Origin of the sequence: Sulfitobacter sp. SH24 (assembly GCF_965641895.1) — a bacterium.
Lineage (GTDB): Bacteria > Pseudomonadota > Alphaproteobacteria > Rhodobacterales > Rhodobacteraceae > Sulfitobacter > Sulfitobacter dubius.
On record NZ_OZ282575.1, the window covers coordinates 1,543,143 to 1,656,372 of the forward strand.

At 57.9% G+C, this 113,230-nt stretch carries 109 protein-coding genes, 2 tRNA genes and 2 pseudogenes (2 of these 113 only partly in view); 61 read left to right on the top strand and 52 right to left on the bottom strand.

Annotated elements, in window-relative coordinates:
* The 3 genes in view from ACSQ16_RS10170 to ACSQ16_RS10180 are tightly spaced (each overlapping or abutting the next) and all read right to left on the bottom strand, a layout consistent with a single transcriptional unit that may run on beyond the window.
* A protein-coding gene (locus tag ACSQ16_RS10170) for a uracil-DNA glycosylase (RefSeq protein ID WP_243260706.1) crosses the window boundary here: on the bottom strand, positions 1–206 show its beginning. The gene continues 454 nt to the left of window position 1, outside the view; 206 of the gene's 660 nt are visible here — the first part of the coding sequence; its start codon is at positions 204–206; its stop codon lies off the left edge, out of view.
* On the bottom strand, positions 203–1,219 hold the full coding sequence (gene trpD, locus ACSQ16_RS10175; protein ID WP_243260705.1) for an anthranilate phosphoribosyltransferase: 1,017 nt from the start codon (positions 1,217–1,219) through the stop codon (positions 203–205). The genes ACSQ16_RS10170 and trpD overlap by 4 nt, the downstream gene beginning before the upstream one ends.
* Complete coding sequence (locus tag ACSQ16_RS10180; RefSeq protein ID WP_243260704.1) at positions 1,216–1,797, bottom strand: anthranilate synthase component II; 582 nt, start codon at positions 1,795–1,797, stop codon at positions 1,216–1,218. The genes trpD and ACSQ16_RS10180 overlap by 4 nt, the downstream gene beginning before the upstream one ends.
* Positions 1,798–1,962: 165 nt before the next feature.
* On the opposite strand from ACSQ16_RS10180, the gene ACSQ16_RS10185 reads away from it, so the two are divergent.
* Entirely contained in the window at positions 1,963–3,489 is a 1,527-nt protein-coding gene (locus ACSQ16_RS10185) for a divergent polysaccharide deacetylase family protein (protein ID WP_317406150.1), read from the top strand.
* A gap of 12 nt (positions 3,490–3,501) precedes the next feature.
* Here the strand turns inward: ACSQ16_RS10185 and ACSQ16_RS10190 are convergent, their stop codons facing one another.
* Genes ACSQ16_RS10190 through fabI form a run of 6 tightly spaced genes read right to left on the bottom strand, consistent with a single transcriptional unit; the run spans position 3,502 to position 10,570 of the window.
* Complete coding sequence (locus ACSQ16_RS10190; protein ID WP_093926056.1) at positions 3,502–4,542, bottom strand: succinylglutamate desuccinylase/aspartoacylase family protein; 1,041 nt, start codon at positions 4,540–4,542, stop codon at positions 3,502–3,504.
* Positions 4,543–4,544: 2 nt separating this feature from the next.
* Complete coding sequence (trpE, locus tag ACSQ16_RS10195) at positions 4,545–6,056, bottom strand: anthranilate synthase component I (RefSeq protein WP_243260701.1); 1,512 nt, start codon at positions 6,054–6,056, stop codon at positions 4,545–4,547.
* 12 nt (positions 6,057–6,068) lie between these two features.
* On the bottom strand, positions 6,069–7,913 hold the full coding sequence (locus tag ACSQ16_RS10200) for a peptidyl-prolyl cis-trans isomerase (protein ID WP_243260699.1): 1,845 nt from the start codon (positions 7,911–7,913) through the stop codon (positions 6,069–6,071).
* 30 nt (positions 7,914–7,943) lie between these two features.
* Positions 7,944–9,125 (bottom strand): aminotransferase, encoded by a 1,182-nt coding sequence (locus ACSQ16_RS10205; protein ID WP_243260698.1) that lies wholly within the window; start codon positions 9,123–9,125, stop codon positions 7,944–7,946.
* A 47-nt stretch (positions 9,126–9,172) separates the two neighbouring features.
* Positions 9,173–9,706, bottom strand: a complete 534-nt coding sequence (gpt, locus tag ACSQ16_RS10210) for a xanthine phosphoribosyltransferase (protein WP_243260696.1) — start codon at positions 9,704–9,706, stop codon at positions 9,173–9,175.
* A gap of 57 nt (positions 9,707–9,763) precedes the next feature.
* Complete coding sequence (gene fabI, locus ACSQ16_RS10215) at positions 9,764–10,570, bottom strand: enoyl-ACP reductase FabI (protein ID WP_093926061.1); 807 nt, start codon at positions 10,568–10,570, stop codon at positions 9,764–9,766.
* A gap of 237 nt (positions 10,571–10,807) precedes the next feature.
* On the opposite strand from fabI, the gene pdxH reads away from it, so the two are divergent.
* From pdxH to ACSQ16_RS10245, 6 genes are all read left to right on the top strand, one after another.
* Complete coding sequence (gene pdxH, locus ACSQ16_RS10220; protein ID WP_093926062.1) at positions 10,808–11,413, top strand: pyridoxamine 5'-phosphate oxidase; 606 nt, start codon at positions 10,808–10,810, stop codon at positions 11,411–11,413.
* A 19-nt stretch (positions 11,414–11,432) separates the two neighbouring features.
* The gene (locus ACSQ16_RS10225) at positions 11,433–11,978 is read left to right on the top strand and encodes a cold-shock protein (RefSeq protein ID WP_243260695.1); all 546 of its coding nucleotides are present in this window, start codon (positions 11,433–11,435) and stop codon (positions 11,976–11,978) included.
* Positions 11,954–12,451, top strand: a complete 498-nt coding sequence (locus ACSQ16_RS10230; protein WP_435988742.1) for a DUF192 domain-containing protein — start codon at positions 11,954–11,956, stop codon at positions 12,449–12,451. Before ACSQ16_RS10225 ends, ACSQ16_RS10230 begins: the two co-directional genes overlap by 25 nt.
* A gap of 77 nt (positions 12,452–12,528) precedes the next feature.
* Positions 12,529–12,605, top strand: a tRNA-Pro gene (locus ACSQ16_RS10235).
* Positions 12,606–13,302: 697 nt separating this feature from the next.
* Positions 13,303–16,959 carry a vitamin B12-dependent ribonucleotide reductase gene (locus ACSQ16_RS10240; RefSeq protein WP_243260694.1) on the top strand — a complete coding sequence of 1,219 codons (3,657 nt, stop codon included), beginning with the start codon at positions 13,303–13,305 and terminating at the stop codon, positions 16,957–16,959.
* A gap of 659 nt (positions 16,960–17,618) precedes the next feature.
* The gene (locus tag ACSQ16_RS10245) at positions 17,619–18,722 is read left to right on the top strand and encodes a hypothetical protein (RefSeq protein ID WP_435988743.1); all 1,104 of its coding nucleotides are present in this window, start codon (positions 17,619–17,621) and stop codon (positions 18,720–18,722) included.
* Between the two features lie 134 nt (positions 18,723–18,856).
* Here the strand turns inward: ACSQ16_RS10245 and ACSQ16_RS10250 are convergent, their stop codons facing one another.
* The 8 genes from ACSQ16_RS10250 to ACSQ16_RS10285 all read right to left on the bottom strand — a co-directional run bounded on the left by ACSQ16_RS10250 (position 18,857) and on the right by ACSQ16_RS10285 (position 30,541).
* Positions 18,857–19,153: a hypothetical protein gene (locus ACSQ16_RS10250; RefSeq protein WP_435988744.1), complete on the bottom strand. Its 297-nt coding sequence runs from the start codon at positions 19,151–19,153 to the stop codon at positions 18,857–18,859.
* Positions 19,134–21,167: a hypothetical protein gene (locus tag ACSQ16_RS10255; RefSeq protein WP_435988745.1), complete on the bottom strand. Its 2,034-nt coding sequence runs from the start codon at positions 21,165–21,167 to the stop codon at positions 19,134–19,136. Before ACSQ16_RS10255 ends, ACSQ16_RS10250 begins: the two co-directional genes overlap by 20 nt.
* 213 nt (positions 21,168–21,380) lie before the next feature.
* Positions 21,381–24,524, bottom strand: coding sequence for a type I restriction endonuclease subunit R (locus tag ACSQ16_RS10260; protein ID WP_435988746.1), 3,144 nt, complete (start codon positions 24,522–24,524; stop codon positions 21,381–21,383).
* Positions 24,524–25,663 carry a DUF4268 domain-containing protein gene (locus ACSQ16_RS10265; RefSeq protein ID WP_435988747.1) on the bottom strand — a complete coding sequence of 380 codons (1,140 nt, stop codon included), beginning with the start codon at positions 25,661–25,663 and terminating at the stop codon, positions 24,524–24,526. The genes ACSQ16_RS10260 and ACSQ16_RS10265 overlap by 1 nt, the downstream gene beginning before the upstream one ends.
* 3 nt (positions 25,664–25,666) lie before the next feature.
* Positions 25,667–26,467: a DUF6615 family protein gene (locus ACSQ16_RS10270; RefSeq protein ID WP_435988748.1), complete on the bottom strand. Its 801-nt coding sequence runs from the start codon at positions 26,465–26,467 to the stop codon at positions 25,667–25,669.
* The gene (locus ACSQ16_RS10275) at positions 26,464–27,801 is read right to left on the bottom strand and encodes a restriction endonuclease subunit S (protein WP_435988749.1); all 1,338 of its coding nucleotides are present in this window, start codon (positions 27,799–27,801) and stop codon (positions 26,464–26,466) included. Before ACSQ16_RS10275 ends, ACSQ16_RS10270 begins: the two co-directional genes overlap by 4 nt.
* On the bottom strand, positions 27,798–29,327 hold the full coding sequence (locus ACSQ16_RS10280) for an N-6 DNA methylase (protein WP_435988750.1): 1,530 nt from the start codon (positions 29,325–29,327) through the stop codon (positions 27,798–27,800). The genes ACSQ16_RS10275 and ACSQ16_RS10280 overlap by 4 nt, the downstream gene beginning before the upstream one ends.
* 371 nt (positions 29,328–29,698) lie before the next feature.
* Entirely contained in the window at positions 29,699–30,541 is an 843-nt protein-coding gene (locus ACSQ16_RS10285) for a LysR family transcriptional regulator (protein ID WP_435988751.1), read from the bottom strand.
* A 125-nt stretch (positions 30,542–30,666) separates the two neighbouring features.
* On the opposite strand from ACSQ16_RS10285, the gene ACSQ16_RS10290 reads away from it, so the two are divergent.
* The 7 genes from ACSQ16_RS10290 to ACSQ16_RS10320 all read left to right on the top strand — a co-directional run bounded on the left by ACSQ16_RS10290 (position 30,667) and on the right by ACSQ16_RS10320 (position 38,753).
* Positions 30,667–31,611, top strand: a complete 945-nt coding sequence (locus tag ACSQ16_RS10290; RefSeq protein WP_435988752.1) for a 2-hydroxyacid dehydrogenase — start codon at positions 30,667–30,669, stop codon at positions 31,609–31,611.
* A gap of 31 nt (positions 31,612–31,642) precedes the next feature.
* On the top strand, positions 31,643–32,857 hold the full coding sequence (locus tag ACSQ16_RS10295) for a pyridoxal phosphate-dependent aminotransferase (RefSeq protein WP_435988753.1): 1,215 nt from the start codon (positions 31,643–31,645) through the stop codon (positions 32,855–32,857).
* Between the two features lie 514 nt (positions 32,858–33,371).
* Positions 33,372–34,316, top strand: coding sequence for a transcriptional regulator GcvA (gcvA, locus tag ACSQ16_RS10300; protein ID WP_435988754.1), 945 nt, complete (start codon positions 33,372–33,374; stop codon positions 34,314–34,316).
* 371 nt (positions 34,317–34,687) lie between these two features.
* A complete protein-coding gene (locus ACSQ16_RS10305) occupies positions 34,688–35,527 on the top strand; it encodes an aspartate dehydrogenase (RefSeq protein WP_243260655.1) in 840 nt (279 codons plus the stop codon).
* Between the two features lie 72 nt (positions 35,528–35,599).
* Positions 35,600–36,562, top strand: a complete 963-nt coding sequence (locus tag ACSQ16_RS10310; RefSeq protein WP_435988755.1) for a Bug family tripartite tricarboxylate transporter substrate binding protein — start codon at positions 35,600–35,602, stop codon at positions 36,560–36,562.
* Positions 36,563–36,595: 33 nt separating this feature from the next.
* A complete protein-coding gene (locus ACSQ16_RS10315; RefSeq protein ID WP_435988756.1) occupies positions 36,596–37,066 on the top strand; it encodes a tripartite tricarboxylate transporter TctB family protein in 471 nt (156 codons plus the stop codon).
* 28 nt (positions 37,067–37,094) lie between these two features.
* Entirely contained in the window at positions 37,095–38,753 is a 1,659-nt protein-coding gene (locus ACSQ16_RS10320; protein ID WP_435988757.1) for a tripartite tricarboxylate transporter permease, read from the top strand.
* Positions 38,754–39,077: 324 nt separating this feature from the next.
* Here ACSQ16_RS10320 and ACSQ16_RS10325 read toward each other — a convergent pair whose 3' ends face one another.
* From ACSQ16_RS10325 to ACSQ16_RS10375, 11 genes and pseudogenes are all read right to left on the bottom strand, one after another.
* Entirely contained in the window at positions 39,078–39,383 is a 306-nt protein-coding gene (locus tag ACSQ16_RS10325; protein WP_435988758.1) for a hypothetical protein, read from the bottom strand.
* Between the two features lie 216 nt (positions 39,384–39,599).
* The gene (locus ACSQ16_RS10330; protein ID WP_435988759.1) at positions 39,600–39,743 is read right to left on the bottom strand and encodes a hypothetical protein; all 144 of its coding nucleotides are present in this window, start codon (positions 39,741–39,743) and stop codon (positions 39,600–39,602) included.
* Positions 39,744–40,388: 645 nt separating this feature from the next.
* Positions 40,389–40,732: pseudogene (locus tag ACSQ16_RS10335) on the bottom strand (MerR family DNA-binding protein); the annotation flags it as partial.
* A gap of 28 nt (positions 40,733–40,760) precedes the next feature.
* Positions 40,761–41,489, bottom strand: a complete 729-nt coding sequence (locus tag ACSQ16_RS10340; protein WP_435988760.1) for a GNAT family N-acetyltransferase — start codon at positions 41,487–41,489, stop codon at positions 40,761–40,763.
* Positions 41,486–42,634 (bottom strand): o-succinylbenzoate synthase, encoded by a 1,149-nt coding sequence (gene menC / locus ACSQ16_RS10345; protein WP_435988761.1) that lies wholly within the window; start codon positions 42,632–42,634, stop codon positions 41,486–41,488. The genes ACSQ16_RS10340 and menC overlap by 4 nt, the downstream gene beginning before the upstream one ends.
* Positions 42,635–42,664: 30 nt before the next feature.
* Positions 42,665–43,423: an ABC transporter ATP-binding protein gene (locus ACSQ16_RS10350; protein WP_435988762.1), complete on the bottom strand. Its 759-nt coding sequence runs from the start codon at positions 43,421–43,423 to the stop codon at positions 42,665–42,667.
* Positions 43,420–44,154: an ABC transporter permease gene (locus ACSQ16_RS10355; RefSeq protein ID WP_435988763.1), complete on the bottom strand. Its 735-nt coding sequence runs from the start codon at positions 44,152–44,154 to the stop codon at positions 43,420–43,422. The genes ACSQ16_RS10350 and ACSQ16_RS10355 overlap by 4 nt, the downstream gene beginning before the upstream one ends.
* 1 nt (position 44,155) lies before the next feature.
* Entirely contained in the window at positions 44,156–44,863 is a 708-nt protein-coding gene (locus ACSQ16_RS10360) for an ABC transporter permease (protein ID WP_435988764.1), read from the bottom strand.
* A gap of 30 nt (positions 44,864–44,893) precedes the next feature.
* A complete protein-coding gene (locus ACSQ16_RS10365) occupies positions 44,894–45,679 on the bottom strand; it encodes an ABC transporter substrate-binding protein (RefSeq protein WP_435988765.1) in 786 nt (261 codons plus the stop codon).
* Positions 45,669–46,370, bottom strand: coding sequence for a MurR/RpiR family transcriptional regulator (locus tag ACSQ16_RS10370; protein ID WP_435988803.1), 702 nt, complete (start codon positions 46,368–46,370; stop codon positions 45,669–45,671). Before ACSQ16_RS10370 ends, ACSQ16_RS10365 begins: the two co-directional genes overlap by 11 nt.
* Before the next feature lie 60 nt (positions 46,371–46,430).
* Positions 46,431–46,517, bottom strand: a pseudogene (locus ACSQ16_RS10375) (hypothetical protein); the annotation flags it as partial.
* Positions 46,518–47,175: 658 nt separating this feature from the next.
* Here ACSQ16_RS10375 and ACSQ16_RS10380 point away from each other — a divergent pair.
* The 7 genes from ACSQ16_RS10380 (at position 47,176) to ACSQ16_RS10410 (ending at position 55,471) form a co-directional block, all read left to right on the top strand.
* The gene (locus ACSQ16_RS10380; RefSeq protein WP_435988766.1) at positions 47,176–49,983 is read left to right on the top strand and encodes a xanthine dehydrogenase family protein molybdopterin-binding subunit; all 2,808 of its coding nucleotides are present in this window, start codon (positions 47,176–47,178) and stop codon (positions 49,981–49,983) included.
* Positions 49,980–50,540: a (2Fe-2S)-binding protein gene (locus ACSQ16_RS10385; RefSeq protein WP_435988767.1), complete on the top strand. Its 561-nt coding sequence runs from the start codon at positions 49,980–49,982 to the stop codon at positions 50,538–50,540. The genes ACSQ16_RS10380 and ACSQ16_RS10385 overlap by 4 nt, the downstream gene beginning before the upstream one ends.
* The gene (locus ACSQ16_RS10390) at positions 50,540–51,784 is read left to right on the top strand and encodes a c-type cytochrome (protein WP_435988768.1); all 1,245 of its coding nucleotides are present in this window, start codon (positions 50,540–50,542) and stop codon (positions 51,782–51,784) included. The genes ACSQ16_RS10385 and ACSQ16_RS10390 overlap by 1 nt, the downstream gene beginning before the upstream one ends.
* 66 nt (positions 51,785–51,850) lie before the next feature.
* On the top strand, positions 51,851–51,997 hold the full coding sequence (locus tag ACSQ16_RS10395) for a hypothetical protein (RefSeq protein WP_435988769.1): 147 nt from the start codon (positions 51,851–51,853) through the stop codon (positions 51,995–51,997).
* Positions 51,998–53,046: 1,049 nt separating this feature from the next.
* Positions 53,047–53,829, top strand: a complete 783-nt coding sequence (locus ACSQ16_RS10400) for a ZIP family metal transporter (protein WP_435988770.1) — start codon at positions 53,047–53,049, stop codon at positions 53,827–53,829.
* Positions 53,830–53,996: 167 nt separating this feature from the next.
* Positions 53,997–54,224 (top strand): hypothetical protein, encoded by a 228-nt coding sequence (locus ACSQ16_RS10405; RefSeq protein WP_435988771.1) that lies wholly within the window; start codon positions 53,997–53,999, stop codon positions 54,222–54,224.
* Positions 54,225–54,247: 23 nt separating this feature from the next.
* Entirely contained in the window at positions 54,248–55,471 is a 1,224-nt protein-coding gene (locus tag ACSQ16_RS10410; RefSeq protein WP_435988772.1) for an IS256 family transposase, read from the top strand.
* A gap of 119 nt (positions 55,472–55,590) precedes the next feature.
* Here the strand turns inward: ACSQ16_RS10410 and ACSQ16_RS10415 are convergent, their stop codons facing one another.
* Complete coding sequence (locus tag ACSQ16_RS10415; RefSeq protein ID WP_394439653.1) at positions 55,591–55,917, bottom strand: SH3 domain-containing protein; 327 nt, start codon at positions 55,915–55,917, stop codon at positions 55,591–55,593.
* 1,219 nt (positions 55,918–57,136) lie between these two features.
* On the opposite strand from ACSQ16_RS10415, the gene rpsU reads away from it, so the two are divergent.
* The 11 genes from rpsU (at position 57,137) to ACSQ16_RS10470 (ending at position 64,410) form a co-directional block, all read left to right on the top strand.
* The gene (gene rpsU, locus ACSQ16_RS10420) at positions 57,137–57,343 is read left to right on the top strand and encodes a 30S ribosomal protein S21 (RefSeq protein WP_067940202.1); all 207 of its coding nucleotides are present in this window, start codon (positions 57,137–57,139) and stop codon (positions 57,341–57,343) included.
* A 354-nt stretch (positions 57,344–57,697) separates the two neighbouring features.
* Positions 57,698–58,357, top strand: coding sequence for a TetR/AcrR family transcriptional regulator (locus tag ACSQ16_RS10425; protein ID WP_435988773.1), 660 nt, complete (start codon positions 57,698–57,700; stop codon positions 58,355–58,357).
* Positions 58,354–58,776 (top strand): SRPBCC family protein, encoded by a 423-nt coding sequence (locus ACSQ16_RS10430; protein ID WP_435988774.1) that lies wholly within the window; start codon positions 58,354–58,356, stop codon positions 58,774–58,776. The genes ACSQ16_RS10425 and ACSQ16_RS10430 overlap by 4 nt, the downstream gene beginning before the upstream one ends.
* A gap of 62 nt (positions 58,777–58,838) precedes the next feature.
* The gene (locus ACSQ16_RS10435) at positions 58,839–59,321 is read left to right on the top strand and encodes a VOC family protein (protein ID WP_435988775.1); all 483 of its coding nucleotides are present in this window, start codon (positions 58,839–58,841) and stop codon (positions 59,319–59,321) included.
* Complete coding sequence (locus ACSQ16_RS10440; protein ID WP_435988776.1) at positions 59,314–59,850, top strand: GFA family protein; 537 nt, start codon at positions 59,314–59,316, stop codon at positions 59,848–59,850. The genes ACSQ16_RS10435 and ACSQ16_RS10440 overlap by 8 nt, the downstream gene beginning before the upstream one ends.
* A 244-nt stretch (positions 59,851–60,094) precedes the next feature.
* On the top strand, positions 60,095–60,373 hold the full coding sequence (locus tag ACSQ16_RS10445) for a hypothetical protein (RefSeq protein WP_435988777.1): 279 nt from the start codon (positions 60,095–60,097) through the stop codon (positions 60,371–60,373).
* 71 nt (positions 60,374–60,444) lie between these two features.
* Positions 60,445–60,861 (top strand): hypothetical protein, encoded by a 417-nt coding sequence (locus tag ACSQ16_RS10450; RefSeq protein WP_435988778.1) that lies wholly within the window; start codon positions 60,445–60,447, stop codon positions 60,859–60,861.
* A 369-nt stretch (positions 60,862–61,230) separates the two neighbouring features.
* The gene (locus ACSQ16_RS10455; RefSeq protein ID WP_435988779.1) at positions 61,231–61,449 is read left to right on the top strand and encodes a hypothetical protein; all 219 of its coding nucleotides are present in this window, start codon (positions 61,231–61,233) and stop codon (positions 61,447–61,449) included.
* A 317-nt stretch (positions 61,450–61,766) separates the two neighbouring features.
* A complete protein-coding gene (locus tag ACSQ16_RS10460; protein WP_174861220.1) occupies positions 61,767–62,183 on the top strand; it encodes a CopG family transcriptional regulator in 417 nt (138 codons plus the stop codon).
* A 30-nt stretch (positions 62,184–62,213) separates the two neighbouring features.
* Positions 62,214–63,287 (top strand): extracellular catalytic domain type 1 short-chain-length polyhydroxyalkanoate depolymerase, encoded by a 1,074-nt coding sequence (locus tag ACSQ16_RS10465; RefSeq protein ID WP_174861219.1) that lies wholly within the window; start codon positions 62,214–62,216, stop codon positions 63,285–63,287.
* Position 63,288: 1 nt separating this feature from the next.
* Complete coding sequence (locus ACSQ16_RS10470) at positions 63,289–64,410, top strand: C45 family autoproteolytic acyltransferase/hydolase (RefSeq protein ID WP_435988780.1); 1,122 nt, start codon at positions 63,289–63,291, stop codon at positions 64,408–64,410.
* A gap of 239 nt (positions 64,411–64,649) precedes the next feature.
* Here the strand turns inward: ACSQ16_RS10470 and ACSQ16_RS10475 are convergent, their stop codons facing one another.
* From ACSQ16_RS10475 to ACSQ16_RS10495, 5 genes are all read right to left on the bottom strand, one after another.
* The gene (locus ACSQ16_RS10475) at positions 64,650–65,846 is read right to left on the bottom strand and encodes a GAF domain-containing sensor histidine kinase (protein ID WP_246253605.1); all 1,197 of its coding nucleotides are present in this window, start codon (positions 65,844–65,846) and stop codon (positions 64,650–64,652) included.
* A gap of 214 nt (positions 65,847–66,060) precedes the next feature.
* The gene (locus ACSQ16_RS10480) at positions 66,061–66,246 is read right to left on the bottom strand and encodes a hypothetical protein (RefSeq protein WP_139226256.1); all 186 of its coding nucleotides are present in this window, start codon (positions 66,244–66,246) and stop codon (positions 66,061–66,063) included.
* 439 nt (positions 66,247–66,685) lie between these two features.
* Positions 66,686–67,426, bottom strand: a complete 741-nt coding sequence (locus tag ACSQ16_RS10485) for an aldo/keto reductase (RefSeq protein ID WP_435988795.1) — start codon at positions 67,424–67,426, stop codon at positions 66,686–66,688.
* Between the two features lie 80 nt (positions 67,427–67,506).
* Entirely contained in the window at positions 67,507–68,478 is a 972-nt protein-coding gene (locus ACSQ16_RS10490) for a TIGR03571 family LLM class oxidoreductase (protein ID WP_174861218.1), read from the bottom strand.
* A gap of 63 nt (positions 68,479–68,541) precedes the next feature.
* Positions 68,542–69,723 (bottom strand): MFS transporter, encoded by a 1,182-nt coding sequence (locus ACSQ16_RS10495; protein WP_174861217.1) that lies wholly within the window; start codon positions 69,721–69,723, stop codon positions 68,542–68,544.
* A gap of 84 nt (positions 69,724–69,807) precedes the next feature.
* Between ACSQ16_RS10495 and ACSQ16_RS10500 the strand changes: the two genes are divergently transcribed.
* From ACSQ16_RS10500 to ACSQ16_RS10525, 6 genes are all read left to right on the top strand, one after another.
* Positions 69,808–70,704: a LysR family transcriptional regulator gene (locus tag ACSQ16_RS10500; protein WP_174861216.1), complete on the top strand. Its 897-nt coding sequence runs from the start codon at positions 69,808–69,810 to the stop codon at positions 70,702–70,704.
* Between the two features lie 1,302 nt (positions 70,705–72,006).
* The gene (locus tag ACSQ16_RS10505) at positions 72,007–72,684 is read left to right on the top strand and encodes a hypothetical protein (protein WP_435988781.1); all 678 of its coding nucleotides are present in this window, start codon (positions 72,007–72,009) and stop codon (positions 72,682–72,684) included.
* A complete protein-coding gene (locus tag ACSQ16_RS10510) occupies positions 72,681–74,831 on the top strand; it encodes a hypothetical protein (protein ID WP_435988782.1) in 2,151 nt (716 codons plus the stop codon). The genes ACSQ16_RS10505 and ACSQ16_RS10510 overlap by 4 nt, the downstream gene beginning before the upstream one ends.
* Entirely contained in the window at positions 74,828–75,829 is a 1,002-nt protein-coding gene (locus tag ACSQ16_RS10515) for a TniB family NTP-binding protein (protein WP_435988783.1), read from the top strand. The genes ACSQ16_RS10510 and ACSQ16_RS10515 overlap by 4 nt, the downstream gene beginning before the upstream one ends.
* Complete coding sequence (locus ACSQ16_RS10520) at positions 75,826–77,340, top strand: TniQ family protein (protein ID WP_435988784.1); 1,515 nt, start codon at positions 75,826–75,828, stop codon at positions 77,338–77,340. The genes ACSQ16_RS10515 and ACSQ16_RS10520 overlap by 4 nt, the downstream gene beginning before the upstream one ends.
* Positions 77,341–77,766: 426 nt before the next feature.
* Complete coding sequence (locus tag ACSQ16_RS10525; RefSeq protein ID WP_243260692.1) at positions 77,767–78,105, top strand: hypothetical protein; 339 nt, start codon at positions 77,767–77,769, stop codon at positions 78,103–78,105.
* Between the two features lie 6 nt (positions 78,106–78,111).
* Here ACSQ16_RS10525 and ACSQ16_RS10530 read toward each other — a convergent pair whose 3' ends face one another.
* From ACSQ16_RS10530 to ACSQ16_RS10540, 3 genes are all read right to left on the bottom strand, one after another.
* Positions 78,112–78,822: an endonuclease/exonuclease/phosphatase family protein gene (locus ACSQ16_RS10530; protein ID WP_243260690.1), complete on the bottom strand. Its 711-nt coding sequence runs from the start codon at positions 78,820–78,822 to the stop codon at positions 78,112–78,114.
* Positions 78,819–80,189, bottom strand: coding sequence for a phospholipase D-like domain-containing protein (locus tag ACSQ16_RS10535; protein WP_243260689.1), 1,371 nt, complete (start codon positions 80,187–80,189; stop codon positions 78,819–78,821). Before ACSQ16_RS10535 ends, ACSQ16_RS10530 begins: the two co-directional genes overlap by 4 nt.
* Positions 80,190–80,270: 81 nt before the next feature.
* A complete protein-coding gene (locus tag ACSQ16_RS10540) occupies positions 80,271–80,768 on the bottom strand; it encodes an RNA polymerase sigma factor (protein WP_243260688.1) in 498 nt (165 codons plus the stop codon).
* A 242-nt stretch (positions 80,769–81,010) separates the two neighbouring features.
* Here ACSQ16_RS10540 and ACSQ16_RS10545 point away from each other — a divergent pair, with 242 nt between their 5' ends.
* Together ACSQ16_RS10545 and ACSQ16_RS10550 are read left to right on the top strand one after the other, a co-directional pair.
* The gene (locus ACSQ16_RS10545) at positions 81,011–81,268 is read left to right on the top strand and encodes a hypothetical protein (protein WP_093926068.1); all 258 of its coding nucleotides are present in this window, start codon (positions 81,011–81,013) and stop codon (positions 81,266–81,268) included.
* Between the two features lie 399 nt (positions 81,269–81,667).
* Positions 81,668–82,267 (top strand): outer membrane protein, encoded by a 600-nt coding sequence (locus ACSQ16_RS10550; RefSeq protein WP_093926069.1) that lies wholly within the window; start codon positions 81,668–81,670, stop codon positions 82,265–82,267.
* A gap of 71 nt (positions 82,268–82,338) precedes the next feature.
* Here the strand turns inward: ACSQ16_RS10550 and ACSQ16_RS10555 are convergent, their stop codons facing one another.
* Positions 82,339–83,520, bottom strand: coding sequence for a pyridoxal phosphate-dependent aminotransferase (locus ACSQ16_RS10555; RefSeq protein ID WP_243260687.1), 1,182 nt, complete (start codon positions 83,518–83,520; stop codon positions 82,339–82,341).
* 274 nt (positions 83,521–83,794) lie between these two features.
* Here ACSQ16_RS10555 and cysS point away from each other — a divergent pair, with 274 nt between their 5' ends.
* From cysS to ACSQ16_RS10575, 4 genes are read left to right on the top strand one after another with little or no spacing between them, the layout of a single operon-like run.
* The gene (cysS, locus tag ACSQ16_RS10560) at positions 83,795–85,165 is read left to right on the top strand and encodes a cysteine--tRNA ligase (protein ID WP_243260685.1); all 1,371 of its coding nucleotides are present in this window, start codon (positions 83,795–83,797) and stop codon (positions 85,163–85,165) included.
* Entirely contained in the window at positions 85,162–86,778 is a 1,617-nt protein-coding gene (cimA, locus tag ACSQ16_RS10565) for a citramalate synthase (RefSeq protein ID WP_243260684.1), read from the top strand. Before cysS ends, cimA begins: the two co-directional genes overlap by 4 nt.
* Positions 86,775–87,494, top strand: coding sequence for a class I SAM-dependent methyltransferase (locus ACSQ16_RS10570; protein ID WP_243260683.1), 720 nt, complete (start codon positions 86,775–86,777; stop codon positions 87,492–87,494). The genes cimA and ACSQ16_RS10570 overlap by 4 nt, the downstream gene beginning before the upstream one ends.
* The gene (locus ACSQ16_RS10575) at positions 87,491–88,255 is read left to right on the top strand and encodes a squalene/phytoene synthase family protein (RefSeq protein ID WP_243260681.1); all 765 of its coding nucleotides are present in this window, start codon (positions 87,491–87,493) and stop codon (positions 88,253–88,255) included. The genes ACSQ16_RS10570 and ACSQ16_RS10575 overlap by 4 nt, the downstream gene beginning before the upstream one ends.
* Positions 88,256–88,259: 4 nt before the next feature.
* Here ACSQ16_RS10575 and ACSQ16_RS10580 read toward each other — a convergent pair whose 3' ends face one another.
* Complete coding sequence (locus ACSQ16_RS10580; protein WP_243260679.1) at positions 88,260–89,471, bottom strand: MFS transporter; 1,212 nt, start codon at positions 89,469–89,471, stop codon at positions 88,260–88,262.
* A gap of 123 nt (positions 89,472–89,594) precedes the next feature.
* On the opposite strand from ACSQ16_RS10580, the gene ACSQ16_RS10585 reads away from it, so the two are divergent.
* The 3 genes from ACSQ16_RS10585 to ACSQ16_RS10595 are packed head-to-tail and all read left to right on the top strand — an operon-like array spanning position 89,595 to position 91,632.
* Positions 89,595–90,341, top strand: a complete 747-nt coding sequence (locus tag ACSQ16_RS10585; protein ID WP_435988785.1) for a precorrin-6A/cobalt-precorrin-6A reductase — start codon at positions 89,595–89,597, stop codon at positions 90,339–90,341.
* Positions 90,338–90,970 carry a DNA-3-methyladenine glycosylase family protein gene (locus ACSQ16_RS10590; RefSeq protein WP_243263173.1) on the top strand — a complete coding sequence of 211 codons (633 nt, stop codon included), beginning with the start codon at positions 90,338–90,340 and terminating at the stop codon, positions 90,968–90,970. Before ACSQ16_RS10585 ends, ACSQ16_RS10590 begins: the two co-directional genes overlap by 4 nt.
* The gene (locus ACSQ16_RS10595) at positions 90,967–91,632 is read left to right on the top strand and encodes an alpha/beta hydrolase (RefSeq protein ID WP_243260677.1); all 666 of its coding nucleotides are present in this window, start codon (positions 90,967–90,969) and stop codon (positions 91,630–91,632) included. Before ACSQ16_RS10590 ends, ACSQ16_RS10595 begins: the two co-directional genes overlap by 4 nt.
* On the opposite strand, the gene ACSQ16_RS10600 is transcribed toward ACSQ16_RS10595, so the two are convergent.
* On the bottom strand, positions 91,629–92,072 hold the full coding sequence (locus ACSQ16_RS10600) for a VOC family protein (protein ID WP_243260675.1): 444 nt from the start codon (positions 92,070–92,072) through the stop codon (positions 91,629–91,631). The genes ACSQ16_RS10595 and ACSQ16_RS10600 overlap by 4 nt on opposite strands.
* Before the next feature lie 146 nt (positions 92,073–92,218).
* Between ACSQ16_RS10600 and ACSQ16_RS10605 the strand changes: the two genes are divergently transcribed.
* Complete coding sequence (locus ACSQ16_RS10605; RefSeq protein WP_093926080.1) at positions 92,219–92,803, top strand: HNH endonuclease; 585 nt, start codon at positions 92,219–92,221, stop codon at positions 92,801–92,803.
* A gap of 3 nt (positions 92,804–92,806) precedes the next feature.
* On the opposite strand, the gene xth is transcribed toward ACSQ16_RS10605, so the two are convergent.
* Positions 92,807–93,589, bottom strand: coding sequence for an exodeoxyribonuclease III (xth, locus tag ACSQ16_RS10610; protein WP_435988786.1), 783 nt, complete (start codon positions 93,587–93,589; stop codon positions 92,807–92,809).
* A gap of 347 nt (positions 93,590–93,936) precedes the next feature.
* Here xth and ACSQ16_RS10615 point away from each other — a divergent pair, with 347 nt between their 5' ends.
* Complete coding sequence (locus ACSQ16_RS10615) at positions 93,937–94,200, top strand: DUF6749 family protein (RefSeq protein WP_243260639.1); 264 nt, start codon at positions 93,937–93,939, stop codon at positions 94,198–94,200.
* A gap of 56 nt (positions 94,201–94,256) precedes the next feature.
* Positions 94,257–95,315 (top strand): DUF6902 family protein, encoded by a 1,059-nt coding sequence (locus tag ACSQ16_RS10620; protein ID WP_243260638.1) that lies wholly within the window; start codon positions 94,257–94,259, stop codon positions 95,313–95,315.
* Between the two features lie 15 nt (positions 95,316–95,330).
* Here the strand turns inward: ACSQ16_RS10620 and ACSQ16_RS10625 are convergent, their stop codons facing one another.
* Positions 95,331–95,654 carry a HesB/IscA family protein gene (locus ACSQ16_RS10625; RefSeq protein WP_067265985.1) on the bottom strand — a complete coding sequence of 108 codons (324 nt, stop codon included), beginning with the start codon at positions 95,652–95,654 and terminating at the stop codon, positions 95,331–95,333.
* Positions 95,655–95,750: 96 nt separating this feature from the next.
* Here ACSQ16_RS10625 and ACSQ16_RS10630 point away from each other — a divergent pair, with 96 nt between their 5' ends.
* The 8 genes from ACSQ16_RS10630 to ACSQ16_RS10665 all read left to right on the top strand — a co-directional run bounded on the left by ACSQ16_RS10630 (position 95,751) and on the right by ACSQ16_RS10665 (position 103,213).
* Entirely contained in the window at positions 95,751–96,908 is a 1,158-nt protein-coding gene (locus ACSQ16_RS10630) for a deoxyguanosinetriphosphate triphosphohydrolase (protein ID WP_243260636.1), read from the top strand.
* 48 nt (positions 96,909–96,956) lie between these two features.
* Entirely contained in the window at positions 96,957–97,577 is a 621-nt protein-coding gene (locus ACSQ16_RS10635; protein WP_243260635.1) for a hypothetical protein, read from the top strand.
* Positions 97,578–97,683: 106 nt separating this feature from the next.
* On the top strand, positions 97,684–99,429 hold the full coding sequence (gene argS, locus ACSQ16_RS10640) for an arginine--tRNA ligase (RefSeq protein WP_243260634.1): 1,746 nt from the start codon (positions 97,684–97,686) through the stop codon (positions 99,427–99,429).
* A 78-nt stretch (positions 99,430–99,507) separates the two neighbouring features.
* Positions 99,508–100,512: an SPOR domain-containing protein gene (locus ACSQ16_RS10645; RefSeq protein WP_243260633.1), complete on the top strand. Its 1,005-nt coding sequence runs from the start codon at positions 99,508–99,510 to the stop codon at positions 100,510–100,512.
* Positions 100,512–101,519 (top strand): beta-N-acetylhexosaminidase, encoded by a 1,008-nt coding sequence (gene nagZ, locus ACSQ16_RS10650; protein ID WP_243260631.1) that lies wholly within the window; start codon positions 100,512–100,514, stop codon positions 101,517–101,519. Before ACSQ16_RS10645 ends, nagZ begins: the two co-directional genes overlap by 1 nt.
* Positions 101,512–102,306, top strand: a complete 795-nt coding sequence (locus tag ACSQ16_RS10655) for a segregation and condensation protein A (protein ID WP_243260630.1) — start codon at positions 101,512–101,514, stop codon at positions 102,304–102,306. The genes nagZ and ACSQ16_RS10655 overlap by 8 nt, the downstream gene beginning before the upstream one ends.
* Positions 102,307–102,309: 3 nt before the next feature.
* Entirely contained in the window at positions 102,310–102,966 is a 657-nt protein-coding gene (gene scpB, locus ACSQ16_RS10660) for an SMC-Scp complex subunit ScpB (RefSeq protein ID WP_093926090.1), read from the top strand.
* Positions 102,967–103,033: 67 nt separating this feature from the next.
* Positions 103,034–103,213, top strand: a complete 180-nt coding sequence (locus ACSQ16_RS10665; RefSeq protein WP_243260629.1) for a hypothetical protein — start codon at positions 103,034–103,036, stop codon at positions 103,211–103,213.
* A gap of 12 nt (positions 103,214–103,225) precedes the next feature.
* Here ACSQ16_RS10665 and ACSQ16_RS10670 read toward each other — a convergent pair whose 3' ends face one another.
* The 8 genes from ACSQ16_RS10670 to ACSQ16_RS10705 form a co-directional block, all read right to left on the bottom strand.
* A complete protein-coding gene (locus ACSQ16_RS10670) occupies positions 103,226–104,302 on the bottom strand; it encodes a 2'-deoxycytidine 5'-triphosphate deaminase (protein WP_243263171.1) in 1,077 nt (358 codons plus the stop codon).
* A gap of 78 nt (positions 104,303–104,380) precedes the next feature.
* Positions 104,381–104,457 (bottom strand) — tRNA-Pro (locus ACSQ16_RS10675).
* A 67-nt stretch (positions 104,458–104,524) separates the two neighbouring features.
* Positions 104,525–105,505 carry a MerR family transcriptional regulator gene (locus ACSQ16_RS10680; protein WP_243260628.1) on the bottom strand — a complete coding sequence of 327 codons (981 nt, stop codon included), beginning with the start codon at positions 105,503–105,505 and terminating at the stop codon, positions 104,525–104,527.
* 3 nt (positions 105,506–105,508) lie between these two features.
* On the bottom strand, positions 105,509–105,811 hold the full coding sequence (gene ihfA / locus ACSQ16_RS10685; RefSeq protein WP_067265868.1) for an integration host factor subunit alpha: 303 nt from the start codon (positions 105,809–105,811) through the stop codon (positions 105,509–105,511).
* A gap of 109 nt (positions 105,812–105,920) precedes the next feature.
* Positions 105,921–106,892, bottom strand: a complete 972-nt coding sequence (locus tag ACSQ16_RS10690; protein WP_243260626.1) for a beta-ketoacyl-ACP synthase III — start codon at positions 106,890–106,892, stop codon at positions 105,921–105,923.
* A complete protein-coding gene (gene plsX / locus ACSQ16_RS10695; RefSeq protein ID WP_243260625.1) occupies positions 106,889–107,965 on the bottom strand; it encodes a phosphate acyltransferase PlsX in 1,077 nt (358 codons plus the stop codon). Before plsX ends, ACSQ16_RS10690 begins: the two co-directional genes overlap by 4 nt.
* 50 nt (positions 107,966–108,015) lie before the next feature.
* Positions 108,016–108,222 carry a 50S ribosomal protein L32 gene (gene rpmF / locus ACSQ16_RS10700; RefSeq protein WP_093741388.1) on the bottom strand — a complete coding sequence of 69 codons (207 nt, stop codon included), beginning with the start codon at positions 108,220–108,222 and terminating at the stop codon, positions 108,016–108,018.
* Positions 108,223–108,423: 201 nt separating this feature from the next.
* On the bottom strand, positions 108,424–108,975 hold the full coding sequence (locus ACSQ16_RS10705; protein ID WP_317406189.1) for a YceD family protein: 552 nt from the start codon (positions 108,973–108,975) through the stop codon (positions 108,424–108,426).
* A gap of 90 nt (positions 108,976–109,065) precedes the next feature.
* Between ACSQ16_RS10705 and ACSQ16_RS10710 the strand changes: the two genes are divergently transcribed.
* The 3 genes from ACSQ16_RS10710 to ACSQ16_RS10720 all read left to right on the top strand — a co-directional run bounded on the left by ACSQ16_RS10710 (position 109,066) and on the right by ACSQ16_RS10720 (position 112,206).
* A complete protein-coding gene (locus tag ACSQ16_RS10710) occupies positions 109,066–109,530 on the top strand; it encodes an outer membrane protein assembly factor BamE (protein ID WP_243260621.1) in 465 nt (154 codons plus the stop codon).
* A 70-nt stretch (positions 109,531–109,600) separates the two neighbouring features.
* Positions 109,601–110,323 (top strand): GNAT family N-acetyltransferase, encoded by a 723-nt coding sequence (locus tag ACSQ16_RS10715; RefSeq protein ID WP_317406190.1) that lies wholly within the window; start codon positions 109,601–109,603, stop codon positions 110,321–110,323.
* A gap of 71 nt (positions 110,324–110,394) precedes the next feature.
* Positions 110,395–112,206: an ABC-F family ATP-binding cassette domain-containing protein gene (locus tag ACSQ16_RS10720; protein ID WP_243260619.1), complete on the top strand. Its 1,812-nt coding sequence runs from the start codon at positions 110,395–110,397 to the stop codon at positions 112,204–112,206.
* Here the strand turns inward: ACSQ16_RS10720 and ACSQ16_RS10725 are convergent.
* The gene (locus ACSQ16_RS10725) at positions 112,203–112,814 is read right to left on the bottom strand and encodes a hypothetical protein (protein ID WP_243260617.1); all 612 of its coding nucleotides are present in this window, start codon (positions 112,812–112,814) and stop codon (positions 112,203–112,205) included. The two genes, ACSQ16_RS10720 and ACSQ16_RS10725, sit on opposite strands and share 4 nt — an antisense overlap.
* On the bottom strand, positions 112,814–113,230 hold the 3' portion of the coding sequence (locus ACSQ16_RS10730) for a 3-hydroxyacyl-CoA dehydrogenase (RefSeq protein ID WP_243260616.1). The gene runs 339 nt beyond the window's last position; only the last 417 of its 756 coding nucleotides appear in the window; its start codon lies beyond the right edge, outside the window; its stop codon occupies positions 112,814–112,816. The genes ACSQ16_RS10725 and ACSQ16_RS10730 overlap by 1 nt, the downstream gene beginning before the upstream one ends.

The window sequence follows — 113,230 nt, forward strand, 5'->3', positions numbered from 1 at the left end:
CCCGGCGTGGGATAGGGATCTTGACCTAGGATAACAACGTCGACTGCATCGGGTTGGATATGTTCAAGGGCGGCAAAAATCTGCGGTGCAGGAGGGAGAACCTCGCGCGGCTCAGCGGCCAATCTTTCCGCGATGCCGGGCCATTCTTCTGCGAAAAAGTGCAGTTCTGCCCAACACCCAAGCGCGCTGAGGTTCAGGGGCGTCATTTCGCCTGACTGATGCGCGCCACTTTTTCGATCCGGTCCCTCGCAGCACCGCTGTCGATGCTTTCCCGCGCCATTTCGACGCCAGATTTGAGATCGGGTGCCACATCGGCAACCACCAGCGCCGCCGCTGCGTTTAGCAAAACGGCGTCGCGGTAACCCGATGGAACACCATCGAGCAGGGCATTGAAATGTTTCGTGTTTTCGGCTGGCTCACCCCCAGATATTGCCTCGAAAGGATGGACGGGCAGACCCGCGTCTTCGGGGTGCAATTCGCGCAGGTTGACCACGCCATCTTCCAGTGCGGCGACCCAGCTAACGCCAGTGATGGTCAACTCATCGGTGCCGTCCGAGCCATGCACGAGCCAAGCTTTCTCGGACCCGAGCTGTTTCAGCGTCAGCGCCATTGGTTCGATCAGGTCCCGGGTATAGGCGCCGGTCAACTGGCGCTTTACCCCGGCGGGATTGGTGAGCGGGCCGAGGATGTTAAAGATCGTGCGGGTGCCAAGTTCGGACCGGGTCGGCATGACATGGGCGACCGCAGGGTGGTGCATCGGCGCCATCATGAAGCCGATACCGGCCTCAGCCAATTCACGTTCCACAACGGCGGGGCCAACCATGACGTTGATCCCAAGCTGCGACAGCGCGTCGGAAGCGCCAGATTTCGAACTGAGGTTACGGTTGCCGTGTTTGGCCACGATCGCCCCGGCGCCCGCCGCGACAAAGGCGGCAGCGGTGGAGATGTTGAGCGTGCCCTTGCCGTCGCCGCCGGTGCCAACGATGTCGATCGCCCCTTCGGGCGCGCGCACGGCGTTGCATTTGCTGCGCATAACCTGTGCGGCGGCGGCATATTCGGTGACCGTTTCGCCCCGGGTGCGGAGCGCCATGAGAAAGCCGCCGATCTGGCTTGGCGTGGCTTCGCCTTCAAAGAGGATCTCAAAGGCTTCGACAGCTTGTTCCGAGGTCAGCGGCCCATTGGCGGCGGCGTCCAACAGAGGTTTTAACGCAGCGCTCATGCCGTGACCTTCATCTCATTCAGGAAGTTTTGCAGCAGGGCGTGGCCATGCTCGGATCGGATCGATTCCGGATGGAATTGCACGCCGTGCAGGGGCAATTCGCGGTGTTGCAGCCCCATGATCGTGCCGTCTTCGAGCGAGGCGGTGATCTCAAGGCAATCAGGCAGGCTTGCGCGTTCTACCACCAGCGAGTGATAGCGCGTGGCCCCAAAGGGCGAGGGCAGCCCGGCAAAGACACCGCGCCCGTCGTGCTGCATCTGGCCCAGTTTGCCGTGCACGATTTCATCCGCGCGCACGACTTTGCCGCCAAAGGCTTGACCCAGCGTTTGATGGCCAAGGCAGACGCCCAAGAGCGGCACCCTTGCTTCGGCAGCGGCATGGGTCAACCCTAGGCAAATTCCCGCTTGGTCGGGGTCACAGGGGCCGGGAGACAGCAAGATACCGGCGGGGTTCATGGACATCGCTTCATCCACGCTAAGCGCATCATTGCGGTGCACCTGCACATCCGCGCCGAGGCTGCCCAGGTAATGAACCAGATTATAGGTAAAGCTGTCGTAGTTATCGATGAGCAGCAGCACAGGCAGGCATTTCTTTGTATTAGGACTGGAGAAACCACGCCGGGGCGCGGTATAGGTTTTCGCATACATGTTCAGGCTTGAACCCCATCGTCAAGAGTTTGGGGCAAGCCAATTGAGGGATCGCCGGGCTTTCTGGCCGTGGCGCAGACAGCAGGAGTAGCGCAGATGGCACGCGGAATTCTAAGCGGGCTGATTTGGGGCGGTGTGGCCAGCATCGGTGTCGCCGGTGCAGTGTCGTTGATGGCGCCTTTGCCGCTGCCGCCGGAGGTGGGCGATGCGCCCGGCGCGGGCGCTGCACCGGCGCGGGTCAATGTGACAGATGCGGGCGAACAGAGGGGCAGCAGAGATACCGCGCCGGTGATTAACGCGCCCGCGCCGCGTGCTGATCTACCAGAGCAGGACAGTCTTGCCGCGCTTGACCCTGACACACAGACTTCGGCCAGTCTGCCCGAAACGGGCAGCGCCGAAGGGTTAAGTACGCCCGCAGCGCCCGAAGGGCAAACCCCAACATCTCCCGGCGCGGAAGAGCCGGTCCTGCCCAACCCGCAGGCGATGGCGCCCGGCGTGCCGCAGCCTGTGGAAGAGCTTTCGATCAGCACCGAACCCGCGCAGCCGCCCGCGCCCGAGGTGACCGATATCGAAGGGGCTTTTGATGCGCCTGAAGGGATGGAGGCGCCGGACGCTGACGAAGCAGAGGCGATTACACTGCCCGCCGAAGAGGTGCCGGTGGAAGAGACTGCCCAAGCGGAGCCAGAGCAAACCCCGGAGGAATCCGAGGTCGCAGAGGTTGAGCCTGCGACAGAGCCACAGAGCATCGCCCCGACGGAGGAGCCTGAGACCGCCGAAGCGACACCATTACCGGATGAGGCTCCTACAGAGAGTAGACCCGCGATCGGCACTCCCGTCGGCACTTTGACCGACCGGGAGACCGGCGTTGTGATTAACCGCCCCGGTCCCGAGGCAACTGAAGAGGTTTCTGAAGCCGCGGAAACTGTCGAAGAAGATCCGCGTCCCATTGTCGCCAACAGCCTTGCCAGTGACCAGTCCGAGGGCAAACCCATGATGAGCGTGGTGCTGATCGACGATGGCACCTCGGTCACTGCAGGCAGTGCTGGTTTGGCCGCACTGCGCAGTTTCCCCTATCCGCTGAGCTTTGCCGTGGATAGTCGTTTGCCCGATGCCGCCGAACGGGTAGAAACCTATCGCGAGGCCGGGTTTGAGGTCTTGGCGCTGGTTGATCTGCCCGAGGGTGCGCAGCCGAGTGATGCGGAAACCGCCTTTGCCGCCACGCTCGACCGGATCGGTCCGGTGGTGGGTGTGCTGGAAGGGACCGAAAGCGGTTTTCAAGGCAGCCGCGCCTTGGTTGATCAGGTAACAGATATCCTCGCGCAGTCAGGTCACGGTCTGGTTACGCAGGACAAGGGGCTTAACACCATGCCCAAACTGGCGCGGAAAGCGGGCGTGCCTGCGGATCCGGTGTTTCGCGATTTCGACAGCAAGGATCAGACCGCGCGGGTGATCCGCCGGTTCCTCGATCAAGCGGCGTTCAGGGCCGGGCAGGAGGGGGCGGTGATCATGCTGGGCCGCCTGAGGCCCGATACCGTTTCGGCGCTGCTGCTTTGGGGCTTGCAGGACCGGGCCAGTGATGTGGCCTTGGTTCCGATCTCTACAGTATTGCTGCGTGAGGAGTGATCTCGCGCAGGTTTAGATGATCTCATCTTCGTCGAAGAGCGGATCTTCTTCCAACTGGCTGGCCAGATCATCCACCGTTGCCTCCGCCGCGCGGGGGCTGAGCTTGGCAAGGTGAAAGACCGCGTCGCCTTCGTTGACGATGGGCAAGATCGCCCGCCCGATGAGGATCCCCGGCGCATCGGCCAGAAGCTCGGCTTCTTCTTTGCCAAAGGGATCAGACACGATGGCAAGAAGATCGCCCTCGGCCACCGTCTCACCTTCGGCGCGGAAGGTGCGCAGCAGTCCCCCCGCAGGGGCGCGGAGCCAATGGGACGCGGTGCATATATAGGGCGCGCTGCGGGCGCGGGCGATGCCCTTTGCAGGCAGCATGTCTTGGCCGCGCATGACCCGCAGGATCCCCGCAAGCCCCGCACGCACAGCCATTTCGTCAAAGCGCAGCCCTTCGCCCGCCTCATAAAGCAGGATTGGTGTGCCTTGTTTTGCCGCGACCGCGCGCAAAGAACCGTCCCGCAGGGGTGAGGTCAGCACCACCGGCGCGCCGAAATCCATCGCCATCTTTTGGGTCACCTTGTCGGCGGGCGAAACGCGCACCTGCGGCAGGTTCGTGCGGTGAATCGCTGCCGAATGTAGATCAACACCAAAGTCGCAGCGCAGCACCACCTCTTGCAGGAAGATATGCGCCAGCCGCGCGCCAAGGCTGCCCGAAGGCGAGCCGGGGAAACAGCGGTTCAGGTCGCGGCGGTCGGGCAGGTAGCGTGAGCGGTTGAGAAAACCGAAAGAGTTCACCACCGGCACCACGATCAGCGTGCCACGCAGGGCAGAGAGTTGCGGCGCGCGCAGCAAGCGACGGGTGATCTCAACGCCGATGACCTCATCCCCATGCACGGCGGCAGAGACGAACATCGTCGGCCCCGGGCGTTTTCCGTGGTAGATCTCAAGCGACAGATGCACCGGCGTGTGATCCGGCAGAATCGAGACGGGCAGGTCGACCGCAAGGCTGCTGCCGGGGGCAACGGAATGCCCCGCAATCTGAAAGGGGGCACGGTTCGGCATGGTCAGTTGTTCCCTTTACCGCCAAAGCGCGCGGCATCGGCTGCAGCCCGGCGGATCGCGCCGGATTTATGGACGGTTTCCATGAACTCGGCCTCTGGATCGCTGTCGTAAACGACACCGCCGCCAGCTTGGATGTAGAGCGTCTCGTCCTTCACCACCGCCGTGCGCAGGGCAATGCACATGTCCATGTCGCCGCCCGCGCTGAAGTAGCCCACGCCGCCGCCATAGACGCCACGCTTCTCGGGTTCCAATTCGTCGATAATCTCCATCGCGCGGACCTTGGGCGCGCCCGAGACGGTGCCAGCGGGCATCCCGGCAAAGAATGCGTCGAGCGCATCTTTGCCCTCCTTCAACTCTCCGACCACGTTGGAGACGATGTGCATGACATGGCTGTAGCGTTCGACGATGAACTCTTCCGTCGGGCGCACGGTGCCGATCTTGGCGACCCGGCCCACATCGTTGCGGCCCAAATCGAGCAGCATCAGGTGTTCGGCCAGCTCTTTGGGATCGCTCAGCAGATCGGCCTCTAGCGCGCGGTCTTCCTCCGGCGTGGCGCCGCGTTTGCGGGTGCCAGCGATGGGGCGAATGGTGACTTCGTTGCCAAAGACCCGCACGAGGATTTCGGGGCTTGCGCCGACCACATGGAAGCCGCCGAAGTTGAAATAGAACATGAAGGGCGAGGGGTTGGTGCGCCGCAGGCTGCGGTACAGCGCGAAGGGCGGCTGTGTGAACCCTTGCGCCCAACGCTGGCTTGGCACCACCTGAAAGATATCGCCCGCCTTGATATAGTCGCGCGCCTTTTCGACGGCGGCTTTATATCCGTCGTGGGTGAAATTGCTCACCGACTCCGGCGCGTCTTCGGCCTCTCCCAAATCGCGGGAGGTCTGCGGCATGGCGCGTTCCAGATCGCGCACCGCATCCATCACCCGCTCGGCGGCTTGGGCATAGGCGGCGCGGGCGGTCTGCCCCTCGGACACCCACGCGGGGGAGACGATGGTGACTTCGCCCTTCACCCCATCCAGCACGGCCACGACCGAGGGGCGCATCATCACCGCATCAGGCAGGCCCAGAGGGTCAGGATTCACATGGGGCAGATGTTCGACCAGCCGGATCATGTCATAGCCGAGATAGCCAAAGAGACCGGCGGCGGCTTGGGGCAGATCATCGGGCAGGGTGATGCGCGATTCCGCGATGACATCGCGCAGACGGTCCAGCGGATCGCCGGGCATGTCCTCAAAGGCATCCGCATCGTAGCGTGCGGCGCGATTGAGGGCGGCGGTCTCCCCCCGGCAACGCCAGATCAGGTCGGGCTTCATGCCAATGATGGAATAGCGCCCGCGCACGTCACCGCCGGTGACGGATTCCAGCACAAAGGCGTTCTCTGCCGCGCCGGTGAGTTTCAGCATCAAGGACACAGGCGTGTCGAGGTCGGCAGCAAGGCGGGTGTAGACGATCTGGTTTTCGCCCGCTTCATAAGCGCGGGCGAAAGTGTCGAAATCCGGGGTCAGGGCCATCAAATTTGCCTATCAGGGAAAGTTCACATGCACGGCACTGACCGCGCGCTGGTCGATCTGAGGATCGGCATCGCGCATCACTGCATTGCTGTAGATATCGAAAAGACCTTGGGCCAGCGCCTGATCCAGCTGCTGTGACAGACGGTCCATCAAAGCTTGGGTCTGATCGTCTTCGCCCGCGGGGGTCACGGCATCAAGGCGCAGAACCACAACGCTGTCCCCTGCGGGCAGGACCGCGACGCCACCCTCGTCGAGGTCAAAGACCTGATCCATGAAGTTGTCGGGCGTGCCGTCGACATAGGAGCTGCGGGTCATGCCTTCGCCAAGCTGCGGCGTGAGACCGGCGGCCTCAAAACCGTCCGCTTCGGCCAATGTGCCGGTCAGGCTCTCGGCCTTGGCGGTCAGAGCTTCCACGATCTGGGCATTGCGCCACGCGGTCTCAACTGCATCGCGGGCCTGCTCAAAAGGTTCGGGGCGCTCTGGCTTGGTCTCATCGAGGCGCATGGCGAAAACGCCGCCGTCTTCCAACTGGTCGATCTGCGGGAAGGCATCGGCGCTCAAGCCTGCCGCCGCCTCACGGAAGGCGCCATAGGCGGCGATGCCTTCGCTGCTCTCTTGGGTCCAGTCGATGGTACCGAGGTTCATTTTGGTTTCCTCGGCCAGATCTTCGAGCGTGGCCCCCCCGGCGAGACGGTCGTCGATTTCCTGTGCGCGGGCTTCGACCGCGCGGGTCGCGCGGGAAATGGCGAGGGTCTCTTCCAGCACCTCACGGGCCTCTTCGAAAGGTACGTTCTGTGCAGGCAGAACCGCGTTCACGCGGAAGAGGGCCGGCCCCAGCGAAGTGGGCAGAGGGCCGACGATGTCCCCGCTCTGCGCCCCAAACACCGCGTCACCTGCGGCGTCGAGGTCGGATTTGGCCACATCGCCCATGTCCACATCTGCCAGTGCCAACCCGCGCTCTGCGACCAGCGCTTCAAAGGTGGTGCCGTCAACTTCGAGCGCTGCTGTGGCCTGCGTGGCGGCCTCTTCGTTGGCAAAGACCAGACGTTCAACCAAGCGACGCTCGGGCTGGTCGTATTCATCGCTGCGGGCATCATATTCGGCGCGCACCTCTTCTTCGGGCACTTCAACTTCGTCCAGCAGGTCTTCGGGGCGGAGCCATGCGTAGGTGATGCTTTTGCTGGCGGGCAGCATGAAGTCATCGGTGTTGGCGTCGTAATAGGCCTGAAGCTCTTCATCTGTCGGCTCAGCGGCGGGCGTGTCGAGGTCATCCGCGCTCAGCCGGGCCCAAGTGAAGCTGCGCTCTTCGGCAACGTAGTCAACCAGCGTGCGGGCATAGGTGTCAGGCATTGAGACGCCGCCCAAGATCGCGCGCTGCAGCAGACCACGGGCGGCCTCTTCGCGGATTGATTTCTCGAATTCTGCTTCGCTCATCCCGCTTTGCTGGAGGGCAAAACGATAGCCTTCGCGGTCAAAGTTGCCGTCGATGCCCTGAAAAGCCGAGATTGCGACGATCTCATCGCGCAGGGTGGCATCGCCGATGGAGATGCCCATTTCGTCGGCTTCATGATCCAGCGCGCGGTTGCGCACGATGCGCTGCAGCACCGCGCGGTCGAGGCCCATCTCTTGCGCGCGGGCGAAGGGCAGGCTCTCGCCCGTCTGCGCTTCAATGGCGCGGATTTCCTGCTGCAACTGGCGGGCGTATTGATCGACCGAAATGGACTTGTCACCCACGCTGCCAATGCTGCGCAGATTGCCACTGAGATTGATCGCGCCAAAGCCGCCAAGACCCAAGATCAGAAGGCCCATCAAGGCCCAAACGGCGGTTTTCGAAAAGCTGAAGCCTTTTTTGGCCATGACACGGTCCCTCGTTAATTTCGGACCTGTCTATGCGTTGCGTGGCAGGGCTGCAAGCCTGTCGAAAAGCGCCCCAAGACCGGCGGTGTCGAGGTTGGCAAAGGCGATGCGCAACTGGCTTTCGCCGCGCGCGTCGCCCTCGGGCTGGAACATCGTGCCGGGCAGGCAGAGCACGCCTGCGTCGCGTACGAGTTTCGGGGCAAGGTCGGCTGACGACATGTCGAAAGGGTGGCGCATATAGGCGAAATAGCCGCCGAGGCCGAGAAGTTCCCAACCCAGCGGTTCGAGCTTGGGCATCAGGTCGGCAATCGCGGCCCGGCGGGCGAGGATTTCTTCGCGTTCGCCCGCGAGCCACGCGCTCAGGTTCTGCATCCCCCAGAGCGCGCCGTGCTGACCGATCTGCGCAGGACAAATGGCGACGGTGTCGAGAAACTTTTCCACTTCCGCCAACCGCGCTTTGCTGGCGATCAGCGCGCCAACGCGGTGGCCGGTGAGGCGGTAGGCCTTGGAGAAGGAATAGAGGTGAATGAGCGTGTCGTGCCAATCGGGGTCGCTGAACAGCGCATGCGGCGCGCCGGGGCGGCTGTGAAAATCGCGGTAGGTTTCGTCGAGGATCAGCGCGATGCCGTGACGGCGGGCCAGATCAAAGAAGTCCTGCACAAGGGCGGCTGGATACTCAACGCCGCCGGGGTTGTTGGGGGTGACCAGCGCGATGGCGCGGGTGCGGGGTGTGATCGAGGCCTCGGCGCGGGCCGGGTCGGGCAGCATGTCCGTTTCGACGGGCAGGGGAACGGCGGTCACGCCGCTCATGTCGAGCCACATCTTGTGGTTAAAGTACCATGGCGTCGGGATAATCACCTCATCACCTTCACCGCAAAGCGTGGCGATGGCGGCGGCGAAGGCTTGGTTGCAGCCCGAAGTGATGCAGACCTGTTCGTCGCTCACCACGCCTGCATATTTCTCAGCCGTTTGCTGTGCCAATTCTGCACGCAGTTCCGGCAGGCCCAGTACGGGGCCGTAGAGATGCGCCTCATCATTGTTCAGCGTGACCTCGGCCATCGCCCGGCGCAGCCCCTCTGGGGGCGGATCGACAGGGGCGGCTTGGCTTACGTTGATCAGCGGACGGTCATCGGTGAATGTCACGCCATCCAGCCAGCGCCGCGCCTCCATCACCGGAGGGAAGAAAGTGGTGGCGGTGCGCGAAAGCGTCATGGGTGTATCCGGTCAGGTAAGGGGCAGGGAGGGTGGCCTAGGGCCCCTTAGTCCTTGCCGCGGTAGGGTTCGACGTATTGCAGGGCCATGTCCCATGGGAAGAAGATCCACGTGTCTTGGCTGACGCCGGTGATGAAAGTATCAACCTGCGGTTCGCCCTCGGGCTTGGCATAGACGGTGGCGAAATGGGCGTTGGGGTAAAGCTCGCGGACCAGTTCGATGGTCTTGCCGCTGTCGACCAAATCATCAACGATCAGGATGCCGGTGCCGTCACCCATCATCTCTGCATCCGGAGATTTCAGCACCTTCGCCTCACGCCGTTGGTCAGCGGCCCCGCCGCCCGAATGGTAAGACATGACTGAGATCGTATCGACCGTGCGGATGTCCAACTCACGCGCGACGATCATCGCCGGGGCCATGCCACCGCGCGTAATCGCCACCACGGCACGCCACGCGCCATTGTCGGGGCCAAGCCCATCCAGCCGCCATGCCAGTGCACGGCTGTCGCGGTGGATTTGATCCCAAGAAATGTGAAAGCCCTTTTCGTGGGGCAGGCGCGAGGCGTCCTTTTGGGTGCTCATGGTGTTCCTTTGCAGCGGCTGGCGCGGGAACCCGCGCGAGAAGAGATTTGGGGCGCGTTATTCCTTGGACATGTCCGGCGCGTCAACCGCCTTCATGCCGACAACGTGATAGCCCGCGTCGACATGCAGGTTTTCACCCGTAGTGCCACTGCCCAGATCCGACAGCAGGAAGAGGGCGGCCTTGCCCACGTCTTCGGTGGTGACATTGCGGCGCAGGGGGGAGTTGTACTCGTTCCATTTCATAATGTAGCGGAAGTCGCCGATGCCGGAGGCCGCCAGCGTCTTGATCGGCCCCGCCGAGATCGCGTTGACGCGGATGCCGTCCTTGCCCAGATCTTCGGCAAGGTATTTGACGCTCGCCTCAAGTGCGGCTTTGGCCACACCCATCACATTATAATGCGGCATCACCTTTTCGGCGCCGTAATAGGTCAACGTCAGGGCGCTGGCACCGGGCGACATCATCTTTTCCGCGCGCTGCATCACTGCAGTGAAGGAATAGACTGAGATATCCATCGACATGGTGAAGTTACCACGGCTGGTGTCGACATAGCGGCCCCGCAGTTCACCCTTGTCGGAAAAGCCGATGGCGTGAACGATGAAATCAAGCCCGTCCCAGCGTTCTTTCAGCCCGTCAAACAGCGCATCGATCGAGGCTTCGTCGCCCACATCACAGGGCAGAACAATGTCGCTGCCAAGCTGCTCTGCCAAAGGGCCAACGCGTTTCTTAAGCGCATCGCCTTGGTAGGAAAAAGCAAGTTCCGCCCCCGCATCTGCCAGCGCTTTGGCCACGCCCCATGCGATGGATTTGTCATTCGCAAGACCCATGATGAGCCCACGCTTGCCCCGCATCAATTCGTTTCCCATTCCGCCGCCTTGTCTATGTTCCGTTTTGGTTGCCTTGGTCTAGGCGATTGCGCCGTTGCCATCAAGACTACACAGGCGGGCAGTCGCCAAGGTTTTGCCATAAGATCGGCGGCTAACTGTCGGAAATCCAGTGCGGTTGTCCTTTGAGTTGCCCATCCTTAACAAATGACATAGCGAATGGAATTGAACCCGGCGCAGACCGGATGCAGGCTTAAATACTCTCAAAGGGGATGCCGAATGGAGACGCGGACAGGTATCTTTGCAGGGGATGACCCCTTTGCAATTGCGCAGCGCTGGTTGAGCGAAGCGGAAGCAAGTGAGCCGAATGATCCAAATGCCATCGCCCTCAGCACCGTCGATTCGCAAGGCTTGCCCAATGCTCGGATGGTCCTGCTGAAAGAGATCGAGCCGGAAGCTTTTGTCTTTTATACCAACTATGAAAGCCAAAAGGCCCATGAGCTTGATGCCGCAGGCAAAGCGGCATTCGTCATGCACTGGAAATCCCTGCGTCGTCAGGTCCGGGTGCGCGGATTGATTAGCCGCGAAGATGGGCCTCAAGCCGACGAATATTACGCCTCCAGATCTCTCAAAAGCCGTCTGGGCGCTTGGGCGTCGCGCCAATCACAGCCGTTGTCGGGGCGTGGTGCGCTGATGGCCGAGGTGGCGAAGGTAACGGCACAGCAGGGGGTGAACCCAAAACGTCCGCCGTTCTGGGGGGGATACCGTATCACACCGCTTGAGATTGAGTTCTGGGCGGATGGAGAGTTTCGTTTGCATGACCGCTTTCAGTGGCGCCGGGCCGACATAGCGTCGCCTTGGGCTGTCACCCGGCTCAATCCTTAAAGGGGCACCGCCGAGACCGATGAAAGACGTGTTTGGGAATGAAACAGAACCGGGAACTTACGACGCTCCGCATGAGGGTGTGGTAAAGTGGTTCGATCCGCTCAAAGGCTTTGGCTTTGTGGTCGCCGAAAGTGGCGGGCCCGACATCTTGTTGCATGTTAATGTGCTGCGCAGTTTTGGGCAAAGCTCGGTCGCGGATGGTGCGCGGGTCAAAATACGTGTTCAGCAAACAGATCGCGGTGCGCAGGCCGTCGAAGTGCTTACCATTGAGCCGCCCGATGAACTGCCCCCAGCGGTTGTCGACTTTGTGGGCTTTGATCCCGAGCAACTTGCCGCTGCTGAGTTTGAGCCTGCGCGGGTCAAATGGTTCGACAAGGCCAAGGGATTCGGATTTGCAAATGTCTTTGGCTGCGCCGAAGATGTGTTTCTGCACATGGATGTCCTGCGGCAATCGGGCCTTTGTGATTTGCAACCGGGCGAAGCTGTTGCCATGCGTGTGATTGTTGGCGATCGGGGCCAGTTGGCAGCGGAGGTAAGAGCATGGGAAGCAGTGATAGACGGTTGACCGTTATCAAGCGGTTAACGGGCGCGGCGGTTGCTGGCCTTCTGATGACGGGGGCGGCGGCGGCGAATGTCTGCCGCGATGATTCAGTGACGCTACGCGGAGATTGGGGCAAGGCGCGTTTCTCAATCGAAGTGGCCGATGATACTGCCGAACGGTCCCAAGGTTTGATGCACCGGCGGTCAATGCCGCTAAGCTCGGGCATGTTGTTTATCTATGAGACCCCGCAGCCGCTAAGCTTTTGGATGCGCAACACGCTGATCCCGTTGGATTTGCTCTTTATCGATTCGCAGGGCGTGGTCCAAAAAATCCACCACTCCGCCAAACCCTTGGACGAGACACCGATTCCGGGCGGGGATAATCTGCTTTCCGTTTTGGAAATTAACGGAGGTCTTTCCAAGCGTCTTGGCATCACCGAAGGCAGCGAAATCCGCCATCCAGCCTTTGCGCAGAACGAACCTGCGTGGCCTTGTTAAATTCTCTGCCAAATTCCTGAACTTTCGGTCATTCGGGGCTTTTCAATCCCCAGGGTTATAGCTAAAGAAGCGTCAGTCGGAGCGTGGCGCAGCCTGGTAGCGCACCTGTTTTGGGTACAGGGGGTCGGAGGTTCGAATCCTCTCGCTCCGACCACTTTATTCCAGTCGTAATATTGATATGGCCTAAGTATATGCTTGGGCCGTCAATGTTGCGTCTTTCCCATTTTGCACAAGATTTAGTATCGACCGCTGCGTTTGTGGTGGGTCTTTGCCGTTTGTGCTGTGAACCGTGGCGATTCTGTCGCGCTTGGGCCGAAGAGGGCGCGCGCGATGTCATCGCGGCTCATCTCATCGGCTCAGTTTGGACTTGCCGCTACGTTCCGGTCCACTGGCACCTGTTGCTGTGGATGAATTAAACCAATCTCTCAATCCGGCCCGTTAACCCTGCCACGGGAAAAGGTAATTTCACCTTCGCCCGCGGCACGCGGCCTGCGGGTATCTCTGGGGATATCCTGAGTTTGAATCGGTTTGGCTGCTGAAAGGTAAATCCGCTCTATTTGGTCAACCTGCTGCGTCAAAATAAATCGTAAAAAAATCGTTGACCCTGTAGTCATATCTACGTCAATTTGTGCGGGTTACCAAAAGCGCCACAAGATATAGTGGTTAACACCTTTAGGCGCTAAGGCAGCAGGACAGGGCAGAACAACCATTGTTAGTAAAATCGAGTTGCTTGCTATTAGGCGGGCACAGCGAAGCCGGACTGTTTCCTGCCGACGAAAGAAATGGGGTGAGGCGGTCTGCTGAGGGGCGATCGGCTTGGGATTTGAAATGCTGGATATGAGGCAGCGACAATGAAAATTGAACGTAATTTCACTAAAGCCGGGCAGGACGCCTATGCGGATTTGGACTTTGTCACCACGGTGTCGGAAATCCGTAACCCTGACGGTTCGGTGGTGTTCAAGCTTGATAATGTCGAAGTGCCCAAAGCCTGGAGCCAAGTCGCCAGCGATGTGATCGCGCAGAAGTATTTCCGCAAAGCAGGCGTGCCAAGTGCTACGCGCCGCGTCAAAGAGAAGGGCGTGCCGGAGTTCCTGTGGCGCTCGGTCCCGACAGATGACGCGACCATGGGCGGCGAGACGTCTTCGAAGCAGGTGTTCGACCGTTTGGCGGGTGCTTGGGCCTACTGGGGCTGGAAGGGTGGTTACTTCACCACCGAAGAAGACGCTCATGCCTACTACGACGAGATGCGCCATATGCTCGCCAGCCAGCGTGCGGCACCGAACTCGCCGCAGTGGTTCAACACCGGCCTGCATTGGGCATACGGCATCGATGGCCCGGCACAGGGGCACTACTATGTCGACTACAAGACCGGCAAGCTGACCCGGTCCAAGTCCTCCTACGAACACCCTCAGCCGCATGCCTGCTTTATCCAATCGGTCGCCGACGATCTGGTGGGCGATGGCGGCATCATGGACCTTTGGGTCCGCGAGGCGCGGCTGTTTAAATACGGTTCAGGCACAGGCACCAACTTTTCATCGCTCCGCGGAGAGGGCGAGAAGCTGTCGGGCGGCGGCAAGTCGTCGGGTTTGATGGGGTTCCTCAAGATCGGGGACCGCGCCGCTGGCGCCATCAAATCCGGCGGCACCACCCGCCGGGCCGCCAAGATGGTGATCGTCGACGCCGACCACCCCGACATTCAAGATTTCATCAATTGGAAGGTGCTCGAAGAGCAGAAGGTCGCGAGCATCGTGGCTGGCTCCAAGATGCACGAGCAAAAGCTGAACCTGCTGTTCAACGCGATCAAAGCATGGGACGGCGTGGCCGAAGATGCCTATGACCCGGCCAAGAACGACCAGTTGAAGCAAGCGATCCGCGAGGCCAAAAAGGTCGCGATCCCCGAGACTTACGTCAAGCGTGTGCTGGATTACGCCAAGCAGGGCCACACCAGCATCGAATTCCCGACCTATGACACCGATTGGGATTCGGAAGCCTATAATTCGGTCTCCGGCCAGAACTCGAACAACTCGATCCGGGTCACCAACGCCTTCCTCAAGGCAGTGGAAAAGGACGCCGATTGGGAATTGATCAGCCGCACCGAAAACCGTGTGGTGAAAACCATCCGGGCCCGCGACCTTTGGGATCAGGTCGGCCATGCCGCATGGGCCTGCGCCGATCCGGGGATCCAGTACCACGACACGGTGAACGACTGGCACACCTGCCCAGAGGATGGCGCGATCCGTGGCTCGAACCCCTGTTCGGAATACATGTTCCTCGACGATACGGCCTGCAACTTGGCCTCGATGAACCTGCTGACCTTCCTCAAGGATGGCGAGTTTCAGGTCGAGGACTACATGCACGCCAGCCGCCTTTGGACCGTGACACTGGAAATCAGTGTAATGATGGCACAGTTCCCCTCCAAGGAAATCGCGCAGCGGTCTTATGACTTCCGCACACTGGGGCTTGGCTATGCGAACATCGGCGGGCTGCTGATGAACATGGGCTATTCCTACGACAGCGACGAGGGCCGCGCGCTTGGCGGTGCCTTGACCGCGATTATGACCGGTGTGGCCTATGCAACGTCGGCCGAGATGGCAGGCGAATTGGGCACCTTCCCGGGCTATGCCAAGAATGCCGAGCATATGCTGCGCGTCATCCGCAACCACCGCAACGCGGCCCATGGCAAGGCGGACGGCTATGAGCGGCTTTCGGTCAAACCGGTGCCGCTGGATCATGCCAACTGCCCGCAGGCGGGGCTGGTCGACATTGCCAAATCCTGCTGGGACGAGGCGCTGAAACTGGGCGAAGCCCACGGTTACCGCAACGCGCAGACCTCTGTCATCGCGCCCACGGGCACCATCGGTCTGGTAATGGACTGCGACACCACGGGGATTGAGCCTGACTTTGCGCTGGTGAAGTTCAAAAAACTCGCGGGTGGTGGCTATTTCAAGATCATCAACCAGTCCGTGCCTGCCGCGCTGGAGAAACTCGGCTATGGGTCGGCGCAGATCGAAGAGATCGTCAGTTATGCGGTGGGCCACGGCACCATCGGCAACGCGCCTGCGATCAATCACACTACGCTGGCAGGTCACGGGTTCGGCGCCAATGAGTTGGCCAAGATTGACGCGGCGCTCAAGCAGGCCTTCGACATCCGCTTTGTGTTCAACCAGTGGACGCTGGGAGAGGCCTTCTGCACGCAGGTGCTGGGCATCCCAACCGAGAAACTGAATGATCCGACCTTTGACCTGCTGCGCTCGCTCGGCTTTAGCAAGGCGGACATCGAAGCGGCCAATGACCACGTTTGCGGCACCATGACGCTGGAAGGCGCGCCGCATCTGAAAGAAGAACATTACGGCATCTTCGACTGCGCCAACCCCTGCGGCAAGAAGGGCAAACGCTATCTCTCGGTCAACAGCCACATCTATATGATGGCCGCCGCGCAAAGCTTTATCTCGGGGGCGATCTCCAAGACGATCAACATGCCGAATGACGCGACCATCGAAGATTGCCAGAAAGCTTATGAGCTGAGCTGGTCCTTGGGCATCAAGGCGAATGCGCTCTACCGTGACGGCTCAAAGCTGAGCCAGCCACTGGCCGCGGCGCTGGTCGAAGACGATGAGGACGCCGCCGAGACACTGGAAAGCGGCACGCCACATGAGAAGGCCGCCGTGCTGGCCGAAAAGATCGTCGAGAAGGTGATCGTTAAGGAGATCATCAAATCCCACCGCGAAAAGATGCCGCAGCGCCGGAAGGGGTATACGCAAAAGGCGAATGTGGGTGGTCATAAGGTCTATCTGCGCACGGGCGAATACGAAGACGGCAAGCTGGGTGAAATCTTCATCGACATGCACAAGGAAGGTGCCGGTTTCCGGGCGATGATGAACAATTTCGCCATCGCGGTTTCCGTGGGCCTGCAATACGGCGTGCCGCTGGAAGAGTTCGTCGATGCCTTTACCTTCACCAAATTCGAGCCCGCGGGCATGGTGCAGGGCAATGACAGCATCAAACAGGCGACCTCAATCCTTGACTACGTGTTCCGCGAACTGGCGGTGTCCTACCTCGACCGGACCGATCTGGCGCATGTGAAGCCTGAAGGCGCGACCTTTGATGATCTGGGTCGGGGAGAGGAAGAGAACCTCGGTAACGTCAGCGAACTGAGCGAGAAGGCAGCGAATAAGTCGCTGGATGTACTGAAACAAATCAGTTCCTCAGGCTATCTGCGCAATCGTTTGCCCCAAGAGCTTGTGGTGCTTCAGGGCGGTCAGGCCGTGGATACCAGCGCAGCGCTTGAGACCCTTTTGCCTCAGGTCGGCGGCGGTGGCGACATGGCCGTTGCGGTGAAATCTTCCACCGCCGCAAGCTCTGGCGCGGTAAGCTTCGATGCGCGGGCAAAGGCCAAGATGCAGGGCTACGAAGGCGAAGCCTGTGGCGAGTGCGGCAATTATACATTGGTCCGCAACGGCACCTGCATGAAGTGCAACACCTGCGGCGGGACAAGCGGCTGTAGCTAAGCGGACACGCCCCGATGTCCCTCTGAGCATAGTTTGTCCCGTCTGGGGCAAAGGTTGTCTGGTTTTGGGGCAAAGGTTCTCCGGAGGGGGGCGGAGATAAACGGTTCTGCCCTCAGGCGGCGGGCTCTGAATGGACACTACGACACACAGGGCAGGCGGACTTGCCCTGTGCTCTGAACAGGACGCTGGCAGAAAATAAACTGAGTGATGAGCTACCTGATCTCCTATTCCAGACAATTTTATTGGCACCCTTGCGGCGCCCGTTTTCAGCAAGCCGTGACATCGCAGTCGCGGCGGAATAGAAATAGTAGCTAAGTTGAAGAGATTTGCTTTACTGTCGTAGCGATCTGGAACAGTAGCAGTCAAAACTGAAGCTGGTGTAAATGGATCCATAATAGTCACAAAAAGACAGTTCTTGATGTAAAAAGTGATGCATCGGATTCACTAGGCATTATTATTCAAAATTAATTCGAGTGCTAATTGGGCAATAGTCCAATTGCCTTCGCCCATCATTTTTCCAAGTAGGGCGGGAAGCGGTGGTTCGCTGCGCTTCGTCTGAGTGTCTGATTTTTATGGTTGCTTCATGGAAAATCGCACGGCAGTGAGTAAGTCACGAATTCTGTTTCGTCAAAAGTGATAAAAGTGGAAAGGCTAGTGGATTGATCCAGAGATTTCTTCGACCCGCATTTCTGCTGACTGGTTGTCTTCTCGCGCAGGCCGTCATTGCGAAGGATATGACCTTCGAGATGGTTTACATGAACCACACCAACATGATCGTAGCCGAAGGAGACATCGCGGGCGATACACCTGATGCTTTCCAAGCTTTCCTCAATACCGATTCATTCGACGGATTCCGCTTCGTAATGGCGCTCGATAGTGATGGCGGAAGCCTTATTGGTGGCCTGCGGCTCGGACAGATTATCCGCGAAGCCGGTCTCGATACCACGGTGCAGCGACACCCACTCGATCCGACAACGGGCAAACCCGGGTATGATACGGCTGGCGGTGGATGTTTTTCTGCCTGCGCGATCGCCTTTCTGGGCGGCGTGCGTCGGACGGTGCCGGAGGAAAGTCGGCTCGGCTTCCACCAGTTTTCTTCCGCTGGCGCTTCATTTGCCAGGGAGGACAGCGTCTACATGACCGAGAGCACGGCACAGCTAATCGGGGCCACGGTGCTTGGTTATATCATGACAATGGGGACGGAGCCCGACCTTTTCGCGCGATTGAGCGAGGCGCTGCCGCACGAGATGTGGGAGCCGGATCGGGATCAGCTAACCGCCCTCAAGATCGTGACGCCTGACCGCTTTCGGGATTTTGCCTTTGAGCCATTCGGGGCGGGTGTGATCGCTTGGTCGGCATTACCGGAAAATGTTTCTGGCCGTTCTGTCGTGGGGCAGCTCACCGCCTACTGCAAGGGGCGGGTGCCCTACGTCCTGCTCTCGTCGGTAAATCTGGAGCATGGCGTCGATGCGCGGACACGCAAGATGATCGCTGAGGCGCAGTCTGGCTGGCGGATCGACAATGAGACTACTGGCCAGTCGGCCTCATATGGTCGCGATGCGGTCTCTATACGAATAAATGACGGCCTTCCACTTGCGGAGCTGCAACTTGATGCGCGAGGCGTAGAGCTGCTGAAGGGTGGGCCTTCGCTGATCGCGGTGGATTTTCCAGCAGTGATAGGCGCGATGTTTTATCTTCGCACCGCCCCGACCGAAGCTGACCGTGCCGCACTCGACGCGGCGTTCCGGCTCTGCATCCGGTAGAAGTCAGGCATCGCCATTCGAAATCTCAGGTTTTTTGTCGCGCGTTGTCCCACGAAAATGGGCGGCTTCCGGTCATTCGCTGCAGTTACAGAAATCTTAATCTCCCCATCGGAAAGCGGACATCTCGCTACGCCCTACGCTGAGGAATATTTGTTCAGTTCACTCAGATATTTGCGTTCGCTGTCGTCCTTGAACGTCGATTTGCTATCTGCGAGAGCATCCAGTTTCTCGTAGATGTTCGAATAAACAATCTTATGAACTTCGTTCTGCAAATCGTGTTCAGTTGGAGAGTCCATTTCCACCTCCTTCTCCAAGAAAAGGTTGAGTAAATTTAGGAGGTCGTTTTTGTCAATCTTGTCGATCGCCGACCATGTTCCTTCCGCTTCTGTGCGGAAATAACCACATCCCTTATCAATTTTTAAGATTTTCATATGTCTTACCCCTATGTTCATAAGCCTCAACACCTGCTTCTAAGTTGCCCAGCAGAACGTCTCTAGTTGGCAAAGCCAAGCCATCCGTTGAGGTCAACTGCTTACTTGTCGGATACCCTGAATATATTCGCCAACTCACATTTCTTCCGGATATTTCTTTTCTCGTGCAAATCAGATAGTCAGGCCGAATTGACACGCCCACAGTATTGTTGTGAGTAACTATGACTACCGGCATCTTTTGCGACATCGCCTTGATAAGCTCATTTACGTCAGCTTTTAGAAAGTGGTTGTCGAACGATGATTCAGGCTCGTCAATTAGAAGAATTTCCGCTCCCTCTGCCTCTTGAATTTTCTCGAGTAGAAAGAATTCAGAGCGCTCCCCACCAGAAGCCTCAAAGCCATGCCGGTTCAAAATCTTGTATTCTACCTTCACTAGGAATTCGCTATAAGCGGCTGCTTTGATAGGATCACCGATTTTTCGAAGCTCATCTAGAAATTCATAAGGCGTATCATACTTGGCAAACGCCGCTCTGAAACCTTTGTTTGACCGAGAAACGTCCTTGAGTTCCCCTGCACCAGAAAACGGTCTAACTTTCGCAACAATCTCAAAACCTCGCTTAGCTTCACGTAGCGGGGTTTTCGGTTGGCGAGCAAGCTTTACGATCTGCTCGAACCTCGCCACCTTTTTCTGATTAAGAACTACGTTTAGAAGATCCACATCTGGCACATTCGGAGCAGACGACTTAGTTTGAAGCTTGGTTTTGATGTCTTGAACTAGTGCATTGACCCACGATCTTTTGGCGTTGATTGCATGTTGCTGACAATAAGTCGTCATAAGTTCAATGTAGAGAGCGCGAATGTCGGAAACGTCGATATGTTTGTCTATAATTTCGCGATACTCTTTGTTACTCAAAAGGTGATCGGTGGACTCAATTAGCTCGATGAGGCCGTTGAGTTTCTTGTTGGTGAAAGGGTATTCTCTGTAAATCTTGGCCTTAGAGAAACTATCATGCATGGTGGTTTCTTGAGCGTATTTCAGCAAGCTCGTTACGTAAGTTTCAACCGACTGCAAGTCAGATTTGAGATCAACTTCTAGGATATCCTCCACAACCCTTTGGAGGTCCGATAAATAATTTTTCGTGAAGATACTGGAGCCTTGGCTTAATAAATCCTTGAAATTCCGTTCGTCCTCGGCTTCGTCTCTAGCAACCAAATCAAACTGGCGGATGTATTTTACATTGTCCTCCCCGAACCAGTCGCAAATTCTCTGAAGAGTGTGGGATTTCCCTGATGACCTGTCCCCAAGAATGACGTTGAGGCCGGTAGATAAGTATTGGCCATCGGAAAAAATCTGAAACAGTCGATTTCCCTCATCTTCAGTGAGGGCTACCTTCCTTTTGTCTCGGAAAACTTCTCGGAGAGTTCCAAAGCTAACACCGTCACAATCGATGTAGGTCTGGCGTGTCGGAAGGGGATCAAGATTAGCGTCTACTCGACAGTCGCTAAAAAAAAGTGGCACAAGCTTTTCCGCGTCGTCTACGCATGAAACGAACCGCTTTGGGTTACTAACTTCGCCTGATGTTATGTGACCTCCAAATTTTTCAAGCACCTCTGGGCTAATTTTGGGGTTCTTCTCATAATGCGGAATCAAAATATATTGGCTTAGGTCGCCCAAAACTCTAATGAAGTCCTCAAACGACAATGACTTGCCGGAAGAGGTCCACATGGACTGTATCTCAGCGCATTTAGCGTCAAATTCTACAAGATCGTTTCCATCGGCAATCACTAGTAAGTGACATTTTTCGACGTCAACCTCGATGCCGGGTAAAACAACGATCTCTGATGTAGCCCTGATGTGTTCGAACTGCTTCTTATCAAACAAGTTATGGTTTGTAATAGCGATACAGTTAAGGCCTGCTTCTTTAATATATTGCTGGAGCTTTTCTTCACTAAAGAAAAAGTCTCGATCTTGGCTGCTGCTCACGGTGTGAATGTGAAGATCTATTTTTTGCATGAACAAGCCGTCCTTGAATACGGAGCTAACGTTAACTGTGAAGTGGATAAAGAAAAGCGGAATTCCAAGTAAAGTAAAGGTATTCCTGCCAGATCCCCTGACCGGCGTTTAGCCCTTTCAAGGTGCTACAACATGCATGAATGACCGCCTTGACAGGCTGCACCGCAGCATCACATAAGTGCGACGAACGGCAGGAGTGGGCCGCAAGCCCCCTTAGCTAATCTCCCTTGCCATTGCCTCGGCCTGTTGAACAACGTGCTTGATCGCTTCGGCCTGCAGATCCGGCGGGAACCCATGCTTCTTCAGGATACGCTTTACGGCGATCCGCATTTTCGTTCGGACATTGTCTTTGCGCCACCAATCCACAGAGGCGCTGGCGCGGACGGTGTTTACAAGTTCGGCTGCAATCACACGCAAGTCTTCGTTACCCATCAAAGCCATCGCGCTTTCGCTGCGGGCTAGGGCGTCATAAAAGGCGGCTTCCTCCTGGGACAGGCCGTCTTCTGGCTCATCACGTAGATCACGTGCCAACTTGAGTAGCTCCTGGATAACTTGCAGCGCATCGATACTCCGGTTGTGGTAGCGGGAAATGGCCTCTGTTAATTGTTGGGAAAACGCGTCTTTCTTCGCAAGGTTTGTCCGCGTCCGAGAGGATATCTCGCCATTCAACAGCCTGCGCAAAGCTTCGACCGCAAGGTTCTTTTGGTCCATTCCTTGAATGCCAAGCAAAAAGGCCTCATCCAGGACACCGATATCGGGGCGATCGACGCCGCATTCTTTGAGAATATCGATGACTTCGGTTGAGCCGACAGCCTGATTGATCAGCTGTGAAATCGCAAATTCTGTATTTTCGACAGCGCGCCCGGATGAAGATGATGCATCGAGCTTCCGGATAGCGGCTTGCACGGCGGCAAAGAAGCTGACTTCTTCTTTGGCATCCTCCGCCTCTGGGCTACCTGATGCGATCCGGAATGCGGTGATCAACCGCGTCGCTGCTTTCATGTAGCGTTTCTTGCTGAGCTTCCGATCACCGCCATCAACCTGTTTATCGTCTTTGTCGTAAACAGGCAGCGTCAAAGCATGTTCGATCGCTTTGGGAAGGATGTGGATACGATCTTTGGGCGTTCCTCGCAAAGCGTCCAGATAGGCGATGCCATAGAACATGTCGCGCATGACATCTAGGGCAGTCATTAAAGCATCAACCGCCTCACGCTTATCAACGCCGGTGCGTTGTTGATCTGAAGCCGAATAATGCGCCAGTGCTTTTTTCAGATCCGCGGCGAGGCCAATGTAGTCGACCACTAGCCCTGAAGGCTTGTCTCCGAAAACGCGGTTCACCCGTGCGATGGCTTGCATCAACCCGTGCCCCTTCATGGGCTTGTCCACGTAAAGGGTATGCATACAAGGCGCGTCAAAGCCAGTCAGCCACATATCACGCACGATCACTAGCTTCAGCTCATCCGCTGAATTGCGATAGCGATTGCGCAGTGCCTCTTGTCTGGACTTCGAGCGGATGTGGGGCTGGAATGCCGCCGGATCCTGTGCTGACCCGGTCATAATTACTTTGACCGCACCTTCTGTATCCTCATCCGAATGCCAGTCCGGCCGCGCCTGGACAATACGCTCATAGACCTCGGCACAGATCCGACGCGACATGCAAACAATCATGCCTTTGCCGCCGTCCATGGCGTCAAGACGCGCATCAAAGTGTTTTAAGATGTCAGCGACCACGGTATTTAATCGGTTATCAGCCCCGACCAATGCCTCAACACGGCTGTAGCGACTTTTCAGGGCAGCGACGGACTGTTCGTCCAGCCCATCTCCATCGACCTGAGCATCATCAACAATGCCGTCAAAATCAGTATCGATCTGATCCATGATCTCCTGATCGGTCGTGATCTTTGCAACACGGCCTTCGTAATAGATCGGCACGGTCGCGCCGTCCTCCACGGCACGGGTCACGTCATATATGTCGATGTAATCGCCGAACACTCCCTGCGTATCCGCACCGACCAGTGACACAGGTGTGCCGGTGAAACCAACATGCACGGCGTTTGGCAATGCTACGCGCAAGTGGTGGGCAAAGCCATAGCGCGTCTCGCCGGTCTCGGCGTCAATCTTGGCCTCAAACCCATATTGCGAGCGGTGCGCCTCATCAGCAAAAACGATGACATTATCCCTATCGGTAAGCAGGCCGAAATCATCCTGACCCTTGGCTGGGCGGAATTTCTGGATGGTGGCGAAGATCACGCCTCCCACCTTGCGCTCCAATAGGCGTTTAAGATCGTCGATGCCGTCGGCCTGTTCCGGCTTTTCGCCGAATAGTGCCGCACAACGCGAGAAGGTCGCAAATAGCTGGTTGTCCAGATCATTACGGTCAGTGATGATCACCAGCGTTGGGTTTTCTAACGCCGGATCGCGCATCAACCGTCCGCCAAGAAACGCCATCAGCAGCGACTTACCAGAGCCCTGCGTGTGCCACATGACACCGCCACGGCCGTCACGACCACGCGCCGAGAACACGGCGTCTACGCCTTTGCGCACGGCGTGGAACTGGTGGTAGCCTGCGATCTTTTTGATCGGGCCCTTTCCCTCATCCTCAAAAACGGTGAACCAGCGGATCATTTGCAACAGATTGGCTGGAGCCAGCAGTCCCTGTGTCAGCACTTGCAAGGCCAGCGCCGATGTATCCTCGATCACCGTGTTGCCATCAATGGTGCGCCACCGCATAAAACGGTCGAAGTCGGCTGAAAGCGGGCCATAGCGCGCCGTCACCCCCTCGGAAATAACGGAAAACGCATTAGTGCGGAACAGGTCAGCGATCTGCGCCTTATAGGTGTCGATTTGGTTGAAGGCACCTTTGAGGCTGCCGTTTTCGGTGCCTTTTAGCTCAATCACCACAACAGGGAGGCCGTTGAGGAATAGCACGATATCGGGGCGGCGCAGGGTTTTGCCTGCAACCTCGAACTGACTTACGGCGAGCCAATCGTTTTGTGTGTTGCCCCAATCGATCAAGCGGGCCAGATCGCTGCGCTCTTCGCCTTTCTCAAACCATGTGACCTTCACACCGCCGACCAATGCCTCGTGGATACGGCGGTTTTCGGAAATCAAATCGCCGGCAAAAACGGTGTCGCGTATGGCGTTGACGGCGGTTTGAACAGCGCTATCGGGCAGATGTTCGTTGAGACGGCGGATGGCATCCTCAAGGCACGGCAGGAGCAGCGTGTCACGATAACTTTGCCGTAAGGCAGGCGTGGCGTCGGGATCGGTCGCGGCGCCCGCGAGATGGGTAAAGCCGAGGGCTTGGAGTTCCCCCAATGCCCAGAGTTCAAGGTCCGCTTCGGATGCATAGGCCATCAGAGGTTCTCCTCATTCGGGCTACGGTTTTGAGGGTTGAACCGTGCGAGGGGTTCTCGAAACGCGGCTTCAAATTTCCGGATATGGGTCGATAACCATGAGATCATCTGCGGCCAGTTCGCACGATCATATCCGTCGAAAGGCTTTGCAAAGATGATCTTGCTGGCCTTCTTGTCATCCATGCGCCGCCAATCAAGTTGGGCACCACAGGCAGCCTCGATCGCGTCTTTTTCAGAATGTAGCCGATCGTAAAGCCACTTGTTCTCTTCGACATCCGCACGGCGCATCTCGAGCTCAACACGTGCTTCGTCCCGCGAGAATATCAGGTTGAAGGGGCAGGACCGCACGCCGGAGCCAGCACTCAGCCAGTGATCTTTGCTGGGACTGATGTTCTGGTAAAGGGCAACATTGTCAGCCCGCAATTGCTCCAACGCTTCCTCCCAGAAGGCCAGCCGCAGCTTGTGCCGGTGCTTCTGCGTGTCATGAGTAGCCTTTTCTTCGCCGTCCTTATTGGACATGCTGATCATGAAGTCGGCGGCTTCTGGCGTTGGAATGATCTGCTGGATGTCGATGATCAACTCTTCGCCAAGCATAAATGGCGTGACCTTAAAACACTGGGTCTGGATGCCACGACTTAGCAGCCACAGCACTGTCGCGGTCACTTCGCGCCGGAAGTTGGCGGCGATAAAGACGATCCGTTGGTCTGTGCCGGGGTTAAGGACGATCTCGCCCAGGTCCTCAACGCCCATAAATTCGCACAACCGCGTCACGGCATTGCCTCCACCACAGAACCGGTCGAGGTATTGCTGATAGATGTCGACGATCTGCGTCTTCGTCAGGCTGGAGACATAGGCCGTGTATTTCAACGCCTGCCACGTCACGTCGCGCCCGGAATCGTCCAGCTTGTTTTCGATAACAACAAGGTTGCCGTCCTTATCGAGGGCCAACAGGTCCAACCGCTCGCGGGTTTCGTCGAAACCGTCGAACTCCTTCTGGATGATAAGCAGTTCCTCACCCAGAGCATCTGGCTGATTGGCCAGCCATTCCTGCAGGTGGTCACGCTCCCGCAAGTGAAGGTCTGCGAACCGTTTTTGCACAAGGGGGGATAGGCGGTTTTGGGTCAAATCAACGCGGAACATAAATCAGCCTCGGAAATCAGTAAAATCAAAGTGGGCTACACCCTGCAAACGATGCTCGACCAGATATGCGTTCAAGGCGACTTCACCCTCACGCATGATGCCGAGCCATTCTGGTCTCGGCGTCTCGGCTATGAATTCCTGTTCGCCAGCCATTTCGGCCATTGCGCGTTGGCTGACGCAACTACGATCCCAACCGAAGAACCTATGCCACGGCAGCATCCCAGGTATGTGCGTCGACAATTTGTTCCCAGCGGCATTTTTGACAAATCGGGCTGTTGCTACAGCGCAGCCCCAATCGCCAGGCCTTACCGTAAATATATGGTGCGGAGATCCAAAAAGGGCGCGATCTGAAACCCACGAGTGGTTGTAGAAAACATAAATTGGGTTGTATCCCGATTTGGTAGCATCGCGGATCAGGTCGTCGGTTTGCAGTCGGTCGTCATGAAGCCCCTCATATTTCCCAACTGAGAGAGCCCCTCGAACTGGCGTCAAACCAGACGACAGAACCTTTGCCTGAACACGAAATCCGACCTGACAATGCTTCGTTTCTATAAACCATTCCCAGTCGGCGCCGTTTCCGACCTTTCCGGTTTTGGTGCTTCCTCCTTCTTCAATCCGGTTGAACATCTTGACGTTTAGGCCCAGATGTTCGCATTCTTGTGCCAACCGGAGCAGCAACATCTCAGTGATGGTTTCCTCTTGAAGTTTCAGGCCATGATGCCGAGCATCATTTTGCTCTTCCCAAACCCACGACGCAACGCGGCGTAAGTAGCGTTCAAGTTGGCTCGCCGAACGAATAATCACGCGACGTCCTCTATCTGTGCGCGGGCCGCGCCCACGCGCAGTTCGCCCGACATCAGACGGGGCAGGAGCGCGTCACGCAGGGCGGCGAGGGTTTTGATTTCTTTGTTGAACTGGTGAATGCGGTCAATCTGGGGCACTGATGCAATTCCGAACTCGGATATGACTTCTGGATTTGGGATCGCGATGGGCATTTCTGAAATGCGCATTGCATCGGCACGCTGCCTTCCGGACGACCCTGTCATGGTTGCTATTGCTTCGTCTCTAAATGCGGGATCTCGAGCGACACAGTATGGAAGGGACACTGGCACATCGGGCCTTGCGCGCATCACTATAAATTCTGTCGAACCCCAAGCGATCTCCTGATCCCCCAACTCAGGCACCATCGCGGTCTTACCATTTTCCAGACAAGGTGTGATGCGAGCAAGAAGTGTATCCATTGCACGAAATTTTGTGCCTGCGGAAAATTCTCGCTGTATCGGAGCGTTAGTATTCAGGCCGGACGTGGGAAGCGCCCTCATGTCAAAAAATGGGGCTATCGTGCCTTTTGTGATCCGTTCACGAGGGTTGAATTCAATCAAGTCGGCCAATGTGCCGAAGCTCCAGCCGAGGGGCAGCCCGTTATCACCGAAACTGTCGGGGAAGAGGGCGGCGGTCTCTGGGGGCATGTGGGCGGGGGCGCGGCCTTGGGCGCGTGCGTGGACGGGGTCGAAATCGACAAACCAAGACCGATACAGCGCCCGCGCCATCTCCTCCAATGTCGCACTCGCCTTGCGGTTCACCTCGATCTTGTCATCCAACGCCCCCAGGATCGCTGCGATCTCGCGTTGTTCGGGGAGGGGTGGAAGCAGAACAGGCACAGCACCGGCCAGTCCAGTGTTCAGGTGCGGCATAGTCGCGCCAACAGCATTCGTTTCCAGCCACTCGCAGACATCACGGTGGGATAGATAGTATGCCAAAAATTCAGGGACGACTTTTTCGGCATTTGCCCTGATACGCAGACAGCCAGTGCCGCAAAGCCAGCCTTCTTCGCGTTCTCCGACCAATGCGCGCTTGGAAATATCACCACGGCGCGGATAAACAATGTCATCCCGCCGTAATTGGAACCGATGCAGTCGTTGATGGTCTGCATCCGAGATGCGCGCTATCGCGGCAGTTTCTATTCGCCCATTCCGTATATCCTGCGGCATGACACATGGGATCCCGACTTCGACATAATCTGACGCGTGAAGTTGGGCACCAAACGGACCTGTTTGGATGCTACCGCCATTGCCGGAGCAGAGTTCTGCCATAGTGACCACGGGCCAATCAGCAACAGCTACAATGACCTCATTCATTCCAAAGCCCCCAGCCGCGCCTCGATCTCGGCCTCCAACCGCCGGCCTTCGGAAAAATGCCCGCGCAATTCGCCCATCAGGCGGGTGAACTTCTCCTCAAAAACCTCTCCGTCATCCTCAACCGCGCCCGCGCCGACATAGCGGCCCGGGGTCAGGACAAACCCGTGTTTCGCGATGTCGTCCACCGTGACAGAGGCGCAAAAACCTGCTTCGTCGGTGTAGGCATCCTCGCCCAGCTCACCGCGCCAACCGTGGTAGGTATCGGCGATCTTGGCGATTTCTTCTGAAGAGAACTCTTTTTGCTTGCGCGATCCGGGCACCAGCGCGCCCATCTTGCGCGCATCAATGAACAGCACCTCTTCGCGGCGATCGCGCAAGGTGCGCCCCGCCGCATGGCCGTTGGATTTATCCTTGGCCAAGATCCACAGGCAGGCTGGAATTTGCGTGCCGAAGAACAACTGCGTCGGCAGGGCGACCATGGCATCGACCGCGTCATTCTCGATCATCGCGCGGCGAATGTCGCCTTCGCCCGATTGCATCGACGACATGGAGCCATTGGCCAGCACCACACCCGCGATCCCGTTGGCCGACAGGTGGTGGTAGATATGCGAGAGCCATGCAAAGTTGGCATTGCCCACAGGCGGCGCGCCGAACTGCCAACGGTTATCCTCGCGCAGGCGCTCACCCTCCCAATCCGAGACGTTGAAGGGCGGGTTGGCAAGGATGAACTCGAACCGCTCATCCGGGAAAGCATCGCGCACCAGCGTTCCCTCGTGGTTCCACGCAATGTTGCCAAAGATGCGGCGCATGGCAAGGTTGATGCGGGCAAGCTTATAGGTCGTCGGGTTGGATTCCTGACCGTAGACGGCGATGTCATCGACGCGGCCCTGATGGGCATGGATGAACTTTTCCGACTGAACAAAGAACCCGCCGGTGCCGCAGCAGGGGTCATAGACGCGACCCGATGTGGGCTCCAGCATTTCAACCAGTGTCGAGACAATGGATTTCGGGGTGTAGAATTCACCGCCGCGCTTGCCCTCGTTGGAGGCGAATTCACCGATGAAATATTCATAGACGCGCCCGATGAGGTCGAAGTCGGATGCGCTGCCCGATAGGGTAAGATCGTTGGTGAACAGCTCGATCAGCCCCGCAACGATATCACGGGAAAGTTCGGCGCGCCCGTAAACCTTGGGCAACGCGTCCTTGAGCGTCTCATTGACCTTCTCGATCTCACGCATGGCGTTATCGACCTGAACGCCGATGTCAGCCGCTTTGGCATTGGCCGCAAGATGGTCCCAACGGGCGGTATCCGGCACCCAGAACACATTCTCGGCGGCGTATTCCTCGGGATCGTCTGCATCGGCCAGATCGTCGGCGAGGAATTCCTTGTGCTTGGCATCAAAGGCTGCGGATACATAGCGCAGGAACAGCAGGCCAAGGGCGACGTATTTGTATTCGCCGGGATCCATTTTGCCGCGCATTTTGTCGGCAGCCGCAAAAAGGGTCTTTTCAATTTCTTTTGTCATACCGGCCTCGCGGTTAATTACCTGATAAAGCCGAATAAACGCGGTCACTTATCTTATGGTTGTATCTTAAGCAGGCAAATTGCGACTGACAACGGAAGAGGTGCGTTATTCTGTGGATTGTCAGTGGAGTTGAAAGGGAAACCTGACCCTAAACATGGGCGGGTTTGTAGACTGAATTTTCGCCCAGTGCTCGTGAGGAAGCGCTTGGAGGCCAAGACGTCATACAAACAGTGATTAGCAGATGCAAAGAGTAGCTCAGATTAAGCCAGACCCTGTCCAACCAAGAGGGAGTAGCTAAGTAGATCATCAGGAAGGCCGCTATCACGCACCATGTCGGATAAAACGTCTTACGCGTATCCGAAATGGTCCCTCTAACGTTGCGCCCCCAACAGCTGCAGGGTTTGTGCGTTCAGCCGCCGATGTGCAAGCACCAGCTCGCGACTCTGCCCGATCTGCGCCAGGTTGATGCGTTTGACCGAGGCCAACTCAGTCAATCCTCCCCAGGCCGGAATGATACTATAGCCGATTCCATGCCCAACTGCGATGGCGATGGCCTCCACCGCGTCCAACTCGCAGAGCACTCGCTCGTGCGGAATATGCTCCTTGATCCAGGCCGTCGCTAACCGTCCACCCCAACTACCTGGATCGTAGATCAACGCCTTATCTTGGGCGATTATCTTCTCGGGCGAGCGGGTATCTGCGGCCTGAGTGATCATTACGATAGGCTGCGTCTCCACCCCCACGCAGGTAATCGATTTCGGCGTCTTGAACGGCGGCCGGACAAGAAAAGCCGCGTCTAACTCCTCATCCAAAAGACTTGCATAAAGTTCTTTTGAGGTTCCTGGCGTCACGTTGAGCGTCGCCGCAGGCGCTTGGGACGCAAAATGTGACAGAACTTGCGGAACACGGTCGCTGAGCGCAGTGGAGATCGCCCCCAATCGGATCGGCCCACTAACTCCATTTTGGTCGAAATCTGCTGCAATATGGGCTACATCATGGGCGATTTTCTTCAATCTCGGCAGGATCGAAAGACAATTTTGCGTTGGCGCGACCTGCTGGCCTGACCGCACAATCAGAGGCTTGCCCAACGCCGCTTCGAGACTACGAATGCGTTGCGCAACGGCAGCGGGTGTCAGGTTTTCGCGCCGCGCTGCGGAAGCAAAAGAGCCAGCATCCACGACCGAAAGCAGTGTGAGAAGAAAACGGGTATCCATAATAATCGTTTATTCCGAAGCAACGAAAACATATTATATGTTTTCTCCGGGGTTTGCTAGCCTACTGGCAGAAAATGGGATGCAATAGCCGCGTCCGCCGCTAAGTCGGATTGAGAAGGCCCTGTATGAAACCGATTGTCCCCTTCGTTCACAACCTAACCGGACCCCTCGTGGCGGAGTGGACGCAGGCCTTGCAGCGCGCCGCACCGACGCTCGACATCCGCGCCTTTGGCGCTCTCAGCGAGGCAGAACGAGAGACGGTCAAAGTCGCGATTGTCGCCAATCCCGATCCCGCGAACCTTTTAGAGTTCCCTAATTTGGCTTGGGTGCAAAGTCTCTGGGCTGGGGTGGATCGCTTGATTCATGAAATGCCCGGAGAAAATGTCCGGATCGCTCGTTTGGTTGATCCGCAACTAGCCGATACCATGGCCGAAGCGGTCCTTGCTTGGAGCCTCTTCTTGCATCGCGGCATGCCGCGCTACGCAGCCCAACAGGCGGAGAAACAATGGCGACAGCATCGTCTACCTACCCCCTCTGAGCGCTGTATCGGTGTGCTCGGTCTAGGTCACTTGGGGCAGAAATCTCTACGACGCCTCCAACAGAATGATTTCAATGTCATCGGCTGGAGCCGTTCACCCAAAAGTATATCCGAGGTCACAACCTTTCACGGAACCGAAGGTCTAAAAAAGTTAACGGCGTTGGTGGATATTCTTGTGGTGCTCCTCCCGTTGACACCGCAAACCCGCGGTCTGCTGGATGAAGATCTTTTTTCCAGCTTAAAAAAAGGTGCAGCTCTCATTAATTTTGCGCGCGGCGACATTATAGATGGAAGCGCGCTTTTGGGTGCGCTCGATACGGGGAAGGTGGATCACGCTGTGCTCGACGTTTTTCCTGTAGAGCCATTGCCAGGCGATGATCTGTTCTGGACCCATCCGAAAGTCACGGTCCTACCGCATATCTCTGCGCCAACGAACATGACTACCGCTTCCAGTATTGTAGCGGAGAATCTAGGCACCTTTTTTTCCACCGGCCAGATGCCGGAGACAGTTTCGCGCAAGGCTGGCTATTAATCTGCTGTGCCCCCATTCAACGGAGTCCACTATGAACGCACTCGAAAAAAAATTTGCCGCGTTAGCTGCCGATGCCGCACCAGGTCAGGAGGTCCGACAGGATCTATCTGGAGTCCAAGCCGAAATGATGGGTGGGTTATTGAGCGGCACGCCGGTGGATTTCTCGCATGGAGATGTCGACGCCCATCCGCCAACACCAGGCTCCGCCGAAGTTTGGCAGAACGGCTTTAAGGCCGGCGGACAGCAGGCCTATACCGAATACCGCGGTGCGAAGGAAATTCGGGAAAAAGTTGCCTTGCGGCTAACTAACTTCACAGGCCGCGAGGTCAACGCCAAAAGCGAATTGATCATCACCCCAGGCACGCAGGGGGCTCTGTTTTTGGCCCTGGGATCTTGCGTGACTAGTGGCACCAAGGTTGCCGTCCTCGAGCCTGATTATTTTGCGAACCGCAAGCTCGTGGTTTTCTTCGGCGGTGAAGTCGTGCCCGTCGCGCTAAAGTTTTCGGGGCAGGGGGATGAGAATGGCCCTAATCTAGCGCAACTCGAGGCTGCTTTCCAATCCGGCACGGAGGTGTTGGTCTTCTCTACCCCAAACAATCCCACTGGCGTAGTTTATTCCGCCGCCGATATCGCCGAGATTGCGCGTCTTTCTTCCGAATACGGCGTCACAGTCATTGTCGACCAACTCTACTCGCGGCTACTCTATAGCAATGAGACATATACCCATCTACGCTCTGACCCGTCTGCGCCGAAAAATCTAATCACCATCATGGGGCCCTCAAAAACTGAATCTCTCAGCGGGTTCCGCCTCGGGGTTGCTTTTGGGACTGCGTCCCTAATCGAGCGGATGGAACGTCTGCAGGCCATCGTCTCCCTGCGCGCCGCGGGATATAATCAGGCTGCATTAGAAACGTGGTTCAATGAACCCGAAGGCTGGATGGATACTCGTATCGCTGCGCACCAGGCGATCCGTGATGATTTGGTTGATCTGTTTCGCGGAGCAAAAATCGAGGTCACTGTGCCGCAAGCCGGGAGCTATGTTTTCCCGAAGCTACCGCCACTCTCAGTTTCATCTGAAGAATTCGTTAAACTGCTACGCATTCAAGCAGCCGTTACCGTCACACCGGGTTCAGAGTTCGCCCCTGGGACAGGCGACAGCATCCGATTAAATTTTTCCCAGGATCATGAAGCCGCGGTCGCGGCTACAAAACGCATTATTCAGATGATCGAAAGATATAAAGCATGAACGCGAACCCCCGCCCGGACCAGTGCCGCAGGGTCGCTATCTTCCAGGAATTCGTTACGGCCATACCAACTATGCCTATTGTTTTTACTCCTCGCCGCAATGGGGTCTTACTGCACACGGGTAAGGTGCGCCATGATCGCCCGATCGATGCATAGCGCGGGCCGGTCGAACTCTGCGTGCTGAAAGCGATCTGTGCGGTGCAGGCCTGTCTACGCTAAAACGAGCGCTCGGCGCTGATCCTACAACTCAATGTTTTCGTAATCGCCTATCCCGATTTCCGTGCCCACAGCGGCCCTGCCGATTTTGCCTCCGAAGCACTTCGCGCGGCTTCTGGCAAGGCAGGTCTCGAGAGCTACGCTGCACCCGGCGTAGCAACGCTTCCATCGAATGCGCCAGTCGAGATTGGTCTCAACGCTGTCGCCGGTGGAGAAATAGCGCAGTAACTATGCTTTAAGCTGGCGGCAAAGACGGATAGTCTGTGCTAGTAAAAGTTATCCGTCATGGGGCCTAAGCGATGCAACGGCGTTTCCCTTCACTAAATGCCCTACGCACTTTTGAAGCGGCGGCGCGTCATCTGAGCTTTTCAATGGCGGCTGAGGAATTGAACGTCACTCAGGCGGCGGTATCGCGGCAAATCAAGTTGCTTGAGGATGATTTTGGCACAGCGCTGTTCAACCGTCTGACCCGAGCGGTGGAACTCACCGATGCTGGACGACGGCTGTTTCCTCAGGTCAGTGACGCGTTTTACCAGCTCGAATTGGCCTCGAGTCAGGTATGGGGGAACAAAGGGAGCGGCGTGCTCACTGTTTCGGTTCTACCTACTTTTTCTGTGAAATGGTTGATGCCTCGTCTTTTGGATTTCTCTGAGCTTCATCCAGATATCGAAGTGCATTTAGTCAATACAATAGCGCCTGTGAATTTCGAACGCGCAGAGGTGGATCTAGCAATCCGCGTCGGCTCCACGGAATCGCAAGATAGCAACCTTTCGCAGGTTGAGATTGACCTCCTGATGGTGCGTGGTGGTGAGGCTTTAATCTACCAAGAGCTTTTGCCGGATGAGATGATCGCTGTGGCTTCCCCAGACTATCTTGCGCGACACGGGCCGATCACGAACGTCTACGACCTACAACATGTGGATTTGATCCATATGGCGACCCGGCAGAATGCTTGGGCGGACTATTTGTTTGCGCTCGGATTAAAAGCGCCGCCCACGCAGGACGGCCCATCATACGGGCATTTTTTCTTATCACTGCAGGCCGCTATAGAGGGACGAGGTGTCGCTCTTGTGCCTGAGATATTAGGTAAAGCGGACCTGCGTTCGGGTCTTTTGGTTCAAGCGCTGCCGCAGAAGGTCCAGAGTGCGGGAGCCTATTACCTGATCGGACGCAAAAGCGGTTGGAAGCAAAAGAAAATTAGGATTTTTCGCGAATGGATACTTGATAAAGCTCACCGCATTTGAGCGACGGTTAATGAGGCTTTAGGTAAAGAAAGGTTCTTGCCTGCTCCGCACAACCCCAAATTGCTTAACATCAACAGACTGCCGGTGTTCAATGAGGAACTTCCTGCGGTTCTCGCATAGTTTTTGATGGCAGCGCGTATAGGTGATTTGAGCAGCATACGTATAACATTTTGTTATCTCAGCGAGCGTTAATGTCGTTTGTGGATGTCGTCGCATTAGCCCTACCATTTTTAGCAAGTTGAATGCGCCACGATGGCGCATTTTAAATTTGATCTAATTCAGCTGGAGCTCTGCTGCAGAGCTGGGATGTGAAGTGATTTCTGGTCCAGTTCACCTCCAAGACAGCGAAAAGTATCCTATGAGGAGTGGACATGCTTGAGCATGAAGGTAAGGCATCGTCAAAGTCGTCGGTCACCCGCGTTGCAATCGCCAGCCTTGGGGCGGTCGGACTGAAGTTAGCTCAGGTTCTCGACGCTGGGTTTGATGGGTATCGGTTGACCGCCGTTTCGGCTCGCAATCGCGACGCTGCGGCTACGCGAGTCGCTGGCTTTAAGAACCCGCCACAAGTATTGCCTATCGAAGACCTAGAAGCCTGTGCGGATCTGGTGATCGAGTGCGCCCCTGCCGAATTCTTCGCAGATATTGCTGAGCCATTTCTGCGGGCAGGCAAAACCGTAGTCGCGCTCTCGGCTGGTGCGGTGATCCGCAATGAAAATTTGCTGCAAATCGCGGCCGACCATGGCGGCCGCATTATGGTGCCCTCAGGTGCGTTGCTGGGGCTCGATGCGGTCGCGGCTGCGGCGCAAGGTAATATCGAGTCGGTGCGCATGATTACACGCAAGCCGGTGCGTGGTCTCCTTGGGGCGCCGCACCTCGTAACCCACGGGATCGATATCACTGGTATTACAGCGCCAATGAAAATCTTCGACGGAACGGCCCGTGAAGCCGCTGTTGGTTTCCCCGCCAATCTGAATGTAGCTGTGGCTCTCTCCTTGGCCGGTATTGGACCCGACCACACCCAGCTTGAAATTTGGGCTGACCCTGCGCTTCAGCGCAATATGCACCAGATTAAAGTCGTCTCGGATAGCGCACATTTCAGCATGGAAATTGAGAATATTCCATCGGAAAACCCAAAAACGGGACGGATCACCGCGCAATCTGTGCTCGCTTTATTGTGTAAACTGAACAGTCCATTGCAAGTGGGAACATAGGCTGATTGGTGAGCGGCTATTCAAATATTAGAACGACAAAACTAAAAATGACAAAACCAGGGAGAACTAAAAATGTATTCACTCAGAACTTCGGCACTCGCTCTCGCTTGCTGCACCCTACCTGCCGCAGGGTATGCTGCAGTGGACTTGGAGTGCTCAACGGCTCGTGTGCTGGTCGGATTTCCGCCCGGCGGCGGCACCGATTTCCAAGCCCGCGTAGTTGTCGATGCGATCAATGAAATCTCCGAGGACATCCATCTGCAGGTGGTGAATCTTAGCGGTCAGAGCGGCAACCGAGCCGCACGTGAAGTGATCGACGCTGAGCCTGATGGTTGCACCCTTTTCTTTCACCACGCAGCACTGCTCAGCAGCTATTTAACCGGCCGCGCTGAAACTTCGTGGGACGCTTTCGCGCCTGTGTCGATGGTCAGCTTCGAACCTGCAATTTACGCTGCGAGTCGCAACGACAATTTTAGCTCGCTCTCGGAAATGGTGGAGTATGCCTCGGCCAATCCCGGGGAGATTACCGCCGCGGTTAGTGTCGGTTCGGACTCGCACTTCTTCGCGCTGCAATTGCAGGATCTGTTGGGTGTCGAGCTGAACCTCGTCGGCTATAATGGCGAGGCCGAACGCGTCACCGCCATGCTCTCGAATGTTATCCAATTTGCGCAAGTCACCGAACAGACTGCATCGCAATATCTGGGCAACGAGCTTGTGCCGTTGACCTACGCTTATGACGAGCGCTCGGAAAGTCTGCCGAATGTGCCAACCGCGCGGGAAGCGGGATATGACTTCGTGGCTGGAACCACACGTGGGTTCTTGATGCCTGAAGGGACGCCTTCCGAAGTCGTCGAACACTACGCGCAACTCATCGAACAGTCGATGCAAAGCGAAAGCGTGCGGGAGGCTTTCGATCGGAGCGGGACCATTGTCGACTACCGCGGACCTGCCGAGTATACCGCCTGGTGGCAAGAGACGGCGAAGGCTTGGGAAGAATTAGCGATCAAGCTAGGCATTTTTCAGCCTCGTGACTGACCTAGGCATAAACCAATAGAGAGGGAGGCCGTTTTGAAGCGAGAGGTGTTCTTAGGCGCGGCAACAGTTATTCTGTGTGCGGTGCTATACTATCAAACGACTCTAATCGCTGATTACGGCTTCGCTCAGGTTGGAGCCGATGTCTGGCCTAAGATAATCTTAGGCGCCATAGCGGCTCTTGCCCTAATTCAAATGGCGTTGGGAATATACCGGTCGGGATTAAGTCCGGATTCCCGTCCAGCCACGCGCCAGGCGAACTGGCGCAAATCTGCAGTTGTGCCATTCACCGTATTTGGCGCGACCATCGGTTTCGCGTTGCTAGTTCCCTATGCCGGTTTCACGGCCTCTGGGTTGCTGATGGTCTTCGTGCTGCTTAGCGCAATCGGACCTAAATCGCCGCGGGCAATCGTTATGCATGCCGCGATTGCAGCAATCTCAGTCCTGACAGTTGCGTTCTTCTTTTCCTATGTCATGGGCGTTTTGCTGCCCAGTTGGGCTCTGTGACCCGCCCAAACCAATGAGGATGCCCTAGATGGAAATATTGTTTTCTGCCTTTTTGGAGATCATGCAGCCGGTGACCTTTGCCTTGATGGCCTTGGGCGTCTTTGGCGGTTTGGTAGTCGGTGCGATCCCCGGTTTCTCTGCCACCATGGCAATCGTGATTATTCTCCCACTGACCTTCACCCTCAGCGCAATGCAAGGACTTGCAGTGATGATAGGCGTGGCAATTGGAGGCATGTCCGGCGGGCTGGTCTCCGCAATGCTGATTGGCATCCCCGGCACGCCGGGGTCTGTTGCCACCACGTTTGACGGTCTGCCGTTGGCGCGTAAGGGCGAGCAGGGCAAAGCGCTTGGATTGGGAATTTGGTCGTCTTGTATTGGCGGCGTGCTCAGTGGTTTGGCACTAATTGTTTTGGCTCCTTACTTGGGCCGGATTGGCCTTGAGATCGGACCTTGGGGCTATTTTGCGATGGTGGTTTTCGCGCTGACGATCACGGCCAGCCTATCCGAGGGAATGCTGCTTAAGGGGTTGATTGCGGCTGCCGCGGGACTTCTGGTCGCCAGCGTTGGCGAGGAGGAGATGAACGGCGTTACCCGTTTAACCTTCGGCAATAATTCCATCGACGCGGGGTTCGATTTTCTACCGATTATGATCGGTGTATTTGCTTTCAGCCAGTTACTCAGCGACATGCCTGACGCGGTCACTGCGCGCCATACGCTAGCGGGGAACTTGCCAAAAGAGACACAGCGGATTCAGCACTTGTGGGCGCTTCGTGAGCTTTTAGCTCGTTGGGTAACAGTTGTTCGGTCCACAGCCATCGGGCTGATTGTTGGCGTGATCCCAGCAACTGGTGCTTCAATTAGCAATATTGTGGCTTATGATCAGGCGAAGCGAAACTCCAAAGAGGCAGACCAGTTCGGCAGCGGGGCCTACGATGGGATCATCGCGCCCGAAGCGGCCAATAACGCAACTCAGGGTGGTGCATTGCTAATGCTTATGGCACTCGGAATTCCTGGGGACGCGGTAGCGGCGGTGTTGTTGGCGGCGTTGGTAATCCACAATGTGATCCCGGGGCCAAGCTTTATCACCGATGAGCCTTCTTTAGCTTATGGCATCTTTGTTGCTTTCATTCTGGCGCACCTTTTGATGGTCGTGTTCCAAATGCTGTCGTTGAAATTATTCCTGCGGGTTGTGCGACTGCCAATTTACGTCATGGCAGCTTCGGTGCTCTTCTATTGCGCGCTTGGTGCCTATACTGTCAATAACAGCATGTATGATGTCTGGGTGATGATCGCTTTTGGGGGCCTCGGTTTCTTGATGACACGTTTCGGCTATCCAATTGCGCCCTTCGTTTTAGGCGTCGTGCTAGGCGGGATTGCTGAGGTCAATCTGATCCGCGCGCTGTCAGTATCTTCAGATTATATGCAGTTTTTTACACGCCCTTGGTCGCTTTTGTTCATTGGCCTTACATTGATGTCAATGCTGTTAGCGATTATTGCACGGCATCGAGTTTCTCCGCGCGCATTTGTGTTCTTGCAACTGCCAATCCTTTTAATGATCTGCGCGGCTCTTGCTCAGATGCCCGGCGTCGTGCGCCCGATATTGGCGGCGGTTATCTTAGCGCTTTCTCTATGGAAAACTTATCAAGCCCTCTTTGAAAAAGATCAAGCTACGGCAAAAATTCATTAAATAGTGTCGAGCAAACCGTCGCGATTATGTTTTCGGCCATTGCTAAAATGAAGGGGATCCCAAAGTCCTCTTACTGCAACATCGAATTCTGCGGTTAAACCCGAACTAATGTGGCCATCCGAACCAAGTCAGACCCCTATTTTCGAATGTAAGCGGCACTCTCGGCGGCGATCTTGGCCACTAGGTTCTTTACCATCATTGAATATACGGATTCGCGCTGATGCACTGGCGTAAATTTAGGAACCTTCGGCGGCTCCGGAGGGCCGATAAAGGCCCTCTGTTCATCGCGCAGATCATCAAGAGTTGGACCCATAGAGTTATGCATTATAAACCTTTTCTCTCTTGTCGGGTAGGCACAATACGGAGGACATCCTTGCCCTGTTTCAGGTCTACAGGAAAGCCCAGCTGCTCGAGCCTAGCATTCGCTTTCTCGCGGATCTGGCCGGAGATTATCGGATCAACCACCCCAGCAACCTCAATGAACGCAAAGCCCGTTTCCCCGTAATGAGCTTGCCCAACAAAATGTAAATTGATTTCCGGGTGGGCTGCCTTCAGTTCGCTCTCTACCTGGCCCAATGCGTCAGGGAGAGCGCGGCGACTATGGATACGGCTATCTTGCATCTTGTTCATGAACCTGTGTCAGTGTGAAACGTTAGGAACCGACGACCACTATTGAGGCAACGGACGCGATCTTCGACGATCACATCTATCGCTCATTACAAAACAGACCCTGATTACGGATACCAGCTTTTCGGCATAGAGCATATCCATCGCTCTTTCTAAAACCTGCTGACCCCATGCCTTCAGTGCGATACTTATGCAGGTCAGCATATTGCCCTGTTGCCACTAAACGAACAGGAGATCATGCTCCGTTACAACCGTAAAGGTATTGCTCTGACCGCCGGAGCCTAGATTGCCACTGCACCACGCATCGAGATAGCGGCGCACAGTCATGAGGCCATCCAGCCCGTCATCCAATACGCAACGCATGGGCGATCTGCTTACGAAAATAGGGCCCTCATGAGGGCCTTCAAACCAAAGCTTCGCTTGAGCTACATCCTCAAACAATGTGCTCAGAGAACTGTAAATGCCAAGCATAGCTGAAATCCTTAGGAGTGTATCAAGAGACAGCATCAGTGGCTGATGATTGTATGCTTTTCTGATCCACCTGTAGTAAGTGGAGCGGGCAGGGTGCCCCAAGATAGCAATGCGCTCATTTCCGTTTAGGCCTAAACGATCCGCAATCTTAACAAAGACGCGCAAGCCGGGGGCGCTCGTCCGTGCCCTGTCGCTCTCAGAAATGGTATGAACCCTGAAAGAACCAGCGGAAGCCGAAGTCAGTGGGAACTCAACAACTTGCATTTCGAACCTCATGATCCGTCTAGAAACCTATAACCGTGTGCTATGTAAGTCTAGGGTGTCGAACCTGACACGCTTCTCGAATGGTCATACTCAATCATAGATCGTGTGGGCGGAAACCAGATATTATCTGCAAATTGCACAGCGGTCAGCTTTGCCGAAAGCATGCTCAGCAGCCCCGACACCAGCTACAGCGGCGACGTGCCGCCACTCTCAGACCTGGAAACACCTTAAGATAATTGCCAATGCCGCAAGCGGATAGAGGGGCGACTGTCATCAGGCGGTGGCCCCGTGGTCGGCAAGAAATTCCTTATGTTCGCGCAGCACCTCAAGAATGCGTCAATCAGCCACCCGATCTACACTACAGGCCCGATCATGCGCTGCAATTCAAGGCGGAGGACTTCCAGCCGCACAAGCCGCGCTTCGACGTCGCGAAGTTGCCTTTGGGCGATGGCGTCGTCCTGCGCACAGGACCGGTTAGGCGTGTCTGAAAGGTCCAATAATACCCGGATCGCCTCCAGCGAAAAGCCAAGCTGGCGGGAATGGCGGATGAAGGAAAGACGGTCCAACTCGGCATCGCCATAGCGCCGCTGGCCGCCTTCGGTCCGATCGGGCTCAGGCTACGTCACATAACTGACCATGGAGAAATCAATTGCAAGTAAGGATGTATGCGCTGATGGTCGGGTTGAATTTAGTAATCAGGTAACCTTTGTCAAAAGCAGTTGTCATCTCATCACGCACTCTTTGTCTTTCAGAAATTGCCAGATCAAGATCATTCAAAAGAAGATCGTCGACGTTCTGTGGGATTTTAAGGTGAAGTGAATCCGTCGGGTCCTCATTCTCGCCGCCAATTTCTTTGGCGAGCCGTTTTACTCGTGTCTCCTCTAATGACCACTCCGCCACGATACGGTCCGAGGTCACGCCAGCGTTGATGCCCTCCATCTTGCCGTAGTAGTCGGGCAGGTAGACTTTGGCCGTAGCACCAAGTCGCGCGATGTTGAGATTGGCATTGATGCGGCGCAGAGGGTCGAAGGTCCAACGGACGGAAGTAATCCCGTGCGCCAGACACCAATCGCGTTGATACCATTTCAGCCGTGCGCCCAGCCCCATCCCCCGGCTGTCGGGGTGGACGGCGAGGCGGTGTGAATGCTGAACCTGCGGATCCTTGGTGGGAAACCCAAAGAGAAACCCGAGCATCCGCCCTTCGACAAAGGCACCGGCGACCAATCCGCCTTCGTGCTGGATCGCAAGCATGAGGTCGGAATTGTCCGCTGGATCATCCGCGCCCCAAACGGTGCGCTGGAAATCCTCAGCGTGTTTGAGTTCCGCCACGCCGTTGAGTTCACGCAGCTCAACCTCGGTATTCACGGCAGTCATGGGCGGATCATCTCATAATGGCTGGTGACGGTTTTCATGTAGTCCCGATCAAGAGTGACCCCGATCCCCGCGCCATTGTTGGGCACCGGCATTTCACCATTGGCGGCCTCAAGTGGCTCGTTTACGATATCGCGTTTGAAATAGCGGCTGGCGCTGGATGTATCCCCCGGTTTGGTGAAATTCGCGAGTGTGGCGAGGTGGATGTTATGTGCCCGGCCAATCCCAGCTTCCAGCATCCCGCCACACCAGACCGGCGCGCCGAAGGCGGCGCTGACGTCATGGATCGCACGGGCAGCGGCAAAACCGCCGACGCGGCCAACCTTGATATTGATGACCCGCGCCGCCCGCATCTCTAGCGCCTTGCGCGTATCTCCAGCGTTGCGGATGCTCTCATCAAGGCAGACCGCTGTTTTCAGCGTCGCTTGCACCTGTGCGTGGTCGTGGATGTCGTCGAAGGCGAGCGGCTGTTCGATATAGTCGAGGTCGAATTCGTCGAACCGCCGCAGCAAGGCGAGGTCTTCCAGCCCGTAATCGGTATTGGCGTCGACCGTCAGCTTGATGTCGGGGTAGCGCGCACGCACGGCGTCGAGCACTGCCACGTCATGGCCCTTTGCGATCTTCAATTTGGTGCGTTTATAGCCCGCTGCCTGCGCCTCGGCGACCCGTTCGAGTGTGACCTCAACGCTGCCGATGCCAATGCTCACGCCCACATCCACCGCATCGCGCACCCCGCCGAGTGCCGCCTTGAGCGGAAGGCCGAGGCTCTTTGACCAGAGATCCCAAAACGCCATTTCCACCACCGCTTTGGCCATCCGGTTGCCGCGCCAAGGGGCAAGGATCGGCTCCAACTCATAGGGCGAGGTGAAGCGTTTTCCGACGATCCGTGGCAGCAAGACATCGCGTAGGAAAGCCATTGCGGCGGGGATCGTTTCTTCGAGGTAATCAGGAGTTTCGTCCATCACCGCTTCGGCGATGCCCTCGATCCCCGCGCCTTTAAGCACCAGCAACGGGAAGGTCTTGTCGGTCAATGTCTGGTTGGAGATCACGAAAGGGGTGATCAGCGGCAGGCTGACGATATGCAGCTCGGCCGCTTCGATCAGTATGCCGCCGCCGGCAAATGCGGGATTTGTATTGTGCTGTGACATGGAAACTCGCTGGATCAAATGGGCAGGGCGTTACTTCACATTCGCGATGAAACGCTGAAAGACTTCGGTTTGCGGATTGGTGAACATCTGCTCAGGGGTGCCGCGTTCGGCGATGCGGCCCTCGTGCAAGAACACCACGTCGGAGGAGACATCGCGGGCGAATGCCATCTCATGGGTGACGACGATCATCGTGCGCCCCTCGGCGGCGAGCGACTGCATGACCTTTAGCACCTCGCCCACCAATTCGGGGTCAAGCGCGCTGGTCGGCTCATCGAACAAGATCGCATCCGGCTCCATCGCCAGCGCCCGCGCAATGGCCACGCGCTGCTGCTGGCCACCGGACAGCTGGGAAGGATACATGTCCATCCGGTCCTGTAGTCCGACCCGCTCCAAGAGTGCCTGGGCAGCGGTGCGGGCGATCGCTTTGGGCGTGCCCTTCACTTGCACCGGGCCTTCCATCACGTTGTCCAAGGCGGTGCGGTGGCTCCACAGGTTGAACTGTTGAAACACCATGCCCAAGCGGCTGCGCACCGTTTCGATATGACGGGCGTTCAGGGGCTTGCCATCGCGCACCTGAATTTCTTCCCCATGCACGGTGACCGTGCCAGAAGTCGGGGTCTCGAGGAAATTCAGACAGCGCAGAAAGGTGCTTTTGCCAGAGCCGGATGAGCCGAGGATCGAGATCACATCGCCCTCCCGCGCTTCGAGTGAGATGCCCTTGAGCACCTCCACAGCGCCGAAGGATTTGCAGATATCTTCGGCTTTCAGGATAATGTCGGCCTCGCTCATGGCTTTGGTCCTTCCGGAGGGGAGAGAATAGAGCGGCCCGTGTTGCGCGGACCGATGTGACGGCTCAGACGTGTCTCGCCCTGTCTCCAGAGCAGCACAAAGATCGCGGTGATGCAGAGGTAAATCAGCGCGGCCCAGAGATAGATCGAGAAGTCGAATGTGCGCGAGAAGATCTGCCGCGTGCGGCCCATGATGTCGAAGACGGTGACAACGCTGGCCAGTGCGCTGGCCTTCATGAGCAGGATGATCTCATTGCCAAGCGCCGGCCATGCAATGCGGTATGCATGGGGGAAAGTCACCCGGCGCAGGATTTGCAGGCGGGTCATGCCGATAGCCTTGGCGGCCTCAATTTCTCCGCGTGCGACGCCCATAATGCCGCCGCGCAGGATCTCTGTCTGATAGGCTGTCGAGTTCAGTGCAAAGGCCAAGAGCGCGCAATTGAAAGGATCACGGAAAAACCCCCAGAGGCCCCAGTCCTGCAAGAATGGGCGGAACTGGCCGGAGCCGTAGTAGATCAAAAACAATTGCCCCAAGATTGGCGTGCCGCGCATGAAGGAGATATAGAGCCGCAGGGGAGCCTGCGCGATAGGGCTCGTATTGGCGCGGATCAGGGCAAGGCCGGGGGAGAAGAGGGCCGCAATGAAGGCGCCCAGAAAGGTCAGCTTGAGGGTCATCAAGGTGCCATCAAGCAGGCGCGGCCAATAGTCGACCACGATGTCAAACGGGTTCATCTCAGACCCTCCGAATGCCGCGGTTGGCGCGGCGTTCCATATGGGCCAAGACCACTTCCGACAGAACGCAGAGCGCCCAGTAGATCAGGCAAGCCAATAGATAGAAGGTGAAGGGCTGTTTGGTCACGCCGACGGCGACTTTGGTCATGCGCATCAGGTCGTCCAGCGCGATGATTGACACCAGTGCCGTGTCTTTCAGCATGTTGATCCACAGATTCCCAAGGCCGGGCAGGGCAAATCGCCAGACCTGCGGCAGGCGGATACGAAAGAAGATTTTGCGCGGCGACATGCCGATCGCTCGGCCCGCTTCCATCTGACCCTCGTCGAGCGATTGGAAAGCTCCACGTAGCACTTCGCCCGCAAAGGCGCCAAAAACCATAGCAAGTGCGGTTACCCCGGCGGCAAAGGGGCTGAATTCGATATTTGTGCCGCCCGGATTCCACCAGACAGCCAGTTTGTTCAGCAAAAGCCCGACACCGTTGTAAACCACAAAGAGTGTCAGGATCTCGGGCAGGCCGCGCATGATCGTGGTGTAGCCAAAGCCAATAGCCCGCAGCCCCGCATGGCGGGACATGGAGGCAAAGGCCGCGACAAAACCAATCAGCAGGCCCACGGGCAGCGTCACGATGGCAAGCTGCATCGTGATCGCCAAACCCGCGAGGATTTCATCCCCCCAGCCGGCATCGCCGTAAGAGAGCAACTCAAACATAAAAGGCTTCCAACTGGGGGGACGCTGTCATCATTTCATCGTGTAAACGTCGATGTCGAAATACTTGTCGTTGATGGCTTTATAAGTCCCATCAGCGCGCATTTCGGCCAGAGCGGCGTTGAGCTTTTCACGCAGCTCGTCGTCTTCCTGACGCAGCGCGATGCCGACGCCCTCACCGACAAAGGCCGGGTCGGTGATCGGCTCGCCGGCCAACTCGCAGCAAGCGCCGTCTTCGGTCTTGGTCGTCCAGTCCAGCATCGGCAGCATGTCACCCACCTGCATGTCGATCCGGCCACTGGCCATATCGAGGTTGACCTCATCCTGCGTTGGATAAAGCCGAACATCCGCATCGGGGTAAGTCGCTTCGATATAGTCTGCCTGTGTGGTGCCGGACTGCGCGCCAATGACCTTATCGGCAAGCGCTTCATTGGTGAATTCGGTGATGTCAGAGCCCTTTGGCACGACATTCGTCATCGCGGCGAGGTAGTAAGGATCGGTGAAATCCACCTGCTTCTTGCGCTCTTCGGTGATGAACATCGACGCGATGATGAAGTCGTATTTGTTCGCCAGCAGCCCTGGGATGATCCCATCCCAATCTTGCGCCACGACCTCACATTCTTCGCCGATCCGCTTGCAAAGCTCCTGACCGATCTCAACGTCGAAACCGGCGATCTTGCCGTCCGCTTCGATGTAGTTGAACGGAGGGTAGGCGCCTTCTGTGCCTAAGCGCAATGTCTCGGCAAAAGCGCCGGTAGAAAGGCTGGCGGCGACGGCCAGCGTCGAAAGCGCCGTGGCCAGTTTGAGTTTAGGTGTCATCGTGTTCACTCCTGTTGGGTTTTTCGGTGTCGTTTTTTCGTTTGGCCCCCTGATGTGCAGGGCGGTCGACATGGCCGGTAAAGCGTCCATAGAGATCGGCAATCCGGTTGAGCCTACCCTCCACTTCGGACCCAAGCTGTAGAAATACGCTGTGGATCAGCAGGTTGGACAGGCTTGCCATTTGGGCTGTCGAATCCCAGAATTGGTTGAACTGCGTGGGCACCGCGAACACCTGATCCGCCGCGTCATGGCCCCAGTCGCAAAAAACATCCGTGATCAGTGTCACCGTCACCCCCGCCGCGCGGGCCTCTTCGGCGAGGCTCTTGGCCAAAACCGAATAGCGCCGCGCTTCAACGATCACGAGATGGGCTGGACGGTCGGTTAAAAGAACCTCTGCGAAGTTCCCGCTCGCAAGGTCCAGCAGCGTGACGCCGTCGCGCACATATTGCATTTGGTTGGCGAAATACTGGGCAAGGCCACGTTCCGTCTGAAAACCGGCAACGAAAACATGTGCAGTCTGCGCCAAACGCTCTGCTTCCTGCTGCCATTCGGCACTGCTGGCCATTTCATAGATGCCGACAAGCGCTGCGATTTCGAGCTGCAACCCTTGATTGAGTTGCGCGCTGTCGACACCGCCGTCATTGCGCATCTCTTGCAAACGGTCGGACATCAGCCATGGGTCATCACCCATATCGTGCTTCAAATGGTCCTTTAGACCCCGAAAGCTATTGTAACCAAGCGACCGGCAGAATCGCCCGACCGTTGCTTCGCTGACCTTTACCGAGCGTGCGATGCTCGCGGCGGTCTCGAAGGGCAGGCCTGTCCAAGAATCCAACATGTAGCGCGCCAAAATGCGGTCTGCTTTGGAACCGTTTTCCAAAGCATCTTCTAGTTGTGCTCTGATCGAGTGTTGCAAAGGGTAGCTCCACAATAACGCTAAGAGCGAAATTGAAATATAAGTTTCATACTGTCAATCATGAAAGATTTGCATCATTTTTCGGCGCGTGTGGGGGGCCATTTTCTAGGGGGGACTGCTGGTTTTGCCGATTGGGTATAAGGAGAGGTCGTCCCAAAAACTGTCTCCGGTTGCCAGACAGAACGAAGGGCATTTGCCTTGCTGCGTGGGGCGCAGTCTTAACGTGTCGCGGTCCATCCCAAAGCCCGTGACAGACGTTCTGCCGATAAGGTTGCAAGGCGGATCATGTGCTCAACTTCTGAATGATGGATGCGAAACGCGTAGAAACTACGTATATTGGGCCAAAGTCGGGCAGTGCTCAGAAAATCTGGAATACAGCGGGTGCCTTCGCCAGACGTTCGCATCCACTCGCAGTTCTCGAGGTGTTTCAGCTTTAGCGATACAGAGTGCTTCCACCCGCTCGATACCATGTAGCTAAACTTACTCGTTCACTTGCTAAACAAAGCCCTTCAGCACATGGCCCTATAATATGCGGAACTATCCCGTCTCTCATGCGTATCTATCCGAGGGAGGGCGAATTATGCCGAATTTTTCCCGCCGAGGATTTTTCAAAGCAAGCGGTAGTGCCGCCGTTGTAAGTGTAATTCCTTTGCATCAAGCCCTTGCGGGGCTTCAGACTGAGCGTCAGCATCAGCCGCCCGGGTGGCGCGAAAATGGTCGGGTCCGATTTCGACAGGACGGCATCCCGAAGGTGACTGGCGACAAAGTCTTTGCGATCGACATACGAGCGGTAGATATGCCTGACTGGCCTGATGAACAGGCTCACGCGTTTCTTATAAGATTGCCGCGAACTGACAAAATATTTGAAGGCATTACAGTTGAGGCGCTTGAGCCTGAATTGCAGCCCGATAAGCTGGTTACTGCTGAGACCCTTAACGCTGACCAAATAAAAATGGTTGAGGAGGATTTCTATGGCGCCTTCTTTGCAGAGCGAGGGCAAGCACCGACTTATCTCGGACAGCCTGCTGCACTCTTAGTTTATCACGATTACACCCGCTTTCGAGCTGCCAAGGCTAGGCTGAAGTTCAATGAAGATGCACTTATATGGGGCAAGGCTGTTGAGGCGTCAGAGCGCACGCCATTCGGGGCGACCCGATATGTGCGGATTGGCGGTGAAACGCGAGATGCCGAGGATGAGTTCTCGCCTCTGAAGAACGGCACGCTCTTCGCGACCTTCGAAGATAACAAGGCGAGTTGGCCCGCTGAAGGACAAGGAGATTGGGGCGGTAAGGCTATGGACCTATCCGCGGAGCTTAGAGCCGAGCTTGATAGCCCTCCCGCAGAATGGGAAGTCTATCGGCGACATTACAGTTCACAGTATGTCGATCCTGCCGCACTTGAGCCCGACAACGGCAATGCGTGGTATGACATTGAGAGTGGTCGTCTGCATGTGGTGACAGGCACACAATCTCCCTGGACAAATGTAGATCATATCGAAAAAATGGTTCTTTCGAGCCGCTTTGAGTTGTCCGAATTGCGCTTTCACCCTGGCTATACTGTTGGATACGGGCAGAAGGAGCACCACGTCTTTCCCTACTACGTAGCATTAGCCGCCCTTTACGGCGATGGCCGCCCAGTGCGGCTGGCAATGGACAGATGGGAGCACTTTCAAGGCGCACTGAAACGCCACCCGTTCGAGACCGATATCACTCTCGCGGTTGATCGCAAAACAGGCGAGTTTCGCAGTTTGGCGTCAGATCAACGGGCTGATGGCGGCGGCGTGAAGAATTTTAGCCCCTCTGTAGGACAAGTTTCAGCTACCGCGCTGCAATCCATTTATTACCTCCCGAAAAGCGACCTCGCGGTTCAGGTTGACGCATCCCGTGCGCCTACGGCGGGGTCGATGCGCGGGTATGGCACCTTGCAAAGCATGGTCGCTATGGAGCTTTTGGTTGACGCGGTGGCTGAAGATTTGAAGCGCGATCCTATTGAACTCCGGCGCACCAACGTCTTCAGGGCTGGCGACAAGAATACCCAAGGGGCAATTCCTGGTGGTCATTTGCGTGCAGTTGAAATGCTCGACGCGGCGGCGGATGACCCAATATGGACTGAACGTGCCGCACGTAAGGCAGAATACGAAAAAGCTCATCCTGGTTATCGCTACGGCGTGGGTTTTTCTTGTGTTCAGAAAGACTACGGCACCGGTGCCGAGGCTGCTTTGGTGCAACTGGAGCTGACGCCGGAAGGTGATCTACACATGCGTCATGTGGCTTCCGAGATTGGCTGTGGTGCCACTACTTCGCAGATGCTTGTGACAGAACGTCTTCTTGGAAAGCCCGCTGACAGCGTAGATTTTGCAGTAGTGGATTGGCCTAGCTTGCCGCTTGAAGCCGATAATACACCTTACACAATGACGCAGGAGAAGCAGGACGAGTTGGCTGCAGACCCACATTGGGTGCCACGCATCACCTCACCACGCAGCGCGTCGAATTCTGCCTATTACTTTACCCACGCAACAACAGAGGCTGCACGGTTGTTATTTGAGTTGGGGTTATGGAAAGCTGCCGTCAGTTTTTGGGGGGAAGGAATTGGCGGGGGCCAAGCGGGGCCTTTGCACGTGCGTCGTGAAGAGGCTGAGTGGCGCGATGGCTATCTTGTGGCAGGGGGGCTAACTCCGCTTTTGTTGACTGATCTGTCCCGCCGCGCTCATGAGCGGGGATATATAACGGGTGTTACCGTGCATACTTTCAACCGCTGGGCCTGGGCGACGGCGGAGTTTGAGGTCGAGGGCGCCCGCTTCGAAGCGCCGATCGATGCACTTTCGGTTCGATGGGGCGAAGGCGCCAGCTCTGACAAAAAGTCGCAAATGACCGATGCCGGCTATGCGTTCCAGCCTAGGTTAAGTGTCCGATATCCGCCTGTGCAGCGCAACAATGCCGCTGTCACGTATTACGCACCCTGCGCCACTCTGGTGGAGTTAGCAGTGAATACAGGCTCTGGAGAGGTGGAAGTTTTGAACCATCGATCCTGGTTGGAGTGCGGTCGCCAGATCGTTCCTGAATTGGTCTCTGGTCAATTGCAGGGGGGGATCGCCATGGGAATTGGTCACGCGCTTTACGAAGAGATGCCTCTCTACGAGGATGGACCGGGCAATGGCACATGGAACTTCAACCGCTACCGTTTGCCCCGTGCAGAAGACGTAGCTGTCTGGGCGCAGAGCGCGACAGTGCTGGAGCCATTGTCGGCCACAGATCCACCAAAGGGTATCGCAGAAGTCGTGATGATCCCCGTGGTTGCAGCAATTGGCAATGCTGTGCATCACGCGATCGGACATCGGTTTGATCGGACGCCTATCACGTCAGAAAGGATCAAGGAGGTGCTTCGATGAGCCGGACCACGACCGTGTCGATGATAATAAACGGCGTGCAAACCGATCCTGTTGAGGTGCCCGAAGACCTCATGCTACTGGAGTTTTTGCACGAATACCTTAATCTCACGGGGACCCGATACGGGTGTGGACAAGGCGTCTGTAGGGCATGTTCAGTTATTTATGACGGCGGCGAGACCGGGGCAGAAGTGCTGCCGGCCTGTATCACAGGCGTCGCTTGGGCCAATGGCAGAAGGTTTCGCACAGTTGAAGGTCATGCGAAACGCGGACCTGAGGGCGAGATCGCGACGATCACTCCAGTTCAGCAGGCTTTTTTAGACCATTTTTCGTTCCAGTGTTCCTACTGCACCCCCGGTTTTGTTGCTGCTGCGCAGGCGTTGGTTGAACGATTGGAAGCAGAACCGGTTGCAATCAACAGGGTCGAAGACGTCGTGCTAGAAGCGCTGAATGAGAATATTTGCCGTTGCACTGGCTACGTCAGGTATCTGGAAGCGACACGCGACGTGATCCTCGCTACGCCGGGCCTCACGCGCACCCCTGAGGCGGGGGAAAGCTGATGGTAGGGTTGCTGCGTTTGCTCCTAGGCCTTGCTCTTGTCGGTATGATCGCTGCTCTAGTGATCTATTTCGGTTTCAGCGGAGCCGGCCCGGTCCCGCCTCCTAATCGCGATCTCACCGAGCTTGATGTGACAGAAAAGCAGGAGTTGGCTGCGCTCGGGGAATATGTCGCAAAGGCTGGTGATTGTGCAGCTTGCCACGAAAGCGAAGATGGACTGGCGCTAGCTGGTGGAACGCCGATGGAAACGCCTATGGGCACCATTTATGGGACCAATATCACCCCCCACGAAACTTTTGGAATCGCAAGCTACACGCCGGATGATCTATATCGCGTAATGGTCTACGGCGTCGCACCCGGCGGTCGAAGACTTTACCCCGCAATGCCATACACCTCTTACCACGCGATTTCTCGTGCGGACGTGGATGCCCTATATTTCTATTTAATGGCGCAAAAACCGGTGGCTAAGCCGAACCGCGACAATGATCTGATGTTTCCCTTCAACTTGCGGCCACTTATGGCCTTTTGGAATGTTATTTTTCGCCCCGATCCGCCAGAGCAGCCCGGGCTCGGGCTTGCAGGTGGAGATGCCCTCTCAGTTGAGGCTAGAGGAGACTATCTCGTGAATACTCTTGGGCATTGCGGTGAATGCCATACGCCTCGAAATATCGCCTACGCTAAGACTGACGCCCACCTGGCTGGCAACGTGATCGAGGACGCACTGGCCCCCGACATCACCCCTGAGGGGTTGTCCGAGCGTGGCTGGACGCGCAACGATTTAGCGCAGTTCCTCTCGACCGGGTTATCTCCGCAGGGTGTCATGACGTTTCGAATGTTCCCAGTGCTAAGCCACTCAACTAAATACTTGCCTGAGCGTGATATTACGGCTGTGGCGGACTATCTCACCGCGGGTATGTCTAAGGCTAAGCCACCGGAGAACAACCTGCAGGCAATCGAACAATATCCCCTAGGACACCAGCTCTACGTAGGTCTATGCGCAGGTTGTCACGGCTCCGAAGGGCAGGGCCAGCCTGCAGGTTCCGTGCCGATGATAGGGAACACCACACTGATGCTCGATCAGTCGATTAACCTGCACCGGGTTGTCAATGAGGGTATTCCTGCGCGCCAACTGTCCGGTTATTTGCGAATGCAGGAAATGCCGGCCTTCGAGCACCGTCTCTCCTCAGATGAACTAGAGGCTCTTAGCGATTATTTGCGCACAAGATGGGGCGGTTTCACAGAGTGACTGAAACGAAGCTTGGAATGCAGGTCACTGCTTCATAAACCTAGTCACCGTTAAAAGGAGAATGAAATGCCAAACGAGCCAGAAGACGCCAAAGAAAAACGCCCGCCACATCGTAAGCGCCATAACGCGCAGGATGACCATGAAGGGTCGGCCCATCGGCCTGAGGAATTTGATTCAAAGAACCCGAAGAAGGTAGTCGAAAAGGAAGAGTGAACGGCAAAGCAGCTCGAAAATTTCGCCCTGCTTGTTTGGGCGCCGGCAATGTATGGGCGATGCCTGCTGGCGCAGAAGCAACTTCAGGGTGCCTCGGCCGGAGTGGCGGCTATATCTGGACCGCCTACAAAAAAACCGCCTGTCACGAGAGAAGCAACCAGATGTTCTAGTGCCCACGCTGGGAGGCAGGCTCCTAGGTGAGATAAGGATCCGGCGCGCGTTCGGAGCTCGGCTAGGAGTTTTCGTAGTCCAGTCTTCTACCTGCGCATTGCTGCGATTGGACCTAACCCCAGCATTCGTCATTGTCAGATCTAAGCCAACGTTGGATACAGCGCAACATCTGCCAATATTCAACCATTTGTTCCATCGGCAATATCGACCGTTTAGTGGACGTGATGATTTCTGCGGCGTAGCTCTTCTGTTCTGGTGAAGCTTGCGCTCGGCAAAGGACAAGCCTGCTTAAGTTGAGGAAACTCTGCAGTTGTAATGTTAACATGCTAAATAGAACGGGAAAGGCAGGGTGCGTTTGCGCACTTAAGAAGGCCCCCGGAAGCTCATGCTCAAACATAGGTTGCGCGCTGCATACGCTGAACTAAGCGGCAAAAAAGTTGAGATGGATACTGGCCAATGCGGGAGTATCACGATCGAGCAGGCTACCCCAGCACGTCCTATGCGTCAGCGATCAGGTGATGCGGGAGCTGACGATTCAGTTCATTTATCGGAATAGGATAGTATCGCCAGTGGTTTAGTCTGTTATTGGCTGGGCTTTGCATGATGTCTTGACACGGTGTGCATGAAAAGACGCTGTTTTGCCCAATTTTATGCCAGCTTTATAACAGTCGCGCCTTCGTGCGCGGTGTTCTGTTAGTGAGCTAATCGGGGTTGGAACCCCCCGTTGTGCCTACATTAGGCTGGAGAAGACACGTCGCATTCGAACGCTAGATGGCTTAATCGAGCACGGGGGGCACGAACGCGCGACAAGTCCAATCGGCCTCAACACTAGTTTATGGCGGGCTGCGCTAGCCGAGCCAGACGAAAGGATACCTGAGTTGGAAACGATGTCGCCTCTCATGCTTGGATTCTTTGGCAGTCTCGCTGCTGGAGCCATGACCGCCGTGGGGGCCATTCCGGTGCTGTTTGGAAGCACACCCTCACGCGCTATGCGCGACCTGTCGCTCGGTTTTGCCGCGGGGGTGATGCTCGCCGCTTCTTTCTTTTCGCTGATCATTCCGGCGCTGGATGCGGCGGAGGCGCAGTTTGAAAACGGCGCTGCACCTGCTGCAATTGTTTGTCTGGCGATCCTATTGGGCATGGGTGGCGTGGCGTTGATGAACACGCTCCTGCCGCATGAACACTTCAGAACAGGGCGTGAGGGGCCAGCAGCGGCGTCCCTCCGCCGGGTTTGGCTTTTCGTCATTGCGATCACGATTCACAATTTTCCCGAGGGATTGGCAGTGGGCGTCGGATTTGGCGCACATGGTTTGGAGGGAGGTCTGCCACTGGCGCTTGGCATCGGCCTACAAAACGCGCCCGAAGGACTGGCCGTCGCAGTCGCGCTTTTGGGTGAAGGCTATGCGAAGGGCCGCGCATGGGGAATTGCCGCACTTACGGGACTGGTCGAGCCGGTCGGCGGGTTGCTTGGCGCGGGCGTTGTTGCACTGTCAGAGCCGTTGCTGCCTTGGGGGCTGGCATTTGCCGCCGGTGCCATGCTGTTCGTCATCAGCCACGAGATTATTCCGGAGACCCATCGTAATGGACATCAGAACAAAGCGACATTGGGCTTAGCGGTCGGGCTGGTCATCATGTTATATTTGGATGTTTGGCTGGGATAAGGAAAACTTCAAAACGCACTTGGAGCTACGGTAGCTGTAGGTCTTATGTGCTTGTTTGCCGGAAAAGCAGAATGGGGGCGGAGATGGCAGACAGCAGTAGGGCACAGCAAGAGTAGAGCGTCACAGGCACGGATTGCGCTGCCTGCGCCGCCGAGGTGCGCGGCGCAGTGGAGCGCTTGCCGGGGCGCGCGGATATTGAGGTGGCACTGATGTCCGAACTGCGGCTCACGCTGGATGAGGGCGAAACGTCGCATAAGCGCATTGGGAAAGCCGTGCGCGGTATCAGTCTTTGCATTTCCCCGAAGGGGGCGAAGGCAGAGAGGCCGAAGGATGGTATCACCATGCCGCAGGATGCGGTGAGGGACTGTCCTGAATTTTGTGCTCTGGCGTGGTAACTGCTCTATAAGGAGACCCACGTATGAGCATCGACAAAAAGCTATTAGACGAACTGATGGAAGGCCGGTCCTCTGGCGACCTATTCGGCAAGGAGGGCATTCTTGCCGAGTTGACCAAAGAATTGGCAGAACGCGCTTTAACAGCTGAGATGGAGGAACATCTTGGGGCAGAGCGCGAAGAAGGTGTCGCGGAGGGCCAGAACCATCCGCCCAATCGTCGTAATGGCAGCAGCCAGAAGACTGTGACCACCGACAGTGGGAAGGTCATCCTGGACATTCCGCGCGACCGCAACGGCACCTTTGATCCGCTGTTGATAGCCAAGTATCAGCGTCGTTTTCCCGAGTTCGACCGCAAGATCGTCAGCATGTATGCACGCGGAATGACGACCCGTGAGATTCAAGGGCACATTGAGGAGATTTACGGCTTTGAGGCATCACCCAGCTTGATATCGGTGATCACTGAGGCTGTGATGGACGAGGTCACCGCCTGGCAGAGCCGACCACTGGAACCCTGCTATCCCGTGGTGTTTATGGACGCGATCCGCGTCAACATCCGCAGTGATGGAGCGGTCTCGAACAAGGCGGTCTTCGTAGCCTTGGCGATCCGTCCAGACGGCACCCGGGACGTTCTGGGGCTGTGGTTCCAGGCCAACGAGGGTGCCAAATTTTGGGCAAAGGTTCTGAATGATCTACGTCACAGGGGCGTTCAGGACATTCTGATTGCCGTGGTCGACGGTCTCAAAGGCTTCCCTCAGGCCATTGGGGCAGCTTTCCCGGAAGCCCAGGTTCAGACGTGCATCGTTCATTTGCTGCGCCACTCTATGAGCTTCGCCAGCTACAAGGACCGCAAGGCCGTGGCGACAGCCCTGAAGGCAGTCTACACCGCCTTGGACGTCGAAGCAGCGGAGGCTGCGCTGGCCGAGTTCGAGGAGAGCGATCTGGCCAAGCGCTATCCGGCCATTGCACCGAGCTGGCGCCGAGCCTGGAACGAGGTGATCCCGTTTCTCGACTACCCGCCCGAAGTGCGCCGATTGATTTACACAACGAATGCCATAGAAGCCTTGAACTCAAAAATCCGGCGTGCCGTGCGAACCCGAGGCCACTTCCCGAGCGATGAGGCGGCAGCAAAGTTGATCTACTTGGCGCTCAATGCTACTTCCGTCGAGTGGAAGCGATCTGTGCGTGAATGGCACCGCGTTAAAAGCCAACTCGCCATCATGTTCGAAGAACGCTTTCCCATGGTGTAACTAAAGGCGTCAGGGCACAAAATTACGCACACTCCCTGCGGTGATCGGTGGGACAATGACCGCACCTCAGCTCATCTCCCGATCTGTCAGCGGAAGTTCCCACGACCTCGGACAGCAGGTTACCCGACCCATCTTCCCAACCAGTTGCCATGGACCCAGCCTTTGCGGCGGGGATTGCCATAATACACGCCCCACCAATTGCCGTTTCGAACACATGGGCGAACACCGTCGCCGTTATGCAGTTCGTCGATCTTACGGTAATTTGTCCCTGGACCTGTGCGAACAGCCAGAAAGCCATCTCCGTTCGGATCAAGACCTTCCACTCTGGCGCCGAGGCATCCCGCGGCCTGTTCATCTTCCTCAATTAGGAAGTCCATATCCAATTGTTCCGCTGAAAGTGGAGTGTAAGACAGAAAAATTATTATGGCGGCAGCATACTTCATCATCTTAATATCCTCCTATGGAGATTGGGAGTATACTACAGTTCCAATCCGTTCCCTACAGCAACGCTGGCAGCGGGGGGCTTGGTGGGGGGGGAGGTCGCCCGCCCATTCCAAATGGGGGGCAGAGAGGGCGATAAGGGAGCAATAGTAATGAGAAAGGTCATATGGCTGGCTGTAGGTATCGTTGGATTGGGCGGCGCAATGGCCTCCTGCTCCAATAGCGAACGCCTCCTTTGCCTTAACCCGACCGGTTATTGCGGGGGCAGCAGCACGCCAGACCCCGATCGCATCGGGGGACCTGCTTGGTTCCTCTGGCAATCCACCGCCGAAGAAAGATTGGCCTATTACCGTAAGGAATGCGCGACCAGCAGTCTGCCAATGCCCTCCAATGATGTGATGACATGCGCCCTTGAGCAGATTGAATCCCAAGCCCATTCAAATTGTGTTCAGTATTACCTCCCACCGACCAGACCTAAGGATGCAGCTGAGGAAGCACGGCGAGACAGGCAATTTGAAAGCTGTAAGCGGGATGTTTTGGGACAGCATGGGTTATAGAAAGCGATTGCGAACCTCCACGATGGCGATCCGTCCGATGGGTTTCCAAAAATGGCGCTTTGCTTGCACGATTTGGGATAGGCTACCACAAAAGCCGACTGGTTTAGCTCTTTCTTCGGCATTTTTAACTAACGATTAGATAGACGGGCATCTTAACCGAATATAAGGCTGAGGACGAGCTGAGGGGTATTCCGGCTTCACTCTCGTCTTATACGCCAATGTAGCCCTGCAATCTGCTGTTTTTGGTATGCAGATGGCACTTGGCAGCTCAAGGGAGGCAAGATGATTGAAAGTGGTCCGGTGGCAAGTTTCCTCGAACGTCATCGGTTGTTCCGAAAGGACCTGATTGATGATTTGGAGAAGCGATACTCGGTGTAAAGGCGCTTATGTATTTGAGGGAGGGGAGGGCGTGTCGATAAGGGTTGCGAGCGGGCCCTCCCTAAATGTCCACCTTCTTGTCTGGCTCTTTCCGCTGAGGGCGTTAGGTGGTCCTGTTTGAGAAGTAGGCGTCTTGCCCATTCGTGGTTGAGCTAGCAGTCATTTGGCTGCTTGAGTTCGCAATCCCGGTTGTAGCCCATTCTATGGCTGCTGGGTGAGAAAAAAGCTGGTAAAAAAGTTGGTTTGGTAGTCCAGTATGAATCTGTCTGGCTACTATAACGAGAATTTCATGCAAGTTAGTGTTCGCGATAACAACGTCGATCAGGCCCTTCGTGTTCTGAAGAAGAAGCTTCAGGGTGAAGGTGTATTCCGGGAAATGAAACTTAAGCAACATTTTGAAAAGCCTTCCGAAAAGAAGGTGCGTCGTCAGGCTGAAGCAATACGACGTGCTCGTAAAGTTGCACGCAAAAAGCTGGAGCGTGACGGCACGCTTTAAGCTGATCTATCTCTCGAGATAGGCAGTCCGTCGGCTTTCAGCCGGCGGACGTATCGTCTTAGTTTCCATGTGATAAGCTTTGACTGAGACTTTTCGCACTTCCCTAGCAAAACGGCTGCATTTTACGTCATGCGGTTATAAAATCGCGTTTTTGTTAAGGTTTTGGGGTATTCGCAAACCGTGTTGGTCCGCTCTGCGGGACCTTACTGCCCTTCGCCGCGATAGTTGAACAGTCTGCTTTGGCCAACGCCTAATATCATGTTTCAAGTGCGCAGGCCGCGACTTTTGACGTCGCCGCAGCGCGCCGTTCTTGAAATTGTTTCTAACATACCAACCGTATGGTATGCGTATAATATGCCAAGACCTACCAAAAAATCTCCCGAGCGCGGCGATGCGCGCACACGTTTTCTGGAAGCCGCGCGCAACGTGATCCGCCGCAAGGGGTTCGCCGCAACCTCGGTCGAAGATCTCTGCCAGTCGGCCGGTGTCACGAAGGGCGCTTTCTTCCATCACTTCAAGTCGAAGGACGCGCTTGGCGTGGCGGCAGCAAATTTCTGGGCCGCGACAACCAGCGCACTTTTTGCCAGCGCCCCTTACCATCAGCCAGACGATCCACTTGACCGGGTTCTGGCCTATCTCGATTTCCGCAAAGGGATCATCGGCGGCGAGACGTTTGAATACACCTGCCTCGTCGGCACCATGACACAGGAGGTGCATGATAGCGCGCCCGCGATCCGGGATGCCTGCGCCGCCAGCATCTTCGGCCATGCCGCCACGCTGGAGGCCGACATCAAAGCTGCGCGCAAGCAGCGTAACATCGCCGCTGACTGGACTGTCGAGAGCCTTGCTCGCCACACTCAGGCGGTCCTTCAGGGTGGGTTCATCCTCGCTAAGGCCACCGGAGACCCTGACCTCGCCCGTGAAAGCGTTGATCACCTCATTCGCTATGTGCGCGGCCTGTTCGAGGTGGAACCAGATACATCTGAAGCCAGCTACAAAGAGAGATCAACATGACCAACCAGCAAATCACCGTGGAAACGACAGTTGCCGCCTCCGTTGAAGAGGTGTGGAGCGCCTACACCACCCCGGACGACATAATGCAGTGGAATTTCGCAAACGATGATTGGTGCTGCCCGCGTGCCGAAGTGGATCTGCGCCCCGATGGCAAGCAGGTCGCCCGTATGGAGGCGAAGGACGGAAGCATGGGTTTCGACTTCGAGGGCACTTACGAAGAGATCGAGCCGCACAAGTCACTCGTGCTGGTTCTTGACGACGGCCGTAAGTCCCGCACGACATTTACCGGAAGCGGCGGAAAGACCCATGTCGTGACCACCTTCGACGCCGAGGCGCAGAACCCGATCGAGATGCAGCGCGACGGGTGGCAGGCGATCTTGAACAATTTCAATACCTACGTCGAAAGCAAGCGCGGCTGAATAATGATGGGCCCGGCCTGAAAGCTGAGCCGCCAACCACGAAAACAATGGAGGAATTTTGGATGGAACATGCCTCGAAAGTGCGGACCTGCTTTTGGTTTGAGAAAGGCGGACATGATGCCGCGCAGGAATACGTGATGTTGATGCCAGGCAGCAGGATTGAGGCCGTGCGCGAAAACGGCCAACCGGACGACCCGATGATTGTCGAGTTCTCGCTGGCAGGTGCGCCCATGATGATCTTGACCGCCGGGCCGTATCACAAGCCGACGCCCGCCGCATCGATCTCTGTCCTGACGGAGGATCAGGATGAGACGGACCGGCTCTGGGCCGCGCTGACCCCGAAAGGCGGTGAGGCAGGACGGTGTGGCTGGATTGTGGACCGCTTCGGCATGTCTTGGCAGATCGTGCCGAAGCGAATGCCGGACCTGCTGGCCCGCGAAGACCCGGGCGTGGTGAGCCGCGTGAGCGAGGCGCTGATGCAGATGGAGAAGATCGACATTGCCGCCTTTGAAGCGGCTGCCGCGAAAGTGCCAAGGCATGTGTGAGGCAACACAGATCGGTTGTGCCTGTGGCCAGACCCGCCTTGAAGTTGAGGGGATACCTATTGCAAGCGTCGAATGCTGCTGCAACTCCTGCCGCGAGGCGGCAGGGAGGATGCAGTGTCTTGAGGGCGCACCCCGGACGTTGACCGATCACGGCACGACGCCCTTCGTCATGTATCGCAAGGATCGCGTGCGTTTTCTTGCGGGGGCCGCCAACTTGGCCGGGTTCCGCCTGTCGCCCGAGGCCCCCAGCACGCGGGTGATCGCCACTTGTTGCAACACGCCTGTCTATCTGGAGTTCAAAGGCGGACACTGGCTGAGTCTCTACAGTGGACTCTGGCCGCCTGGCACAAAGCCTGAGCCCACGATGCGCACCATGGCCTCCGATCTCCCGAAGGATGCCACGCTGCCAGACGACATTCCCAACGCAAAGAAGCAGAGCCTCGGCTTCTTCGCCAAGCTCTTCGGGGCTTGGGTCGCCATGGGTTTCCGCAACCCAAAGACGCCAAACACAGGAGAGATCGATGTCTGACGCCGACGAGAAAATCGCGATTGAGATTATCACGTTCTAAGTCCTTAACAGTAAATTGAAAAATGTTCTGCGCAAGCTTTTCCTTTATTGAGCAGACTCTTAGTTTTTGCACGTGGGTGTCTGAATCTTAAGTGATCGAAATTAAACGAATTTTCGAATCTTAGAATCAGGGTTTATTGGGAGCTTAAGAAGCCTTCTCCTGTTTTTCCCTCTTGTGCTTTCTCTCCCTGTTAGATTGCGGCCGGTGCGTGCTGCGATCACCGCAACTATGTCGGACGGAGAGCGGAAGTTCGCAGCGCTCGAGACGAACGCCAGTTCGGCGAACAAAGCAAACACGTTCTTGCATGCCGTGACTCATCCTTTCCTGTCGGATGATGTCAGAAATCAACTGCGCGAAGACATCCGTAACATGTATCTCCCGAATGCCGAAGCATGGGTGCTGGAAGATGGCGGGATCACTGTCGGTTTTATTGCAACGATCGACAGAGAAATTGGCGGGCTGTTTGCTGCACCTTCTCGATAAGGCAAGGGCTTGGGCCGCCAGATGGTCGATCATGTCGTGTCGTGTCGTTGAAAGGACCACCCACGGTTGAAGTGTTTAAGGACAACAAAATCGATCTGCCGTTCTATAAACAGTATGGATTTGAGATAACCGGTGAAGGCACATTTGACGTCACCGGCGATGAAACATTCAAGATGGCTATGCCAGCCTCAAAACAATCATGTGGAAGGCACCCTAAGTCGGTGCCTTCCAAACTCGGCCTCTGCCTTTTGGAGACTTTCACATTGCTTGGGCGAGCGGCAGCAAAGTCCGTTCTGCTGACCTACACCCCGCCGAAAATGCAACGTGAGGCACCAACGATTACTTCGATGGGCTGCAACGCAGCATTGGAACATCGACTGAATGACCGGTCTGGGCCGTTCGCTTCGATCGACACCATGGGCGGAGATCGGACCTTCGCTGCGCGGGGAATAGATGTCCGCTTATCGAAGTTTCCAGAGCCTCTCTAATCCTCCACCGATGAACAGCTCAGGTGAATGGAACACTGATTATGGATGGGCGTTTTCTTGTCGTTGACCAAAAGGGGGGCAAATCCCGGCCACATTCGGGCGACCAGATCGAACAGCAGAAATAATCGGAAAAGGAGACCGACCATGCCGACAACCGTTGGAACCGAAGGCAACGCTGCCGACGTCGTGAGGAACCTGCTCATTCTGGAGCACGACGCCATCGCGGCCTATGACACGACCATTGAGTGACTCGACAACGCGGACTATCGCGAGCAGATCGAAAGCTTCTGCCGCGACCATGAGGCCCACGCCCAAGACCGTAGCCGCATTGCCGACAGCTTGGGTGTCGAGAAGCCCATGGAGGGCGACATGAAGCAGTGGCTGAAAGCCGGAAAGGTGGCGCTGGCGGATATCGCCGGGAACAGTGCAATTCTCAAGGCGATGAAGACAAATGAGGACGATACCGTCGCCGCCTACCAGCAGGCTCTCGACAATGCCGTCACCAATGCCGAGCTGCGCCCCGTGATCGAGAAGGGTCTGGCCGACGAACGACGTCACCATTCCTGGATGGAAGCTGCGGGAAGCTGAAACGCCTGCATGACGCGGCGGCGCAACTCCTGCGCCACCGCTCCTCCATTATGTCGGTAAAGAGCACGAGCGCACAGGATGGATAGTGACAGCCTGCGGCTCGGGGAACGGTGAACCACTTTGCAGCAGCTATACGTGACGATGGCGATATCTACGCTTACGGTAGTGATGCTGGGCCTCACTTCGGAGCCCTTGCAGAAGCTACCGTTGTCCCGGCGCACCAAGTGGTGCGCGACCAAGCGAACTTAACTGTCGTCCGATCTTGCAACTTGACGATTTGGCATCCATATACCATCCATAAGGATGGAGATTGAGCAATGAGCAATATTCGGCAACTGCGTGAGAAGACCCCAGACAGCGAGAAGATCACGATCAACCTTGGCTATGTGGATTTGGGACGGATCGACCTGCTGGTGCAGGAAGGTTTCTATTCGAACCGGAGCGACCTGATCCGCACAGCGATCCGCAACCAGCTTGAGAGCCATGTGGAGGTGGTGAGCAAATCGCTTGAGCGCCACACGATGGAATTGGGTCTGCGCGATTATACGGTGGCTGATCTGGAAGCGCTGAAAGCGGCCGGAGAGGTGCTGCACGTCAAAGTGGTCGGGCTGGCGCGGATTGCTTCAGATGTGACACCGGAACTGGCACGCGACACCATCGGGTCCATCACCGTGTTGGGCGCCCTACAGGCCAGCGCAGATATCAAAAAGGCACTTGCCGACCGCATCAAGTAAGATGCGCTCCCCCTGATAAGGACAAATAAGATGAAACTCTTTAACGCCGGTGCCAAGCGCCGGGCGACCCCTGACGCACGCCTGATCGCCGCCAATGATCTGGTGCAGCGCACCTTGGCACAGCATGGGCTTGCCGTGCAGGCCGGGCCCATGGATGCAGCAGACCTGCCTGCCATGGCCTCGATCAGCGATCTCTTTGCAAAGTTGGGGGCCGCCACCCCATCACCCGCGGCCTCGACACCCGAAATCCCCGCAGGCGCCAGCTTTCTCAGCGATACATTCACCTGCGCGGCAGGCAGTCGAAGTTTCCGCAGCTATATCCCAGCATCCGCGACCGAGGGCGCAAGTGGCGTCGTGGTCATGCTGCACGGCTGCACACAAACGCCCGAGGACTTTGCCGCGGGCACCGGCATGAACCAACTGGCCGAAAAACACCGCTTTATCGTGGTCTACCCGGCCCAGTCGCGGCGCAACAACACGCAGTCCTGCTGGAACTGGTTCAGCCGGGGGGATCAACGCCGCGACGCGGGTGAGCCTGCGATCCTTGCGGGGATCGCCCGCCACGTCTGTGCAGCCTACGGCATCGCGCCGGATCGCACCTTTGTCGCGGGGCTGTCGGCGGGGGCGGCGATGGCCGTGATCTTGGGAGAGACCTACCCAGACGTCTTTGCCGCCGTCGGGGTGCATTCGGGTCTGGCCTATGGGTCGGCAAAGGACGTAGCCTCTGCCTTTACGGCTATGGCAGGGCCGAGGGCGGCGCCTGTGCAGAAGACATCACATATTCCGACAATTGTCTTTCATGGCACCTCGGATGCGACCGTGCATCCATCAAATGGCGAGGCGGTGGTGCGGCAGGTTCAAGACATCGGGCCGGGTCAGACGCTTGAGACTGTCACGCAGGGCACCCATGGCGGGCGGTCCTGTTCCATCCTGCGCGCTGCGGCCGAAACGGGCACCTCAACGGTTGAGTATTGGACGGTCACCGGGCTTGGCCACGCATGGTCCGGCGGTCAGGCCGAGGGGTCTTACACGGACCCCCAAGGCCCGGACGCCAGCGCGGAAATGATCCGCTTTTTCTTTCAGCAACCCATAAAGGGCGCATGATATGACCCAGATGACACTGACTTTTGACGCCGTTGCCGAGGCCACCCCTGGCCCCAAATGGGCGGCGCGCTGGCAGCGGTCTTGGCCTGCCTATGAGGCATGGTTCACAGCCCGCGGAGGCGACCACGGCCCGTCCAGGGAAGATTGCCGGGCGGCCATGGAAAGCCATATGCCAGAACTGGTCCCGATCTACGATCGCCTGGTCTTGATTGCCGGTGGTTCGGACCGTGCCGCGCGGTTCCTGTCCACTTGGTGCCCGCCGACCTATTTGGGCGGCTGTTCGCTCGCGGCCACCTCCGATGCCGATGACGTCCGGCTGCTGCGCAACTATGACCTGTCGCCAGAGCTGAACGAGGGGCTGCTGTTGCAGACGGAATGGTCTGGCCGCGCAGTGATGGGGATGGTTGAGTTTCTCTGGGGTCTGTCTGACGGGATCAACGACGCGGGGCTCACCGTGGCGCTGGCCTATGGCGGACGGTCTGAAACCGGAGTGGGCTTTGGCGTGACTACGATTCTGCGCTACATCTTGGAAACCTGCGACAGCGTGCCAGAGGCGCTGGAGGTCTTGCAGCGCGTGCCCTCGCATATGGCGTATAATCTTGTGCTCGCGGATGCTTCGGGGCGCACGGCAAGCGTCGAACTGTCTCCCGGCGGGGGCATTCGACTGTTGCCAAAGGCCATTGCCACCAACCATCAATCCGCGCCGACCCAAGCTGACCGGCCGGGCTTTACCCGCAGCCTTGAACGCCGCGCCCATCTGGACCGGCTGCGCGTTGCACCGCGCAGGCTCAACCGCGAGTTCCTTCGCCCGCCGCTCTTGCAGGACCGCTACGCGGAGGGGTTTGGCACTTTGTTCACCGCGGAATACAACCCGCTGACCCGGAGCTTGGGGCTGACCCTGAAAGGGGAGAGATGGGACCAACATCTTGACGCTTTTGCGGAGGGGCAGCGGATCGTGGATTATGGCCCATCCACTACACGAGGCGCTGTCGCCAGCGCCATGCCAGACCAATATGCCGGGGTAGACTGGGCCCAAGCTGCGAGGATCAACTGGACCCAAGTGGTGCAGGACTACGCGGCGGGCAGGGGCCGAGAGATCGCTGCATATCTGCCCACAAGTTGACGGGGAACCGAGGGCCTGTGACGATCTACCCCTAACGACCTTGATAAACAAAATGAGAATGTTGCGTATCGGGACCGGACCTTGACTGAGACCCCGGTTAAGGTCCGGTATGGGCGGGGAGCGTTTCGGCAGGCTGCCGAGACTGTTGATGGGAGCTTGAACTGAGTTGTCCCTTAAAAACTGACGCTTCGAGTATCCGTGGCGTGTCGATGATCAGCCCCAACCAAAATTCCAGATCCTCAAGTTGTTGTCGCTTCCCGGATGGGCATCTGGAAGGTAAAGACAGTGCGGTTGTCTTCTGATGACACGTCCAGGGTGCCACCGTGCCCTTTCGCGATTTCGGAGGCGATAAAAAGTCCCAGCCCCAACCCTTCTCGGCTCGGGCGGTCTTTGCGGCGCTCGAATGGTAGGAAAAGACTGGGCAACATGTCATCGGAAATCTTCTTTCCCGAATTGGTGACCGAGAGCGAAAAGAGCTCTGCTGTCGCGGTGGACTCCACTTGGATGGGCGCACCCGAAGCCCCGTGGGTCACCGCATTCGCCAGAAGGTTCGAAAACATTTGAGATATACGAGGCACGTCACAAGCGATTGGTTCAAGGAGATCAATGTTGGTTTCGATCTTCTGGTCCGGTGCCGCTGCTTGAAGTTCTGTCACAATCTGGTGCAGAGCCGGCTTCAGGGTTGAGCTCAAGGTTTTCTCAATAACGATGCCCTCGCCTTGGCGACGGCGGGCCTGATCGAGAAGGTTTTCAATCAGACGCTCCATCCGATTGGCTGAGCCACGCATCAGGTCGACCAGCTCAATCGTCTTATCATCGATATTACGCCGCGCTATCAGACGGAGGCCAGCTTTGAGCGCGTTGACGGGATTGCGCAAATCATGGGCCAGGATGGCAATAAAACGCTCTTGTATACGGGCCAGCTCTTGTTCGTGTGCCACGGCCTCTCGGCTGGCGGTCAGTTCCTCGTCGGCATCCAGAATCTCGCCGATAATCTGCGCAAAAAGTCTGAACATCGACAGTACGCGGTCATTCTTCAGCTTACGAGGCTGCGGATCGATGGCACATAGAGTGCCGAAGAAGAATCCGTCCTGAAGATAGATTGGGACAGAGATATAGCCACGAAACCCATAGCGAGCAGGACAGTGGTGGTCGACATAGGTTTCATCGTCATGGACATCGTCGATAACGATCTCTTGATTGTATTCCCGCACTTCGTGGCAAAGGGTGCTTTCGACATCCAACTCGTCCCCGGGCATCAGTCCGAATGAAATGTGATCGATAGCACGACAAGTTACCCACCGAGATTCAGTAACTCGTGCGACTGCTGCAAATCCCATCCCGGTGGCCAACGCGACGGTTTCTAAAAGGGTAAGAATTGCGTTGCTGCGACCGACAGCGTCGATGTCGGCCCGGAAGTCATGTTGTTCTAACAAGTGCTACCTCTACTGACTTAAGTTAGGCTCGAGCCGATGTTGAACCTTAGCGCGTCGCCAACCCAAAGTCAGCCAGATTAGCGGGCGTCTTTAGAGCGCCGCAGGGGACTAAATCCGCGACGGCAAGGTTTTTCTTACCATGGTGGCGACCAGTAGGATGTATTGCCACCTGACTTCCAGACTAAACTGTTGGAATTAGATGGCGCGGGTATCGTCAGGTTGTCTTTGAAATCCTGGAAAGCCCAGCCTGCTCTTGCGACAACCGGGCTGCACGCAGCCGAGCAGTCTTTTGCAATCGTTGGCTGGTTTCTTTGCCGATGATTTCGGTTGCGGCAGCACTGGTCCGCTCGGCGATAGTCTCTCGTTTTGAGGGTTCTTGAGGGGATTTGCGAACTGTCATCCGTGTCTCTCTTTTCTCGCGCTGAAAGCATAATGGGCTGCTGTGACCTTGAGCTACGCCTTCATGATGACTTAGCCCGCGGGGGCCGAAAGGAAACGAACCGAAATGACAAGCCAAGATTGGCCGTTATAGGTCCGCACAGGCCTTGGTTCGGAATGGGGGCTGTGCGCGGGTGACTTGAGGGAGCTGAGCAGACTTTGATATCCTACGCTAAGTCGTTGGCGATTATCCATTGCACTTGCGAAAGGTCCACTTGCGAGGTCGCGGGCTAAGTGGCAGATCATCATGGATGACGACGCAAGATTTGCTATTGCTACGAATGGCGGCTTGGTTCGCCGCAGCTGCAGTATTTCGGAACCGAACCGAGCGTCAGCTCCGGGCCGAAGGCTGAAGTCGACGGGTATAGGTCCTGCAGGGTTTCTGCAGGACCAGTGACTAATCAATCCCAAACTGGTGCGAGCGTTTCCGGGCTGACTAAGCGCCCTTCGGCTGAACCAAGAGCATCAATGCTGGCGATCTCTTCTGCGCTCAACATGATATCCGCTGCACCAAGGTTGTCGGCAAGCCGGTTCTTGTTACCGGTCCTGGGCAACGCGATGCTCATCGGGCGCGTCAGGACCCAGGCCAATGCAATCTGGGCCGGGCTTGCATTATGCACGGCGGCAATCTCGCGCAACGTGGCGTTCTCCATGACCTTCCCTTGCGCCAGTGGCGAGTAAGCCTCAACGGGAATGCCCTTGCTGGCGAGGTGAGCGATCGTCCGTGTTTGGTCGATCAGCGGATGCAGCTCGATCTGGTTGGCGGCCAATGGCGTGTTCAACGCAGCCTGTGCTTGATCGACCATGTCCATGGTAAAATTCGACACGCCCCCATGGCGGACTTTCCCCGCAGAAATCAGAGCATTCAATGCGCCTATGGTGTCGGCAATCGGGACTTCCTTTGAGGGCCAGTGCAGGAGCAGCAAGTCGACATAGTCCGTCCCCAGTCGATTCAACGACGCATCGGCGGCAGCGGTGAAGGCTTCTGGCGAGAAATGCTCGGGCAGGATTTTGGTGGTGAGGAACACTTCATCGCGGCGGACATCGGCGCGGCGCAAACCTTCGCCGACTTGTTCTTCGTTTTCATAGGCCTGCGCCGTATCAATATGGCGGAACCCTTCGGAAAGAGCCGCGGCCACCATGTCGGCCACGGTATCTTGCTCAAGTTGAAAGGTGCCGAACCCCAAGGACGGAATTTGGGCGGGGCCGTTAAGGGTGATACTCATAGTGTTGTTTCCTTATTATTTTGCTCGGTGAACTCAGGGATGACGTGCTCGGCCAACTCGGCCAGAACGTCTTCGATTTCGCGCTGTGACTGGCGCAGGTTAAAGGCGATGTGGGCGACCCCTGCAGCGTGCAGGGAACGAACGTGAGTGGTTAGAGCATTGCGACCCATACGGCCCCCGAACTGGATCGGCCGGAAGGGCGCATCGGGATCAGGGTCAAGATCCAAGTGCATGGCGGTCAGGACTGGCGCGGGGCGTAGGCCAGCATCAGTGCGCGCCTGACGCCACATCGACAGGCGGCGCTCGGCCTGATCGGGAGGGCCCGGATAGGTGAACCAGCCGTCCAATGTGCGGGCGATCCATTGCAGGCTTTGCTGTCCCATCCCGGCCATGACCATCGGGATACCTTCTGGAACATAGGGGCGCACGGTGACGGGGCCTTGTGGTCCTTGCAGCGCGTCACCTGACCAGAGGGTGCGCATCTGGTCGACGCGATCGCGCAAGGTGGCTCCGCGGTCCTCATAGTCGAGCCCCATCAGAGGGTATTCCACCGGACGGTCCCCGGACGCAATGCCAAGGATAAACCGCCCGCCCGACAGATGGTGCAGGCTGGCCGTCATCTTGGCCAGGATGATCGGATCCCGCAGCGGCAGGACGATACCCGCAGTGCCAAGTGCAATGCGCCGCGTGTGGCCTGCAAGAAAGCCGAGATAGGGGAACGGATCGAAGACCTGTCCCGCATCCCCGAAGCTGGGATCGTGAACCGGCACGTCCCGCAGCCAGATCGCATCGAAACCAAGGCTTTCGGCCAGCTCTACTTCCGTGGCAGGGTTTGAGATGTCTGGCACGCCAAAGGGGCGCCCCTCGATACGGGCACGGCGTTGCCCGGCTTCAGACCAATCGCGGTCCAGCGGCAATTCAATGCCAAAAGTCATGCGGTCTTTGTAAATCAGATTGAGGGCAGACATGATACGAACCTCCAGTTCAATGATTTGCCCCGCCGCCATAAAGATACGGCAGGGCAAGTGAGGTTATTCAGCAGCAACTGCTTGGGATATTGTTGTGTTTAGGCGGCCGGACAGGCGCACCAAAACGATCCCGACCACCACCACACCAGCGGCGATGTAAGGCGCAGCGGCAAGGCCGACGCCTTCCACCACAAGTCCACCAGCCCATGCGCCGCCTGCGATACCAAGGTTGAACGCACCGATGTTCAAACCGGACGCCACATCCACCCCACCGGGGGATACTTCGCGCGCAATTTGCACGACATAGGATTGCAGAGGCGGCACGTTGGCGAAGGCAAAGCCGCCCCAGAAGGCCGCAACCGCGATGGCTGCAATTGGGTGTGTAAGGAAGGCACCAAGTGCGATCAGTGATATCGCAAGGCCAGCAAAGATCACCGTCAGGGACGGCACTGCACCAATACGGTCAGCCAGTTTACCGCCGGCGATGTTCCCTACGGCGACAGATGCACCATAGAGCAGCAGCACAAGGCTAACCGCGCCGGCAGACAGACCCGTGACTTCGTTCAGCATCGGCGCGAGGAAGGTAAAGGCGATGAAGTTGCCGCCATACCCCACAGCCGTGATCAGATAGACCAGCAGAAGGCGCGGCGAAGTCAGCACCTGCAATTGCGCCTTGATTCCTGCCGAGGCAGCTTTGGTCAGATTGGCGGGCACCAAGATGGCAGAAGCGATGAACCCAATCACGCCAAGCGCGACAACGCCAAGGAAGGTCGACTGCCAGCCGAAGTTCTGGCCGATGAAGGTCCCCAAGGGCACACCCGTCACCAGTGCGACCGTCAAACCAAGGAACACCAGTGCGATGGCCGAGCTTTCCTTTTCAGGCTCCACCAGATCGGTGGCGATCGTCGAGGCGATGGCAAAGAAAACACCGTGGGCAAGACCGGTGATAAAGCGCGCAGCGACGAGGCTGCCGTAATCCGGCGCAAAGGCGGCATAAGCATTGCCGAGCGTGAACAACGCCAGCAAGAGCAGCAACAACGTCTTGCGCGGCACTCGGTCTGCCATGGCGGTCAGCACTGGCGCGCCGATGGTCACGCCAAGCGCATAGAGGCTAACCAACAGGCCAGCAGAAGGAATCGAAACGCCAAGATCGGCGGCGATGGTGGGAAGCAAGCCAACGATAACGAACTCGGTCGTTCCGACGGCGAAAGCGCTGATGGTCAGCGCCCAAAGGGCAAGGGGCATCGCTTTTCTCCAATAAATTTGATGTCGACGCCACATATGCCAGTCGCTATCTGTTGCGATAACAGACAAGTTTGGAATAGATCATTGCAGAAACTGCACGAATTGCTGCGCATGGGGGACTTGGCTGCTTTTGTCGGGATCGTCGATGATGGGGGCTTTGCTGAATCCGCGCGGCGCAGAGGGGTGTCTGCCTCAACACTCAGCCGGTCAGTGACGCGGCTGGAAGAGCAGTTGAAAGTCACACTCCTGCGCCGGACTACGCGGTCCATCGAGATCACCCCCGAAGGCGCTGCCGTTCTGGCCGAGGCGCGCGAGATTTTGGATCGCAGCGAAGCCCTGCAAGAGATCGCAACAAGTGGACAGGCCCCCGCCGGACCACTGCGTGTGAATGCGCCTGTGCCTTACGTCCTGCATGTCCTCGCCCCGCGGCTGGCCGAGTTTCGTGCGGAATACCCCGGCATCCAGCTTTCGATCGACATGACTGATGCGCTGGTGGACCTGATCGGCAGTCACGCGGATGTTGCCATTCGATTGGGGCAGCTACCTGATAGCGACATGCTGCACCGCCCCCTGGGGCGCACGGCTTGGAAATTGGTGGCTGCGCCGGAATATCTTGATCGCAAAGGCTGGCCAAAAATACCAACCGACATCGCAAAGCTGGAGCAAGTGCGCTTCGCGGCACCAGATCACATCAACACGCTGCGCTTTACTGGTCTGCCCACCCCCGTGACGGTGCCACCCGCGGTGACCGCAGGCAATGGAGAGGCCGTGCGCCAGATGGTATTAGGCGGTCTGGGCATCGCGCGTTTTTCCGATTTCATGATCGCAAATGACATCGATGCGGGCCGATTGGTTGAGCTGTTTCCGGGCCAGCTTGACGCCGCCCCGTTGGATATCTCAGCCCTCTACCTTACCCGCGTCTCGGGGTTGCGAAGGTTGGGTGTTTTTCTGGATTGGTTGGCGACCATTAGCGAAGGCTGAGTTATTCCCACGTGCTTTCAGTATGCATAACGATGACGAGCAAAGCCTGGCCGCAAAGAGTTATTTTCAGTCAGTCTTATATCGGCATGTTTTTGGATGTCCGCTTCTTGGACGCTGCACTGCAGCGGCGCGATGCCAAACGAACGGCTGGAAAGGGCCGTTCGCGGCGGTGGTGTGACCCTCGACAACAGCTGCGAAGCTAACCTATGACAACATCAAAGGGTCACCTTGATGTGCAACGCAATTTCTGCATTTCACAATGCTAGTTCTTGTCGCCGAATCGTCACGGACCTGAAACGGCGTTCAGAGCGCAAGAGATGTTTGTTTTATCGGATAATTTGAAGCTCAAGCGCGTCAATTTCTTAAGCACCATAAATTTCCAACAAAATTTTTTGCCTTTGATTATAGGCGAAAAACTCGGAATCGAAAATTAATGTCGATTCTTTCACGTTAGATTCGACTCTTTCGCCTGATAATCTTATGATTGAGATAGTCATCGGAGAAGGCACAACTTCAGGAAACCAGGACGCTTTTAGAGCCTGGCGGGTATAGGACATCATCTGAGTTACTTAAAGTGAGGGGGCGGAAACGGGACCCTCAAACCCTAAAGCCAGACTGTGCGGTCATACGGCAATAGGTCCATCGATCAAACAATCGTCGGGCTATTGCGCGTGTCATACTTTTATTTCCATATGCGTTTTTACGCGGACTATCTGTTCGTAGTGAGCTTTATGATCGGTAGCATCCGGAACGAGTCGCTTGCGGTATCGAGTGAGCTCGATTGCACTGTTGAATTTTCCGGTTCTTATGAGGCTGGAAACCTGTTGAGATCAGAGGTCATCCAGCAGACCGCTGGAAAAAAGATAACCTACCAAAAAATCACAAAACTGAGCAAAATCAATTTGTTGACTCGAATCGGCGAGTCTGCACATTCGAATAGCGAGCAAAAGAATAGTGGCGAGCCGAAGTCGTCATTTCCGCCTAGTTAAAGCAAGCACCGCCAAGAAAAGAGGAGCAAATGATGCTGTAGATGAAACCTAAACTACAAAAGCCCAGACCTTGCAGGGTCTGAGCCTTGTATATCCTCGACGACTGTGTCGCCTTCACTAACAGGTGCTATTTAGCCCGAAGTCAGCAGTCCAGTCAAACAGAAATACTCGGTGGTTTCGTCACCGAGAGCGAAAACTCGGACTATCGGAATGATTACACAAATGAAACTGAAAGGAGCTGCTCGGTCGGTCAGTGTTTGCTTCAAATGTCGCCTCATTGGTGCTCTCCAATTTTCATGGGGAGGCAGCACAAATGATTGTAGTTGAACACCATTGCTACCAGCCGCCAAAGCCTAGTCGAGCAATGAGGCCCTTTGCTAGAAAAACCCCAAACCACTTCGTTGGTGAACTGACTTTTGGTGAGGAAAAAGGGCAGGGCCAGACCCTGGGGTTTGGCAGCAAGCTAGAGCATGATATTGCCTTGATCTCCATTTATCGACCCGGAGTGATTGATGTCTGCGAACAAGTGGAGGTCTCTTTCATTAAACCCGACGGTAAAGTGGCACGTCACTACATTGACTACATCGTGACAGAAGAAGGTCAGTTTAGAACCGCTGTCCTTGTTAAGAAAAAGTATGTTGCTGACGGCGCCAAGTTTCAGGACATCGCTGCTCGAGTTGCACTCGCCGCCATCCCGTCAGTTGCAGATAAGGTCGTTATTGCGACAGAGGACATTCTGGAGCTCAATCTGCTCATGCGTGTGGAGCAATTTCATTCTTGTAGATTTGCTCAACCCTTCTTTGATCAGCGCCTCTCAGCTGCATTGGATCAGATTGAAGGTGAAACCACTATTCGAGAATTTTTGGGCAAGTCTGGAATTGGTTATGAAGGGTTTCATGGCGTTATCCGGCTGATACGCTTTGGAAAAATCAAAGCGCTTTCACCCGGACTTCTAACGCTCTCATCGCCTATCGAACTGGGTTCAATATGAAACAGTTTGATAGCAGCACGCCGTTTCAATTGGCCGAGGGCACGCAAATCCTTTTTAAAGGTAGGGTTGGTGAAGTGTATCGCACGAACGCTGCGGGCTGCGAACTGGTTTGGGAGGAATATATTGATCTCGACACGGGCGAGATTGTATCAGCAATCTCCGATCGTCTGACCACGCAGCAAATCAGCAGGGCATTGGCGCGTGGTCAAATGAAGCTCTTGTCGTTGCCTTCTCATCTCTGTCTCCAGCCGCCTGAGCTTTCATCTGCAACTGGGCCACGTCCAGCAGAACTTGCTCGTGCGAATTGGCGAGATTGCTACATCTCAGCAGCCGAGGAGTTCATTGATGACGGGTCCCTTAAACCGTTTAGGGCAGATTTTGCCAGGAACTATGATAAGATCGCCGACCGCGGGCTTGCGATTGAGGTCGAACGACTGCGACTTACAGCCAATTCGGAGCGAGCGGGGCAGCCAGCATCTGTGAAATTCCCTCCAAAATGCGGAGAAACGATCTTCCGGTGGTGGCGGAAGGCAAAGGAAACCGTGCAGGTCCGGGGCTTCGATGCATATCGCGATTGCGGCCGGCGCGACGGCCGCTTTCCCACCGAGGTCGTCGAAATAATGGAACAGGTAGTTGGTCTTAGACTTAACGAGGAGCGTCCCTCAATTGCGGGAATCTGTAGGTCGGTCCAAGCACGGGTTCGAACCGAAAACCGGAAGCTCGCTTCAAAAGGCTCAAGCGCCGATGATCTTCCTGTGCCGGGGTATGGGTCAGTCTGGAACATGATCGCGCGTCTTGCGCCGATTGACCACAAGACCCGGACCCGGGGAATGACGGTAGCTTATCGCGATCTTCATACGTTGGGACAGGGTCTCAGGGTTGACAGAGTTCTGCAACGTGTAGAGCTTGATGAATATACTGTCGACTTGATGGTGTTCTTGCGCCTGCTCAAGTTGGACACGCTTCTGACCTCAGGAGAAAAGATTGCACTCGGACTAACTGGCGCTGCGCAAAGGTTGATCCTTTCGGCTGCAATTGATGTCTACAGCGGTGCGATCGTGGCGCTTCAAATAGCTGTGGCGGGATCGATGAATCTCACGGTCAAGACGATCGAGATGATTTACCTAGACAAACAGCCGATTGCGGACGCTGCAGGGGCTGTAAATGCATGGCCAATGCATGGGCATCCTCAGACGCTGGCCTTGGATCGCGCTGCTGTGAATTTGAGCAATGAAATGTATCTACGTCTTGCGGCAGCCGGGATTACTAATCTTGCGGTTCCAGCCGGCAAGCCGTTTCTAAAACCCTGGATCGAGAGGTTCTTTGCAACCCTTGGCGCAAAGTTTCTCCAACAGTTCACTGGCAGAACATTCTCGAATGTTGTGCTGAAGGGAGAGAACGATCCGGAAAAGCGCGCGACTCTTACGCTTGATGAATTCCTGCAATGGCTGGTTCGATGGATCGTCGATGTCCATCATACGACGAAGCCGGAAACAATTGGGCGCAGCGCACCATTGTATACATGGGAGCGAGCGGTGGCTGAGATACCACCCCTTGTCCTTAATGATGAATCACGACTACGGAAGGCGTTTGGTGATCGGCACGAGCGTATAGTGAGCCGGAAAGGCGTTACTATGTATGGCCTTCAATACATAGCTCCAGAAATCTCTGACTGGTTCCTTAACGAAGCAGAACGAAAGCTGGAGGTATGGTGGTGGCATAAACGGATAGGGAGGGTAGAAGTTCTGTTGCCGAACGGTCAATGGGTCACAGCTCATTGCAAAGATGAGCAATGGGCTGACCGTTCCTATGATGAACTAGCTATCTTTATCGCCCGGGTGGACGCTGAACATACCCGTGGAGAAGAGGAACGCGACCGTTACATTGTTGAAGCGGATGCTCGAACTGCCGAACTTTCTGGCCTCCGCGGGCTCATGCCAGTTCCCCCCTCGGGCGCTGAACGTGCAGCGCGATCGAAAGAATTCAGTCGCCACACGTTCCCGGTGAACAGTGATCTGAACCAAGCTAAGGACCTTTTCGATGATATCGTGACACCTAGTGATGGAATGGCTGCTTCGCCAACCGACAAGGCAAGCAATTCTTCAAAACCCCCGCAGAAACCCGATGCAGGAGATATCATGGAATGACCCAACAATCACATAAAGGTCAGCCTGTTGAAGCTCATTCAAAGCTTAATTTCAATGTCGATTTGAATGATCCATCCGCTTGTGTTGCATGGCTGCGCGAACGCTATATGAAAAACCAGCGGGACCAGCTCTTGGAAGAAGCCCTCCTAGCAATCCTCGATACGGACAAGCAGGGAATGTTAACTGCGAAGCCCCAACGCTTTGGGCTGGTCAAAGAGACGCGGGGGGTGCTGGTTACCGGGAACACCGGCGACGGAAAGACGGCGCTCATCCGGCGAAATTTGACGCGACAGCCGGGCATAGGCCTCACAGACGGTATCGAGCCCGGTCAGGCGCTTTACATTCGCGTTCCCGCTGAAGCTACTTTGAAAGGGGTCGCCACCGATATCCTGACGCAGACCGGTTATCACAATGTCAACTCAAAGTGGAGGACTTCAGAAGTCTGGAACATGGCTGTAAACCGTCTTGCGACGTTGGGGATCACTGTCCTCTGGATTGATGAGGCTCACCACATGCTTGAGATCAAGAAAGAAGTTGCTCCGGTCCTGCGGCGGCTCAAATCTTTGATGCAAGGGGATAGGGGCCTCGCATTGATTGTCTCTGGCATTCAGGTCCTGGATGATAAGGTCAGGACCGATGGCGAAACCGACGGACGCTTTGAACGGGTATGCCTGGGGCCAATCCGAACAGATCAGGATCGTCGGGATATAAGGCAGTTCATTGATCTTTGTTGTTCATTTGTAAAACTCGTTCCTCCATCTGATCTACACTTGGTCGAACGGCTGGAATTCGCAACCCGTGGAAGCATGGGGCGGTCGATTGAGTTTAGCCATGCAGCAATGGGCAGGGCACTCCGGCGCGGCGATGGTCAGCTGAGGTTGGATGATTTCCGACGTAGTTATGATTTGAAACGCGGATTCAGTGATGATGGTCCGTTTGACCCCGAGGCGTGGCCGGAACTGAAAGACATCCTTGAAAAGAAGGGATGGTCGGTATGAACAAACAGCTGCATCCACACCTTGCCTACGACGATGACGAAACGGCTGATTCCTACATCCGGAGGCTTGCCCAATTCCATACCGGTCGTGATGGCCCCAGTCTGCTTGCAGACCTGGGTATCACGCAAGGCGACTTTTCAACTGGTGCAGACGGCGCTTTGTCGAAGCTGTCAGAAACCACAGGGATCTCCCCTCTTAGGTTAAAAGCTGGTTGGATTCGAAGGGTCGCGAGATACCGCGAACTTCGTGGGGATCCCTGCAGTATCGATTTCATTCGACCAGAGGGTGCTTTTGTTTGTCCGGAATGCTTACAAGAAGATGCAATGGAAGGGCGTATTTGGTTGGTCAAAGGACAGCTCTCGTGGAGATTGCGCCCGGTGCAGTGCTGCGCACGCCACCATTCTCGACTGGTAGAACCATCGTTCCTACACAACGATGGGGAACCGGCATCTGTATTCACGTCGCTTTCCCGGATCGCCCAATTAAAGGCGGAGCCACAAGTGCCGACAGCTCTAGAATTGAGCGTCGTAGCTCGGCTTTCTGGTAGGCCATCTGACGCTGGAGAATGGTTGGATAGTCAGACTTTAGAGCAGGGTGTGAAAGCGTGTGAAATGATTGGCGCGACGCTTTTGCATGGGTTGACCTTTTCTCACAGAGCTTTGTCTTCGGAGGACTGGAGGGAGGCGGGTGCCTATGGGTTTGGAATTGCCCGCGAAGGCGTTAAAGCCGTGATGGAAGCGTTGTCAAGGATCGCGGATATGTCGACGACAACAGCGGGGCAGGCAGGTCCTAAAGCCGTCTATGGCCGTCTTTATGAATGGCTAGCGTATACCTCCCCCGTGCCGGAATTCGGTCCCATAAGGGGACTGTTGCGCGAGAATATCTTGAACACAATCGTCATCGAGCCCGATGCTGTGCTACTAGGTGAACGGGTTGAAAGCCGCCGGTTGCATTCGGTTTATAGCCTCTCGATCAAAACTGGCCTTCATTTGCAGCGTTTGCGGAAGATTCTAGTGCGGTCTGGTCTCGCCGATGAGGACAGTTGGGAATTGGCTGCACATCGGCTTGTATTTCCTGTGGAAGAGGCGGAACAGCTCTGCCGTGATATCATCGACAGTGTGTCGCTACACCAGTTGCCGGAAGCAATCGGCTGCTCGAGAACGCAAGCCGGAAGTCTGTATAGGGAAAAGGTTATAAGCCCTATGATTGAAGCTGATGCATCATTAGGCATCGGAATGCTGGCATTTTCTCGCAGAGATTTGGAATCCTTCTTAGACCAGATTGATAGATTGCCGTTTCTGCATACCAGTAACCCGGACCAGGTCGACCTTACCAAGGCGGCAAAAATGACTGGAAGGAGCACCGGCTATATTATTTCTCGCATACTTTCCGGGAACCTCAAAGCCTATCGAGTAGGAAGCGTTGCCGCTGTTAATGGCATCAGATTTGTTGCGTCAAATTTAGATCATATTCGCTCGCGAAAGCCACCTGTGATCGCCGGCCAGCAGTAAGGAGCTCATAGATTCTATCTTGTAAAATTATCCGCTTCGGCGGATTATTTTTTTGCCAGATGCCTAAAGTAGTATTTCGGACAACCTTTGCCCCGAAAGTGGATAATCTTTGATAGCAGGATGTCATAATGGCATTGATAGTAAAGGATTATTTAAAGCTTATAGGAGGAACTATGGCAAGATGGACACCCGAAAAGGGTGGGCAGGGGCAGGGCCGCAAGGCCCGCCCCGACGACTGGGCCTACGATCTATCGATGACGTGAACTGAAAAACCTATGGCAGGTCTTTGGGCCTGTTCTCTCTGTCTCACGGGCGGATTTAAGGTTGCGGAAGACCGCAAAGGTTAACTTTCGAAGATCAGCCATTCATCCGTTAACTAAAATTAAACCAGATTCTCCCTATCAAGAGTGGGAAAGGGAGAATTTGATGAAACGTCTTGCTTTAATAGGATTTCTCGCCGGTTCGTTGGCGGCATGTGTGGAGCCTCCGGCCTCGCCAATGGAGGCGGCGGCGCGCAGAGCGGCGGCGGCAGAGTTGACCGCCAAGCAATGTGCCGGATTTGCGGGCGGCTATGAAAGCGTGCAGAAGCTGCGCCATGATGCGAACAAGAATATCGCGACGGCACGCCGGCTGGGAGCGACCGATACGACAATCGCCAAGGCGCGTGCGGATGTGCGCATGGCCTTTGATATGCAGGTTGCCTTTTCCACGCCCCAGCAGGCCTGCAACATGATGGTGGGCGAACTTGCGTGGGCCACGGGGTAAGCGGCGTTAGCGGTGTGCTACGTCGAGCCAGATCGGCAGGTGGTCTGACGCTCGGCGGGTCTGCGAGGTCTCGACCACGCCGCCTTGGCGCACGTAAAGATGCTGATCCAAAGCCATCCGGTCAAGAAAGGCTACGGGCATCCGTGCATGGTAGCTTTTGCCCGGCGCGTGAATGGTGAAACGCTTCGCCAAACGGCCAAGCCCGACCTTTTGCGACCATTCATTGAGGTCTCCGGCGATCAGGGTCGGGCAGGCGGCGCAGGCGTCGAGATGGGCAATCATGGCGCTTAACTGTTCTTTGCGCGAGGGGCGCAAAAGGCCAAGGTGCGAGGCGATGACCCGCAGTTGACGCGAGCCGATGTTTAGGTCCGCGACCATTGCCCCGCGCGGCTCTACCCCGGGCAGTGTCAGATGCGCCACACGGTCAATTTTGGCCGAGGGGCGAACCAGCACCGCGTTGCCATGCCAGCCAATACTCACGTCACTGGGGGTCGGCACGGGGCGCATCCCAGTGGCCTTTTCCACGCGGTCCAGCGGCAGGGCAGATGGGCGCGGGGCACGGCGACGGTCAGCTTCTTGTAAGACCACCACATCGGCATGCAGGCTGCGGATGATACGCATAATCCGCTCAGGATCACGGCGGCGGTCTGTGCCCATGGCTTTGCGGATATTATAGCTGACGATGCGCAGCGATTGCGGGGCTACGGCGGGGATCATAGTATTGGCGCTCCGAGGCGGAAAACCCCTTCGGCGACCTTTCGGATCATCCCAGTGGGCGGCTTTTCCATGGCGCAATGTTCTGACAGATGGGCAAACCAATCGTGCAACTTTGCGACCGTGGCCGCGTCATAGACAAAAAGCGTCACTTCGAAGTTTAGCAACATGCTGCGCACGTCGAAATTCGCCGTGCCGACCAGCCCCATATCGTCAATGATCCCGGCCTTGGCGTGGATCATCCCCGGTTGATAATAAAGCACATGGCCCCCGGCCTCATGCAGATCGCGCAGATAGGCACCGCGGGCAAAATCCGCGAGCCGCTGATTGGAGCGTTCGGGGACCAGTATGCGCACATCCACTCCGCGTCGCGCCGCCGTTGTGAGCGCTGCACCAAGTGCCTCGGTCGGGACGAAATAGGGGGTGACCAACCAGATCCGTGCCTCTGCCAAATGCAGCGCGCGGATCAGACCGTCATGCAGGGGATCTTCGGTAATGTCAGGGCCAGACGGGACCAATTGAACGGTTGCCCCGCCGCCCGTGTCAGCAGCGACCGATGGCGCAGGCTCCAGCGTTTCGCCGCTGGCCACTTCCCAATCGGACCGAAAGACATCCCCAAAGCTCTGCACTGCACGCCCTTCAAGCAAATAGGCCAAATCGGTCCAACCATCCGCGCGTGCAGTGGGGCCGAGGTAATGCGCGCCAATGTTCATGCCCCCTGAAAAAACGCGGGCATCATCGGCGATGATCATCTTGCGGTGATTGCGCAGGTTAAGGTGCCCTGAACCGGGGAATTGTAGCAAAGGAGAGTAAAACCGCACATCGCCGCCCGCCGCACGTAGGCGACGCAAGGCAGCAGCGGGGCCGCGCAGGGTGCCCAAGCGGTCCATCAGCAGGCGTATTTTCACACCAGCTTTGGCCCGTTCGGTCAGCGCATCCACAAAAATCCGCCCCGTCTCGTCATTGGCGACAATATAAAACAGCACATCTAGCTGTTTCTCGGCCCCTTGTATCAGCGCCATTACCGCTTCATGCGCCGCGGTTGGATCGCCCAACAGCCGCAGGTCTTGCCCCTGCGCGGCAGCAGGCAAGCCGAAATACTGCATTGTGGCATCCAGCGTATGCACCGGGTGCGGCGGCGGGCCGCCGGTGTCACCTTTAAGAAAATGCACAGGGGAATAGCGGGAGGATTGTTTGCGAAAGCCAAGGCCCAGAAACAGCGGCACCGCGACCCACGGCAGGGCGATGATAAACAACAGCCACGCCGCGGTCGATTGCGGCGTGCGCCGCTGCTGCAAAATAACGATGGCCGCCAGCAGCGTCAGGACCACGATGATGACAATTTCTAAGTGTGTGGTGATCCAAGACATCGGGTGCGGCTTGCTCCATTTTGCTAACAAGACAAGCAGATAACCCTTTCGATCTTAACAGCAAGCTTTGCCGTAATGGCGCTACATCAATTCCTTCACCGATGTATCTGCCGCCATGTCCATCTCTGCCCGCAACCGCGTGCGGGCGCGGGCCAGCCGCGACATGACGGTGCCAAGGGGCAAACCGGTTTGGTTGGCCAAGGCCTGCGGGCTGCTTTCACCGTCTTGTACCAGTTGCATCAGCGCCAATTGCTCGGGCGGCAGCCGCGCAATCGCGTCCCGAAGATCAGCGCAGGCAAGCCGGGCAGGGGCGGCAGGGGGCGTAAGGGCCATATCGTCGGCTAATTCTTCTGTCTCTCGCTTTTGCCGCCAACGTTGTCGGGCGATGTTGTGTAAAGTGATCATCGCATAGCGGTCGGGCGTCTCTATCACGGTGCCATCGCGCAGGGTCTGTATCAACTTCATCGCGGTTTCTTGCAACAGGTCGTCTGCTTCTTCTGCCGTGTTCGACAGTCGGCGGGCGCGGGCGCTTAGCCGAGGCCACAGGGGGGTGAGCGGGTCTTTTGTATCTGATGTCATCTCTGCCTCTCGTTATTTTGCGTTTGGGGCAGGATGCTGATTTCTGAGCGCACAACCAGTACGCGAAATCCGCCGACGCGGGGCAAGGGGGCTTTTTGGGCGAGGGGCCGCTTAACCATAGGGCTGCAATCGGCAGACCCCCGCGCGGGTCTTGGGGTGGTCGGACGCAAACAGCGATGGGCGCGTCTAACACTATGAAGGCGCCCGAAGCCTTCGCCTCAAAAACCTAACGGAGTATCAAAATGACACGACTGACCAAAACCGCCGCCCTCGTAGCAGCCACATTCGCGGTGCCATCCTTCGTCCTAGCCGACACGGTAGAAGTAGACGCAAATGGCGACGGTCTGCTGAGCGTGGCGGAATTGCAGGCGGTCTACCCTGAGATCACCGGCGAGCAGTTCTCGGTCATGGATTTGAACGCTGATGGTGGTTTGGATGCAGCAGAGATTCAGGGCGCGGGCGAGTCCGGCATGCTGCCGACAGCGCCAGTAGAGGAATGATCTAACACAGAAGGCTTTTGCCTCTCCCCCCAAAAGCTTCGGAAGGGTTCGGATCGAAAGGTCCGGACCCTTTTTGCGGTTCAGGATGTTTAATAGGAAGAGTGGTCTCTCGCTTAAAAGCCGAGGCGGGGCAAAATTAAGCGCCCAAGCTCGACCTCAAATGGCCATTGCGACGACAACCTTCTGATAATACCAAGTAATCTACATTTTCCGCCGGACTATTCTTGCATTTGATACATAACTTGAGCGGTGCTTGGCCTACCAATTGTTGCAAATGTGCGACAATCAGCGCATCGCAATTCTGTGAAGTGAAAAACATGAAACCGAATACTAGATGGGGCGTTGCGTGAGTGACCCTGCGGCGAGGATCGCAGGTCACCTGAATTTAAGGAGCAGAACATGAAACGCACGACAACAATCGCGAGCATCGCCCTCATCGCAACAGGCGCACTGGCCGGCGCAGCCGCAGCAGGCTCGCTCGAAGACACCACAGTCGAAGCACCGGTTTTCACACCAGCGCCGACCCCCGTGGCCGTTGATGGCAACTGGACAGGTTTCTACACCGGTCTTCAGGTTGGCCAAACAGACATCGACAGCGACAGCGGTGCGCTTGACGGTGACGACACATCTTACGGTTTCCACGCAGGTTACGACTATGACTTCGGGAAGTTCGTACTGGGTGGTGAGCTCGACTATGACAAAACCGACATCGATCTGGGCAACAGCGGCGCAGCCGCCGACTCCGTTGCCCGTGCCAAGCTGAAAGCCGGTTACGACTTTGGCAACACGCTGGTCTATGCGACAGCTGGTGCAGCCCGTGCCGACACCGACGTTGGTGATGAAACCGGCCCCTTCGCCGGTGTGGGTGTCACATATAAAGTGACCGATCGCTACACAGTCGGTGGTGAAGTTCTGCAGCACAAATTTGATGACGTAGGCGGCACAGGCGACGATCTTGACGCAACCACGATCTCCCTGCGCGGTTCCATGCGCTTCTGATCTGTCTTGGCGAGGGAACTCGCCCAGATGAACGGGCCGGCTTCCGAAAGGGGGCCGGCCTTTTCATGGGCCTATGCCGCGCGGCTGGCGCGCCCTTCGGCAAAGCTGCACAGGCTTCGTAGTGCTGTTTCAAATGCACTGTCTTCGATGGTCATGGCGACGCGAACATGGCCCGCCGCCGCCGCGCCAAAACTCTCGCCGGGCATGACCGCGATGTGGAGGCTTTCCAGCATTGCGTCGGCAAAATCGCTGCCACTCAGCCCCGTGGCCCGGATATCCAACATCAAATACATCGCCCCTTGCGAAGGCACCAAACGCACCACATTCTGCGCCGCCAGTACCTGATGGGCCAGCGTCCGACGACGTTCAAACGGTGCCCCGATCTCCCGCTCAAGTGCATCACCTTGAGCGAGAGCATAATTGCTCGCGTCCTGAATGAACCCCGGCACGCCGTAGTTGGTATGGGTGGCGAGGTCGATGATATCGGCGATGATGTCCTCAGGGCCGATGATCCAGCCACAGCGGCTGCCTGTCATGGCGTGGGATTTCGACATGGAGCCGATGACCAGCGTGCGATCTGCCATGTCGGGCAGGGCGCGTGGACTGAGGTGTTCGCCCTCCCAAATTTGGGTGTCATATACCTCATCCGAGACCAGCCACAGATCACGGTCTTGGCAGACCTTGGCGATCTCGGTCAAAGTCTCACGGCCATAGATCACGCCGGTTGGGTTGTTGGGTGTGTTTATCAACAGGGCCTTCGCGCCCGTCGCAGCGGCCGCCAGATCCGACCCGCGGGGCAGGAACCCGTGTTCGGCCCGCGCCGCGACCGCGACGGGCCGCGCCCCGGCTGCACGCAGGGTGCCGGGGTAGGTGGCATAATAGGGGTCAATGTAGAGCGCCGCATCGCCGGGATCGCAAGCCGTCATGAAAGCCGCGAAAAGCCCCGCTTGCCCGCCCGGCGTCACCACCACATTGTCGCGCGTCGTGCGCACGCCGGTCCGCTCCTCGGCCCGCTTTGCGATCCGGTCGCGCAGGGCATCTTTGCCCGGAACGGCGGCATAGCCGGTATGACCCGCGAGCGCGCTGCGATGCATCTCTTGCAGGATCGGGGCGGCGGTGCGGATGTCATGCTCGCCAATGGTAAGCTCGGTGACGGGCACCCCCGCCGCAATCATCGCACGCGACTTGTGAAACACCTCCCAACCGTCGGACCCTCCGGCCAGAACCCCTTTGATGCGCGATGATCTATCCATGATGCCTCCGAAAATTTCCGCACAAGGGGGCAGAGCCTTGAGGCTTTGTCAATCCGCGCGGGGAAGGCGGGGGGGGAGCGGTTGTGTAAAACTTAACCGGACAAGGGGCTTGGCGCAGGGCGGCGCGCTTGCTACAACCCGGTCATGAACACCGCAACGCTCATTATTTGCTGCATTACCCGCTGAGACATCCTCGCGGGCCGCTGTTCACGTCATTCCCATTCTGACAAAACTATGCCAAGCCCGCGTCACACCCGCGCAAGGACGCCTGCCCATGACCCGTGACCTGACGATCAAGCTGCACAACACCGCCACCCGGAAGAAAGAGGATTTCACGCCGATCGATGCGCAGAATGTGCGGATGTACGTCTGCGGTCCCACGGTCTATGACCGCGCGCATCTGGGCAACGCGCGGCCCGTGATCGTGTTTGATGTGCTCTTCCGGCTGCTGCGGCACGTCTATGGCCCCGAACACGTTACTTACGTGCGCAATTTCACCGATGTGGATGACAAGATCAACGCCCGCGCCGCCGACAGCGGGCGCAGCATTGGCGATATCACAGCCGAGACGACCCAGTGGTATCTCGACGACATGGCCGCCGTCGGTGCGCTGGAGCCCGATTACATGCCGCGGGCCACGCAGTACATTCCGCAGATGATCGCGATGATCCGCGGCTTGATCGATGAGGGCTACGCCTATGAGGCCGAAGGCCATGTGCTGTTCCGGGTGCGCAAATATGCCGAATATGGCGCGCTTTCGGGCCGGTCGGTTGACGACATGATCGCGGGCGCGCGGGTTGAAGTCGCGCCTTACAAAGAAGACCCGATGGATTTCGTACTCTGGAAACCTTCGGATGAGGGCACTCCGGGGTGGGAGTCGCCTTGGGGGCAGGGCCGTCCGGGCTGGCATATCGAATGCTCCGCCATGGCGCATGACCTGCTGGGGGAGCGTTTCGACATCCACGGCGGTGGCATCGACCTGCAGTTCCCGCATCATGAGAATGAGATCGCCCAGTCGAAATGCGCGGGCCACGGGTTCGCCAACTACTGGCTGCACAATGAGATGTTGCAGGTCGAGGGCAAGAAGATGTCCAAATCCTTAGGCAATTTCTTTACCGTGCGCGATCTGCTGGACCAAGGCGTGCAGGGCGAGGTGATCCGTTTCGTGATGCTTTCGACCCATTACCGCAAGCCGATGGACTGGACCGAGAAGAAGCGCGAGGAGGCCGAGAAGACCCTCCGCAAATGGTATCTTCAGGCGGCGGAGGCCGAGGCCGCGACGCCCGGGCCCGAACTGGTGGCACTTTTGGCCGATGATCTCAACACCCACGGTGCGCTGACCGAATGCCACCGTCTGTCGAATGCGGGCGATACGGCAGGTCTCCGCGGGGCGTTGAAGCTTTTGGGGCTGCTGGATGATCTGATCCCCGAATGGGCCGCGGTGCAGGCGCTGGATCTCAGCGATGTCGAGGCTTTTCTGAGTGATGCCCGTGCCACCGCGATGGAGACCAAAGATTTCGCGCGGGTCGACCGGATCAAAACCGCGCTCACCTCTGTCGGGATCGAAGTCCAGATGAGCAAGGACGGCGTGAAACTGACCCCACCGCCCGGCTTTGATCGGGCGCAGTTGGAGGGGTTGTTGTGACGCGCGAACGTCTCTGGCTTTATGACACCACGCTGCGCGATGGGCAGCAGACCCAAGGCGTTCAATTCTCCACCAACGAGAAACGCCAGATCGCCGAAGCACTCGACGCCGTTGGCGTGGATTACATCGAAGGCGGTTGGCCCGGTGCGAACCCGACCGACAGCGCGTTCTTCGACGCGGCACCGCCCACCTCGGCACGGCTCACCGCTTTTGGCATGACCAAACGCGCGGGCATGTCAGCGGAAAATGACGACGTTTTGGCCGCCGTATTGAACGCCGGAACGCAGTCGGTCTGTATCGTCGGCAAGACCCATGACTTCCATGTGGAAACCGCGCTTGGGATTACGCTGGAGGAAAACACCGACAACATCGCCAAATCCATCGCCCATCTGGTCGCCCAAGAGCGCGAGGCGCTGTTTGATGCCGAACATTTCTTTGACGGCTATAAGGCCAACCCGGACTACGCTCTTGAGACGATCCGCGCGGCCTATGAGGCGGGCGCGCGTTGGATCGTCCTTTGCGACACCAATGGCGGCACGCTGCCCGATGAGGTTGGCCGCATAACCCGCGCCGTGATCGCGGCGGGCATTCCGGGAGATCATCTGGGCATTCACACCCATGACGACACCGAAAACGCCGTGGCCTGCACGCTGGCCGCCGTTGACGCGGGCGCGCGGCAGATCCAAGGCACGCTCAACGGGCTGGGGGAGCGCTGTGGCAACGCCAACCTCACCACCCTGATCCCGATCCTGCTGCTGAAAGAGCCCTATGCCAGCCGCTATGAGATCGGGGTGAGCCCCGAGGCGCTGCGCGGGCTCACGCGCACCAGCCGCATGTTGGATGAGATCCTCAACCGCGTGCCGATGAAACAGGCGGGCTTTGTGGGATCGTCGGCCTTTGCGCATAAGGCCGGGCTCCATGCCAGCGCCATCGCCAAAGACCCCAGCACCTATGAACATATCGACCCCGCTCTGGTCGGCAATACCCGCATCATCCCGATGTCGAACCAAGCCGGACAGTCCAACCTGCGCAAACGGCTGAGTGATGCTGGTCTGGCCGTGGCCAAGGGGGATCCGGCGCTTGGCCGGATCTTGGAAGTGGTCAAGGACCGCGAGGCGCAGGGCTATGCCTATGACACCGCTCAGGCGAGTTTCGAGCTTCTCGCCCGCGACGTGATGGACCAGTTGCCGCATCTTTTCGAGGTGGAGCGTTACCGCGTTACGGTCGAACGCCGCCGTAATGCCGAAGGCCGGATGGTTAGCCTTTCCGAAGCGGTCGTGGTGGTCGATGTCGACGGAGAAAAACGGCTCTCGGTCTCGGAATCTCTGGACGAGGACGGCGCAGACCGCGGTCCGGTCAACGCCCTGTCAAAAGCGCTGGTCAAAGACTTAGGGAAATATAGCAGCCTACTGGACGACATGCGTCTGATTGACTTCAAAGTGCGTATCACCCAAGGCGGCACCGAAGCCACCACCCGCGTCATCATCGACAGCGAAGACGGGCAGGGGCGGCGCTGGTCCACGGTGGGCGTCAGCGCCAACATACTCGACGCCTCCTTCGAGGCCCTGCTAGATGCGATACGTTGGAAATTGATCCGGGACCGCGCCCAATGACAGACGATATGACCGCCTTTTTCACCCTGCACCGCGACCTGCCACGCGAAGGGCCGGGGGAGCCTTCGGACGTGAACTGGGCCGTGGAACAGGTCGACCTGCCCGCGCGGGCCGAGATCGCGGATGTGGCCTGCGGCCCCGGCAGTGACATCGGTGCCCTGCGCGCAGCGATCCCGCAGGGGCATGTCACCGCACTCGATAAAACCGCGCATTTCGTCGACACCGCCCGAGGGCGTTTTGTTGCGGATAGCAATGTCACCCTGCTGCGCGCGGATATGGCCGCCATCGCCAATGAATACGACCTGATCTGGTGCGCCGGTGCGGTCTACTTCCTTGGCGTGACAGAGGCGCTGAGCCGCTGGCGCAAATCCCTCCGCGCGGGTGGCGTGGTGGCCTTCTCCGAACCTTGCTGGTTGACCGATGCCCCCTCGGACGAAGCCCGTGCGCAATGCGCCGACTATCCAGCGATGAGCGACGCGGACGGCATCTCCGACCGGGTCCGCGCGGCGGGGTATGAGGTCGTGGCGACCCGTGTTCTGTCGGAGGAGGCTTGGGAAAATTACTACACCCCTTTAGAGGCCCGCATCGAAAAGCTGCGCCCCGGTGCGGATGACGAATTGAAGAGGATGCTTGATGCCACTGAGGCGGAAATCGCCTGCTGGCGCGCGCACCGGGACGAATTTGGCTATCTGTTGACGGTGGCGCGCCCCGTATGACTTTCGACGCCAACCTGAACGCCTGCGCCGCCATGGTAGAGCGCGCCGACCCGTGGCGCTTTCGCGCCGCCATGGCCGCCCCAGTCGAGACGCGCAAGCTGCTCTTCCCGCTCTATGCCTTCAACGTCGAAGTGGCCCGCGCGCCATGGGTCACCCAAGAGGCGATGATCGCCGAGATGCGCCTGCAATGGTGGCGCGACGCGCTGGAGGAGATTGCCAAGGGCGGTCCCGTCAGGCGTCACGAAGTCACCACGCCGCTGTCCCGTGCGATTGCGCCGGAGGATGCGGAACTGCTGGATGAACTTGTCGCCGCGCGGCGGTGGGACATCTACAAAGACCCCTTCGAGGATGCTGCGCATTTCGAGCGCTACATCGACCAGACCGCAGGCCATCTGATGTGGGTCGCCGCACGCCGCCTTGGCGCGACGGAGGAAGCGGTTGTGCGCGATGTGGCCTATGCCACCGGCATCGCCGCTTGGCTCTGTGCGATTCCGAATTTGGAAGAGGCGGGCCGTGTGCCGCTACTGGATGGCACGGCGGAAGGGGTTTCGGCCCTTGCCAAGGGAGCACTGGACCGCCTGAAGGCAGCGCGGGCCAAACGGGAGCAGATTCCAAAGGAGGCGAGGGCCGCATTGTTGCCTGCCGCCCATGCCGGACCTGTTTTGCACGCGGCTGTAGCAGACCCGCAAAAGGTCTCCGAAGCAGGCTTGCCTGACCCGCGCCGCCATTTCGCGCTGCGGGCCATGGCGTCGCGCTGGTAGGCGCTTAGCTGAGCTGCGTCTCCTTGCGGCTGCGCAGCACCAGCCAGATCAGCGAGCCACCGGCCAGCACCAAGAACGGCACCATGGCGAGATTCACCGCCGCCCAGCCTTCCTGCGCCGTGCCGCCCGAACAGTTCATCAAACCGCCTGAAGCGAGCGAGGCGACGGTCACGCCGCCGAACACCAGCAGATCGTTCAGGCCCTGCATCCGTCCGCGCTCATGCGGCTCATGCGCGCCCGCGAGCATGGTGGTGGCTCCGATGAAGCCAAAGTTCCAGCCCAGCCCCAAAAGGATCAGCGCGACAAAGAAGTTGCCTAACTCCACCCCCTGAAGCGCCACCAGGCCAGCGGCGGCAAGGATCGCAATGCCAAGGCCCATGATCCGCTCAACGCCGAAACGGTTGATAAGATGACCGGTAAAGAAGGACGGCGCGAACATCGCCAACACATGGCCGGTGACCACATAGCCCGCGTTGTCTTGGCTAAATCCGCAGCCAACGACGGCCAGCGGGGTTGAGGTCATCACGAGGTTCATCAGCGCGTAGGATACCATGGCACAAATCACAGCCACCGCGATGCGCGGCGTGGTCAAAAGCTCCCAAAGGCTGCGGCCCTTGGGCGCGTCATGGGCCGGGACTGGCGGCTTGGGGATGTCGATGAAAAGAAACAGCAGCGCACCGATAAGGTTTACCGCCACCACCGCCAGATAGGTGCCAAGAAAGGGCACCACGAGGCTGCCCGAGGTCGCCGTGGCAAGCTGCGGCCCGATGATCGCAGAGACCAGCCCCCCGGCCATAACGTAAGAGATCGCCTTGGGTCGGAAGTCATCCGACGCGGTATCGGCGGCGGCGAAACGGTAAAACCCTTGGGCAGACATATAGACGCCGGTGAGTAGGGAGCCGACCAGAAAGACTGGGAAAGATGCCAGATAAAGCCCGTAGGCCGCGACCGCGCCGCCCAAGGCACCGCCCGCCGCGCCCAGAAAGAACCCCGCGCGGCGGCCATAGCGCTGCATAATGGCCGAGACCGGCGTGGCCGAAAGCATGGAGCCCAGCACGATCATCGAAATCGGCAGTGTCGCAAGACAGACATTGGTCGCCAGTGACTGCCCGGCCAACCCGCCGACGAGGAAAATCATCGGCATCTGCGCCCCGAGAAAGGCCTGTGCTGCCACCAGCACCGCTACGTTGCGCCGGGCGCGTCTGTCGTCGATCATGTCTGAATTCCTCACTTCCCGCCAAGGCGTAGCCCTGCCGATGCGTAAGGGCAAGCCCGGCCCCGGTTTTTGCGCCTCCGATCCCGCTTGCGCCCGGCGGCAAGCTCACCGATGATTGCCCCGATGACCGCCCCGAACCGTCCCTCGCTGAACCTTCTTCTGCTCGCTGGCACTGCCGAGGCGCGGCAGCTTGGCGTCGCCTTAGCTGAGGCCGGGCACAGGGTCACCGCGTGGCTGACGGAACCGCCGCGCGGGAGTAATCCGATGCCGATGGCGTTTGAAATGCGCGATGCCACGGATGCAGCGGCCCTGCGGCGCGATATGGCGGGCTTTGATGCGGTGCTCGATCTCAGCCATGGGTTCGATGCGGGGCTAAGCCACGCAGGTTTCGCCGTCGCCACGGCCATTGGCAAACCCTTCGTCAGCTTTTCGCGGCCTGTCTGGCCTTTGGACAACCCGCTGCTGCAATCGGCGCCCGATGTGACGACAGCCGCCCGTGCGGTGCCGCCCGGGGCCCGCGTCTTTGCCGCCACCGGCTGGGCGAGCCTGCCCGCGTTCCTGCCCTATGAGGGTACGCGCCTCATGCTGCGCCAGACCAGCCGCCATGACCGGCCCGCACCCTATGACTTTGTCGACCTGATCTTTGGCGATCCGCCATTCACCGTGGAGAGCGAAACGGCATTGTTCCGTGACCTCGGCGTCGACCTGCTGATCTGCCGCAACCTCGGCGGGCAGGCCAGCCGGCCCAAGGTCGACGCCGCCCTGTCGCTCGGCTTGCCAGTAATCCTGATTGACAGACCGCCACTGCCAGAGGACGCGCCTTGCCTGACCGATCTCGACGCGATTTTGGATTGGGTGGCAAGCCTGTGAACCTCGCGCCTCCAATCACCTGCGACGCCGATGTGGCCGAGGGCGCGGCATGGCTGGCCGAGCGAGAGCCGCGTTTCGCCATGGCGCTGGCCCAGACCGGCCCGCTGCCTCTGCGCCTGCGCCCGCCCGGTTTCGCCGGGCTGCTCGACATTATCGTGGGGCAGCAGGTGAGCGTAGCCTCGGCCCGGGCGATCTATGCGCGGCTGGTCACGGCGGGGTTGGACCGCCCTGAAAACGTCCTGCACGCGGGCGACGAAGGTCTGCGCGCTGCAGGGCTGAGCCGCCCCAAAGCGCGCTATGTGTTGGCTTTGGCGGAACGTGATTTCGATTTTGACGCGCTACATTGCCTGTCCGATGACGACGCCACCGCAGCACTGATCGCCATGCCGGGCATCGGCCCGTGGACCGCGCAGGTCTATGTGATGTTCTGCCTTGGTCGGCGCGATGTCTTCCCAAGCGGCGATCTGGCGTTGCAAGAAGCCGCGCGGGGGCTGTTCGATCTGCCCGCCCGGCCAACGCCGAAAGACCTCTCCGTCATGGCCGTCGCTTGGTCACCTTGGCGGTCGGTTGCGGCGCGGCAGCTCTTTGCCTACTACCGGGTGTTGAAACAAAAGGAAGGATTGTCATGACACGGGTTTTGAACGCCGAGCGCCGCGAGCCGGTCTCTGGCACCACACGGTCGGTTGTGGTGTTCCTGCATGGCTACGGCGCCAATGGCGCTGACCTGCTGGGGCTGGCCGATCCGATGAGCGAGCACTTGCCAGACACGCTGTTCATCGCCCCCGACGCGCCCGAAGCCTGCGCCGGTGCACCGATGGGCTTCCAATGGTTCCCGATCCCATGGATCGACGGATCGTCCGAAGAGGAATCGATGCGCGGAATGATGAGCGCGGTCGAAGACCTTGACGCATTCCTCGACGCGCTGATGGTGGACGAAGACGTGCTGCCCGAACAGGTCGTACTTTTCGGCTTTTCCCAAGGCACGATGATGTCGCTGCACGTGGCACCTCGGCGTGAAGATGCGGTAGCGGGGATCGTGGCTTTCTCGGGCCGCCTGCTGAACCCCGAAGCGCTGGCCGAGGAGGCGCGGGTGAAGCCACCGGTGCTGCTGGTGCATGGCGATGCCGATGACGTGGTGCCGCCGCAATCCCTGCCGCAAGCCGCCGAAGCGCTGCAAGAGGCTGGCTGGCAGGACGTGTACGCCCATGTGATGAAGGGCACCGGCCACGGCATCGCGCCGGATGGCTTGAGCGTGGCGCTGGCCTTTATGCGCGATAAATTGGGACTTTAACCCTTCATCTCATCCCAGAGCCAAGGTTCGGCGAATTCAACCGAATTGCCAGCCGGGTCGCGCACATACAGTGAGCGCGCCCCGTTGGGCCAGTCAAAGCTGGTGTCTTTCTCGATCCCGGCGGCCTGCAGCCGCGTCTCCATCGCGGCGATCTCATCCCGTTCCATTGCAAAGCAGACATGCCCCGGCCCCCGCGCCCCATGGGGCGGCACCGGCATCTGCGGGTTGCCGGGCGGCTGCGCCGTCGCTGTGGGGTTGAAGATCAGCAGCACCGATGGCCCAAGCGCAAAGAACATATGCCGTCCCGATACCTCTTGGAACAATTGTAAGCCCAAGTGATCGCGGTAGAACTGTCGCGCGCCATCCAGATCATCGACATACAGCGCGGCTTCAAGCAGCGCTTGTGGGGCGGGGGCATCGGGCAGGGACTTATCTGTCATGCAATAAGGTTAACAGACTCTGCCTATCTGTCACGCATCTGTCGTACTTGGCTGGCAAAACCGGCGACATCTAGTGGTTCACCTTTGTCTTGCCAGAGCGAAACCGCGAGATATAGTGAAGAGAAACGGGCAGAGGACGCGACCAGATGGACGGCGATTTCAGGACCGAATTTACCCGCCAACCGGCGGCTTTGAAACACCGCCCTGCGCTGGTGCTTAACGCGGATTACCGACCTTTATCCTATTACCCGCTGTCGCTTTGGCCTTGGCAAGAAGCCGTCAAAGCCAAATGGCTCGACCGGGTTGAGATCGTCGCCGAATATGACGAAGTGGTGCGCAGCCCCTCGACAGTGATTAGGATACCCTCGGTTGTCGTTCTAAAAGACTATGTCAAACCTCAAAAGCGCGTGGCCTTCACGCGCTTTAATTTATTTCTGAGGGATGAATTTCGCTGCCAATACTGCGGCGCGAAGGGGGATCTGACCTTTGACCATGTGGTGCCCCGCGCCGCCGGTGGGGTGACAAGCTGGCAAAACGTGGTCGCCGCCTGTAGCCCGTGCAACCTCCGCAAAGGCTCGCGGCCCCTGCACCGCACGGGCCTTGCCCTGCGCAAGCCGCCGCGCCAGCCTGCCGCTGAAGAACTGCGCAACATGGGGCGCAAATTTCCGCCCGGGCATCTGCACGAAAGCTGGATGGATTTCCTTTATTGGGATGCCGAGCTGGAAGCCTGACGCTTAGATTTCCAACTCGACCCAGATCGGCACATGGTCCGACGGCTTATCGCGCCCGCGCACGTCACGGTCGATCTGGCAAGCGCGCAGCCGGTCCGCCACGGTCGGTGACAGCAGAAAATGGTCTATGCGAATGCCGTTGTTTCGGTTCCACGCACCTGCCTGATAATCCCAGAACGAATAATGCCCCGGCCCCTGGGTCCGCGCGCGGAAGGCATCGGTAAGGCCCAGGTTCACAAGCCGACGCCATGCGGCGCGGGACTCGGGACGGAACAGGGCATCTTCGCGCCAGTTGTCGGGTTTGGCGGCGTCTTCGGCCTGCGGGATGATGTTGTAATCGCCCGCCATGAGGAAGGGCGTTTCTTCAGCCAGCAGCGCCTCGGCGCGGGCCTGAAGCCGCGTCATCCACGCGAGTTTGTATTCATACTTTGGCCCCGGCACCGGGTTGCCGTTGGGCAGGTAGAGCCCGCAGACCCGAAGCGCCAAATCGTCGCCCACGACCGTGGCCTCAATCCAGCGGGCCTGATCGTCTTCGTCGTCGCCCGGCAGGCCACGGGTTACATCCTCCAGCGGCAGCTTCGACAGGATCGCCACGCCGTTGAAAGATTTCTGTCCGTGGGTTTCGACGTTATAGCCGCGCTCTTCTAGCATTTCGCGGGGGAAAGCCTCGTCGACCGACTTGATCTCTTGCAGCACGACAACGTCCGGCTGCGCCTCGTCAAGCCAGTCGGGAAGGGCCGCCACGCGGGCCTTGATACCGTTGATGTTGAAACTCGCGATCTTCATATCCGGCCCCCTTAAGATGTCCGACTGCTATCGCGCAAATGGCATCGCGGAGCAAGGGGGAGGCTTGCGCGTTTAGGGTGATTCTACGGGGATTGTTTCCACTAATAAGGGAATTACGGGAACATGTAATCCCTCTTTGTCATGAGACAGCTCTGTGGATCGAACTTTTTTTGCCCAGCATCAATGAAGGAAAAGCGATCCAAGCGGAGGTAATGCGCAGTGTACCTAATGTGGATAAATCTTTCAGGACAAAGACTTAGACGGAAATCAGTTGGCGAAACAATCTTAAAGTGCATCAGTGTATGAACTGCACGTTTAAATGGTAATTTGCTCGAAAGGACTTCGATATGACTACGACTACCGCAACAGTTTTCACCCCACTACCGGCACCTATGGACGACGACAACCTGATGACACTTGGCGCGGGAATTGGGCTTTTCACCACGGGTCTTAATCGAGTGGGCAGCGACATGCTCATGGGTGACGGGGTGGAGCTGTTCACCACTGGGTTACAACAAAACACCGGAACCATCGCGCAGGGGGCGGGGGTGGGCCTCTTCACCACTGGGCTTTCCGTCTCTGAGGCGCAGGTGCTGCCATTTGGCGCCTGAAACCTGATAAAGCGGGCGGATTTCACCGCCCGCTGTCCCTTGTTGGAGGCCATCTAATGACCAACGTTGTTCTGCTCAAGCCCGAAGTAAATTCCGACATGGCAACCCGAAGAACGCGACTGATCCGCGCCTTTGCCAGCGAACGCCGTCAGCAGGGGGATGTCTTTTGGTTAAAGGAAAACGCCGAATTACTGGGGGTGCTGGCAAGTACAGGGGTCGGATTGGATGCCGAGGCGCTCAAGCCGCTTATCACCTTCCATTCAAAGGGCCGCAACATGCTCCGCGATTTCCCGCAGTACTACCGTTTTATCCTGTCGCTCTGCCTCGACCTCGAAGAGCTTGGCTTGCCGGAACTTCACGGGGCGGCCCTCTGCGATGAGGTTGCCCGCGCGGGCCTAGAGGGCGCAGAACTTTCCGATCTACAACGTGCTGAAGCACGCCGGCTGTTGCGTCGCCGCGCTGTCGGGCCGCGAGTCGGTGAGGGTGCGCTTGGCGAGCGGTTGCATAACTTTATTACCCGCAGCGCCACCTTCGCCATGCCCAACCGAAAGGCCGCGTATGAGCTCACACATATTGTCTACTATCTCTCGGACTATGGCCGCCGGGATCCGAACTTGTCAGAAAAGGCTCTGCTGAGTTTGCAGTTCACCGGGCTGCTCGCTTTTCTTGACCAAGATATAGATCTGCTCGCCGAAGTCTGCGCCGCGCTGCGATTTGCCGGGGTGGCTCCAGCGAGGTCGTGGGAGAACTTCGTGGCGGATTGCCACCGTGCCTTTCGCATTCAGGTGGATATGAATGCCCCTGTGCAAGACGATTACCATCAATGGCTCGTCACGGGTTGGGCCATGCAAATCGCGGGCCGCCCCCCGCACCCGCAGCACATGTCCGATGGGGCGCTGCGGTTTAAATGCCGTTCCCCGGGGCAGGGGGCGCTGCGGCCCTTGGTAGCATGTCTGAGCGATATGGGGGCGCAGCGCAGCGCAGATTGGGGGCATATGCGCCCGCACGTTCTGTCTTATCTTGGGCCAGAAAGCCACGCTGTCTTACTCGCGGCTGAGCAATCTGGTCCGCATTTCGAAGAATTCTTTGAGGGGTTTGCACGGGCGCGCGGTTAGACGCGTCCGGAAAGCTTACATCGAGAAAGATGTGCCGCAGCCGCAGGCCGCCGTCGCATTGGGGTTCTCAATCGTGAACCGCGCGCCGATCAACTCTTCGGTGAAGTCGATCACCGCATCGGCCAAAAACGGTAGGGACACGCTATCGACCACCACTTTTTGACCACTGCCTTCCAGAACGAGGTCATCCTCGGCAGGTTCGTCCAGTGCGATGTCATACTGAAACCCCGAGCAGCCGCCGCCTTCGACAGCGATGCGCAGGGCTTTGCCTTCGTCGGCGGCCCCGATCTCGGCGAGGCGTTCAAAGGCGCGGGGGGTGACTTTGGGGGGCAGGTTCATCTGCGGGCTCCGATGCATCGGTTTTCTTTCGCGTTCCCCTAACATATAGAAACCACAAGGACAGGTCACAAGGACCGCGAGAGAGGACCAGCCGCAATGCGCGCAGAATTTGCCTCGGATCCGGACACCGCCAGGGGACGGTTGGTGCCGGAGGAGGAAAGCACGTTTCGCTCCTGCTATCAGCGGGACCGGGACCGGATCATTCACGCCTCCGCCTTTCGGCGGCTTAAACATAAGACGCAGGTCTTTGTCGAACATGAGGGCGATTATTTCCGCACCCGTCTGACACATTCGATCGAAGTGGCCCAAGTGGCGCGCACCATCGCAGGGGCGTTGCGCCTGAACGGCGAGCTAACCGAGGCCGTGGCGCTGGCGCATGATCTGGGCCACACGCCCTTTGGCCACACCGGAGAGGACGCGCTGCATAAGTTGATGGCGCCCTACGGTGGGTTTGACCACAACGCGCAGGCGATCAAGATCGTCACCACGCTGGAACGGCACTATGCCGAATTTGACGGGCTGAACCTGACGTGGGACACGCTGGAAGGGATTGCCAAGCACAATGGGCCCGTCACGGGCGACGTGCCTCATGCGCTGGCTGACTATAACGCGCGTCATGATTTAGAACTGCACACCCATGCCAGCGCCGAGGCACAGGTGGCCGCGCTTTCGGATGATATCGCCTATAACAACCACGATCTGCACGACGGGCTGCGGGCGGGTCTGTTCACCGAAGAAGAGATCGCAGAGCTGCCCATGGTCGGTGCGGCCTATGCGGAAGTGGACCGGCTTTACCCCGACACCGACAGCTATCGCCGTCGCCATGAGGCGCTGCGGCGGGTTTTTGGGGTGATGGTCGGTGATGTGATCGAAACATCGTCCAAATTGCTGAAAGAGGCGGAGGCCAAATCCCCCGATGCCATTCGTCATCTGGGTCGCCCGGTGATCCGCTTTTCGGATCCCGTCTGGCAGGATCTGCGCGAGATTCGAAAGTTCCTGTTTACCCGCATGTACCGCGCCCCGTCGGTGATGGAGAATCGCGAGAAGGTGACAAAGGTCGTCGAAGACCTCTTTCCGCTGTTTCTGTCTCAACCCAACCTGTTGCCCCGCCATTGGGCGGCGGCGATCGAGGCGGCAGAGGATGAAACCACGCTGGCGCGGATGGTCTCGGATTACATTGCAGGCATGACGGACCGTTTTGCGCTGCAAGAACACGCCCGCATCTTTGGCAGTGATTTGCGCAGCTTCCGCTAATCTTTGCGGCATGGTAGCCTGTCTTTTGTGATCCATAGGTGACGTGACATGATACAAACCCCCGTTCTCCCGGAAAGTCTGGCCGGTGACGCGACCTTCGCGATCCTCTCGGCAGGGCAAGCGCCGGGCCCAACGGTCGCCAAACGCGCGGCTGGTCTGGGGGCAGAAGTCGTGGCGATGGACCGCGACCCCGCCGTCCTGGCACGGCTGATGAGCCAGTCGCCCGCACGGGTCGAAGGGCTGGCGCTTGCCGGGGATCTGGTCAGCCGGTTCGAGCCGCTTTACCGCAACTGGGGCGGCACGCCGCTCCATTTGGTGCTGAACCTGATGCCGCTTGATCCCGATGATTGCGCCCAAGGCATTGACGCGCAGATCCGGGGGCTTTCTGCGCTGGTGCGGGCTTTGGGCCGGGGTTTGGTGGCCGGGCAGGGGTCCGTTGTAACCGTTCTGCCGCGGCCAAGCCAGCCGCTTGCACTTGCCGGATATGGGATGATCGGAGCCTTTGAGGCTGCCAATGCCGCGCTCGATAAGGTATTTGGCGCGCGGGGGCTGCATTTTCATCTGATAACCGTGCCCGAGGGGCAGGCCGAATTGGCCGCAGACACCGCGCTGTACCTTGGGTCCGAAGCTGGCCGACGGCTCCGAAGTGGGCGTTTGGACCTCGGCTGACAACGCCGCTTCAAACGCCACTCCCTCACATGGGCCATCGCGGCCCGCCGCTTCATTGACTGCACCTCCGCACATGATAAACGGGCGGGGAACAAGGATACCCGACATGAACCTATTTGCCGAAATTCGCCATCTCATCATTGCGACACTGGAACAGATGGTCGCGCAGGATGCTCTGCCTGCGACCCTGAACTTTGACCCGATCACCGCCGAGCCGCCGCGTGACCCCGCGCATGGCGATATGGCGACCAACGCCGCGATGGTGCTGGCCAAGCCCGCGGGCATGAAGCCGCGCGATATTGCCGAAGCATTGGCCGCGCAGTTGCAGAACGATCCGCGCATCACCTCTGCCGAAGTGGCCGGCCCGGGCTTTATCAACCTGCAGCTTGCGCCTTCGGTCTGGCAAAACGTGGCACAGCAGGTCTTGAGCCAAGGCACCGACTTTGGCCGCGCGATCCTTGGCGCCGGTCAACGGGTGAACGTCGAATATGTCTCCGCCAACCCAACCGGCCCGCTGCACGTGGGCCACACCCGTGGCGCGGTCTTTGGCGACGCGCTGGCCAGCCTGCTGGATTTTGCAGGCTACGACGTGACACGAGAATACTATATCAACGACGGTGGCGCGCAGGTCGATGTTCTGGCGCGCTCGGTCTACCTCCGTTACCTCGAAGCCAATGGCAAAGAGGTGGCCTTCCCCGATGGCACATACCCCGGCGACTACCTGATCCCGCTGGGCGAGGCGCTGGCCAAGATGTATGGCGACAAGCTGGTCGACCAACCTGAGAGCGAATGGCTCGATCATATCCGCGACTTTGCGACCGACGCGATGATGAACCTGATCCGTGAGGATTTGGCTGCCCTCGGCGTTGAGATGGATGTCTTCTACAGCGAGAAATCTCTCTACGGCACCGGCCAGATCGAAGCGGCGATTGCCTCACTCGAAGCCAAAGGGCTGATCTACGAAGGCGTGCTGGAGCCGCCAAAAGGCAAGAAGCCCGAAGATTGGGAGCCGCGCGAACAGACGCTGTTCAAATCCACCGAACACGGCGATGACGTGGACCGCCCAGTCAAGAAATCCGACGGCTCGTGGACCTATTTCGCCCCTGACATCGCCTATCACTATGACAAGGTCAGCCGCGACTTTGACATGCTGATCGACGTCTTTGGCGCGGATCACGGCGGCTACGTCAAACGGATGAAGGCGGCGGTGTCGGCATTGAGCGATGGTCATGTGCCGCTCGACATCAAGCTGACGCAACTGGTGAAACTCTATAAAAACGGCGAGCCGTTTAAGATGTCTAAGCGGGCAGGGACGTTCGTGACCCTGCGCGATGTGGTCGATCAGGTTGGGCCGGACGTTACGCGCTTTGTCATGCTGACGCGCAAAAACGACGCGATGCTCGATTTCGACTTCGATAAGGTGCTGGAGCAAAGCCGCGAGAATCCGGTGTTCTATGTGCAATACGCCCATGCTCGGGTGGCTTCAATCCTTCGCAAAGCGCAAGAGGCCGGGGTCGAGGTTGCCGATGCCACGCTGATGGATGCGGATCTGACCAAGCTGGATCATGATGCAGAACTTGGCCTGCTGCGCAAATTGGCTGAATGGCCGCGTCTGGTCGAAACCGCCGCGCGCAGCAACGAGCCGCACCGGGTGGCCTTCTACCTCTACGAATTGGCGTCCGATTTCCACAGCCTTTACCACTTGGGCCGCTCCGAAGACGGGCTGCGTGCGTTGCAAGAAGGGGACGCTGCCACATCGCAGGCAAAAATCGCCCTGTCGCGTGCCGTTGCGATTGTAATCGCGGCGGGTCTTGGTATTCTTGGCGTCACACCGGCACAAGAGATGCGATAACCGCACCAGCGCGCCGAAAACAGGCAACCCCAAGATAGACCCGCGTGGCGATGTATCACGTCGGGCAAAGAGGCAGAGATGGCAGATTTCACGTCTTCCCCGACGACGGCGGGCTATGCGCCCGATTCCGCGCATGGATACGCAGTGGGCACCGCGCCCAAGACACTGACAACGCTCACCAATATCGCTGGCGCCGTGGTTTCACTGGCGCTGGTCGCAGGGATCGGCGTTTGGGGCTACAAACTGTTGGTGCGTGATGTGACGGGCATTCCCGTGGTCCGCGCCGTCCAAGGTGAAATGCGTGTGCGCCCCGAAGAACCCGGCGGAGAATTGGCCCGGCATCAGGGGTTGTCGGTCAACGTAGTGGCCGCCGAAGGCAACGCCGGACGCCCGGCCGATCAGCTGCGGCTCGCGCCCCGCCAGATCGAATTGCAGGACGAAGACCAGCCCGTTCAAGTGGCGATGGTTGCCGGAAAGCCACAAGGCGAGGCGACCAAAGCCGTGGCTCAAGGTGACGACGGTAATCTGATCGACGCCTCTGCCGCGATCCGCTCAGGCAACGTCCAAGACCTTGTTGCTCAGCTGACCAATGGTGTGGCCCCATTGAGCGGTGAGGCGGCGGCCGACCCGGTCGATACTGCCGTCGCCATGGCGCTGGCCGATACATCGGCGCAGCCTAAGGTGGTCAAAGCCGTGCTGAACGCACCCGGCGTACGCAATTCGCTGCGCCCCCGCCGTCGCCCCGCAGGTGGTGCCGTGGTGACGCCTGCATCGGTCCAAAGCAATCCGGTCAAAGCCGCCACGCAAGAGGTCGATCCCGCGGCCCTTCCCGCAGGCACCCGCATGGCGCAGCTTGGTGCATTCGACAGCCCAGAGGTTGCCCGCGAACAGTGGGATCGTCTTCAGGGCCGCTTCGGCGCCTACCTTGAAGGTAAAAACCGCGTTGTTCAAAAGGCGACCAGCGGTGGCCGGGTGTTCTACCGCCTGCGCGCCATGGGTTTTGACGATATCGCCGATGCACGGCGCTTCTGTTCGGCTCTCGTGGCTGAAAACGCGGATTGTATCCCGGTGGTGATGCGCTGATGCGCCCCTTCGGGGCCACGATCCTCGACGCCACGGGCCATCGGCTCAGTGTCGAGGAAAAGGCGTTCTTTCGGGACGTGCGGCCCTTTGGTTTTATTCTTTTTTCTCGCAACATCGACAGCCCCGACCAAGTTCGCGCACTTTGCGAGGAGATGCGCGAGGCGGCGGGCCACGAGGCGGTAATCACCATCGACCAAGAGGGCGGCCGCGTGCAGCGCATGCGTGCCCCGGAGTGGCGCGATTGGATGCCGCCGATGGACCTTGCCGCCCGCGCGGGGGATCATGCGCGTCGAGCGTTCTACCTTATGTACCGGATCATAGCCCATGAGCTGCACAGCGTCGGCATCGACAGCAACTGCGCGCCGCTGATCGATGTGGCGGTGCCCAAGACGCATCAGTTTTTGCGCAACCGCTGCTACGGCGAGACGCCGGGGCAGGTGGCCGAGATTGGCCGGATCGTGGCCGATGCACTGCTGGCGGGGGGCGTCTTGCCGGTGATGAAACATATGCCCGGTCATGGCCGCGCCACGCTCGACAGCCACCACAATTTGCCGCATGTCGATGCCCGTCGGATTGATCTGGAGGCGGTCGATTTTGCGCCGTTCCGCAGCCTGCGTGATCTGCCCATGGGGATGACAGCCCATCTGGTCTATGACGCGTTGGATGATAGCCCGGCGACCCTGTCCGCTAAGGTCATGCGCATCATCCGTGAGGATATTGGCTTCGATAACCTTGTGATGACAGACGACATCTCGATGAAAGCGCTGCAAATGACCCCGGCGGAGAGCACCCGCGCCGCCATCGCGGCGGGTTGTGACGTGGCCCTTTTCTGCAATGGCTTGCTGGAAGAGCGCCGCGCTGTGGCAGAGGCCGCTGGCGAGATGACACCCGCCGCCCAGACCCGCGCCCTGCGCGCAATGGATGCGCGGCACCCCCCCGATGACGTTGACATCGATGCTCTTTGCGCCAAGCTTGAGGCGCTTCAGGGCGGGACATTGCATGGCTGAAACGGCATTTGAAGAATACAGGGACGGAGCAGGCGGCTCCGTGGCCGACCGGCTGGCTGCTGAGGCCTTCATCATTGATGTCGAAGGCTATGAAGGTCCGCTTGATCTGCTGCTGTCGTTAAGCCGGACCCAGAAGGTTGACCTGCGCAAGATCTCGGTGCTGCAACTGGCCAGGCAGTATCTGGCTTTTGTTGAGCGGGCCAAGGAGTTGCGGCTGGAATTGGCGGCAGACTACCTTGTGATGGCAGCATGGCTGGCGTTCCTCAAGTCGCGCCTGCTGTTGCCTCCGGACCCTACCGAAGAAGGCCCGTCAGGCGAAGAGATGGCCGCGCATCTGGCGTTCCAATTGGAACGTCTCCAAGCCATGCGCGATGCTGCCGCAAGGCTCATGGCGCGGGACCAACTCGGCCGGGACTTCTTTGCGCGGGGCCAAACCCATGAGATCACCCGCGTCAAAAAGGTGACCTATACCGCCACCTTGCTGGACCTCATGCAAGGCTACGCGCGCACTCGCACCCGCGATGATTTCCGCCCCTTCGTGATGGACCGCGACAAGGTTTTCACCATGGAAGAAGCGCTGGAACGGATGCGCGGGCTGATTGGCTATGCGGGCGATTGGGGCGATCTGAACAGCTATCTGCCCGAAGGTTGGGAGAGCGATCCTGAGCGACGACGCTCTGCCACGGCGGCGACCTTTGCGGCCTCCCTGCAACTGGTCAAAGAGGGACATATGGAGATCCGGCAAAAAGAGAATTTCGCCCCCATCCAACTGCGCAAGAAGGATTGATGCGTGTCGGAAGACGTTGAAACAAAAGAAAAGAAGCTGTTCGACGCGCCCTCGCTGGCCGAACAGGAACGTATGATCGAAGCCGTGCTTTTCGCCAGTTCCGAGCCGATCACCTTACGTGAACTCGAAGCGCGCCTACCGCGCGGTTCGGACGTGGGCGAGGCGATGGCTTTCCTGCGCCACCGCTATCAAGGGCGCGGCGTGCAGGTGATGAAGGTGGGCGATGCCTATGCCTTTCGCACCGCGCCGGACCTTGGCTTTTTGATGCATCGGGAAACGGTCGAGACCCGAAAACTCAGCCGCGCCGCGATCGAGACCCTGGCGATCATTGCCTATCACCAGCCCGTTACCCGCGCAGAAATCGAAGAGATTCGTGGCGTCGCGGTCTCTCGTGGGACGGTCGATCAACTGCTAGAGATGGAGTGGATCCGCTTTGGCCGCCGTAAGATGACACCGGGCCGTCCGGTGACCTTTGTGGTGACGCAAGAGTTTCTCGATCACTTCGGTCTGGAAAGCGCGCGAGATCTGCCGGGGCTGAAAGAGCTGCGCTCTGCCGGGCTGTTGGAGAACCGCCCGCCTGCCGGTCTGCTGCCCACCGTAGGCGATGGCGAGGACGAGCCGGAGACCACCGAAGGCCAAAGCGAGCTGTTCGAAGATTGATGGGCGGGGGGCTGGATTCCGGCCCCGCGCACCTACATCAAACGGGCTGATCCGAAGGAGAGGGCCGATGAAACCGATCGGTAACATGGTCATACGTCACCTCATGCGCCGCCTGCTGTCGCGCGGGGTAGGTGCTGGTGCGCGACGTACCGGCAAACGCGGAGCCCGCAAGAAGGGTGGCGCATTAAACGCAGGCGCTGCGCAGCAGGGCATTCGGATGCTGCGGCGTTTCTTACGATCAAGGTAAGCGTCCGCGCCATCAGGCGGCGCGGAAGTGCTTCGACAGTTTCAGACCCTGACCTTGGTAATTCGATGCGATGTCAGCCCCGTAAAGCTGGCTGGGGATCTGGGCCATATGTTCATAGACCAAGCGACCCACAACCTGACCATGCTCCAGCACGAAAGGTGCCTCATGGCAGCGCACTTCCAGCACCCCGCGTGAACCTGCACCGCCCGCCTCGGCATGGCCAAAGCCGGGATCGAAGAAGCCCGCGTAATGCACACGGAATTCACCTACCATTGCTAAATAGGGCGCCATTTCAGCGGCATAGGCGGGAGGGATTGTCACGGCCTCGCGGCTGACGAGGATGTAGAAAGCACCGGGATCAAGGATGATCTGGCCATTGGTGCTGTGCACCTCTTCCCAGTAATCCGCCGGTGCGTAATGGCCGATTTTTTCCAGATCAATCACCCCGGTATGCGGCTTGGCGCGATAACCGACAAGGCTGGTGCCGGGCAGGCGCAGATCGACGGAAAAGCCCAAGCCTTCGTCGATCACGGCTGTGCCATCTACCAAGGGGGTTTTATCATGCAGCGTGCGCAAGGCGTCATCATCCAGCGTCGCGTCGCCGCTGCCGAAGCGGATCTGGTTCAACCGCATGCCGGGGCGCACAAGCACGGAAAAGGAGCGGGGACAGATCTCGGCATAGAGCGGGCCGGTATAGCCCGGCGCGATCCGGTCAAACTCGGTCCCGCCGTCTGTGATGGTGCGTGTTAAAAGATCGAGCCGTCCGGTGGAGCTTTTAGCATTAGCGACCGCAGAGACATCTTCAGACAGCGCGAGTGTTTCCATCAAAGGCACGACATAGACACAGCCTTTTTCCAACACGGCCCCATCGCTAAGGTCCACGCGGTGCATCTCGAACTCTGCCAGACGATCCGCAACCTTGGCCCCTTGCCCGGCAAGGAAGGATGCCCGTACGCGATAGGCGACGTTGCCGAGGCGCAGATCAAGGCTGGCAGGCTGGATCTGGGCAGCGGTGACCGCCGGATCAGCGGCAATGGCACCGCTTTCGATCATCGCTGAAATCTGCTGGTTGGGGAGCACCCCGTTCATCGCATTGGGCATCAAGCGGGGCCTTTCAAATGACAAACGCCCGCGCGTTACCGGCGCGGGCGTTTTGTTGTAGTCGGTTGGTCGGGCTAGCAGGACTCGAACCTGCGACCTTCCGTCCCCCAGACGGACGCGCTACCAGGCTGCGCCATAGCCCGACTACGTGGGCTTCATACCCGATCTCGCAGGGGGTGCAAGAGGGAATTGCCGATCTTTTCATTGCGATCAGTAATTACTTTCAAAGCCGGGTTCAGCGGCCATCCGCGCGCGCAACTCTGCCAGATCCAGCAGCAGACCGGCCACGAGCGGCTGCACATCGCGGGGCAGGTAATGCACACGGCTCGCCACACTCAACAGACCCGGACGGGCTGGAAATTCAGCCTCGGGAGTGAAGTCCGGCAGGTCGATGATCGCGGGTCTGGGCGTATCGTCAAACTCTTCGATTCCCGGCTCAGTGGGCGCTTCATCTGCAGGGGATACAGGTTCCACATCGGTCGGCGCTTCGGGTTCAGACGCGAGGGGGCGTTTTAGGAAGTCGGGCAGGCTGGCATTTGCCGCGGCCTGCGTCTCGGGATCGGCTGGGGTCTCTTCGACTTCGGGGCCGACGGTTGGATCCAGCTGCGGCGCGTCGGGTGTGGTGCTGTCCGACGGTGCCAACGGATCAGGCGTCGCGCGCGGGTGATCATCGGCAGGTGGCACAGGAGAGGGGGGCGTGGGCTCTGCGGGGGTGACCTGCGGCGCGCTTTGTGGTGTGGGAACGGGCGAAGCAGCGGGCGTATTGTCAGCCGATTTCGCTTCTGCAGTTTGCTTATCCGAACCAGCAGCGTCCGGCGCTTCAGCCTTCGTGCTGCCAAAGCTCAAAACCACACCGGTTTCCGGGCGGATTATGTCCGGTTTGGGGGCGGACCGAGGCTCCAGAAAGTCCAACTCATCCAGCGGTGCGGAGAGGGAGGACACATGAGTCATCCCTTCTTCGCGCAGGATCTTTTGGACACCTTTGATGGTCAGCCCATCATCATGGAGAAGCTTTTTGATCCCCCCCAACAGCAGCATATCCGCCGGACGGTAGTAACGCCGTCCGCCAGCCCGTTTGATGGGCTTTACCTGCGTGAACTTGCTCTCCCAGAACCGCAGAACGTGGGCCTGGATGCCGAGCCAGTCAGCGACTTCGGAGATGGTGCGAAAAGCGTCCGGCGATTTGACCATGGGTCAGGACTTGTTGCCTTCGGCAACGCGGTCTTTCATCAGATGCGAAGGGCGGAAGGTCAGCACACGGCGCGGGTTGATCGGAACCTCTTCGCCAGTCTTCGGATTGCGCCCCACGCGGGCGGTCTTGTCGCGCACCGAGAATGTGCCGAAGGAAGAGATTTTAACCTGTTCCCCGTCGACCAAAGCGTCGGACATATGCTCAAGCACTGCTTCGACCAGTTGAGCGCTCTCATTACGAGAAAGACCGACTTCACGAAATACAGCTTCACTTAAATCCATGCGCGTCAATGTCTTGTTCGGCATTATATCCCCCATGCTTTTCAATAGCATATGCTGCTGCGATTTTTAGAGTCAACATCAATGCCCGGATCGCGGGCATTTGAGCGGAGATTTTCTGCGTTAGCTCAGTAGCTTACCAGCGCAGGACGACAGAACCCCACGCCAGACCACCGCCAATAGCTTCGGTAACGATCAGGTCGCCTTGTTTGATTTGGCCCCGCTCACGCCCCACGGACAGCGCCAACGGGATCGAAGCCGCCGAGGTGTTGCCGTGGTCTTGAACGGTAACAACCACGCGCTCCATCGGCAGGTTCAGCTTTTTCGCTGTGCCCTGAATGATGCGGATATTGGCCTGATGCGGCACGATCCAGTCAACATTTTCGGCAACGACACCGGCCCGCTCCATCGAAGTATTCGCCGTCGCCGCCAGTTTTTCAACCGCGTGGCGGAAGACCTGATTGCCTTGCATGCGCAGATAGCCGGTGGTGCCTGTGGATACTCCGCCATCGACATAGAGCAGGTCGCGGTAACGGCCATCTGAGTTTAGATCGGTCGCAAGAATGCCGCGATCCTCAGGGCTGTCGGTGCCATCCTGTGCTTCGAGCAGCAGCGCACCTGCGCCATCACCGAAAAGCACGCAGGTCGAACGATCTGTCCAATCCATGATGCGGCTAAAGGTTTCTGCTCCGATTACCAACACGCGACGGGCTTGGCCCGACACGATCAGTGCGTTGGCATTGGCAAGCGCATAGACGAACCCCGCGCAAACCGCTTGCACGTCAAAGGCAAAGCCACTGGTCATACCCAATTCGGCCTGCACCATCGTTGCGGCAGAGGGGAAGGTAAGATCAGGCGTTGAGGTGGCGACGACAATCGCATCCACGTCGGATGCCTCGCGGCCCGCATCCTCAAGCGCCTTGCGTGCGGCTGCGCTGGCCATGGAGGATGTATTCTCGCCCTCAGCGGCGAAATGGCGGCGTTCGATGCCAGAGCGCGAGCGGATCCACTCGTCATTCGTGTCGAGGGTCGCTTCAAATTCGGCATTTTCCACGACACGGGCGGGCAGGTAGTGGCCACAGCCAGTGACAACGGCGCGCAGGCTCATTTGACGGACTCCTCGGCAGGCAGCGTCGCGGCGACGCGGGCGGCCAGCTTGTCATTGAATTTATTCTGCGACAACTGGGCCGCAAGTTTGATCGCCGCAGAGATGCCTGTGGCATCCGCTGAGCCGTGGGATTTCACAACCGTACCGTTCAGACCCAGAAAGACGCCCCCGTTTACACGGCGGGGATCAATCTTTTTGCTGAGGCGGCGCAGCGAGGTATAGGCCAGAAGCGACGCAAGCCGTGACATAGGCGAATATTTGAACGCTTCGCGCAGGCGGTTGCCGATCATGCTGGCGGTGCCTTCGCCGGTTTTGATCGCCACGTTTCCGGTGAACCCGTCGGTCACGATCACATCCGCGCGGTTACCCGAAATGTCGCCACCCTCAACAAAGCCTACAAATTCAAAGCCCGTGGCATCGCCTTGGGCGCGAATCAGATCATAGGCTTCTTTAAGCTCAGTGCGGCCTTTATGTTCTTCTGTACCGACATTCAGCAACCCAACACGCGGGCGCTCTAGGTCCATACCGTTGCGGGCATAGGAGGTGCCCATCAAAGCAAAGCGCAACAAATCATCGGCGTCGGCGCGCACATCGGCGCCTACGTCGAGCATCACGTTAAAGCCCTGAGGATTGGAAGACGGGTAGAGCACGGCAATCGCGGGGCGATTCACGCCCGGCAATTTCCGCAGCCGTATCATCGACATCGCCATCAGCGCGCCGGTGTTCCCGCATGAGACAGCCACGGCGGCTTCTCCGCTGCGCACGGACTCGATAGCGGACCACATGGAACTGGCCTTGCCGGTGCGTACAACTTGGCTGGGTTTGTCGTCCATCGTGACGACATCCGTTGCGTGGCGAACCTCACAACGACCAGCCAAATCGCTGCGCTTGGCGATCAGCGGCTCAAGCTGGTCACGGGGACCATGCAAGATAAAGCCGATGTCTGGATTGGCCCCCGCAGAAAGCGCACACCCGGCAACAACTGCTGCCGGGCCTTCGTCACCCCCCATCGCGTCAACCGAGATCAGGGTGTGTCCGGCTTTCGCGTTGGGGTGATCGGGCTGTGCCGTCATCGGTGCGAATGCCTCACTGCCATTGAAAAAACCTTAGGAACAACGCGAGCTTAGGCTGCGTCGTCTTCCAGGTCTACTTCTTCGGTCAGGGCGACAACTTCGGTGTCGTCATAGTGGCCGCATGCGGCGCAGATGTGGTGTGGGCGCTTCAGCTCACCACAGTTCGAACATTCGTTCGGGTTCGCTGCTGTGAGCGAATCGTGTGCGCGGCGGTTGTTGCGGCGCGATTTGGATACTTTATTCTGTTGGACAGCCATGTCTGGTGCCTTTGCCTTCGGGGTTGCTGACCTGCATGAGGCATGCCGCAACCGTGTTTCAATTCGGACCCCGTTTCGGGCGTGACGACGCTTTAGGGCCGCAGCCGCGCAATGTCCAACCTTAATTGGGGTGAGGGCGGCAAAATAACGCGAATGCGCGGCGATGCAACCCGTAATTTTCGCGGTATTCCGCCTGTTTTATTAGGTTTCGCCTTTCTTTAACGCGTCGCGCAGGGCTCCGAGTCCGGCAAAGGGGCGTGCATCTTCGTCGGTCATTGGCTTCTGGCCCGGTTCCGCATGGACCATCTGGCCCAGTTCAACATCGCCCTTGCGAGGGTATTCAGGCACTTCCAGTGCCAGCGCTTCGATCATGATCTGCGCGGGGTCGATCCATTGTCCTAGCGGCTCGGTCGTGTCATCTTCGGGCATTTCGACCTCTTCCTCATCGGGAAGTTCGAAATCATGGACAAAACGGCGGATGATATTGACGTCGATACGTGTGGTTACTGGCTGCAGCGTCACAACGCAGGGCTGAACCACTGTGGCGCCCAAGGTGCCCTCGAGTTGCCAGTCTTGCTTGCCCAGAGGTTTGATGCTGCCCGAGAAGCTGAGTTTGCGCAGAGCGGATAGCTCCAATTCCTCAGCGATTTGCGATAATGCCTCCGCATCGGGGCGCAGCGCAAAGCCGTTTGGCTCCGTCTGAGACAGGTCAGCGACCCGTAGAGCGGTTGGCGTAGGTGATTTGCGCGACATGAGATATGACTTTCGTTTCTTGTACACTTGGGGTGCCTTAGTGTATGCGAAATAAAAGCCATAATCCGTCAGGGCAAGAGGGCAGACCAAATGCGCAATACGAAACAGACCGGCAAGACACGCCTCCGGATCGCAGGTATGGGCCTTGCGCTGCTTCTGACAGCCTGCAGCCCGCAGTATCAGAACCACGGTTATGTTCCGCCACAAGATCAGCTTGAGCAGATCGTCGTCGGCAGCGACACCAAAGAAACCGTCGCTCAAAAGATCGGTGTGCCCACCGCTTCGGGTGTTTTGAGCGATGATAGTTACTACTACGTTAAGATGCGCCAGCGCGCTTTGGGTTTCATGGCCCCGAAAGAGATCGACCGCGAAGTGGTCACCGTGAGCTTCAACGAAGCGGGCGTCGTGGCAAATGTCGAACGCTTCGGGCTAGAGCGCGGGCAAGTGGTGCCTTTGTCGCGCCGAGTGACGACATCGCCAGTGGCTGACAATACGTTCCTGCGTCAGCTTTTGGGCAACCTTGGCCGTTTTAGCCCGACGGCATTCGGCAGCTAAATCCATCCTTGAAAGCCCCGGCGGTCAACCGGCGGGGCAGGGCTGTAGGTAACCGAAGGCGACATCGCAGATGACCCAAGCGTCACCGGGCCGATATCTGACGCGCGAAGCCTTATCGTCAGTCGATATAACCCGCGCGCAGATGCTGCGCGCCCGGTGCTTCCAGAGAGGCACCCAGCCCGACATCGATGCTTTCGATGCAAGCGCGCGACATTTTCTGGTAGAGGATCGTGCCAGCGGCACTTTGGTCTGTTGCTTTCGCCTGACCCTATTTCGCGGCGCGACACTGGCGCGAAGCTATGCCGCGCAGTTTTATGACCTTTCCAACTTAGAAAAGGTCGACGGCGCGCTGCTTGAACTGGGCCGCTTTTGCGTGCACCCCGACTGGCAAGATCCCGACATTCAGCGCCTCGCTTGGGGGCGGCTGGCACATGAGGTCGACCGCAACAATGTGACGGTTCTGTTTGGCTGCTCTTCCTTCACAGGAACCGACCCGACGGTGTACCGGGATGCCTTTGCCCGTTTGAAAGAACAGCATCTGGCCCCGGCAGAGTGGCGGCCCGGACTCAAAGCCGATCAGTACTACCCTTTTGCCCGCGACACGCAAACTGCCGATTCCCGACGCGCGCGCCAGCAGACCCCGCCGCTGCTGCGCAGCTATCTTTCCATGGGCGGCTGGGTCAGCGATCACGCGGTGATCGACCGGGAGATGAACACGCTGCATGTCTTTACCGGGCTCGAGATCGCGGCGATCCCGCCGAACCGCGCGCGGCTCCTGCGCGCCTTGGCCTAAAGCGCGCGAAAGCACGGCGCCCAACCTCAAGGGACATTGACCTTACCCGCGCCGAGAGATAGCTGGCGGGCATGGCACGCGCACCCCTTTTACAACTCACCGACATTTCGCTGACCTTTGGCGGCGATCCTGTTTTCGAAGACCTTTCACTGGTGGTTCAGACCGGCGACCGGCTGGCCTTGGTTGGCCGCAATGGCTCGGGCAAATCCACGCTGATGAAGGTGATGGCCGGACTTGTTGAGCCCGACAGCGGGGCGGTTATTGCCGGTCCCGGCGTGTCGGTTGGCTATATGGAGCAGGAGCCGGATCTGTCGGGCTTCGAGACGCTTGGCGATTTCGCGGCGCATGGCCTTGATCCGGGCGAGATGTACAAGGTCGAACGCGCGGGCGAGGGGCTGAAGTTCGATCCCGCACGCCCCGTCGCCACCGCTTCGGGCGGTGAACGCCGCCGCGCGGCGCTGGCGCGGCTGATGGCCGAAGAGCCCGAGCTGATGCTGCTGGATGAGCCGACCAACCACCTTGATATCGAAGCCATCGCTTGGCTTGAAGCTGAACTCAAAAGCACCCGCACCGCCTTTGTCATCATCAGCCACGACCGCGCCTTCCTGCGCAATCTGACCCGCGCCACCCTCTGGATCGACCGCGGCGCCGTGCGCCGTCAAGAGATCGGTTTTGAGGGGTTTGAAGCATGGCGCGATCAGATCTGGGAAGAAGAGGACATGCAGCGCCACAAGCTTAACCGCAAGATCAAGGCCGAAGCGCGTTGGGCGGTTGAGGGCATCTCGGCCCGGCGCAAGCGCAACCAAGGCCGCGTGCGCGCCTTGCAAGACCTGAGGGCCGAACGCTCAGCCCAGATCACCCGTCAAGGGACCGCCGCGATGGCGCTGGAAGCCGGGCCAAAGTCAGGGCGCAAAGTGATCGAAGCGACAGGCGTGGCTAAGAAGTTCGGCGACAAACAGATCCTGCGCGACTTTTCGATCACTGTGCAACGCGGCGACCGCATTGCGCTGGTGGGACCGAATGGGGTGGGCAAGACCACGCTGCTTAACATGATGATCGGGAAAGAGCAGCCCGACACCGGCGAGATCAAGCTCGGCACCAATCTGGAACTCGCGCTTTTCGATCAGGCACGTGCGCAGCTTGATGGCAATATGACGCTTTGGGAAAGCCTGACCGGCGATCCTGACATGCGCGTCTCGGGCAAGGCCGATCAGGTGCTGGTGCGCGGACAGCCGAAACATGTGGTGGGCTACCTAAAAGAGTTTCTCTTTGACGAAGCACAGGCCCGCGCGCCGGTCCGCTCGCTCTCGGGCGGGGAAAAGGCCCGGCTGTTGCTGGCCAAGATTATGGCGCGATCCTCGAACCTTTTGGTGCTCGACGAGCCGACCAACGATCTGGATGTCGAAACCCTCGACCTCATGCAGGAGCTTCTCAGCACCTATGACGGCACCGTGCTGCTGGTCAGCCACGACCGCGACTTCCTCGACCGGGTGGCCGCCACCACCATCGCCATGGAGGGCGACGGGCGTGCCACGGTCTATGCGGGCGGTTGGAGCGATTATCTGGCGCAGCGCGGGCAGGACGATTTTTCGGACAGCGTGGTAAAGTCCAAACCCGGCAAGGCCGAGCCGAAGGCGGAGAAAAAACAATCCGCCTCGGGTCTGAGCTTTACCGAAAAGCACCGGCTTGAAGCGCTGCCGGGTGAGATCGAGCGCCTTGAGGCGGAAATCGGCAAGCTCGAAGAACTGCTCAGCGACGCGGAATTGTTCACCCGCGAGCCGGTGAAGTTCCAAAAAGCCACCGATGCGCTGGTTCAGAGGCACGAAAAGCTCCAGAACGCTGAAGAAGAGTGGATGGCGCTTGAAGAGAAGGCGCAGGGTTAATCGACTGAGTCCTTCAGGGCGATCTGCGGCCGGTATCCGGCGCGAAAAGCCGCAACGCTACTGGGCGGGGTAAGCAAGGTGACATGTCCGCAAGGGCGCGGTTTTGCCGAACCGTAGCCTGAAGGGGCATAGGGGTAAAAGGCGTCACCAAAAAGCACCCCGCAGCGCCCCTCATGATCTAAGATGAAGCTCCCTGTCGGCAGGTCACGCGCCTCCACCTCTGCATGGCGGCGCTGCTGAAACACGCGCGGTACGGCGCGTTCGGCGTGCAGCTGACGGTCTAGGGCGGCAGCAGGCCCTGGCACATCGCAGCAGGCCCGAAACAGCCGATAATCAGCACTCCGGCATTCGGCGCAGGGTCGGTGCCCGGCGGCAAAGGCCACGGCCTCATCGAAAAAGAAAAGCTCGGTATAGTGGCGTGGGGCCATGAGGCGACGCTGACGCCCCTTGAAGCTCAGCACACAACACACCCAGTTCTGATGCGCCCATCGGCGTTTCGGGTGCAGGCCGCCTTCATCGTGCAGGATACCGCGGTTGCCCATGAAGCCACCTCGCGCGGGGTGGGCGATGATCTCTCCATCCGGCTGAACGCGGTTCTGCAGCGGCATCACCGCATCCTGAGCGCCCCGTCGAGGCGGATCACTTCGCCGTTGAGATAGCCCATCTCTACGATGAACCCGGCCAATCGCCCGTATTCCGACGGATCGCCGAGGCGGGCAGGGTTGGGCACATCCTTAGCCAATTCAGCCTGAACCTCTTCCGGCAGACCAGCCAACATCGGCGTTTTGAAAATGCCCGGCGCGATGGTCATGACGCGGATACCGTCTTTGGCTAAATCCCGCGCCATGGGCAGGGTCATGCCAACGATCCCGGCTTTGGACGCGGCATAGGCGGCTTGGCCCTTTTGCCCATCGAAAGCGGCGATGGAGGCAGTGTTGATGATCACCCCGCGCGCGCCGTCGTCTTCGGGGCTGTTCTTGGCCATGGCGACCGCCGCGAGCCGTGCCACGTTGAAACTGCCGAC

What these genes read in the sequence shown, in the direction of transcription:
- trpD (WP_243260705.1), bottom strand. Translation starts at nt 1,219, where the DNA reads ATGAGCGCTGCGTTAAAACCTCTGTTGGACGCCGCCGCCAATGGGCCG.
- ACSQ16_RS10185 (WP_317406150.1), top strand. Translation starts at nt 1,963, where the DNA reads ATGGCACGCGGAATTCTAAGCGGGCTGATTTGGGGCGGTGTGGCCAGC.
- ACSQ16_RS10190 (WP_093926056.1), bottom strand. Translation starts at nt 4,542, where the DNA reads ATGCCGAACCGTGCCCCCTTTCAGATTGCGGGGCATTCCGTTGCCCCC.
- trpE (WP_243260701.1), bottom strand. Translation starts at nt 6,056, where the DNA reads ATGGCCCTGACCCCGGATTTCGACACTTTCGCCCGCGCTTATGAAGCG.
- ACSQ16_RS10200 (WP_243260699.1), bottom strand. Translation starts at nt 7,913, where the DNA reads ATGGCCAAAAAAGGCTTCAGCTTTTCGAAAACCGCCGTTTGGGCCTTG.
- ACSQ16_RS10205 (WP_243260698.1), bottom strand. Translation starts at nt 9,125, where the DNA reads ATGACGCTTTCGCGCACCGCCACCACTTTCTTCCCTCCGGTGATGGAG.
- gpt (WP_243260696.1), bottom strand. Translation starts at nt 9,706, where the DNA reads ATGAGCACCCAAAAGGACGCCTCGCGCCTGCCCCACGAAAAGGGCTTT.
- fabI (WP_093926061.1), bottom strand. Translation starts at nt 10,570, where the DNA reads ATGGGAAACGAATTGATGCGGGGCAAGCGTGGGCTCATCATGGGTCTT.
- pdxH (WP_093926062.1), top strand. Translation starts at nt 10,808, where the DNA reads ATGGAGACGCGGACAGGTATCTTTGCAGGGGATGACCCCTTTGCAATT.
- ACSQ16_RS10225 (WP_243260695.1), top strand. Translation starts at nt 11,433, where the DNA reads ATGAAAGACGTGTTTGGGAATGAAACAGAACCGGGAACTTACGACGCT.
- ACSQ16_RS10230 (WP_435988742.1), top strand. Translation starts at nt 11,954, where the DNA reads ATGGGAAGCAGTGATAGACGGTTGACCGTTATCAAGCGGTTAACGGGC.
- ACSQ16_RS10240 (WP_243260694.1), top strand. Translation starts at nt 13,303, where the DNA reads ATGAAAATTGAACGTAATTTCACTAAAGCCGGGCAGGACGCCTATGCG.
- ACSQ16_RS10250 (WP_435988744.1), bottom strand. Translation starts at nt 19,153, where the DNA reads ATGAAAATCTTAAAAATTGATAAGGGATGTGGTTATTTCCGCACAGAA.
- ACSQ16_RS10255 (WP_435988745.1), bottom strand. Translation starts at nt 21,167, where the DNA reads ATGCAAAAAATAGATCTTCACATTCACACCGTGAGCAGCAGCCAAGAT.
- ACSQ16_RS10260 (WP_435988746.1), bottom strand. Translation starts at nt 24,524, where the DNA reads ATGGCCTATGCATCCGAAGCGGACCTTGAACTCTGGGCATTGGGGGAA.
- ACSQ16_RS10265 (WP_435988747.1), bottom strand. Translation starts at nt 25,663, where the DNA reads ATGTTCCGCGTTGATTTGACCCAAAACCGCCTATCCCCCCTTGTGCAA.
- ACSQ16_RS10275 (WP_435988749.1), bottom strand. Translation starts at nt 27,801, where the DNA reads ATGAATGAGGTCATTGTAGCTGTTGCTGATTGGCCCGTGGTCACTATG.
- ACSQ16_RS10280 (WP_435988750.1), bottom strand. Translation starts at nt 29,327, where the DNA reads ATGACAAAAGAAATTGAAAAGACCCTTTTTGCGGCTGCCGACAAAATG.
- ACSQ16_RS10285 (WP_435988751.1), bottom strand. Translation starts at nt 30,541, where the DNA reads ATGGATACCCGTTTTCTTCTCACACTGCTTTCGGTCGTGGATGCTGGC.
- ACSQ16_RS10290 (WP_435988752.1), top strand. Translation starts at nt 30,667, where the DNA reads ATGAAACCGATTGTCCCCTTCGTTCACAACCTAACCGGACCCCTCGTG.
- ACSQ16_RS10295 (WP_435988753.1), top strand. Translation starts at nt 31,643, where the DNA reads ATGAACGCACTCGAAAAAAAATTTGCCGCGTTAGCTGCCGATGCCGCA.
- gcvA (WP_435988754.1), top strand. Translation starts at nt 33,372, where the DNA reads ATGCAACGGCGTTTCCCTTCACTAAATGCCCTACGCACTTTTGAAGCG.
- ACSQ16_RS10305 (WP_243260655.1), top strand. Translation starts at nt 34,688, where the DNA reads ATGCTTGAGCATGAAGGTAAGGCATCGTCAAAGTCGTCGGTCACCCGC.
- ACSQ16_RS10310 (WP_435988755.1), top strand. Translation starts at nt 35,600, where the DNA reads ATGTATTCACTCAGAACTTCGGCACTCGCTCTCGCTTGCTGCACCCTA.
- ACSQ16_RS10320 (WP_435988757.1), top strand. Translation starts at nt 37,095, where the DNA reads ATGGAAATATTGTTTTCTGCCTTTTTGGAGATCATGCAGCCGGTGACC.
- ACSQ16_RS10325 (WP_435988758.1), bottom strand. Translation starts at nt 39,383, where the DNA reads ATGAACAAGATGCAAGATAGCCGTATCCATAGTCGCCGCGCTCTCCCT.
- ACSQ16_RS10330 (WP_435988759.1), bottom strand. Translation starts at nt 39,743, where the DNA reads ATGCGTTGCGTATTGGATGACGGGCTGGATGGCCTCATGACTGTGCGC.
- ACSQ16_RS10340 (WP_435988760.1), bottom strand. Translation starts at nt 41,489, where the DNA reads ATGACTGCCGTGAATACCGAGGTTGAGCTGCGTGAACTCAACGGCGTG.
- menC (WP_435988761.1), bottom strand. Translation starts at nt 42,634, where the DNA reads ATGTCACAGCACAATACAAATCCCGCATTTGCCGGCGGCGGCATACTG.
- ACSQ16_RS10350 (WP_435988762.1), bottom strand. Translation starts at nt 43,423, where the DNA reads ATGAGCGAGGCCGACATTATCCTGAAAGCCGAAGATATCTGCAAATCC.
- ACSQ16_RS10355 (WP_435988763.1), bottom strand. Translation starts at nt 44,154, where the DNA reads ATGAACCCGTTTGACATCGTGGTCGACTATTGGCCGCGCCTGCTTGAT.
- ACSQ16_RS10360 (WP_435988764.1), bottom strand. Translation starts at nt 44,863, where the DNA reads ATGTTTGAGTTGCTCTCTTACGGCGATGCCGGCTGGGGGGATGAAATC.
- ACSQ16_RS10365 (WP_435988765.1), bottom strand. Translation starts at nt 45,679, where the DNA reads ATGACACCTAAACTCAAACTGGCCACGGCGCTTTCGACGCTGGCCGTC.
- ACSQ16_RS10370 (WP_435988803.1), bottom strand. Translation starts at nt 46,370, where the DNA reads ATGGGTGATGACCCATGGCTGATGTCCGACCGTTTGCAAGAGATGCGC.
- ACSQ16_RS10380 (WP_435988766.1), top strand. Translation starts at nt 47,176, where the DNA reads ATGCCGAATTTTTCCCGCCGAGGATTTTTCAAAGCAAGCGGTAGTGCC.
- ACSQ16_RS10385 (WP_435988767.1), top strand. Translation starts at nt 49,980, where the DNA reads ATGAGCCGGACCACGACCGTGTCGATGATAATAAACGGCGTGCAAACC.
- ACSQ16_RS10390 (WP_435988768.1), top strand. Translation starts at nt 50,540, where the DNA reads ATGGTAGGGTTGCTGCGTTTGCTCCTAGGCCTTGCTCTTGTCGGTATG.
- ACSQ16_RS10395 (WP_435988769.1), top strand. Translation starts at nt 51,851, where the DNA reads ATGCCAAACGAGCCAGAAGACGCCAAAGAAAAACGCCCGCCACATCGT.
- ACSQ16_RS10410 (WP_435988772.1), top strand. Translation starts at nt 54,248, where the DNA reads ATGAGCATCGACAAAAAGCTATTAGACGAACTGATGGAAGGCCGGTCC.
- ACSQ16_RS10415 (WP_394439653.1), bottom strand. Translation starts at nt 55,917, where the DNA reads ATGATGAAGTATGCTGCCGCCATAATAATTTTTCTGTCTTACACTCCA.
- rpsU (WP_067940202.1), top strand. Translation starts at nt 57,137, where the DNA reads ATGCAAGTTAGTGTTCGCGATAACAACGTCGATCAGGCCCTTCGTGTT.
- ACSQ16_RS10425 (WP_435988773.1), top strand. Translation starts at nt 57,698, where the DNA reads ATGCCAAGACCTACCAAAAAATCTCCCGAGCGCGGCGATGCGCGCACA.
- ACSQ16_RS10430 (WP_435988774.1), top strand. Translation starts at nt 58,354, where the DNA reads ATGACCAACCAGCAAATCACCGTGGAAACGACAGTTGCCGCCTCCGTT.
- ACSQ16_RS10435 (WP_435988775.1), top strand. Translation starts at nt 58,839, where the DNA reads ATGGAACATGCCTCGAAAGTGCGGACCTGCTTTTGGTTTGAGAAAGGC.
- ACSQ16_RS10440 (WP_435988776.1), top strand. Translation starts at nt 59,314, where the DNA reads ATGTGTGAGGCAACACAGATCGGTTGTGCCTGTGGCCAGACCCGCCTT.
- ACSQ16_RS10455 (WP_435988779.1), top strand. Translation starts at nt 61,231, where the DNA reads ATGAAGCAGTGGCTGAAAGCCGGAAAGGTGGCGCTGGCGGATATCGCC.
- ACSQ16_RS10460 (WP_174861220.1), top strand. Translation starts at nt 61,767, where the DNA reads ATGAGCAATATTCGGCAACTGCGTGAGAAGACCCCAGACAGCGAGAAG.
- ACSQ16_RS10465 (WP_174861219.1), top strand. Translation starts at nt 62,214, where the DNA reads ATGAAACTCTTTAACGCCGGTGCCAAGCGCCGGGCGACCCCTGACGCA.
- ACSQ16_RS10470 (WP_435988780.1), top strand. Translation starts at nt 63,289, where the DNA reads ATGACCCAGATGACACTGACTTTTGACGCCGTTGCCGAGGCCACCCCT.
- ACSQ16_RS10480 (WP_139226256.1), bottom strand. Translation starts at nt 66,246, where the DNA reads ATGACAGTTCGCAAATCCCCTCAAGAACCCTCAAAACGAGAGACTATC.
- ACSQ16_RS10485 (WP_435988795.1), bottom strand. Translation starts at nt 67,426, where the DNA reads ATGGTGGCCGCGGCTCTTTCCGAAGGGTTCCGCCATATTGATACGGCG.
- ACSQ16_RS10490 (WP_174861218.1), bottom strand. Translation starts at nt 68,478, where the DNA reads ATGTCTGCCCTCAATCTGATTTACAAAGACCGCATGACTTTTGGCATT.
- ACSQ16_RS10495 (WP_174861217.1), bottom strand. Translation starts at nt 69,723, where the DNA reads ATGCCCCTTGCCCTTTGGGCGCTGACCATCAGCGCTTTCGCCGTCGGA.
- ACSQ16_RS10505 (WP_435988781.1), top strand. Translation starts at nt 72,007, where the DNA reads ATGATTGTAGTTGAACACCATTGCTACCAGCCGCCAAAGCCTAGTCGA.
- ACSQ16_RS10510 (WP_435988782.1), top strand. Translation starts at nt 72,681, where the DNA reads ATGAAACAGTTTGATAGCAGCACGCCGTTTCAATTGGCCGAGGGCACG.
- ACSQ16_RS10515 (WP_435988783.1), top strand. Translation starts at nt 74,828, where the DNA reads ATGACCCAACAATCACATAAAGGTCAGCCTGTTGAAGCTCATTCAAAG.
- ACSQ16_RS10520 (WP_435988784.1), top strand. Translation starts at nt 75,826, where the DNA reads ATGAACAAACAGCTGCATCCACACCTTGCCTACGACGATGACGAAACG.
- ACSQ16_RS10525 (WP_243260692.1), top strand. Translation starts at nt 77,767, where the DNA reads ATGAAACGTCTTGCTTTAATAGGATTTCTCGCCGGTTCGTTGGCGGCA.
- ACSQ16_RS10530 (WP_243260690.1), bottom strand. Translation starts at nt 78,822, where the DNA reads ATGATCCCCGCCGTAGCCCCGCAATCGCTGCGCATCGTCAGCTATAAT.
- ACSQ16_RS10535 (WP_243260689.1), bottom strand. Translation starts at nt 80,189, where the DNA reads ATGTCTTGGATCACCACACACTTAGAAATTGTCATCATCGTGGTCCTG.
- ACSQ16_RS10540 (WP_243260688.1), bottom strand. Translation starts at nt 80,768, where the DNA reads ATGACATCAGATACAAAAGACCCGCTCACCCCCCTGTGGCCTCGGCTA.
- ACSQ16_RS10545 (WP_093926068.1), top strand. Translation starts at nt 81,011, where the DNA reads ATGACACGACTGACCAAAACCGCCGCCCTCGTAGCAGCCACATTCGCG.
- ACSQ16_RS10550 (WP_093926069.1), top strand. Translation starts at nt 81,668, where the DNA reads ATGAAACGCACGACAACAATCGCGAGCATCGCCCTCATCGCAACAGGC.
- ACSQ16_RS10555 (WP_243260687.1), bottom strand. Translation starts at nt 83,520, where the DNA reads ATGGATAGATCATCGCGCATCAAAGGGGTTCTGGCCGGAGGGTCCGAC.
- cysS (WP_243260685.1), top strand. Translation starts at nt 83,795, where the DNA reads ATGACCCGTGACCTGACGATCAAGCTGCACAACACCGCCACCCGGAAG.
- ACSQ16_RS10570 (WP_243260683.1), top strand. Translation starts at nt 86,775, where the DNA reads ATGACAGACGATATGACCGCCTTTTTCACCCTGCACCGCGACCTGCCA.
- ACSQ16_RS10575 (WP_243260681.1), top strand. Translation starts at nt 87,491, where the DNA reads ATGACTTTCGACGCCAACCTGAACGCCTGCGCCGCCATGGTAGAGCGC.
- ACSQ16_RS10580 (WP_243260679.1), bottom strand. Translation starts at nt 89,471, where the DNA reads ATGATCGACGACAGACGCGCCCGGCGCAACGTAGCGGTGCTGGTGGCA.
- ACSQ16_RS10585 (WP_435988785.1), top strand. Translation starts at nt 89,595, where the DNA reads ATGACCGCCCCGAACCGTCCCTCGCTGAACCTTCTTCTGCTCGCTGGC.
- ACSQ16_RS10595 (WP_243260677.1), top strand. Translation starts at nt 90,967, where the DNA reads ATGACACGGGTTTTGAACGCCGAGCGCCGCGAGCCGGTCTCTGGCACC.
- ACSQ16_RS10600 (WP_243260675.1), bottom strand. Translation starts at nt 92,072, where the DNA reads ATGACAGATAAGTCCCTGCCCGATGCCCCCGCCCCACAAGCGCTGCTT.
- ACSQ16_RS10605 (WP_093926080.1), top strand. Translation starts at nt 92,219, where the DNA reads ATGGACGGCGATTTCAGGACCGAATTTACCCGCCAACCGGCGGCTTTG.
- xth (WP_435988786.1), bottom strand. Translation starts at nt 93,589, where the DNA reads ATGAAGATCGCGAGTTTCAACATCAACGGTATCAAGGCCCGCGTGGCG.
- ACSQ16_RS10615 (WP_243260639.1), top strand. Translation starts at nt 93,937, where the DNA reads ATGACTACGACTACCGCAACAGTTTTCACCCCACTACCGGCACCTATG.
- ACSQ16_RS10620 (WP_243260638.1), top strand. Translation starts at nt 94,257, where the DNA reads ATGACCAACGTTGTTCTGCTCAAGCCCGAAGTAAATTCCGACATGGCA.
- ACSQ16_RS10625 (WP_067265985.1), bottom strand. Translation starts at nt 95,654, where the DNA reads ATGAACCTGCCCCCCAAAGTCACCCCCCGCGCCTTTGAACGCCTCGCC.
- ACSQ16_RS10630 (WP_243260636.1), top strand. Translation starts at nt 95,751, where the DNA reads ATGCGCGCAGAATTTGCCTCGGATCCGGACACCGCCAGGGGACGGTTG.
- ACSQ16_RS10635 (WP_243260635.1), top strand. Translation starts at nt 96,957, where the DNA reads ATGATACAAACCCCCGTTCTCCCGGAAAGTCTGGCCGGTGACGCGACC.
- argS (WP_243260634.1), top strand. Translation starts at nt 97,684, where the DNA reads ATGAACCTATTTGCCGAAATTCGCCATCTCATCATTGCGACACTGGAA.
- ACSQ16_RS10645 (WP_243260633.1), top strand. Translation starts at nt 99,508, where the DNA reads ATGGCAGATTTCACGTCTTCCCCGACGACGGCGGGCTATGCGCCCGAT.
- nagZ (WP_243260631.1), top strand. Translation starts at nt 100,512, where the DNA reads ATGCGCCCCTTCGGGGCCACGATCCTCGACGCCACGGGCCATCGGCTC.
- ACSQ16_RS10655 (WP_243260630.1), top strand. Translation starts at nt 101,512, where the DNA reads ATGGCTGAAACGGCATTTGAAGAATACAGGGACGGAGCAGGCGGCTCC.
- ACSQ16_RS10665 (WP_243260629.1), top strand. Translation starts at nt 103,034, where the DNA reads ATGAAACCGATCGGTAACATGGTCATACGTCACCTCATGCGCCGCCTG.
- ACSQ16_RS10670 (WP_243263171.1), bottom strand. Translation starts at nt 104,302, where the DNA reads ATGAACGGGGTGCTCCCCAACCAGCAGATTTCAGCGATGATCGAAAGC.
- ACSQ16_RS10680 (WP_243260628.1), bottom strand. Translation starts at nt 105,505, where the DNA reads ATGGTCAAATCGCCGGACGCTTTTCGCACCATCTCCGAAGTCGCTGAC.
- ihfA (WP_067265868.1), bottom strand. Translation starts at nt 105,811, where the DNA reads ATGCCGAACAAGACATTGACGCGCATGGATTTAAGTGAAGCTGTATTT.
- ACSQ16_RS10690 (WP_243260626.1), bottom strand. Translation starts at nt 106,892, where the DNA reads ATGAGCCTGCGCGCCGTTGTCACTGGCTGTGGCCACTACCTGCCCGCC.
- plsX (WP_243260625.1), bottom strand. Translation starts at nt 107,965, where the DNA reads ATGACGGCACAGCCCGATCACCCCAACGCGAAAGCCGGACACACCCTG.
- rpmF (WP_093741388.1), bottom strand. Translation starts at nt 108,222, where the DNA reads ATGGCTGTCCAACAGAATAAAGTATCCAAATCGCGCCGCAACAACCGC.
- ACSQ16_RS10705 (WP_317406189.1), bottom strand. Translation starts at nt 108,975, where the DNA reads ATGTCGCGCAAATCACCTACGCCAACCGCTCTACGGGTCGCTGACCTG.
- ACSQ16_RS10710 (WP_243260621.1), top strand. Translation starts at nt 109,066, where the DNA reads ATGCGCAATACGAAACAGACCGGCAAGACACGCCTCCGGATCGCAGGT.
- ACSQ16_RS10715 (WP_317406190.1), top strand. Translation starts at nt 109,601, where the DNA reads ATGACCCAAGCGTCACCGGGCCGATATCTGACGCGCGAAGCCTTATCG.
- ACSQ16_RS10720 (WP_243260619.1), top strand. Translation starts at nt 110,395, where the DNA reads ATGGCACGCGCACCCCTTTTACAACTCACCGACATTTCGCTGACCTTT.
- ACSQ16_RS10725 (WP_243260617.1), bottom strand. Translation starts at nt 112,814, where the DNA reads ATGCCGCTGCAGAACCGCGTTCAGCCGGATGGAGAGATCATCGCCCAC.